Source organism: Sphingobium sp. IP1, assembly GCF_002708645.1.
Lineage (GTDB): Bacteria > Pseudomonadota > Alphaproteobacteria > Sphingomonadales > Sphingomonadaceae > Sphingobium > Sphingobium yanoikuyae.
Map to the genome: position 1 here is coordinate 1 of NZ_NOIW01000003.1, position 112,596 is coordinate 112,596.

Below are 112,596 nucleotides of genomic sequence, written 5' to 3' on the forward strand. Positions count from 1 at the left end.
GTGTCGGGCCGCGATGCTGAACAGGTTATTAGCAGGGGTGGGGCAGGGGGCGCGATGCCGGTAATGGCGATAGCGCCGGGGCGATCATTTGGCTTCGAGCTGGTCCAGCATGACCTCGATCATCGCCAGGGCCTGGTCATGGCCTTCGGTGAGGCCAAGCGCGGTCTCGCTGACCAGCATGCGGGCGAGCGAGGCGGCGATCATTACCAGGCCGCCGGCCTGCCCCGCCCGATCGGCCGGTAGCAGCGCCGCAACGGCCTGCGCCTGATGCGCGCGGAACGTCTGGGCGGCGGTGACGATTTCCGCCCGCACGGCCTCGCGATGATGGGCGATGGCGCTGAGTTCTGCGGCAAGGGCAGCGGTCGAGGGATCGCGCATCATCTCCCACATGGCGCGCAGCGGGCTGGGCGCGGCGAGCGCCTGCTCAAACCGGGCCATGCGCCGCTCGTTGATCCGCTGCACCACGGCGCGCAGCAGATCGTCCATGGTGCGGAAATAATAATAGAGAAGCTGGGTCTTGAGCCCGGCCTGCTGCGCTACCTGCCGCGCGGAAATGCCATGTTCGCCGACCTCTGTCAGGATCGTTTCGGCCGCGTCGATGAAGCGGGCGCGGTTCTGCGATCCTTCGGCGCCAAGTCTGCGAGCGGTAGCCATATCGTCCTTTCCGTCCTTCTCCGTCTCCGCTTCTGGGCAATTTTGCGAGGCGCGGCAATGGCTGGGCACCTGTCCATTTTGGTCAAGTCGCTGCGCGAGGGCGTCGCTAGCCTTGGCGCCAAACAAGGCATTTGCGGAGAGACGATCCATGACCAGCCCGACGCTCGATTGTTCGGATATCGACAATTATCTGGGCAAGCCGATCCAGCCCGCGCGGATGGTCGAGCCGATCAACAATGGCGATATCCGCCGCTGGGTGCAGGCGATGCATTATCCCAACCGGCTCCATTATGACGCGGGTTATGCCGCGCAGAGCCGCTGGGGCGGCATGGTCGCGCCGCAGAGCTTTGCCGTGACGATGGACTGCGCCCATGGCTCCGCGCCGTCCTGTATCGGCCGGGTGCCCAATTCGCACATGCTGTTCGGTGGCGATGAATGGTGGTTCTATGGCCCGCGCATGGTGGCGGGCGACCGTATCCTCAATGAACGCATCCCGTTCGACTATACGGTCAAGGACACGAAATTTGCGGGGCCAACCTGTTTCCAGCGCGGCGATAATTTCTATTATAACCAGCAGGGCGACCTGATCGCCAAGCAGCGCTCCACCTCGATCCGCTACAGCCAGGAAGCGGGCAAGGATAATGTCCCGACCGAGGGCTTTGACGATCCGGTCTGGACCGATGACCAACTGGAGGAACTGGAAGCGCGCAAGATGCAGTGGATCCAGATGCTCCACGATCTGGGCCATGACCGGCGCTGGTGGGACGATGCGACAGTCGGCGCGGCGCTGCCCGAGCGGGTGGTCGGCCCGCATTCGATCGTGTCCTTCGCCACCGAATGGCGATCCTATATCTTCACCCAATGGGGCGGCACGCACCGGCGCACCGACCTCGACATGGAAGCGCTGGGCTTCGTCAAGGAAATGGCGGGGCATGAGAATGATCCGGTGATGGAGGCGATCAATCCGGAATTCACCGACGGCGCCTATGTCGGCCCGTCGCGTGGCCATCTCTTCCCGCGTTGGGCGCGGTTCATCGGCATGCCGCGGGGCTATGGCTATGGCGCGTCGATGGGGGCGTGGATCACCGATTATTTCGCTGGTTGGGCGGGGGAATGGGGGATGATCCGCCATTCCGCCTGCAATTATCGCAGCCCGGCGCTGACCGGCGACATCACCATCACCACTGGCACCATCCTCGACAAGTTCGTGGACGAGGATGGCCGGCACATGGTGCAGGTCGATTGCCGCATGGCCAATCAGGCCGGCGCGGTGCTGGCCACGGCCAAGGCGGAGATCGAACTGCCCAAACGGCCGGCCTGATCCATCTGGTCAAGCGCGCCGCGCTGTGGAATAGCGCGGCGATGGATTTAGACGATCAGTTTCGCCATTATTTCGGCACCGACGACCTTGCCAGCGTACCACCCGAGGGCATGGCGGCCGGGATCGAGCGGATGCAGGTGGCTTTCGGGCTGGAGACCGACCGTCCCCGGCGCTTCGCGCTGTGGACGTTGCTCTACATGCTGGGCGCGGCGCCTGATCTGGATGTCGCCTTCGAGGATGAAGCCGATCGCAATGCCGCGCGCGACGTGATGGACATGCTGGACGAATAGGTCGCAGGCGCGATGGCAAAAGGCATCACCGGCGCCGGCAGGAAGGAACGGGCTTCGGCGCGCGGCGCGATATTGGCCGCGACCGAGAGGCTGATGGTCGAGGAGGGCTATGCCGCCGTCACGACCCGGCGCGTGGCGAAGATCGTCGGCGTGACGCCGGCGCTGGTCCATTATCATTTCGCGACGACGGACGACCTGCTGCTGGCGCTGTTCCGCAGCCTGTCCGCCCGGTTCAAGGAAGAACTGGCGAACCGGCTGGATACGCCCGATCCACTGCGCGCGCTGTGGCGGCTCAATTTCGATCCGGATGGCAGCGCGATCGTGCTGGAGTTCATGGCGCTGTCCAACCATCGCAAGGCGATCCGGCAGGAAATCGCCGCCTTTGTCGAGGAATTGCGCGATATCCAGACGCGGGCGATCGGCGCGGCCGATGGCGCGGGGCTGTCGCCGGTCGGCCTTTCCGTGCTGGCGGCGGGCATGGCCCGGTCGATCGTGATGGAGCAGAGCCTGGGCGTGACGCTGGGCCATGACGAGGCGCTGGCCATGGTGGAGGCGTTGATGCGCCATGCGACCGGCAAGGATGCCGATGGGCGAGGCAGCTAACAGGTCAGCCGGCGCGACTATGCGCGCCGGCCTTACCCTTATTTCTTCGCCGGGATCTTGTTGAGGTCGGCCTGCACCTTGGCAAGCGCGGCGTCGGTCAGCGTGTCGGCGGCATATTGCTGCACGCCCTTCAGCGTCATCGAACGCGCCATGTCGATCTGCGGATTGGCGGTGAAGCCCGGCAGATTCTTGTCCAGGACGGCCTTGGTCGCGGGATTGTCGAGCAATGTGCCGATGTCGGTCGTTTCGACGCTATAGGCCGGGGCAGGCGCGGCGGCAGGGGCTTGCGCCATGGCGATGTGCGGCGCGGCGGCAGTGAGCAACAGGCTGGCGGCGATCAGGACAGTTTTCATCGGCATCCTCTCAAGGCAACAGGTCTGGTCCCGACGTCCGGTGGCCGTGAGACGATCTGTATCATAAGCGGGGCCGAGCAGGCAGGGAACCGGGGCGCAATCCAACCGCCCCGGCGATGTTTGGTTCAGTAGCTGCCGCCGATCCAGCTGCGCACGACGGCGCCCTGGGCATCCAGTTGCAGCAGGTCGGCGCGCAGGCCCGGCGCGATGCGGCCGGTTTCGGCGGCAAGGCCCAGGAAGGCGGCCGGGGCCGCCGATGCCATGGCGATGGCGCGTTCGATTGGGACGTCCAGCATGGCGACGCTGTTGTGGACGGCGGTGATCATGTCGAGATTGGAGCCGGCGAGCGTGCCGGCATCATCGGTGCAGGCGCCGTTGCGGACCAGGATATGGCGGCCCTGGAGGATGAACTCGTCCGCGTCGGAGCCGACCGAGGGCATGGCGTCGGTGACCAGCATCAGCTTGTCGCATGGCTTGCAGCGCAGCGCGATCTTGAGCGCGGTGGCGCTGACATGATGGCCATCGACGATGATGCCGCAGGTCACGCTATCCTGCTCCAGCGCGGCGCCGACGATGCCGGGCTTGCGCGATCCCAGTGGCGACATGGCATTGTAGAGATGGGTGACGCCGGACAGGCCAGCTTCGACCGCACCGATCATATCTTCATAGCGGCCATTGCTGTGGCCCGCCGCGACGATCACGCCGCGCTCCACCAGCTGGCGCACCATGTCGGGCGAGGTCCGCTCGGGCGCCAGCGTGACCAGGGTGCGGCCGCGCTTGAGCGAAGACAGCACTTCCAGCCCCTCGGCATCGAGCGGGCGGATCTTGTCGCCGTCATGAATGCCCTTGCGCTCGATATTGAGATAGGGGCCTTCGATATGGATGCCGAGCACGCCCGGCACGCCGGCCTCGATCGCGGCGTCGACGGCGGCGACCGCCTGGCGGATGACGGCCAGATCGTCGCTGATGAGCGTTGGCAGGAAGCCGGTCGTGCCGAAACGCCGATGGGCGGCGCCGATCGCGGCGATGCCTTCGACCGTCGGGGCATCATTGAACAGCACGCCGCCGCCGCCATTGACCTGGGTATCGATGAAGCCGGGCACCAGCCGGTCGCCGCCGAGGTCGCGCCGCGCGACATCGGCCGGGACATCGGCGTCGGGCAGGATCGCGGCAATGCGATTGCCCTCGATCAGCAGTGCCTTGCCGGCATGGAAGTGGCCGTCGATCAGGATCGACCCATTGACCAGAGCGTGACGCATCAGAGGGTCTCCGTCACCTTGGCAAGGTGCGGGGGCTGGTCCGGGTTGAAGCCGCGCCGGACCGACAGCGCATTGACCGCGCGGTAGAAGGCCTGGACCTGAAGCATCGGCTCGATCGCCGAATGGGCGGCGGGCACCGGCAGGTGGATGGCGCCATCGACCGGCTCCCCGGCGATCAGCACCTGGCCGCCGCGCGCGACAACCTCGCGCACCAGTTCATCGACGCTCTCGGCGGTCTCGTCCGCCTGGCGGAACACCAGCAGCGGGAAATCGGGGCCGACCAGCGCCATCGGGCCATGCTTGACCTCGGCCGCGCTGAACGCTTCGGCGTGAAGACCACTGGTTTCCTTGAATTTGAGCGCGGCTTCCTGCGCGATGCCAAAGCCGATGCCGCGGCCGATGACGTAGAGGCCGCGCGCGGTGGCGAGTTGTTCGACGAGCGGCGTCCAGTCGCAGGCCCAGGCCTGGGCGAGCAGGGCAGGGGCAGTCTCCAGCGCCGCCAGCAATTCTGCATCCTCGCTCCAATGGGCGGCAAGGTTCAGCAGGCTGGCGATCGATGCGATATAGGACTTTGTGGCGGCGACGCTGCGTTCCGGCCCGGCATGGAGCGGCAGCAGCGTATTGACCTGGCCGGCGAGCGGCGAGTCGGCGACATTGACCATCGCGACGGTCCTTGCGCCTGCGCTTTTGGCGGCATCGACCGTGGCCAGGATGTCGGGGCTCTTGCCCGACTGCGAGATGGCGATGGCCAGCATGTCGGCGAGGGCAGGAGCTGTGCCATAGACCGAGGCGATCGAGGGCGCGGCCGACGTGGTCAGCAGGCCCAGGCGCGTTTCGAACAGATATTTGGCGAAGGTCGCCGCATGATCGGAGCTGCCGCGGGCGCAGGTGACGATGCCGCGCGGCGGATTTGCGCGCAGGCTGGCGGCCAGCGCCTTGACCGTTTCGGCGTTGGCGGCGAACTGGCGGGCGATGACGGCGCCGGCCTCTGCGGCCTCGGCGAACATCAGGGTATCTTGCGGATTGAGCATCGTGTCAGGCATCTTTTCGGTCAGGCGCGCATGTCGAGTTCGGCAACAAAGTCATAGGCATCGCCCCTGTACCAGCTTTGCGTCGCTTCGATGACGCGGCCATCGTCCAGGAAACCGCGCCGTTCGATATAGAGGCCGGGCGCCCCTGCCTCGATCCCCAGCAGCTTGGCCTGTTCGGCGTTGAACAGGACGGCGCGCAGGCGCTGGAGGGCGCGGACCGGACGGTTGCCGGCGGCTTCCAGGGCGGCATAGAGCGAGGCGCCGACGACATCGACACCATCGAGGCCGAAGCCGGGAATGGTCGAATATTCGAGCGCCATCGCGACATCGTCGGCATAGCGGATGCGGTTGAAGCGGTAGACCGCCGCGCCGGGGCTTAGGCCCAGCGTCAGCGCGTCATCGGGCGTCACCGCGCCGACGCTGCGGCCCAGCCACTCGCTGCGCACGGTGCGGCCGCGTGCCGCCATATCCTCGGAAAAGGAGGAGAGCTTGGCGAACTGCTTTTCGACCCGGTTGGCGACGAAGGTGCCGGCGCCCTGCTTGCGCACCAGCAGTCCTTCCTCGACCAGCGAATCCAGCGCCTTGCGCAGGGTGATGCGGGACACCGAGAGTTCCGATGCCAGGTCGCGTTCGGGCGGTAGCGCCTCATTGGGTTTCAGTCGCTGGGTGCGCAGCGCTTCGCGCAGCGCGTCTTCGAGCCGGCGATAGAGCGGGCCACCGCCCAGCGCGTCGAGCGGTCCAATCTGTTCGGCAAGCAGCGGCATCTCGTCTCCACCAGCATATGTGTTGCTTGCACACTAAGACCAATTAAATACCATATGCCAGTGAAAAATTTCAAACGCCGTCACAATTTTGAAAATATCCCTCTTGACGGCGATATGACTTCGGCGGATGGTCTGCTTATTGGTATGCAGTTGGTCCGCCCAATTGGTGCCATGCATCAAATATAAATAAGGGGTGAGATATGGGGATTCGGACTTTTCTGGTCGGTACCGCCAGCGCCATCGCGCTGTTTTCCGGTGCCGCGCATGCGCAGGGAAGCGATGCTTCCGCGCCGGACGCCGATGCAAATGCCAGCGATATCGTCGTCACCGGCTATCGTGCCTCGCTCGCCAAGGCGATCGACGTCAAGCGGAACGCTGACGCGATCGTCGACAGCATTTCCGCCGAAGATGTCGGCAAATTCCCCAATACCAATGTCGCCGAAGCGCTGACGCTGGTGCCCGGCGTCACCGTCGACCGCCAGTTCGGCCAGGGCGAAAAAGTGTCGATCCTGGGCACCGATCCGGCGCTCAACCGCACCCTGCTGGACGGCCAGACCGTGGCATCGGCCGACTGGTTCATCCTCGACTCGCCGGGCCGCACCTTCAACTATGCGCTGCTCGCGCCGCAGCTGGTCGGCCGGGTCGATGTCTACAAGTCGCCCGAACCGCGCATCGACGAAGGTTCGATCGGCGGCACGGTCAATGTCGTGACCCGCAAGCCGCTGGAGCTGAAGCCCTTCACCATGGCGGGCCAGCTTGGCTATCTCTACAATGATCGCTCGAAGAAGGGCGATATCCAGGGGTCGGCGCTGGTCAGCTGGCATAATGAGGAAGGCACGTTCGGCATCCTCGCCTCGTTCCAGCGCGCCAAGGACCGGCTGCGCCGCGATGGCGTCGAAACCTATGGCACGATGAAGGCCGACCAGTGGGCCGGCGGCAATGCCGACAATCCGGTGGACTCGCGCGACAATGGCTGCGTCGGCGAATGCGCCACCACGCTCAGCAACAATCTGGATGCGATCAGCCCCAACGCCTTTGGCACCTCCTATTTCGAACAGGGCCGCGAGCGCCTGACCTATTCGGCCACCGCCCAGTGGAAGCCGGTCGACGAGCTGACCCTGGAAGCGAGCTGGCTCAAGATCGACGCCACCTACAACAACCTCAACCAGTCCATGTATGCCTTTCAGGGCAACACCTGGAACAGCCTGGGCGCGCTGACCGGGCTGGAAGTCAATAACGGCATCGTCACCAGCGCAACCTTCAAGAATGCGCTGTCGGTGCTGGACGTCCAGTATCGCGAGGCGGAAATGAAGTCCGACACCTATCGCGGCAAGGCGCGCTGGGACGGTGGCACCTGGGATCTGACGGTTGAAGGCGGCCTGTCGGACGCGGACGGCGGCACCAAGCGGCAGGTCTTCCTCGAATTCCTGAACTGGGCGGATTATACCGTGAATATCGGCGGTGCGCCCAAATCGCCGGGTTCGCTGACCTATGCCACCGACGTTCAGGGTAACCCCAATGCCTTCGTGACCGATCCGGGCTGGAGCGGCAACACCGTCACCAAGCCGACCAGCGACAAGGAGCGTTACGGTCAGGCCGATCTCGGCTTCGATTTCGACGGTGCGTTGAAGCGCATCCAGATCGGCTACAAATATCGCCATCACGAGACCGGCCAGCAATATGCGGGCATCGCGCTCAATGGCCTGGGCGTCGCGGCGGCGCAGTTCGATCCCAAGACGGTCGCGGGCAATTATCTGCGCGGCTTCAGTGGTGTGAACGACCAGATGACCGACCGCTTCATCATCAGCGGTCCGTCGATGGTCGACTATCTGGAAGGCCAGACGCTGCCGACCCCGTCGATCTTCGCGGCGGCCGAATTTACCGCCGGCAACTGGAACATCCAGGAAGATATCAACGCGGTCTATGCCCAGGCCAATTTCGATACCGGCACGCTGCGCGGCAATTTCGGCGTGCGCTATGTGAACACCAAGACCGACAGCGCCGGCTATGTCTGCAACGCCGGTGCGCCCTGCAACAGCGCGGCGGACTGGACCTGGCAGACCACCAAGCGCAGCTATGACAACTGGCTGCCCAGCGCCAACATTGCCTGGACCGCGCAGCAGGATCTGATCCTGCGCTTCTCCGCAGCCAAGGTGATGTCGCGTCCCAACTATGCCGACATGACCAATTATTTCTGGCTGTCGGACACGGTGCTGACCGGCGGTGGCGGCAACCCGAACCTGAAGCCCTATACGTCGGGCAATCTCAACGCCTCGGTCGAATGGTATTTCAAGCAGGGCTCGATCCTGTCGGCGGAAGTCTTCTACAAGGATATCAGCAATTATATCCTGCAGAAGACGGCGCCCGAGAGCTATTTCAACCAGTCTCAGGGCCGGGTGACGACCTATCAGATCAGCCGTCCCTACAATGCCGGTTCGGCCGAGGTGAAGGGCTTTGCCGTCGCCTATCAGCAGAACCTGCCTTATGGCTTTGGCATATTGGCCAACTACACCTATTCCGACGGCTCGGGTGAAGGCGGCCAGGCGCTGCCCTATAATTCCAAGCATCAGGCCAGCGTCAGCCCCTTCTTCGAAAGCGGCCCGGTCGCGCTGCGCGCCACTTACACCTGGCGGTCGAAATATTTCACCGGCATCGACCGTGGCGACAATATGTTCGTGCGGGACTCCGACAATCTGGACGTGTCGGCGACCTATAATGTCACGCCGCAGATCGGCATCACCCTGTCGGGCATGAACCTGACCGACGCGGAATATTATGCCTATGCCAACACCACGGCACTGCCGCGCGGCGTCTATCGCTCGGGCCGCAAGTTCCTGGCGACGGTGAACTTCAACTATTGATTGCCTCGCCTGTCAGAAGGCGCATGACTTGAAGACGGCGGGACGGAACGCAACAGCGTCCGCCCGCCGCACGTCCCTTGTCGCGTCCGCGCGGCGTGGCAGGGGCACGCTATTTTCGGGAGCCTGTTTCGTGATCCGTGCCCGCCGCCTGACGCTGCTTGCGTCGCTGATGCTGTCCGGCATCGCCACCGCCCCGGCCATGGCCGAACTGCCCCGCCTGTTGCCGGTGCCCGCGCAGATGCGCGAGGGGCAGGGCAGTTTCCAGATTATATCCGCCACCCCGATCCGGGTTCCGGCCGGCGATGCCGCCGCCCGCAATGCGGCCGAGTGGTTCGCCGACCTGGTCGCGCGCAGCCGGGGCTTTCGTCCCCGGATCGAGACGGGCGGTGACGCCAACAATGCGATAGTGTTCCGCCGCGCCAAGACCGGCGCGGCAGAATCCTACACTCTCGACGTGACCGGCAAGGGCGCCGTAATCGCCGCTGGCGACGATGCTGGCCTGCTCTATGGCGCGGTGACGCTGTGGCAGGCGATGACGCAGGATCAGGCCGCTGGCCCGGTATCGGTCGCGGCGATGCAGATTGCCGATACACCGCGCTTTCAGTGGCGCGGGCTGATGCTCGACAGCGCCCGCCATTTCCAGTCGCCGGCCTATGTCCGCCAGTTGATCGACTGGATGGCGGTCAACAAGCTCAACCGGCTCCACTGGCACCTGGTCGATGATCAGGGCTGGCGCATCGAAATCCCCAAATATCCGCGCCTCACGGAAATTTCCGCCTGGCGCGTGCCCGCCGGGGCGCCCGGCGCGCCGCCGCTGCCCAAGGTCGGCGGCTTCTACACCCAGGCCGAAATCCGCGAGATCGTCGCCTATGCCGCCGCGCGCGGCGTCATGATCGTGCCGGAGATCGAGATGCCGGGCCATGCGCTGGCGGCGATCCGCGCCTATCCCGAACTGGGCATGGGTGTGGCGATCCCGCCGGGTACGGAGTCCGACTGGGGCGTCTTCCCCTGGCTCTACAATGCGGATGATGCGACCTTCGGCTTCCTCGAAGATGTGCTGACCGACGTGATGGCGCTGTTCCCGTCGCCCTATATCCATATCGGCGGCGACGAGGCGGTGAAGGACCAGTGGAAATCCTCGCCAGCGATCCAGGCGAAGATGAAGGCGCTGGGCATCACGAGCGAGGATGCGATGCAGGGCTGGTTCATGCACCGCATCGACGATTTCTTGACGAAACATGGCCGCAAGCCGATCGGCTGGGACGAGATATTGGAAGGCGGCGCCTCGCCCCATGCCACCATCACCTCCTGGCGCGGGATCGAGGGGGCGGTGACGGCCGCCAAGTCCGGCCATGACGCGATATTGAGCCCGGCCCCGATCCTCTATTTCGACAATCGCCAGGGCTTCGGGCCGCTGGAGCCGCCGGGGCGTGGCCATCTGTCCGACCTGCGCAGCGTCTATGACTTCAATCCCGAGCCAGAGGGGCTAAGCGCCGCCGAGCAGCAACATATTTTGGGGCTGCAGGGCAATCTCTTCACCGAGCATGTCCGCACCGAGGAGCGCGCCCAGTGGCAGCAATTCCCGCGCGGCAGCGCTGTGGCCGAAATCGGCTGGTCGCCGGTCGCGAGCCATGATTTTGCCAGCTTCATGGACCGGCTGGTGCCGCAGATGACGCGGATGGGGACGCTGGGCCTGAAGCCCGCGATCAGCGCGCTGACGGTGACGGCAAAGACCGACTATGCGCCGGGCGACAAGGCGGCGCGGGTGACGCTGGAGAGCCAGTCGGGCTTTCCGATCCATTATACGCTGGACGGCAGCGCGGTGACGCCGCGCGCGCCGGTCTACAAGGGCGGTCTCAGCCTGCCGGTCGGCGCCCGGCTGCGCGCCGGCACCGCCTGGCGCGGCGGGATGATGCCGGGCGCGATCGACATCGGCCTCGACGCCGCCTTCCTGCGCCGCCGCACCGATGAGCAACTGGCAAGCTGCGCCAACAAGGTGGTGTTGTCGCTGGAGGATGATGCCCCGGCGCAGGGCGAGCGGGCGCATTTCCTGACCGATATCCTGCAGCCCTGCTGGCTCTATGCCGACGCCCCGGTCGGCGGCGCGTCCAGGATCGCGATCGATGTCGGCCAGTTGCCGTTCAATTTTCAGATCGGCAAGGATCGCGCCGCCATCCATTTCCGCGCCCCGGCGACCCCGGCGGGCGAGGTGGAAGTGCGCGCCGGCAGTTGCGAGGGCGAGCGCATCGCCGTGCTGCCGCTGGCGCCCGCGGTCGGCAATCCGGAAGTGACCCGCCTGGTCGGGCCGATCGCGCCGCGCAGCGGCAAGGAAACATTGTGCATCACCTATACGGCGAAGGATGTTGAGCCCCTATGGGCGATCAAGCAGGTGGAACTGATCCCATGAGCGGGATGATGGCCGGCGTGACGCTGCGCGCGCCCTTGGCGGGCTGGCTGGCACCGATCGAAAGCGTGCCCGATCCGGTCTTTGCCGAACGGATGATGGGCGAGGGTTTTGCCATCGACCCGATCGCAGGCGAAGTCCGCGCGCCGGCCGACGCGACCGTGCTGACGGTGGCGCCGACCGGCCATTCGGTTTCGCTGCGCTTGGCCAATGGTGCGGAACTGCTGATCCATGTCGGGCTGGAGACGGTGACGCTGGGCGGCAAAGGCTTTACGCCGCAGGTGAAGCCGGGCGATGCCGTGGCGGTCGGAGACCTGCTGATCGGCTTCGACCTTGACGCCGTGGCGCAAGGGGCCAAAGCGCTGATCACGCCGGTGGTGCTGGCGGGCGAGGGCTATGCCCTGTCGCTGGAGCCGCTCGACCGGCTGGTCGGCTGGCAGGATGGCGTCGCGCGGATCACGGCGCTGGCGCCGGTGGCGGTCAAGGGTGACAGCGAAGGTGACAGCCATGAGCGGGTCGTGCGCGTCGACGCCCCCCATGGCATTCATGCCCGCCCGGCGGCGCGGATCGCGGCGCTGCTGCGCACCTTCGTCGCGCCGGTGGCGATCGTGCGGGACGGCAAGAGCGTCAATGCGCGCAGCACGGTCGCGCTGCTTGGCCTGGGCGTGCGTAGCGGCGATGAGATTATCGTCCGGGGCGAGGGCAGCGATGCCCGCGCGGCGGTCGAGGCGCTGGTGGCGCTGATCGAAGCGGGGTTGGGCGAGGAGGCGAAGGCCGATCATCCCGCGCCGGCGCTGGTCGTGCCGCAGCATGGGCCGGTGACGGCCGCGCCCGGCCTGGCGATCGGGCAGGTGGTGCAGTTGCGTGTCGCCGATGTCGATGTGCCGCGCGACGGGCAGGGCGGGGCGGCCGAACATGCCGCGCTCGCGAGGGCTATGGCGGCGGTCGATGCCGAATTGTCGGTCGGCCATGGCTTGGCGGCCGAGATTGCGGCGGCGCATCGCGCGCTGCTGGCCGACCCGGAACTGGCCGAGGCGGCCGGGCACCAGATCGATGCCGGGCGCAGCGCGGCCTTTGCCTGGCGTCATGCGACTGCGCAGGCGGCTGAGGCGATCCGCGCGACCGGCGACCCGCTGCTGATGGAACGTGTCGCCGATCTGATCGATATCGAGCGGCAGCTGATCGCCGCCCTGCTTGGCACCGAAGCCAGCGCGTTGCCGGTGCTGCCCCCGCAAAGCATATTGATCGCCGAGGATCTGCTCCCCTCGCAGTTCCTGGCGCTCGATAGGGACCGTCTGGCCGGAATCTGCACGGCGGCCGGCGGTCCCACTTCCCATGTCGCCATCCTCGCCGCGTCGGCCGGCATCCCGATGCTGGTCGCCGCCGGTCGGGACGTGCTGGCCATTGCCGACGGACGTACGGTCATCCTGGACGCGGACGGCGCCCGGATCGATGCCGATCCGGGCGTGAACACATTATCGGAGGTCAGCGAACGGATCGTCGCCGCGCGCGAGCAGCGCAGCCGCGACCGGGCGCAGGCCCATGCCGATTGCCGCATGGCGGACGGCACCCGGATCGAGATTTTCGCCAATCTGGGATCGCAGGCCGATGCCGCCGTCGCCGTGGCGGCCGGCGCCGAGGGTTGCGGCCTGCTGCGCACCGAATTCCTGTTCCTGGAGCGGGCGGAGGCGCCGGACGAGGCCGAACAACGAGAAATCTATTCCGGTATCGCAACGACATTGAACGACCGGCCGCTGATCGTGCGGACGCTCGACATTGGCGGCGACAAGCCGGTGCCCTATCTGCCGATGGCGGCCGAGGACAATCCGGCGCTGGGCCTGCGCGGCGTGCGCCTTAGCCTCGCCCGGCCGGACCTGATGCAGGTCCAGTTGCGCGCGATCCTGCGCGCCGTGCCGGCGGACCAGTGCCGCATCATGCTGCCGATGATCGTGGACCTGTCCGACTATCGCGCGGTCCGGGCGATGCTGGACGCGGAGAAGGCGGCGCTGGGCATCGATGTGGCGGTGCCGCTGGGCGTGATGATCGAGACGCCGGCGGCGGCGATGCTGGCGGACATGATGGCGGCCGAGGCCGATTTCCTGTCGATCGGCACCAATGACCTGACCCAATATACGCTGGCCGTCGATCGCGGCAATGCGGCGGTGTCGCACCGGATCGATGCGCTGCATCCCGCGGTGCTGCGCCTGATCCGCGAAGTCGGCCGCGGCGCACAGCGTCATGGCCGCTGGGCCGGCGTCTGTGGCGGCCTTGCCTCCGACCCGCTCGCCGCGCCGATCCTGATCGGCCTTGGCATCACCGAATTGTCCGCCACGCCCGCCGCCATTGCCCGGTTGAAGGCGGTGGTGCGCACGCTCGACATGGGCCGCTGCATCGACCTGGCAGAGCGCGCCTGCGCCGCCGAAAGCCCCGCTGCCGTGCGCGAAATGGCCCAAGGAGTCCTGGCATGAGCTTCCGTCCCGCCACCCTGCTGGCCCGGCTGCAACCCCTTGGTCGTGCGCTGATGCTGCCGATCGCGGTGTTGCCGATCGCCGCGCTGCTGCTGCGCCTTGGCCAGCCCGACATGCTCGCCATTCCCTTCATCGCGGCGGCGGGCGACGCGATCTTTTCCAATCTTGGCCTGCTCTTCGCCGCCGGTGTCGCCGTGGGCCTCGCCCGCGAAAATCATGGCGCGGCGAGCCTCGCCGGGGTGATCGCCTATCTGGTGACGACCGAGGGTGCGAAGGTGCTGCTCGTCCTGCCGCCCGACGTGGCGGAGGCGGCGCAGGCGGCCTGGCGCGCCAAGGAAATCGCCAAGGTCTCCGTGCCCGCCGGCATCATGTCGGGCATCGTCGCCGGGCTGCTCTACAACCGCTTTTCGGACATCAAGCTGCCTGATTATCTGGCCTTCTTCGCGGGCCGTCGCTTCGTGCCGATCGTCGCGGGGCTGGCCGGCCTGTTCGGTGCGCTGATGTTCGGCCTGGGCTTCCCCTGGATCGAAGCGGGGATCGATCGCCTGAGCCAATGGGTGGTGGCGGCCGGGCCGCTCGGCCTGTTCGTCTATGGCCTGCTCAACCGGCTGCTGCTGATTACCGGGCTGCACCATATCATCAACAATGTCGCCTGGTTCCTGCTCGGTGACTTCCATGGCGCGACCGGCGATATCAAGCGCTTCTTCGCGGGCGATCCGACCGCCGGTGGTTTCATGTCGGGCTTCTTCCCGGTGATGATGTTCGGCCTGCCGGCCGCCTGCCTCGCCATGTATCGCACCGCCTTGCCGGATCGGCGCAAGCGGGTCGGCGGCCTGCTGCTCAGCCTCGCGCTCACTTCCTTCCTCACCGGCGTGACCGAGCCGATCGAGTTCAGCTTCATCTTTCTGGCCCCGATCCTCTATGTCGTCCATGCGGTGCTGACCGGCCTGTCGATGGTCGTCATGGACGCGCTGGGCGTGAAGCTGGGCTTCGGCTTTTCCGCCGGCCTGTTCGACTATCTGATGAACTATGGCCTTGCGACCAAGCCGCTGATGCTGATCCCGGTCGGGCTTGTCTATTTCGCCGTCTATTATGCCGCCTTCAGCTGGTGCATCCGCCGCTTCGACCTGAAGACGCCGGGACGCGAGGATGAACCCGCCACTGCGGCCGAGATGCCAAGCGTGGCCGGTGCGCGCGGGCCGGCGATGGTCGCGGCGCTGGGCGGGAAGGCAAATGTCCGATCGGTCGACGCCTGCACCACCCGGCTGCGGCTGGTGCTGGGCGACAGCGCCATCGCGGACGAGGCGCGGCTGCGAGCGCTGGGCGCGCGCGGCGTCGTCCGCCTGCGCGATGGCGGTTTCCAGGTCGTGCTGGGGCCGATCGCCGATCAGGTCGCAGCGGAGATCCGCAGTGCGCTGACCGGACATGATCCGGCGCCGATCGCGGGCACGTCCGATCTGGTCGCGCTGCTCAAGGGCGCCGGCGTGCGCGCCGTCGAGCCGCGCGGCACGCGTCTGCTGGTGCGCGTCGATAGGCCCGCTGCCGTGGACGCGGCCGCGTTGCAGGGCGCCGGGGTCAAGGTCTGGGTGCTGCCGGCATCGGCCGATGGCTGGCTGCACCTGATCCTGGGCGATCAGGTAGAGCCACTGGCGGAGGCGCTGCGGGCAGCCTAACCCAGCGCAATTCGCCGGCTGATGCCGATCGCGTCGAGAAAGCGCTCGTCATGGCTGACGACCAGCAGGGCGCCGTCATAGCCGCGCAGGCCCGCCTCCACCGCCTCGATCGCTTCGAGGTCGAGATGGTTGGTCGGCTCGTCGAGGATCAGCAGCGGCGGCGGCGCGCTGCCCAGCACGCAGGCCAGGCCCGCGCGCAGCATCTGCCCGCCGCTGAGGCTAACGACCCGTTGCAGCGCGGCGTCGCCGCGAAAACGGAAATGGGCGAGCAGGGCGCGACGGCCATTTTCGTCGAGTTCGGGATGCAGGCGCGCAAGATTGTCCGCGATCGATAGGGCAGGATCGAGCAGCGCGGCGGTTTGGTCCAGTACGGCGTGGCGTACCGGGCGGTCGATCCGTCCGGAGAGCGGCGGCAATGTGCCGGCCATGGTTGCGAGCAGGCTGGTCTTGCCCGATCCATTGGGCCCGGTGATGGCGATCCGTTCCGGCCCTTCGACCAGCAGCTCGACATGTTCCAGCAAGGGCGTCGCGGGATCATGGCCGACGCTGACATCGGTGAGGCGCAGGACGACCCGATCCGGCGCAAGGCCAGTCGAGGGCAGGGTGATGCGGATCGGCTCCAATATCTCGACCCGGCCGCGTGCAGCCTGCGCCTGGTCCTCCGCCTCGGCGCGCAGCCGCTCCGCGACATGACGACCGGCAGCGGAGGAGGCTTCCGCCTGGTTCTTGCGGGCGCCGATCAGGATGCGGGGCATGTCGCCGCGCGCGCCCTTGCGGGCGCCGGCTGCGTCGCGTCGCTGCTGGCGCTCGGTCGCGACCTGGGCCTTGCGCGCGGCCTGCTTTACCTGTCGTTCCGCGATGTCGAGATCATGCGCAGCAGCGGAAAGTTCGGCCGCCTTGCGTTCGCGATAATGGGACCAGTTGCCGCCATAGCGCTGGGCGCCGAGGCCGGTGAGTTCGACAATCGCGTCGACCCGCTCCAGCAGCTCGCGATCATGGCTGACGAGGATCAGTCCGGCGCGCCAGTCATCGACCAGTTCAGCGACGGCCGCGCGCCCGGCCCGGTCGAGATTGTTGGTCGGTTCGTCCAGCAACAGGAAATCGGGTGCGTCAAGGATCGCGCCGGCAAGCGCCGCGCGGGTACGCTGGCCGCCCGACAAAGTGCAAAGCCGGGTATCCGGCCCAGCATCGAGCCCGACCCGCTCCAGCGCCGCGTCGATCCGGCTTTCCAGCGTCCAGTCGGCATCGGCCAGCTGTTCTGCGGATGCGTCGCCGCTTTCCGCCAGGCGCAGCAGGGCGATGGCATCGGCCACGCCCCACAGATCGGCGATCCGTTCATCCGCGCCGAACTGCACGGCCTGGCGCAGGCAGGCGAGCCGGCCTTGCACGGCGATGCTGCCGCTGCTGGGGGTGAGATCGCCGGCGATCAGGCGCAACAAGGTCGTCTTGCCGACGCCGTTACGGCCGACAAGGGCGGTGCGTTCGCTCTGGAAACGAAGGTCTAGACCGGAAAGGACGGACTGGCCATCAGGCGTGGTCCAGCCGAGATTGGAACAGGATATGGCGGGCATGAGCATGAATTTCCCTGGCAGCGTTGCGGATCGGCATTGCGGTCAGGTTGAAATCCACGGCACGGTCTCTTTTCTTGTGAATTGAGGCGGCAATCTAGCTGCGATCGCCGCCCTGTTCAAGCGCCGGGCCGCACAGGGCAAACATCGGCATCGCGATAAACGACGAAAAACCGCGCTTTTCTGCGGCCTGGCGGGATGTTCCCGCTCGTCTGTGCGCATGCTGTCACCGGCCGTGGACTTGTGCCGGCGGGCGCTGCTCCGCCATGGCAGGGCAGAACAAAGATTTCCTCGGAGGGGAACCATGAGCATAGCCGTCTTCGACTGTTCGGACATCGACCAATATCTCGGCAAGCCGATGCAGCCTGCGCGGATGCGCGAGCCGATCCACAATAATGATATCCGCCGCTGGGCGCAGGCGATGCATTATCCCAACCTGCTCCATTATGATGCCGATTATGCCGCCGAGGGGCGCTGGGGGCGGCTGGTCGCGCCGCAGAGCTTTGCCGTGACGATGGATGACGGCCATGGCGCCGGACCGGCCTGTGTGGGGGCCATCCCCAATTCGCACCTGCTGTTCGGCGGTGACGAATGGTGGTTCTATGGCCCGCGCATCCAGGGCGGCGACCTGGTCCATAATGAGCGCATTCCGTTCGACTATACGGTCAAGGATACCAAGTTCGCCGGGCCGACCTGTTTCCAGCGCGGCGACAATAATTATTACAACCAGAATGGCGAACTGATCGCCAAGCAACGCTCGACCTCGATCCGCTATCTGGCCGAGGCGGGGCGCGAGAAGACGACCGATGTGGTCGAGGGCACCGAAGATCCGGTGTGGAGCGACGAGGAACTGGCCCAGATCCAGGATCGCAAGTTCGACTGGGTGCAGATGCTGCACGAACTGGGCCATGGCAAACGCTATTGGGACGATATCCAGATCGGCGCCGCGCTGCCCGAACGTGTCATCGGCCCGCACAGCATCGCCAGTTTCACCACCGAATGGCGCGCCTATCTCTTCACCATCTGGGGCGGCACGCACCGGCGCACCGACCTCGACATGGAGGCGCTGGGCTTCGTCAAGGAAATGGCGGGACATGAAAATGACCCGGTGATGGAGCGGATCAATCCGGAACTGACCGACGGCGCCTATTTCGGCCCGTCGCGCGGCCATCTCTTCCCGCGCTGGGCCCGCTTCATCGGCATGCCGCGCGCCTATGGCTATGGCGCGTCGATGGGCGCCTGGATCGTCGATTATCTGGCGGGCTGGGCCGGCGAATGGGGCATGGTGACCCATTCGGTCGCTTCCTATCGCGGGCCGGCTTTCACCGGCGATATCACGATCATGACCGGCACGGTGGTCGACAAGTTCGTCGACGACGACGGACGCGACGTGGTGCAGATCGACTGCCGCATGGTCAATCAACTGGGCACGACCCTGGCGACCGCCAAGGCGGAAGTTGCATTGCCGCGCAAATAAGCGCGGCAATGGCTGCGGCCCGTTTTTGCGGCTCGCGGTGTCAAGATGTTGAAGCAAAAAGGGGATTTTCCTGCGTGCGACGAACGGTGCGTCGCACGCAGCGCCCGCAATGGCGCAACTTCTTCGAATTTCTAAAGATTTTGTTAACCATTTTACTCTAGGTTTTCCTTGGATATCAGGGAGAACAGGGCCATGCGCTCCGACGCAGAAAGCCTTCTGGCCCGGCTGGGGCGCCGGGATTTTCGCTATCGCGAGTTCGCGGACAGTTTCGCGGACATGGAATTGTGGCCGATTTTCGAGGCCCTGCTGACCGACCCGCGCGTGGTCGGACGCCCCCTGTCCAAGCTGGAAGCGCGCGAGGCGGAAGCCGTGCTGGCGGTCCGCCGCGCCGAGCCCGAGCAACATGCGCCCGCACCCCGCGCCAATGTGACCAGCATGTTCGACGCCTATCAGGACGCGCCGCCATCCGCCGCGCCGCGCGGCAATCTGCGCGATTTCCTGGGCCATCTGTCGAACGATCCCGACAAGCGAGATTATTGATGCCGCTGATCCTCTGTCATTCGCCCAAGGGCGGCGTCGGCACCAGCTTCATCGCGGCGCAACTGGCGATCCATCTGGCGCAGCGCGGGCATGATGTCAGCGCGCTCGACTTCACCTATCAGGATTCTCTCAAGCTCTATTTCGGCCTGACCCCGGCCCAGGGCCTGCCGGAACTGAACGACGGCAGCGCGGACCAGATCGCGGTGTCGGGCGTCGCGCTCTTTTCCGCTTATGGCCTGCGCCGTGACGCGACCTTCCAGGATCTGCTGGGCAAGCCGGATCATTCGCCATTTGCCGGCAAGAAGATCTTCATTGCCGATGTGGCGGCCGGTGACCGCGAGACCAAGGACATGTTGCTGCCGCATGCCGCCCTGCATGTCTGTCCCCTGCATCCGCGCCCCGGATCGCTCGCGGCCCTGCCCAAGGTCGAACCGGGCACCGCGACGATCGATCTTGCCAAGACCGGGTTCGTGCTCAACCATCTGGACGACACCCATCGCCTGTCGCGCCACACCCATATCTTCCTGCGCGAACTGTTCGGCAGCAAGCTGCTCGGCACGATCCGCCGTGACGAGGCGGTGAACGAGGCAAGCGCGATGTTCGAGCCGCTGGCCCGCTTCGCGCCCGCCAGCGTGGCGCTCAACGACCTGCGCAGGCTGGTGACGACCGTGGAACAGGCGGCTGGCCTGGTCGAGGCAGCCGAGGAGGCGGCTTCGTGAAGGCCCGGCAGGCGATCCTGAGCAACGGACTGCTGGTGCTGGCCGGGCTGTTCGCCCTGCTGGCGATCACCGTGCCGCTCGATCTGGAAGCACAGTGGATCTTTGCCGGCATCACCATCGTGGGCGCGACCATATTGGGGCGCATGCGCAGCCGTCGTGCGCTGCTGGTGCTGGCGATCCTGTCGATGATCGTGTCGACCCGCTACATGTTCTGGCGCACCACCGAAACGCTGGAGTTCGGCACCCTGGCAGAGTTTCTGCTGGGGTCGGGCCTGTATCTGGCCGAAGTCTATGCCTGGCTGATCCTGGTGCTGGGCTTCCTGCAGACCGGCTGGCCGCTCGACCGCGAAGTGGTCGAGATCGAGGGTGAGCCCGATCAGTGGCCCAGCGTCGACGTCTATGTTCCGACCTATAATGAAAGCCTGGAAATCGTCCGCAACACCGTGTTCGCGGCGATGGACATGGGCTATCCGGCCGATCGCTTCCGCGTCTTCATCCTGGATGACGGTCGCCGGCCGGAGTTTCAGGCGTTCGCGCGCCAGGCCGGCTGCGGATATCTGACCCGCGGCGACAATCTTCATGCCAAGGCCGGCAACCTCAATGCCGCGATGAAGAAGACCAATGGCGAACTGATTGCCATCTTCGACTGCGACCATGTGCCGACCCGCGCCTTCCTGCAGATGACCGTCGGCTGGTTCCAGCAGGATCCCAAGCTGGCGCTGATGCAGACGCCGCACCATTTCTATTCGCCCGACCCCGCCCAGCGCAATCTGGGTACGGTCCGCGACCTGCCGGGCGAGGGCGACCTGTTCTACGGCGCGGTCCAGTCCGGCAACGACCTGTGGAACGCGACCTTCTTCTGCGGTTCCTGCGCGGTCATCCGCCGCGATGCGCTGGCCCAGACCAACGGCTTTGCCGGCGAGACGGTGACCGAGGACGCCCATACCGCGTTGAAGTTGCAGCGCATGGGCTGGAATACCGCCTATATCGGCGCGCGCCTGTCCGCCGGTCTCGCGACGGAGCGGCTGGTGCTGCATATCGGCCAGCGCATCCGCTGGGCGCGCGGCATGACGCAGATCTTGCGGATCGACAATCCGCTGTTCGGGCGCGGCCTCAATTGGCAGCAGCGACTTTGCTACCTGAATGCGATGCTGCATTTCCAGTTTCCGCTGCCGCGCATCGTCTTCCTGACCAGCCCGCTTGCCTATCTGATCTTCGGCCAGAACATCATCCATGCCTCGGCCTCGCTGATCTTCGCCTATGCGCTGCCGCATCTGGTTTGTTCGATGACCTCGTCGGCGAATACGCAGGGCGGGGATCGCCGGCCTTTCTGGGGCGAAATCTACGAGACGATCCTGGCCTTTCACCTGGCGCGCCCGACGGTCATGACCTTCTTCCAGCCGCGCAAGGGCAAGTTCAACGTGACGGACAAGGGCAGCCTGCTCGACCGGACCTATTTCGACCTGTCGACGGTGCGCCCCCACCTGATCTGCATCGGCCTCATCATCTTCGGCATCGGTCTGGCGATCGTGAAGCGGGTCTTCTTCCCGCATCTGTTCAACATCCAGACCGATACGCTGGTGCTGAACGTCGTCTGGGCCGTGTTCAGCCTGATCATCCTGATCGCCGCCGTTTCGGTCGCGCGGGAGACGCGGCAGGCGCGCGAATATATCCGCATCGTCACCGAATTGCCGGTCACCCTCTACATGGCCGATGGCTATGTGATCGACGCGACGACGATCGACATTTCGATGGGCGGTGCCGCGATCGCCGTGCCGCCCGACTTCCCGCTGCGCGACCGGCGCGTCGCCCATATGTCGCTGCCGATGGGTGACGAGAAGCTGACGATCCCGGTCGAAATGGTCCGGTTCGATCGGGGCGAGGTCAATCTGCGCTTCCAGGAACTGGACATGATCTCTTCGCGTCACCTTGTCCGCGCGGTGATGGGCCGTGCCGATGCCTGGCAGCCCGCTGCCCCCCGCAAGCCGGTTTCGGCCCTGCACTCTCTCTGGGATATCATCGTGGTCGACTATATGACCCTCAAGCGCCTGTTTCGCCTCAACCGCACGGAGCGCCGCAAGCAGAAGAAGGCCGTTCGCCTGGCCGCCGCGGCGAAAGCCGCCAAGCAGGCTGCGGCCGCATTGCTGGGCCTGGCCGCGATCGGAACGCTGGTGCTCGCAGGCAGCGGTCACGCCTTCGCGCAGGCGGCACAGGCACCTGCCGCGACGCTGGCACCCGCCACCGCAGCGGGCGTGCAGAAGCAGCGGCTCAGCTTCCGCGACCTGCAGGTCAAGATGCCGATCCGCCTGGCCGGCACGCGCGGCGAAATCGGCATTCCCTTCGGCATGCGCCGCAACGAGGTGGTGACCGACAGCAGCCTGACGCTGAATTTCGCCTGGTCGCCGGCGATGCTCGGCGATCTCAGCCAGCTGGTCGTGCTGCTGAACGGCGAAGTGGTGCGCACCATTCGCCTGACCCCGGCGGAATCCGGTGGTCAGAACATCACCATTCCGGTCAATCCGGCGCTGTTCCTGCCGGGCGACAACCAGCTCAACCTGCGTCTGGTCGGCCATTATGCGCGCGATTGCGAGGATCCGTTCCACAGTTCGCTCTGGGCCAATATCAGCAATGTGCGGTCCTGGTTCGACCTCAGCGTCCAGACGCTGCCGATGGCCCCGGATCTGGGCCGTCTGCCCGGTCCCTTCTTCGACCGGCACGATAATCTGCCGCTGCGCCTGCCTTTCGTCTTCGCCGGCACGCCGCGCGCAGGCGAACTGGAGGCGGCCGCCAGCCTGGCCTCCTGGCTGGGCGCCCAGGCGAGCTATCGCGGCTTTTCGTTCAAGCCGGTCTACAACCAGATCCCGACCGGCAATGCGATCCTGTTCGCGACGCCGGAACGGCCGATTGCGGGCCTGAACCTGGCGATTACCGGGCCGAGCGCGACGGTCATCCGCAATCCGCGCGACACGTTCGGCGAATTGCTGGTGGTGATGGGCCGCAATGCCAGCGAGTTGAAGCTGGCCGCTGCGGCGATCGCCAGCGGTCGCGGCGTGCTGAGCGGCGCGCGGATGAACTTCGACGGCGTCCGCATCCCGACCTATGCGCGCTATGCCGCGCCGCGCTGGCTGCGCACCGACCGCCCGGTTCAGCTGGGCGAGATCATGGACGCCAATGCGCTGCAGGGCATGGGCCTGCCGCCCGGACCGCTGTCGGCGCGCTTCCGGGTCGCCCCCGACCTCTTCTTCTGGCCGCGCCAGGGCGGTCGCCTGGACCTGCGCTATCGCTATCCGGCGGCCAAATGGCTCGATCGTCGTGCCTCGCGCCTTGATGTCTCGATCAACAACCAGTATCTGCGCACGCTGCCGCTCGCCGGGGCCGGCTGGTGGGACAGTCTGTTCGGGGCACAGGGCGCATCGTCCAACGATTCCAGCGCCTCGATCGTGCTGCCGCGCTACAATCTGTTCGGCCAGAACGAGCTGATCTTCGACTATAATCTGATCATTGCCGACAAGAAGAAATGCGAAGGGACGCTGCCCGACAATGTCCGGGTCAGCGTGCGACCGAGCAGCAGCATCGACCTCAGCCGCGCCTATCACGCGCTGCACATGCCCGATCTCGCCACATTTGCGGGCGCCGGCTATCCCTTCACCATCCGTCCCGACCTGTCGGAAACCACGGTGCTGATGGGTGGTCAGCCTTCGGCCGGGGCGGTCGAGGCCTTCTTGGTGCTGATGGGCCGCATGGGCGATTCCACCGGCGCGCCAGTGACCGGGGTCGTCGTCGCCAACGCCGTCGATGGCGAGCGACTGCAGGGGCGTGACATCATCGTTATCGGTGGCAGCAGTGTCGCGGGTTCCGACCAACTCTTCGCTGGCGCACCGGTCCGTTATGAAAATGGCCGGCTGCAGGTGACAGAGATGAGCCCGGTCCAGCGCATCTTCGCCTTCTTCTCGCCGTTCGATCGATCGGGGGATGGCGAAGCGGACGCGTTCGTCACCTCATCCAGCGGTTTTGCCGGTATTGTCGGCTTCGAATCGCCGTTCGAGGGTGGTCGCAGCGTCGTGGCCCTGCTGGCGGACGATCCGCGCGCATTGCCCGATCTGGTCGGCGGCATGGCCGATGCCAAGATCAACGCCCAGATCCAGGGCGACCTGGCCGTGACCAGCGGCGACGGGATGAGCAGCTTTGCGGTTGGACCCGGCTATTGGGTCGGTTACCTGCCCTTCTGGATGAAGGCGGCCTTCTGGCTGAGCCAGCGTCCTTTGCTGATGGCCGCCTGTGGCCTGCTCGCGGCGCTCATCCTCGCCGGACCGCTCTATCTCTACCTCAGCCGGCAGCAGCGCCGCCGCCTGAGCAAGGAGGAGGAGGCATGAGCCGCACCCTCCGTCTGCGTGTCACCTGCGCCGCCCTGGCGCTGGCCTGCATGGCGCCGCTGCCCACGCTGGCCGATGTGCCGGGCGTTGCGCCGCTGATCCAGCAGGGCCGCTACTGGCAGTCCAAGGGGCGACAGGATCTCGCCAACCAGGCCTATCGCCGGGCGCTGGCGCTCGATCCCAATAATGCCGAAGCGCGCAAGGGACTGGCCGGCCCGCCGCCCAAGGCACAGCCGGCACCGAAACCCACGCCCGCGCCAGCGCCGGCACGGCGCGCCGAAGCGACGCCACGCCCGACGCCCACGCCGGCTGCAACTCCCTCGGCGGCAAATCGGACGCAGACCGCGCGCCCGAGCGGCAATACTGGCGGCGGCGCGTCGCGCGCGAGCGGTTTCAAGGCGCTCGACGCCAATGATCTGGATGGCGCGGAGCGGGCGTTCGAGCGCGCAGTGGCGGCCAATCGCAACGATGCCGACGCGCTGGGCGGCCTTGGACTGGTGCGCCTGCGCCAGGGGCGCTTTGGCGAAGCGCGTGACCTGCTCGATCAGGCGTCGCGGCGCGGTTCTGCCGGGCAATGGGCGCAGGCGCTGGCCTCCGCCCGCTTCTTTGGCGGGCTTGCGGATGCGCGTGCGGCGCTGGCGCAGGGCCGGCTTGGCGAAGCGCAGGCCGATGCCGAAGCGCTGGTCCGTTCCGGTTATCCGCAGCGTGGCCCGGCGCTCGAATTGCTGGCCGATATCTATGAGCGGCAGGGGCGCTATGCCGATGCGGCAGATCTCTACCGGCAGGCAAATGAAGGGGCCAAGCAGTCCGATGGTCGGCTGGCGAGCCGGGCCGCGCGCGATCGCGCCCGTGCCGCGGCTGCGCGCGGCGATGATGTCACCGCCGAACAGGAATTTCATTCCGGCCTGTTGCTGGACCAGCAGGATCCGTGGATCCGCTATGAGTTTGCCCGTTATCTGATCCAGCGCCAGCGCCTGCCCGAAGCGGAATCGCTGATCAACTCGCTGGGATCGTCAAGCGACCCGGACTGGCTCTATGCGGCAGCGCTGCTCAACGCCGATCGTGGCCGGGCGTCGGCCGCCGATACGCTGATGGCGCGGATTCCCGAAATGCAGCGCACAGAACAGATGCGCAATTTCGCCGTCGGCCTGAAGGTCGATGGTGCGATCGAGCGGGCCAAGGCGATGGCCGCGCAGGGCCGGCAGGCCGATGCGCTGATGGCGCTGCGCCAACTGGCCGCGACCCCCGGCATCGACCCGACCAAGCAGGCTGCGGTGGCCGATGCGATGTTCGAACTGGGTGACCGGGAAGGGGCGGCGCAACTGGCGCAGCAGGCGCTGACCGCCGGCACCATCACCGACCCGGCCGGTTATGAGCCGATCGTGCGCGTGCTTGCCAAGACCGGGCGCGATGCCTTTGCCACCAGCGCCGTGCAACGCGCCGCGCAACTGGCGGGCAATACGCCCGACGGCCAGCGTGTCGTGGCGCGGATGAACGGCATCATGGCGGCGTCGCAGGCGGATCGGCTGCGACTGGCCGGGCAGAACGCCCAGGCCTTCGACCTGCTGCAGGGCGCGTGGAACGCTGCGCCGGGCAATCAGGAAGTGCTGGCCGCGCTGGCACGGCTCTATCAGTCCGGCGGCATGCCGGCCCAGGCGGCCCAGACCTACCAACTGGTCCTGGCCCAGTCGCCCAATGACAAGGGCGCGTTGATGGGCCTGATCGAGACGGCGGGAGCTGCCGGCGACAAGGATCTGGCGCGCGCCACGATCGAGCGCGCCTTGCAGCAGTCGCCCAATGATTATCAGATTTACATGGCGGCGGCGCGGATGGAGCAGGCGCGGGGCGACGAGGGCGCCGCGCTGCGCTACCTGAAGCGCGCGAAGGAAGTCTATGCCGCGCAGAGCGGCGCAGGCAATGTCACCGCCAGCAATCCCTTTGCCGCGACGATGCAGGGCAACAACCCGTTCCGCAACCAGTCGGCTGCGGTCGCCCCGGCGGCGGTCAATCCGTTTGCGCTGGGATCGGGCGCGCGGCTGGCCGGACAGGCGCCGTCACCGGCAGGCATGGCGTTCGCGCCGATGCCGCAGGCTGGCGAAGCCGGCGGCTTCCCGCCGGCGGTCGTGGCCCAGTCTGCGCCGATGCCGGGCGGCTATCCGCCGGTCGGCGTGCCGGCGTCTGCGCCCGGCGGATCGATGATGACAAGCGGCGATCCGGTGATGGACCGTATCCAGACCGAGATCCGCACCCTGACCCGTGACAGCGGCCCACGCGCCGAACTGCGCACCGGCTATCGCGAGCGATCGGGTGAAGCGGGCCTGAGCGAACTCAAGGAACTGACCGGATCGGCCGAAGTCTCCACCAGCCTTGGCAACGGCCGGATCAAGGCCAGGGCGGAAGCCGTGGTGCTGGATGCCGGTCGTCCCAGCCGGTCGGGCCTTGCCCGCTTCGGTCGCAATGCGACGCCCGAAGCGCAGGGGATCGTCGATCAGGAAGAATCCGCACTGGTGGATGCCGATACCCAGCATGCGTCCGGCGTGGCGCTGTCGGCCGCTTATGAGACGCCGCTGCTGAAGCTGGAGGCTGGCGTCACGCCGCTCGGTTTCGAGGATAGCGACGTGACCTGGCATGCGGCGATCAGCCCGCGTTTCTCGCCCTATGCGACGGCGCGTGCCTGGTTCGAGCGCAAGCCGGTGACCGACAGCGTCCTGTCCTATGCTGGCACACGCGATCCCGTGACCGGCGCTATGTGGGGCCAGGTGATGCGGACCGGCGGCGGCGCATCCTTCTCCTATGATCAGGATGGGGCGGGGGTCTATGGCGACCTGTCCTATTATAAATATGCCGGGCATGACGTCCGCAAGAACCATGGCTTCCAGGCCAATGTCGGTGGCTATCTGCCCTTCTATCGCGGCGATCGCTCGTCGATCACCGGCGGCGTCAACGTGAACTATCAGGATTTCGACAATAATCAGAACTACTTCACCTACGGCTTTGGCGGCTATTTCAGCCCGCAGAGCTTCTTCAGCATCAGCCTGCCGGTGCGGTATGCCTATGCGTCGGACCTGCTGGAGGTGAAGGCGGGCGTGGCGCCTGGCTATCAGAGCTACAGCCAGGATCAGGTCAACGTCTATCCGACCGATCCGGCGGCACAGGCGGTGCTGGATGGCCTCAAGGCCCAGAACAGCGATGTGCGCTCCTATTATGACAGCCTGAGCAAGACCGGCTTTGCCCTTTCGGCGGACGGCTCGATCTATTATCGTGTCAGTCCCAGTACGCGGGTCGGCGGTGAGATGAGCATCAACACCTTCGGCAGCTATGACGAGTTCAAGTCGCTGATTGGGATCAAACAGTCTCTGGGAGGCAATTGATGATCCGGGAAGCCGTGGAATATCAGCCCGCCGAAACCGATCAGTGGACGATGGACGGGCTGTCGCTGCTAACCGCGATGATCGGCAGCGAGGTGTTCGGCACCGCGACCCGTGGCCAGGCCGATGCCTTTTTCGGCGCGGTCGGTCGGCGCATCGCGTCCCTGCTTCAGGTCGCCGACATTTCGGACGGCGATGCGCTGATGGCGCGGATCAACCGGCTGTGGCGGACGTTGGGCTGGGGTGAGGCGCAATTGCGGATGACGGACGATGCAATCATGATCCAGCATGTCGGCTTGCCCGAAACGCTCCAGGGCGATGTCGATGGCCGCTGGGCGGACATGGCGCCGCCGCTGCTGCGTGGCGCCTATGACGCCTGGTTCCGGGCGCTGGGCGGCGGCGCGGACCTGCATACATCCGTGCTGCAATGGCGCGACGGCATCATGGAAATACGCCATGGGCGTTGACCGGCGTGCGTTGCTGGTGGGGATGGGACTGGTTTTCACGGCAGCCTGCGCCAAGGCGCGTCAGCCGCGGGGCAGCAGCGTGACCAATGGCGACTGGGCCCGGTTCAAGGCCGCCTTTCTCGATCCGTCCGGCCGCATCATCGACAATGGCAATGGCGGTGTCAGCCATAGCGAGGGGCAGGGCTATGGCCTGGGCCTGGCATTGTGGAACGATGACCGGGAAGCGTTCGACGCTATCCTGCGCTGGACCGATAGCAATCTGGTCCGGCCTGATATGGCGCTTTACGCCTGGCGCTATGACCCGCGGCAGCCCAATCCGGTGGCGGACACCAATAATGCGACCGATGGCGACCTGTTCATTGCCTGGGCGCTGGCCGAAGCCGCGAAAAGCTGGGGCGAGGGGCGTTATGCCAGCCGCTCGGCCGAGATCCGCGCCGCCATCCGCCAGCATCTGGTGCTGGAACGCCATGGGCGCAAATTGCTGCTGCCCGGCCTGCAGGGCTTCGTCACGCCAGAGGCGGTGACGCTCAACCCTTCCTATTTCGTCTGGCCCGCGCTCGACGCCTTCCGTCGCCTGGATGGGGATGCTGCCTGGGGGCGGATCATCAGTGACAGCGAAGCGCTGATGGCGGCGGCCCAATTCGGTCCGCTCAAGCTGCCGACCGATTGGGTCGATGTGACGGGGCATGACATGGTCGTGCCGGCCGTGGGCAAGCCCGCCCGTTTCGGCTTCGACGCGATCCGCGTGCCGCTTTATGCCCAGGCCGGGCGCCGGGCGGCGCTGCTTAAGCCGATCCGGGATTATTGGCAGGGCTATGTGAGCCGGCAACAGCCGATCCCGGCCTGGGTCGATGTCCAGTCCGGGGAGGTCGCGCCCTATGCCCTGTCGGCGGGTGGCATGGCGATTGCCGGCAAGATCATGGGCCTGCCGCAACCGGCAGGCCTGTCGACCGACTATTATGCCGCATCCTTGCAGATGCTGGCCGGCAAGCTCGCCTGATCGGGGCTGAGCCGGCGGCTCAGCCCAATATTCCCGGCAGGTCCAGTCCCTTGCCACGGGCACAGTCGCGCGCGATCTCGTAGCCCGCATCGGCATGGCGCATCACGCCGGTGGCCGGGTCGTTCCACAGCACCCGTTCCAGCCGCGCGGCCGCTTCCGCCGTGCCGTCGGCAACGATCACCATGCCGCTATGCTGGCTATAGCCCATGCCGACGCCGCCGCCATGGTGGAGCGATACCCAGGTCGCACCCGACGCGGTGTTGAGCAGCGCGTTGAGCAGCGGCCAGTCGCTGACCGCGTCCGACCCGTCCATCATCGCTTCGGTCTCGCGATTGGGGGAAGCGACCGAGCCGCTGTCGAGATGGTCGCGGCCGATGACGACCGGGGCCTTCAGTTCGCCCTTCGCCACCATCTCGTTGAAGGCGAGGCCGAGGCGATGGCGATCGCCAAGTCCGACCCAGCAGATGCGGGCGGGCAGGCCCTGGAAGTGGATCTTCTCCCGCGCCATGTCGAGCCAGTTGTGGAGATGGGCGTTGTCGGGCAGCAATTCCTTCACCTTGGCGTCGGTCTTGTAGATATCCTCCGGATCGCCCGACAGCGCCGCCCAGCGGAACGGGCCAATGCCGCGGCAGAAGAGCGGGCGGATATAAGCGGGCACGAAGCCGGGGAAGTCGAAGGCATTGTCGACGCCCTCATCCTTCGCCATCTGGCGGATATTATTGCCGTAATCTGTGGTGGGGACCCCGGCGGCCTGGAAATCCAGCATGGCGCGGACATGAACCGCCATGCTGGCCTTGGCGGCCTTCGCCACCGCTTCGGGCTCGCGCTCGCGCCGCTCGATCCATTCGGCGACGGTCCAGCCGGCGGGCAGATAGCCATTCACCGGGTCATGGGCGCTGGTCTGGTCGGTAAGCAGGTCGGGGCGGATGCCGCGCGCGAACATGTCGGGCAGGATTTCGGCCGCGTTGCCGAGCAGGCCGACCGAAACGGGCTTCTTGTCGGCACAGCTTTTCTCGATGATCGCCATGGCTTCCTCGATCGTCGCGGCCGCGACATCCAGATAGCCGGTGCGCAGGCGCATCTCGATGCGGCTGGGCTGGCATTCGATCGCCAGGCAGGACGCGCCGGCCATGACGGCGGCGAGCGGCTGGGCGCCGCCCATGCCGCCCAGGCCCGCCGTCAGCAGCCATTTGCCGCTGAGGGTGCCGCCATGATGCTGGCGCCCCATCTCGACGAATGTCTCATAGGTGCCCTGCACGATGCCCTGGGTGCCGATATAGATCCAGCTACCCGCGGTCATCTGGCCGTACATGGCCAGGCCGCGCTTATCGAGTTCGTTGAAATGCTCCCAATTGGCCCAGTGCGGCACCAGATTGGAGTTGGCGATCAGCACGCGCGGCGCATCGCGATGGGTGCGGAACACGCCGACCGGCTTGCCCGACTGGACCAGCAAGGTCTGATCGTCCTCCAGCCGCTTCAACGTCTCGACGATCCGGTCATAGCTTTCCCAGTCGCGCGCGGCGCGGCCGATGCCGCCATAGACGACCAGTTCCTCGGGCCGCTCGGCGACATCGGGGTGGAGATTGTTCATCAGCATGCGCAGCGGCGCTTCGGTCAGCCAGCTCTTGGCGCTGAGCTGCGTGCCGGTGGCGGGCTTGATGATGCGGCTATTGTCGATGCGGGTCATGGAGGATCAGCCTTCCTGGCGGGTGAAGGCGAGGCAGGCCTTCAAGATGGCGGTGAGGGTGGCGGTCAGCGGTGCGGCATGGGCCAGGTCAAGCGGCGGCGGCCAACTGGCCTCGGTCCGCTCGGCGGGCTCGTGGAGATAGCCGCGCATCGCCAGTTCCATCTGGATCGCATGCACGCCCTGTTCGGGCCGGCCATAATGGCGCGTGGTCCAGCCGCCGCGGAAACGACCGTCGACGACATGGCTCATGCCGCTTGCCGCGCAGAGGCGGGCGACCTGGGCGGTTAGGTCCGGCGAACAGGTCGTGCCGAAATTGGTGCCGATGTTGAACTGCGGCAATGCGCCGTCGAACAGGCGCGGCACAATGCTGCGGATCGAATGGGCGTCGTAGATAACGACCCGGTCATGCCGGGCGCGCAGCCGGTCGATCTCGGCCTGCAGTGCGGCATGATAGGGTGTGAACCAGTTGGCCCGCCGCCGGTCGATCTCGGCCGCGTCGGGGACGGCGCCGGCATAGAGCGGCGCGCCGTCGAAATCGGTCGTCGGGCAGAGTTCGGTCGTTGCCTGTCCCGGATAGAGCGAGGCGCCCGAGGGATCGCGATTGACGTCGATGACGCCGCGCGAAATGGCGGTGCGGATCGTCGTCGCGCCCAGATCGCAAGCGAAGGCGTAAAGCTGATCCACCCACCAGTCCGCATCGGCGCGGGCGATCCAGGGCGAGCGGAAGGCGTCGCCGACATCGGCGAGATCGGTCCCGGTATGCGGGAAGGCGACGATCAGCGCCACCTCGCCTCGCCGGATGTCGAGCCAGTCGTTCATCCCAGCACCGGCAGGGCGTGACCAGCGGCCGCCACCAGCGCGCCCGACCGGACGATGCGGTTGGCTGCCTCCATATCCGGGTGGAAATGGCGGTCGTCGGTCAGGTGGGGTACCTGATCCCGGACGCAGGCACGGGCCGCTTCCAACGCGGTGCTGGAGGTGAGCGGGGCGTGGAAGTCCATGCCCTGCACCGCCGCCAGCAATTCGATGCCGATCACTGCGGTCGCATTTTCCGCCATGTCGAGCAGGCGGCGCGCGCCATGGGCGGCCATGGAGACATGATCCTCCTGATTGGCGCTGGTCGGGATCGAATCCACGCTGGCCGGATAGGCGCGCTGCTTATTCTCCGAGACCAAGGCGGCGGCCGTCACCTGCGGGATCATGAAACCGGAATTGAGACCGGGTTTCGGCGTCAGGAAGGCGGGCAAGCCGCTCAGCGCCGGGTCGACCAGCATCGCGATGCGGCGCTCGGCGATCGATCCGATCTCGCAGATGGCGAGCGCGATCATGTCGGCAGCGAAGGCGACCGGCTCGGCATGGAAATTGCCGCCTGACAGCGCCTCGTCGCTTTCCGGGAAGATCAGCGGATTGTCGGACACGCCATTGGCCTCGATGGCCAGCGTGGTCGCTGCCTGACGCAGCAGGTCGAGCGCGGCGCCCATCACCTGCGGCTGGCAGCGCAGGCAATAGGGATCCTGCACCCGCGCATCGCCGCTCAGATGGCTCGCGCGGATGGCGCTGCCTGCCATCAGGCCGCGCAGCGCATCGGCCGTCTCGATCTGCCCGACATGGCGGCGCAGCGCATGGATGCGCGGGTCGAAGGGGGTGTCGGAGCCCTTGGCCGCCTCGGTCGAGAGCGCGCCGGTGACCAGCGCCGCCTGGAACAGCGTCTCCGCCTCGAACAGGCCGGCGAGCGCATTGGCGGTCGAGAATTGGGTGCCGTTGAGCAGCGCCAGCCCTTCCTTGGGGCCAAGCTCCAGCGGGGCGAGGCCGGCACGGGCCAGCGCCTCGGCGGCCGGCAGGCGCTCTTCGCCCAGTATGATGTCGCCGACACCGATCATCGCGGCAGCCATGTGCGACAAGGGCGCCAGATCGCCGCTGGCGCCGACCGACCCCTGGGCCGGCACCACCGGTGTCAGCCCCTGAACCAGCATCGCCTCCAGCAGGGCGACAGTCTGCGGCTGCACGCCCGACGCGCCCTGGCCCAGGCTGGCGAGCTTCAGCGCCATCATCAGGCGGATGACCGGGATGGGGGAGGGGGCACCGGTGCCGGCGGCATGGCTCAGCACGATATTGCGCTGGAGCGTGGCCAGGTTTTCGTCACCGATCCGCACGCTCGCCAGCTTGCCGAAGCCGGTGTTGATGCCATAGACCGGCTCGCCCTTCGCCAGGATGCGCGCCACCGCCGCTGCGCTCTCGGCAATGCGCGGCGCGGATGCGCCATCAAGCCGGGCCGTCGCGCCGCGATAGATGGCGCGCCAGTCGGCCAGCGAGGCTTCGCCGGGGACGAGGATGATAGCGTTCATTGACCACTCCAGATGCGGGCATGGAGCGGGTTATACCCCATGCGATAAACCAGTTCGGCGGGGCGCTCTATGTCCCAGATGGCAAGGTCGCAGCTTTTGCCGACCTCCAGTGTGCCGATTTCGTCGGATAGACCGAGCGCACGCGCGGCATTGCGGGTGACGCCCGCCAGGCATTCGTCGACGGTCAGGCGGAATAGGGTCGCGCCCATGTTCATCACCAGCAGCAGCGAGGTGAGCGGCGAGGTGCCGGGGTTGCAGTCGGTCGCCAGCGCGATCGGCACGCCGGCACGGCGCAGCCCGTCGATCGGCGGCAGCTTCGTCTCGCGCACGAAATAATAAGCGCCGGGCAGCAAGGTCGCGACCGTGCCGGCGCGGGCCATGGCGGCGATGCCGTCTTCGTCCAGATATTCCAGATGATCGGCCGACAGTGCGCCATGGCTGGCGGCGAGTGCCGCGCCGTGGAGGTTGGAAAGCTGTTCGGCATGGAGCTTGACCGGCAGGCCGAGCGCGCGCGCGGCGCTGAACAGCCGGTCGGTCTGCGCCGGCGAAAAGCCGATCCCCTCGCAAAAGGCGTCGACCGCGTCCGCCAGCCCTTCGGCCGCGACCGTCGGCAGCAATTCGTCGCACAGCATCGCAATATAGGCATCGGCATCGCCGGCATATTCGGGCGGCAGGGCGTGGGCGCCCAGGAAGGTGGTGACGATCCGCACCGGCCGTTCGCGGCCCAGTTGGCGCGCGGCGCGCAGCATCCGCAGCTCGGAGGCGGGATCAAGGCCATAGCCGGACTTCACCTCGACCGTGGTGGCACCTTCGGCGATCAGCGCGTCGAGCCGAGGCAGGGCGCTGGCGACCAGTTCCGCCTCGCTCGCTGCGCGGGTGGCGCGCATGGTCGAGACGATGCCGCCGCCGGCTCGGGCAATTTCCTCATAGGAGGCGCCGGCCAGGCGCAGCTCGAACTCGGCGGCGCGATCGCCGCCATGGACCAAATGGGTGTGGCAGTCGATCAAGCCCGGCGTGATCCAGCGGCCGGCGCAGTCGATCGTCTCTGCGGGGGCGAAGGCAGGCGCTTCAACATGGGCGCCAGCATAGGCGATACGGCCATCGCGCGCGGCGATCACGCCGTCCTCGATCGCGCCGATCCCGTCGCCCGCCATCGTCGCCAGCCGGGCATTGGTCCATAGCCGGTCGCATATCATCGTCATCGCCAGCCTCCCTTCACGGCCTTCCGCCCAGATTGCATGATTCGATATTTAATGTATAGACATTATATCGGTCCGGGAGATTTGCAGTCCATGACGTCCCTGTTTTTCGACCATGCGTTGTTGCCGGAGGGGTGGGCGCGGGACGTCCGGATGGTGCTGCATGACGGCACGATCGCATCGATCGAGCAAGGCGCCGCACCGCAGGCCGAGGATATCCGTCACCCCGTCGCGTTGCCGGGCCTGGCCAATCTGCACAGCCATGCCTTTCAGCGGGCGATGGCCGGCCTGACCGAGGTGCGCGGCCCGGCGGGCGACAGTTTCTGGACCTGGCGCGACCTCATGTATCGCTTCGTCGATCGCATGGACCCGGATGATATCGCGGCGATTGCGGCACAGGCCTATGTCGAGATGCTGGAAAGCGGCTTCACTCGTGTCGGCGAATTTCACTATCTGCATCACGCCGCGGACGGCGCGCCCTATGCGAACCCGGCGGAAACCAGCCTGGCGATCATGGCGGCGGCGGCGGAAAGCGGCATCGGTCTGACGCTGTTACCGGTCTTCTACGCCTGGTCGGGTTTCGGCGCGCAGGCGCCGAGCGCGGGCCAGCGGCGTTTCATCCATGATCTGGACGGCTTCGCCCGATTGCGCGAGGCGGCAATCACGGGAGCACGAAACCTGCCCGATGCCGTGGTCGGCGTCGCACCGCACAGCCTGCGCGCGGTCGCGCCCGACGAACTGGCGCTGCTCGCCCGGATCGCGGGCCATAATCCGGTTCATATCCATATCGCCGAGCAACAGAAGGAAGTGGCCGACTGCGTTGCCTGGAACGGCCAGCGGCCGGTCGAGTGGCTGCTGGATCATGCGCCGGTGAGCAACCGCTGGTGCCTGGTCCATGCGACCCATATGACTGAGGATGAGGCGCGGGCGATGGCAACCCGCGGCGCGGTGGCGGGGCTCTGTCCGATTACCGAGGCCAATCTGGGCGACGGTCTATTTCCAGCGGAGGCCTTCCTCGACGCTGGCGGCGTCTATGGTGTCGGCAGCGATTCCAATGTCCGCATCGATGCCACAGAGGAACTGCGACTTTTGGAATATGGCCAGCGTCTTGGCCTGCAGCAGCGTAATGTGCTGGCGCGCCACGCAGGCATATCGACCGGCGATCGCCTTTACCGTTCGGCGGTGGCGGGCGGCGCGCAGGCGCTGGGTGTCTCCGCTGGGCTGCGCGTCGGCGCATCGGCAGATTTCGTGACGCTGGACCTTAATCATCCCTCGCTGTCCCATCGCCCGGTCGAGCGTGTGCTGGATGGGCTGATCTTCGGCGCCGGGCGCGAGGCGATCGATACGGTCTGGCGCCGGGGCGTGCAGATGGTAAGCGGCGGGCGGCATCGCGCCCGCGACGCCATCGCCACCCGCTATCGCCGGACGCTGGAGAAACTGACCGCGTGAAACAGCCGCTGCACGAGAAGATCCGCGCCGATTTCGAGGCCCGCATCCTGGCCGGCACGCTGGCGCCAGGCGACCGGCTGCCGACCGAGCAGGAACTTATGCAGGCCCATGGCTGTTCGCGCATGACCGTGAACAAGGCGCTGTCGGCGCTGCAATCGGCCGGCCTGATCGAACGGCGCAAGAAGGCGGGCAGCTTCGTCGCCCGGCCGCGCGTCCATTCGATGGTGCTGGATATCCCGGACCTTGCCGTCCAGATCGGCGAGCGCGGCCAGCGGCACAGCTATCGCCTGACCCGGCGGCAGGTGCGCGGCCCGATTGCCGGGCGCGACGAGGAAACGGCTCTGGCCAATGGTGCGCAACTGCTGGAACTGGATGGCATTCATTGCGCCGATGATCGGCCGCTCGCGGTGGAACATCGCCTGATCGCGACCCGCGCCGTGCCCGCGATCGTCGATGGCGACTTCGACAGCATCTCGCCGGGCACCTGGCTGCTGCAGCATGTGCCCTGGACCGAGGCGGAAAACCGGATTTCGGCGGTAGGCGCAACGCGGGAGGAGGCCGCCCAACTCGGCATCGCGCCCGGCGCGCCCTGCCTGTGCGTCGAGCGCCATACCTGGCGCGGCGGCGACCCGATCACCTATGTCCGCCAGGTCTTCCTGGCTGACGCCTATGACATGGTGGCCCGCTTCGGGCCGGCGGGCGGTTGACGGGCCAAAGGCAAATCGGCGCTCTTCCCCGCTGCCGACAAGGGCTGTCGGCAACAGGAAAGAGCGCCCGTCGACAGGCTCCGGTCAGGCCTCAAAGGCCGCCTTCTGCCTGTCGCTGCGAAGACCTCATGGTAGCGTAGAGGCCTCCGCATTCTCGATCGTCATGATGCCCGGTGGCATGCCGCGCTCGGCCTTCTGCCGGGCGACCATGGCGCGGATTTCCGCGCGCAACGCCTTTGCATCATAGATGATGCCGTCCTTGATCGTGTAATCGACGCCGCCGACCCGATCGACCTTGCCGGTCGCATCATTGAGCCTGATCGATCCGGTGCCGAACAGCAATTTCATGTTGGCCAGCGGGTTGCCCTTGATGACCACCAGGTCGGCCTTGCGGCCGACCCGGATGGTGCCGATCTGGTCCTCATGGCCGAGCAGCCGGGCGCCTTCCTGCGTGGCGGCGTGGATCACTTCCAGCGGGCTGAACCCCGCCTCGCGCAGCAACTCCATCTCCTGAATATAGCCGAAGCCATAGAGATTGTAGATATAGCCGGAATCGCTGCCCACGGTGACGCGGCCGCCCCGGTTCTTGTAATCATTCACGAACCGCATCCAGCGGCGATAATTGTCCTTCCACGCCATTTCATGCTCGGTGGTCCAGTCGAACCAATAGGCGCCATGATTGGTGCGGCTGGGGCGATAATAGTCCCACAGCGCCGGCAGGGTGTAATCGGCATGCCATTGCGCCCGGCTCATCCGCATGAAGTCCCGGCTGGTGAGATAGGCGGTGAAGGTCGGGTCCAGGGTGAAACCGCGTTCCAGCAGCGTGTCCATCACCTTGTTCCACTGGTCCGATCCCGGCTCGGCCGCCTGCGCCCACAGCCGCCCGGCCTCGCCGAAGCGCATCTGCTCGTCATTGTTGATGAAGTCGGTGGGAAAGGCCTGGATACGCTGGTCGGTGAACATCGCTTCGGGCAGGCCATACCAATGTTCCATGCTCTCCAGGCCCGCGCCCGACGTGCCCAGCACATTGGCATAGGCGACCAGTTGCTGGGCGTGGTGCATGGTGCTGTGCAGGCCGAGCTTCTTCGTCTCGTCGAGTGCTGCGTAGAGCACATCCTCCGGCGCGCCGCCGATGAACTTGATGCCGTCGGCGCCGCGCTTCTTGGCCTCCTGGATCACCGCGCGGGCGGTGGCGGCGTCGTTCACGGGGCCGCGTATCTGGTGGAACATCGGGTAGATGTCGATGCGTGGGGCGACGATCTCGTTGCGGGCGCTGCGGGCCTTGATGTCGGCCAGCCACTCGATCGGGTGGCCGCTGCCCAGGTCGCGCACGGAGGTGATGCCATGCGCCATCCAGAGCTTGAGGATATAGTCGGACGGCACTTTCTGCGCGTCGCTCAGCGAATGGAGATGGACATGGGCGTCGACGAAGCCGGGCATGACATAGGCGCCGGCCAGGTCGATCTCATGGTCGCCGGGCGCGGCGCGCAGCGCGGGATTGATCGCGCCGGGCGCGCCGATCGACTTGATCTCGGCGATGCGATCGTTCGACAGGACGATGTCGAACGGCCCCTGCGCCGGCGCGCCGGTGCCATCGATCATGTAGACATGGCGCAGCACCGTGCGCTGGAACGGCCCTGCGCCCTGATTGCGGGCGGGAATGGGATCGGCGGTCTTCGCCGCCGGCGCATTGGATGCTTCGGGCGCCGCGAGCGCGCTGCCGCTCAGGAGCAGCGCCGCCAGGGCGAGAATGGGACGGGACCGGACGGCCATGCGACGCTCTCCTCTATAGCTGTTGTAAGTGGCGGGCCGGAGCGCCACGGCCCCGGCCCGCCCATCTGACGGGTCAGAACTTCATTCGTGCGCCGACGAAGTAGCGGCGGCCCAGCGTGTCATAGAGCGACACGTCGGTATTGGCGTCGCCGACCAGGGTCGTGCCCAGGATCGGCGGCTGCCGGTCGAGCAGGTTGTTGACGCCGCCGAAGAAGGAGAAGGTCTCCGTCGCGTCGATCGAGAAGCTGGTGTCGAGATACCAGACCGGGGCCACCGACTTCACCACATTGGTCGCGGTCGGATAGAGTTTCAGGTCGCCGATCATCCGGCCCTGCAGGCGGAAGCTCAAGGGGCCGCTGGCATAGGTGGCGCCCAGGTTCAGCTTGAAGTCCGGGGTGATGAAGCCGCCGGTGCCGACCGAACAGCCCGCACCATAATAGCCGGCGCAATCCTGCGGGGCGGAGGTGGCGAGCACCTGCGTCGTGCGCTCGAACAGCCAGCTGGCGATCGCCTGCAGCGACAGGCTGGCATCGTCGCCCAGCGACAGCGCACCGGGCAGCGGCACGCGATAATCGACCTGCGCATCGATGCCGTTGACCTTGAGCGAGCCGATATTGTTGCTCGACACGCTGACATAGTCGAGCTGGCCATTGCCCAGGCGCGTGATCGCCCGGCAGGTGGCGCTGCCGGCATCCATCATCGTGTAGCAGTCGTTCATCGTCTGCTGCGCGTTGACGGTCATGATCGCGTCGTCGACCTTCACGTTGAAATAATCGACCGTGATGTTGAGGCGCGGGATGAAGGGCGGCGAGATGACCGCGCCGATCGTGTAGGTCTTCGACTTTTCCTCGCGCAGGTTCGGATTGCCGCCGCTGTCCTGGTTGAGGCCCAGCGTCGCCTGGGTGAAGTTGGCGATCTCGCCGGCCGGTACGCCGGTGGCGACGCAGAAATTCTTGAGCGCGTCGCTGCGATTGTCGCCGCCCGAGGTCGGGATGGCGCAGGGATCGGTGCCGCTGGAATAGCCGCGGGTCACCGCCGTATAGAGTTCGGCGATATTGGGCGCGCGGATCGCGCTGTTATAGGCGCCGCGGATGCGGATCCAGCTGACCGGGGCATATTCGCCGCCCAGTTTCCAGGTGAAGACCTTGCCGACCGAGCTGTAATCCGAATAGCGGGCCGCACCCTCGATCGCGAGCGTGTCGAAGAAGGGCATGTCCGCGAGGATCGGGATGCGCAGTTCGCCGAACAGTTCCTTGACGTCATAGGCACCGGCCAGCGCCTTTTGCGACACCGCGCCATATTCATTGGCCAGGTCGAGCGGGCTGGGGCTGAACGTGTATTTGTCCTTGCGATATTCGGCGCCCAGCGCGACCGAAACCGGGCCGGCCGGCAGTTCGAACAGGGTGCCGGCGATGCTGGCGCCCGCGACCTGGCGGGTGAAGATGTCATGGCTTTCGCGCACCGGGGTCAGGAAGGCGCCGGCTTCCGGGCTGATCGAATTGAGGCCCAGGATCGACACCGGCACGCAGCCCAGCGACTGGTTGCGGCAGACGACATTGCCCGAGGAATCGATGACCGCGTCCAGGCCCATCGACAGGCGGGTCTGCGAAATCAGGCCCTCGTTCCGGGTGTCGGTGCGGTTGCGCATATATTGGTAGAAGGCGTCCCACTTCCAGTCGCTGCCCAGCAGCGACACATCACCGCGCAGGCCGGTGGTGATCTGGTAGGATTGCCGTTCGTAGCGATAGTTGCGGGTGCCCAGTTCGTCCGCGCGGCGGCCGCCGCCGACGATTTCCGCCGTGCCGTCGCCATTGGTGTCGAAGATGGCGGCATTGTTGGTGAAGAACTGGCGCAGGCTTTCGGGCAGCACCGGATTGCTGGCATAATTGGGGATCAGCAATGTCGAGGAGGCGGCGCCGGGCGTCAGCGGGGTGAAGCTGTCGGGCGCCAGGATCATGTCATTCTTGGCGTTGACGAAATAGGCCTCGGCATAGGCGGTGATCTTGTCAGCCACCTCATAATGGGCGTTGGCGGCGACGTTGAAGCGATCGAGCGGGCGCTGCAGCAGATTATAGGGCGCGTAGTTGTAGGTGTCCTCCGGCTGGCAATAGGGCAGGACGGTGCCGTTCTCGCCAAAACGAATGCCGGTGACCGACGTGCAACTGCCACCGGGAGTCAGGTTGACGCCGGTCAGCGCTGCACGCTGCGCGGCGCTCAGCGGGACGCGGGTGCCGGGGATGCTGCCCGAACCCGAATAGACCAGCTGGCCATTGACTTCGCCGAGCGGCGTGCGGCTGAAACCACGATCATTCTGGGTGATCGACGACTGGCGCGTCCAGCTGCCCGACAGGGTGATATTGCCCCGGCCATCGGCGGTGCTGGTGCCGAACGTCAGGTCGAGCTTCTTCGATTCGGCGTCGCCGCGGTCGCTGATGCCATATTGGGCGCTGGCTTCGACGCCCTCGAACTTGTCGTCGAGGATGAAGTTGACCGCGCCGGCGATCGCATCGGAGCCATAGACCGCCGACGCGCCGCCGGTGATGATCTCGACCCGCTTGATCAGGGCGTCGGGAATGGAGGCAAGGTCGACATTGCCGCTGGAATCGGCGGGGATGAAGCGGCGGCCATTGACCAGCACCAGCGTGCGGGTGTTGCCCAGACCGCGCAGATTGGCGGTCAGCACGCCCGACCCGCCGCCATTATTGACGGTGGAGGTGTTGCCCGATGCCAGCTGCGGCATCTGGTTCAGGGTCTTTTCCAGCGTGACGTTGCCCGACAGCTTCACATCCTCGCTGCCCATGACCGAAATCGGGCTGGGCGCGGTCAGATCGGTGCGGACCAGGCGCGAGCCGGTGACGATGATGTCGGTGGGCGGCTGTATGTGTTCCTGTGCCTCCTGGGCATGGGCGACCGAACCAAAGGCGGCGCCGGCCAGGATGGTCGACAGCAACAGAAAGGCATTGCGGCGGCCGTACAGGCCCGCCGGTCGGATCGTCATCATTGGTCTATCCCCTTGTAATCGCTAGGATTCAATTCATTCGACACAGATTATGATTTTGCATGCGCAGCAATGTGGGATGCTGCGCCGATGTCGGCTCCTGCGTACCGGACCGCCTGACGGTCCCCCGGACGGGTGTTCAGCTCCTCTCTCTGTCTTAGCGGCTCTTTGACCGCTTCAATGTATATTGAATATCGTATACTTTAATCATGCTGAGGCTGCAGGAGGCTGTCAAGATTGCAGTTAAATGTCAGTCCGCAGTCGCCGGCGAAAAGCGTCGAACGGGGAGTTAGTGTTATGAAAATAAACAGAAAAATTGTTCGTGCCCTGCTGCTGTCGGGCGCGGCTCTGGGGCTGTTCCGGCCCGATATTGTTGCGGCTGAAACAATCTGGATACGCGACGTAACCGTCATCGACGGCACCGGGGGCGCAGCAAAGGCGGGGCAGGACGTGCTCGTTGCGGATGGGCGCATCGCAGCGATCGGCGCAACGCTGAAGGCGCCGGCCTCGGCCAGGCAGGTCGATGGTCGCGGCCGCTATCTGCTGCCCGGCTTCATCGACTCCAATGTTCACGCAACCGTCTATGGCAACCCGGCCCGCCGCGACACCTCATCGCGCTATGCCGACCGGAACGAGGAACTGGCGCTCGAATTTGCCCAGCGCCAGTTGCGCGCGGGCGTCACCACCATGCGTGACAGCTATGGCGTGCTGCCGCCGCTGCTGGCGGTGCGCGACCGGATCGCCAGCGGCCAGGCGATCGGCGCGCGCATGCTGGTGGCGGGCAATATATTGGGCTGGGGCGGCCCATTTTCGCTGACCTATTCGCTGACCGGCGATCGCGACCTGACCCTGTTTCAGGAACAGTGGAACGACATGCTGGCCCAGGGCATGGGCGAGGAACTGATGGACATGACGCCGGAACAATTGCGCGCCGCCGTCAGCGCCTATCTCGATCGGGGTGTCGATTTCCTCAAATATGGCGGCACCAGCCATTTCATGATGCCCTCACTGATCGGCTTTTCGCCGCGCCAGCAGGCGGTGATCGTGGCGGAGGCGCACAAGCGTGGCAAGATGGCCGAAACCCATGCCACCAGTTCGGAAGGGCTGCGCCTGGCGGTCGAGGCGGGGATCGACCTGATCCAGCATCCCGAGATATTGAGCCGCGACTATCCCGACGATCTGATCGCCCTGATCCTGTCAAAGGGGACGTTGTGCGCGATGCGGTCCAACATGGTCACCGGCGCAGTGCGACAGAAGCAGATCGCCCGGCGCGCCAGGGCGGTGGCGGACATTGCGCAGATGCCGCCCGCGCTGACCAGCACCGAACTGCGTCGCCGGGCGACGATGCGCGGCGACGATGCGGAGATCGAGCGGCGCAATGCCGAGCGGCTGGTCGCGGCCGGATGCCCCGTCACGATCGCGACCGACAATTATCTGGGCGATGCGCCCGAGTTTCGCCGCAGCCCCAAATCGCCGGAGCAGGAGCCGGGCGAGGGGAGCCTGCTGGCGATCGAAGGGCTGGTGGAACTGGGCATGACGCCGATGCAGGCGATCGTCGCGGCAACCCGCAACGGCGCACGGGCGGCCGGCCGGCTCCAGGATCTGGGCACGGTGGAGCCGGGCAAGATCGCCGACCTGCTGCTGCTCGATGCCGATCCGCTGGCCGACATTCATAATATCCGCCGCCTCGGCCGGCTGTTCGTTGCGGGCAAGGAGGTCGATCTTCAGGCCCTGCCGCAGACGCACCTGTTCGTGGTCACGGATGAGCGCTGAGCATAAGCGGCGCCGCATCATCATGGACGCGGCGCCGATGGCTCACATGGCGCTGTCGTAGAAGGCCAGCAGGTCGCGGCGCAGGCCCTTCATGGACTCCGGGTGGATGTAGATCATGTGCCCGGATTCATAATAGCGATAGCTGATATTGGCCTGCAGCGCCTTGTCGAGCTGCATGTGCTTCAGATCATATTCGGCGCCGGCAAAGGGCGTCGCCATGTCATAATAGCCGTTGAGCGACAGCACTTTCAGATGGCTGTTGGTGCGCATCGCGCGGGCCAGGTCCAGCGCGGTGTCGGCCGCCGGCATCGGCCGGCCGCCGCCGCCCGGCGCGCGATGGCGCTGGTCCCAGGCCGGGCTGATCTCCTTGTAGAAATTCGGGCGGTAGCTGAGCGGCGTCTTGTAGCCGAGCGTGCCGAACAGATAGGAATTGAGCGCCGCGATATAGGCGCCGCTGATCGACGTGTCGGCCGCGTCGAATTCGGGGTCGGCGGCGCTGTCGTCGACATCGATGCCGACGAAGCGGGAATCCAGCCGGCCGACGGTACGGCTGCTGTCGCGCATCAGCTCCTTGCGGAACCGGCCGAGATCGATGCGCAGCTTATTCTGTAGGATGAAGCCCTTGGACAGGCCGGTATAGGCGGCGAGCTGGGTCGCGATCGCATCGCGCTCGCCATCGGGCAGGTCGTCGCCTTTGGCCAGCGCGGACAGATAGGGGCCAAGGGCAAAGGCGCGCACTTCGCTCAGGAACGGCTCCAGCGTCGCCGGCCGGTTGGGCAGGCGGTTATGATACCAGGCGGTCGCCGCATAGCTGGGCAGATAGGTGACGTTGATCTGGTCATAGCCTGGATTGCGGATGCCATAGTTCAGGATCGACGACAGCAGCACCACGCCGTTCATCTGCACGCCGCGTTCCTGCAACGTGTTGACCAGGCCTGCGGCGCGCAGCGTGCCATAGCTTTCGCCGAGCAGGAATTTGGGCGCATTCCAGCGATTGTTGATCGTCAGATAGCGCTGGATGGCGCTGGCAAAGGCGTCGATGTCCGGATCGACGCCCCAGAAATCCTTGCCCTGCGCCTTGCCGAGCGGGCGCGACAGGCCGGTGCCGACCGCGTCGATGAAGACCAGGTCGCTGCGGTCGATCAGGCTGTCGGGATTGGGGCCGATGCCGAAGGGCGCGGGACGGGCGGTGTCGGGCGTCGGCGTATCCACCCGGACGGGGCCAAAGGAGCCGATGTGCAGCCACATGGTCGACGAACCCGGACCGCCGTTGAACAGGAAGGTGACGGGGCGTTCCTTCGCGCCCTTGGCCCGATCGGCGACATAGGCGGTGTAGAACATGCTCGCGATCGGCTCGCCGGCATCGTTGCGGATCGTCAGCGTGCCGGGCGTGGCGCTATAGTGGATCAGCTTGCCGGCGACGGTCACCGACGCGCGGCTGGGCATCGCCTGTTCCTCGACCGGGGCGACGGCGCTATCGTCCTTCTTCGTCTCTTCCTTCTCCGCCGGGGCGGGCTTGTCGGCGGCGATCGACGGCCCGGCCAGTGCCGCCAGCAGCAGGGGAAGGGCGGAATATGCGATGTTTTTCGATATCATGACTCTGCCTGTTGCCTTCATTTGCGGCGAACCGTACATCGTATACCAAATCTGTCAAATGCGCATATGCGTCATCTTCGTAAAGTTCCAAGGGAGGACCAGAATATGAAGAACCGATGGCCCCGGCTCGCCGCCGCTGCCGCACTGCTGCTCGCCACGCCGGCGCTGGCGCAGGGCTTCGATGCCGCGCAGGTCAAGCAGGGCGACCATGTCATCCGCGATTTCGCCTTTCGTTCAGGCGAGAAACTGCCGGAACTGCGGATGCATTATCGCACCATCGGCACGCCGCATCGCGACGCCAAGGGGCGGATCGACAATGCGGTGATGATCCTGCACGGCACCGGCGGATCAGGCGCGCAATTCCTGCAACCGCAATTTGCCGACGAGCTGTATGGCCCCGGCCAGCCGCTCGACGTGCGCCGCTATTTCATCATCCTGCCCGACAATATCGGCCATGGCGATTCCTCCAAGCCCAGCGACGGCCTGCGCATGGCCTTCCCCCATTATGATTATGACGACATGGTCGAGGCGCAGCGCCGCATGCTGGTCGACGGGCTCAAGGTCGATCATCTGCGGCTGACCTTCGGCACCTCGATGGGCTGCATGCACATCTTCGTCTGGGGCGAAAAGCATCCCGGCTTTGCCAGTGCGCTGATGCCGATGGCGTGCCAGGCGGCGCCGATCGCCGGGCGCAACCGGATGTGGCGCAAGGCGGCGATGGACGGCATCCGCGCCGATCCCGCCTGGCAGGATGGCAATTACAAGGCGCAGCCGCTGCTCGGTCTGCGCACGGCATCCAGCCTGTCGCAGATTGCCGGTGCCGCTGCCTGGTACATGCAGGTACAATTTCCCACGCGCGACGCGGTCGACGCCTATTGGAAAGAGCGGTTCGATCGCGACATCGCCAGCCGCGACGCCAATGATTATCTCTACCAGCTCGATTCCTCGCGCGATTATGATCCGTCCGCCGATCTGGAGAAGATCAGCGCACCGATGACCTGGATCAACTCCTCCGACGACTTCATCAATCCGCCGGAAATGGGCATGGCCGAAACGGCAGCCAAACGGCTGAAGACCACCCGTTACAAGCTGATCCCCTATTCGCCCGAGACGCGGGGGCACAGCACCCACACCTGGGCGAAATTCTGGAAGGATGAACTGGTCGCGCTGCTGGCGCGGAGTAACTGACCTCTTATCGGCCGCCTTGTTGCATGAGGCGGCCGATACGCGGCGATACGATCAGGATGATGAGGCCGATCAGCATGGCAAGGCCGCCGATCCGGCCATAGGCGGCGAGCACCGTGCTGGCCTGGTCGGCCCCTGCCGATGCACCGATGGCGGCGGCGATCACGCCGGACATGAAATTGCCGCCCGCCGTCGCCAGGAACCAGGTGCCCATCATCAGTCCCAGCATATGGGGCGGCGACAGGCGCGACATCGCTGCCAGCCCGACCGGCGACAGGCACAGTTCGCCCATGGTGTGAAGCAGGTAGAGCAGCAGGATGAAGAGCATCGGCATCTTCGCCCCCGGCAGCATCATGCCCGCGCCGACCAGCAGCAGGAAACCGGCGCCGACCTGGATGATGGCCAGGCCGAACTTGGCGGGGGCGGACGGCTCCAGCCCGCGCCGGCCGAGCTTCAGCCATAGCCAGGCGAAGAAGGGCGCGAGCAGGAAGATGGAGAAGGGACCGACCGCCTGGAACAGCGAGGCCGGCACCGTGATGCCGAATAGCGTGCGGTCGACATGGCGGTCGATGAACAGGTTGAGCGAGGAGCCGGTCTGTTCGAACAGACCCCAGAAGACGGGCTGCACCACCAGCAGGAAGATCGCCACCAGCAATCGCCCGCGCGCCGCCGGATCGAGCTTCAGGCAGGCATAGGCGACAAGGCCGATGCCCATGGCTACCCCGCTGGCGCTCAGCAGATAACCGACCGTCGCGGGGCTGGCGAGCAGGGCCAGCATCGCCGCGGTGAACGGCAGGGCGCTGGCGTAAAGCCAATATTCGCGTCGGATGCCGAACAGCGGGCTTGCCAGCCAGGCCGGATCGGGCGCCTCGCCCTGGCCCTGCAACAATGGCCTGCCCATGACGAAGACGATGATGCCCAGGATCATGCCCAGCGCCGCCGCGCCAAAGCCCCAGGACCAGCCGATCGTTTCGCCCAGCAAACCGCAGACGAGCGGACCAAGCGCGCCGCCAAGATTAATTCCCATGTAGAAGATGGTGTAGGCCGGGTCGCGGCGCATGTCGTCGCGCGGATAGAGCTGGCCAACCAGGACCGAGACATTGGCCTTGAGGAAGCCGGTACCGACCACGATCACCGCCATGCCGGCGAGGAAGACGCGGGTCGCACTTTCACGGTCTCCGCCCAGCGCATCGAGGCCGAGCAGGATATGGCCGCAGGCGATGACGATGCCGCCGAACAGCACCGCCTTGCGCGCGCCGAGGTAGCGATCGGCCAGCCAGCCGCCGACCAGCGGGCTGACGAACACCAGCGCGATATAGGCGCCATAGAGCATGCCCGCGCGCTCGTCGGAAAAGAGGAACTGCTTGGTCAGGTAGAAGATCAGCAGCGCCCGCATGCCGTAGAAGGAGAAACGCTCCCACAATTCGGTGAAGAAGAGGATGAACAGGCCGCGCGGATGGCCGAGGAAGGTGGCAGCGGCGTGATGATCGGCGGGGGGCATGGCGCTCATTGGCAATAGGCGGGGTGGGGCGAGTCCGGCTCGAACGCGGACACATGGTTGAGGGCGATCACCCAGCGGCCCTCGACCTTGCGCATCAGCCGCGTGTTGATGCCAGACTGGCCGGGTTTGGCGGCAAGGTGGAAACGGCTGATCAGCTGGGCCGCATCGGGCGCCAGCATCTCGATCCTGATGTCGCAGAAATGGAGCGTGCCGCGCGTTTCGGGCGAGGCCCCATAGTCGCGGACATAATGGTCGAGCGTCCCCTGCCAGTCGCGCTGGAACTGGCCGCGCGACACGAAGGTGACGCCGGGGTTGAGGAAGCCCGCCATATAGCCGCGAAAATCACCCCGGTTCCAGGCAAGCTCCATGTCGGCGATCACCTGCCGGATCGCCGCCTTCTCGGTCTCCGCCGAAGGGGGGATCGGCGCGGCGCCCATGCAGAGCGCCGCGCCGATCAGGGGGAGGAGAATGCGCTTACTGCGCCGCACCGGACGCCCCGGCTGCGGCCTTGGCCTTTTCCGCCTGGATGAAGCGGTCAAGCTCCGCCTCCATCACCGGCAGCGGCACCGACCCCATGGTCAGCAGCGTGTCGTGGAACGGGCGCTGGTCGAACTTGTCGCCCAGTTCCGCCTCGGCTTTGGCGCGCATCTTGCGGATCGACAATTCGCCCAGCTTGTAGGCCAGCGCCTGCGCCGGCCAGGCGATATAGCGATCGACCTCATTGGTGATGTCGAGCTTCGCCAGCGCGGTGTGGCTGGCCATATAGTCGATCGCCTGCTGCCGCGTCCAACCCATGGAGTGCATGCCGGTATCGATCACCAGCCGCACCGCGCGCCACATCTCGAACGTCTCGCGGCCGAATTCCTCATAGGGCGTTTCATACATGCCGAGCTTCGTGCCCAGCCATTCGGTATAGAGGCCCCAGCCTTCGCCATAGCCCGAGAAATAGGTCTGGCCACGGAAGGCCGGGCGGTTGGGGGCCTCCAGCGCATAGGCGGCCTGGAAGCTGTGGCCCGGATTGCATTCGTGCAGCGTCAGCGCGGTCAGATTGTAGAGCGGGCGCGAGGGCAGGTCATAGGTGTTCATCAGGCAGGATTCGAGCCCGCCGCGACCCGAGGTATAGATGGGCGCGATCTCATCCGGCACCGGCAGGATGGTGAAGCGATAGCGCGGCAGGTTGTTGAACGTGTCCTTCAGCTTGCCGTCCATCTTCTTGGTGACATAGGCGGAATAGGAGAGCAGCTCGCGCGGGGTCTTGGCATAGAATTGCGGATCTGTGCGCATGAATTCCAGGAACTCGGCGAAGCTGCCCTGGAACTTGGCATCAGCCATCGTCTTCTTCATGTCCGCATCGATGCGCGCGACTTCCTTGAGGCCGATCTCGTGGATCTGCTGCGGCGTCAGGTCCAGCGTCGTATATTCGCGGATCTGGTCCTGGTAGAAGGCCTTGCCGTCGGGCAGCGAATAGGCGTCGATCGTCTTGCGTGCCTTGGGCATATATTCGCCGCGCATGAAGGTCAGCAGCTTCTGGTAGCTGGGCGCGATGGCGTCGCGGATCAGTGCCTGTGCCTGTGCCTGCATCGCCTGGCGCTGGTCGGCCGGGATGGTGTCCGGCATCGCGGCGAACGCCTTGTAGAAGGGATTGTCGGTGCCGGCGGCCAGGAACGGCTCGATCGTCTTGTCACGCCCCTCGATCGACACGCGCGGCACGGTATAGCCGCGCTTCAGGCCCGCCTGCATGTTCGCGATCTGCTCGTCGAAATAGCGCGGGATGTCCTTCATCCGGCCGAGATAGCGGCGATAATTGTCGGCGCTGGAAAAGGGCGTGCGCGGGTTGAGGCCGGTCCAGAAGAAGGTATCGCTGTTGAACGGCGCCTCATAGGTCTTGTACTTGATCTTGGTCGCATTCTCCCAGACCGATGTCTTGAACACCGCCTTGTTGATATATTCCTCATGCGACAGTTGCGCGTCGGGGATCTGGTCGAGCTGTTTGAGGATATCGCTCCAATAGGCATAGCGGCGCTGCTGGGTGGCGGCGGTCACGCTGGGCAGATGATCGTCGGCGCCGCCTTCGGTCCGGCCGCTGCCGGGCAGGCGGGCGAATTCCTTCTGGCGCCAGGTCCATTCGGCGTCATACAGCGCCTTGAGCTTCAGGTCGGCGGCGGTCGGTTGTGCGGCCGGTGCGTTGGTGGCCGGCGCGGTCTGGGCAAGGGCGGCCGGGGCCGTGCCGGCGAGCCAGGCGATGGCGAGCAAGGATGCGGCATGGGGCATTGTCATGAATGTCTCTCTTCCCTGTTCGGCGAAGCGATCCGGCGCCCCGCTCCTATCAATAATGTATACGATATACCTTGATTATGGCGGGTCAAGTGCGCGTTTCGCCCGCGGGCGTGAAAATGCGCGCGCCGAACATCGGGCCGGCCCGCGTCATGCCGGGGGCCGGCTGGACGCGGATCATCACCGTGCTCTTGCCGCGCGTCAGCGCCTCGGGAATGGCGTAGGTGACGTCGAAAAATTCGCCCGGCCGGTCGGCATCCAGCTTCTGCGTCGCGATCTTCTGGCCGTCGACCAATATGTCGAACAGCCGGTTTCGCTCCTCGCCCCAATAAGTGGCCTGCAGGATCAGCGGGCCGGGCTTCACCTTCATGCGGAACTGGAAATGGCCGTCGGTGCGCGCATCGCGCCCATGCCGTCCGCGATAGGTGGTGGTGTAGGAGAGTTTGGCTTCCAGCCCATGGTCGCGCTCGGGCTGCATCTCGCCCAGATGCATGACTTCGACGGAGCGCCGCTCCAGGTCACGGAGGCGCGCCTGCTCGACGGCAAAGGCCTGCTGCTCCACGCCCCATTCCTGCTGGGTGAAGCGCTTGAAATAGACGGCGGTGCGGCGATCACGCTGCTGGAAGAAGGGCGCGAAGCTGAGGTCGGCGGGCTTGCCGATGCCGGCGGTGCGATAGGCGGGGACGGCGCCGGGGGTGGCGGCAAAGCCCTGCGTCACATCGGCGGCGACCAGCGCCGGAGATGGACCGTCAAAGGGCTGGTCCGCCGCGCCCAGATCGGCCGCCAGCACGACCGGACCGTGCAGCAGCGCGATGGTGCGGGCATCATCCGGTGTTGCTTCGACCCGTAATGCCATCGGCAGGTCCAGCGTCACCTGATCGCCGGCCTTCCACTTGCGATCGATCAGGGCATAGCCATCGGCGATGCGCGGGACGGGCAGGGGCGTGCCGTTGACAGCGATACGCGCGCCCTGGCACCAGCCGGGGATGCGCAGCGCCAGGGTGAAGCGGCCAGCCCGCGCCAGTTTCGGGATCGACAGGGCGATGTGGCCGTCGAAGGGATAGCCGGTCTCGATCCGCAGCTTCGCGCCCCGCGCCGCCCAGTCGGCTTCGCTGGGGATATAGAGATTGGCGATCAGCATGTCGGCCGGCCGGTCGGCATCTTCCCACCAGATGGATTCTCCGTGCTTGGCATGGCTTTCCATGCCGCTGCCGACGCAGCACCAGAAATCGTCGAACGGTTCCGACCAGACGCGGTGCGACCCCGACATCAGCGGCACCATATAGGCGAACATGCCGGTGGCCGGGTTCTGATGCGCCAGGATATGGTTGATATGGGCGCGCTCATAATAGTCGAACAGGCGCGCCTCGGGCTTCCAGGCATAGAGATGCCGGGTCAGCTTCAGCATGTTGTAGCTGTTGCAGCTTTCGCAGGTCTGTTCGGTAATATGCTTGGAAATGGTGCCGGGATCAGGGAAATATTCCCGGTCGGCATTGCCACCGATGACATAGCTATATTGGCCGACCACGGTCTCCCAGAAGAAATTGGCGGCGATCGCGTCTGCGGCATTGCCGGTGATCTCGTGCAGGCGGGCAAGGCCGATCAGCTTGGGGATCTGCGTATTGGCGTGGATCCAGGGCAGGCTGTTCTGTCGCTGGGCCAGCGGATCGAGCACCTTGCGATGGCGCAGGCGCGTGGCCAGCGCCAGCCAGCGCGGATCACCGGTGCGGGCGTGCAGTTCGGCGAAGCTTTCGTTGATGCCGCCATGCTCGCAGTCCAGCACCTGCTGCACCTGTGCATCGTCCAGTTTCGCGAACACGCCGTCGATATAGGCGGCCAGGGCCAGCGCGACGCCGCGCGCCTGGCTGTTGCCCAGATGGGTTTCGGCGTCGAACAGGCCGGCGAACAGCTTGTGCCAATTATAGAAGGGCACCCAGCAGCCGTTGAGATCGAACCCGGCCGATCGGATGTCGCCGCGCATGATCTCCGGGAAGATCAGCCTGCCATCCTCGATCACATCGTCGCGACGGCGGGTGAAGCCCGCGACATAGCCATCGCCGGCCGCCGCCTGGCACTCGGCCAGTTCGTCGATGATATAGGCGGCGCGGCGGGCGCATTCGGCGTCGCCGGTCTGGGCGTGCATCAGCGCCAGCGCGGTCAGATAATGGCCCAGCGTATGGCCGGCGATGGTATCATTTTCCCAGCCGCCATAAATGGCGCCCTTGGGCGTCAGGCCGGCATGTTTGCGGAAATTGTGCAGCAGCCGATCCGGCTCCAGCCGCAACAGATAGCGGCGATTGCCCTCGACCGCGTCGGCAAAGGGGGAGGGGAGAAGCCGGGTCGCATTTAGCGGCAAGGCGCGCGCCGATTCGGGCAGCGCACTGCCGGTTGCGGCATGGGCGACGCTGCTCCATCCCTGCCAGGCGGGGGCCGTCGCGACGGCGGTCGCGGCCAGCAACATGGCCCTGCGGCTGAGGGGCGTGTGACGGTGGGACATGGCGGCTCCGGCTTGTCTACAATCGTTATACCGTATACGATATTGCGATTATGGTTCGGGATCAAGACGGAGGATGCATGTCTATCTTCAACGCTGCGGCATGGGCAATAAAGGCATGAGCGCTGACGAAAGCGTCACGCTGACGCTGCAGCAGGTCGCGGATCTGGCCCATGCCGTGCTGCGCCGCCATGGTCTGGCTGAGGCACATGTCGGCCCGGTTGCCGCGACGATCATTGCCGGCGAGCGCGATGAATGCGCGTCGCATGGTGTCTATCGCCTGCTCAACTGCGTCCATACGCTCAACAGCGGCAAGGTTGTGCCGGATGCCGTGCCGGTGGTGCATCATGTCTCGCCCGCGCTGCTGCGCGTGGATGCGGCCGGCGGCTTTGCCCAACTGGCTTTCGCTACGGGATTGCCTTTGCTGGTGGAAAAGGTGCGGACGATGGGCATCGCCGCCATTGGCATCAATCGCTGCGTCCATTTTGCCGCGCTCTGGCCAGAGATCGAGGCGCTGACCGATCAGGGGCTGGTTGCCTTTGCCTGCACCCCCAGCCATGCCTGGGTCGCGCCGGCCGGCGGCACCTCGCCGCTGTTCGGCACCAACCCGATCGCCTTTGGCTGGCCGCGCCCCGGCGGCGATCCCTTTGTCTTCGATTTCGCCACCAGCGCGGTCGCGCGCGGCGAGATCGAACTGCATCGCCGTGCCGGCAAGCCGATCCCGAAAGGCTGGACGATCGATGCCCAGGGCCATCCGACCACCGACGCGGAAGCGGGCCTGGCCGGAGCGCTGCTGACCTTTGGCGGGCACAAGGGATCGGCCCTGTCGGCGATGGTCGAACTGATTGCCGGGCCGCTGATCGGCGATATGACCAGTGCGGAATCGCTGGCGCATGACGATGGCGCCAAGGCATCGCCCTATGGCGGCGAACTCATCATCGCCATCGATCCCGCCGGCTTCCTGGGCGCGGCGGCCGCAGAGCATATGCAGCGGGCCGAGGCGCTGTTCGACGGCATTACCAGCCAGGGCGCACGCCTGCCATCGCAGCGGCGCTTTGTGGCGCGTCGTCGCACTCCCGATCAGGGCTGTCGCATTCCCCGTGCGCTCTATGAGGAACTGGCGGCGCTCAGCTGAGCGCCGCCAGCGATTTCAGGCAAAAGGCTGGTCGATCGCGACCGAGGGCGGGGTGAACCAGGCGGCCCCGGTCTCGGTCACGTGGAAATGATCCTCCAGCCGCACGCCGAAGCGATCGGGCACGACGATCATCGGTTCGTTGGAGAAGCACATGCCCGGCTCCAGCGGGGTCATGTCGCCGCGCACCAGATAGGGCGCCTCATGGATCGACAGGCCGATGCCATGGCCGGTGCGATGGGGCAGGCCCGGTAGGCGATAGTCGGGGCCAAGGCCGGCCGCCTCCAGCACGCGCCGCGCCGCCGCGTCGATCGCGCCACAGGGGACGCCGGGCTTGACCGCGTCGAATGCGGCCTGCTGCGCCTCCTTCTCCAAGGCCCAGATGCGCCGCTGCTCGGCATCGGCCTCGCCATAGACATAGGATCGGGTGATATCGCTATGATAGCCGCCGATGGTGCAGCCGGTATCGATCAGCACCATGTCGCCTTCGGCCAGCACGCTCTCGCCCGGCAGGCCATGAGGATAGGCGGTCGATCGGCCGAACTGGACGATGCAGAAGCTGCTGCCCGATGCGCCGAGCGCCCGGTGCGCGGCCTCGATGAAGTGGCGCACCTCGGTCGCGGTGATGCCGGGGCGCAGGATGCGGGCAGCGCGGCGATGCACCTCCAGCGTCATCGACTTGGCCTGTTGCATCAGCGCCAGTTCGGCGGCCGACTTGCGGCTGCGGCAACCGTCGATCACGGCCGAGGCGGCAACCAGCGTCACGCCCGGCGCGGCGGCCCGGATGCGTTCGACGAACAGGAAGGCCATGGCCGGATCGATCCCCAGCCGGGCGACGCCCAGCGTCCGGAGCGCGTCGGCGACGAGTGCGGACGGGCTTTCATCCTCTTCCCACAGGCGCAGGTCGCCGGCGTCGATCTTGAGGTCGGCTTCCAGCGAGCCGCGTTCGAAGCGCGGGCAGATCAGGATCGGCTCGCCGGTGAGCGGCAACAGCATCGCCACCAGTCGCTCGCTCGCGCCCCAGGGGACGCCAGCGAAATAGGCGAGGCTGGTCCCGGCATCGATCAACAGCGCGTCGAGCCCTTCCTGCGCCATCAGGGTGCGGGCCCTGGCAATGCGCGCCTGATATTCGGACGCCGTGATGGCCGGCGCACGATCGGACCAGGGGGCAAGCCCGGCCAGTTCGGTGGCGGTGTCGGAACCGCCGATCTGCTGTGTCATACTCTATCCTTCAAAGCGGCGGAGCGAAAAGGGCGTGGCATCGACCGGCGGCGGTGCGCCGGTGGCCAGCGCGGCGATGATTTCCCCGGTCAGCGGTCCCAATGTCAGCCCCAGATGCTGGTGGCCGAACGCATAGAGCAGGTTTTCCGCGCGGTCACTCCGGCCGATCGCCGGCAGATAATCGGGCAGGGTCGGGCGCGCGCCGATCCAGGGCCTGGCATCCGCCTCGAACGGCAGGCCCAGCGCGGCGGCATGGGCGCGCAGCCTTTGCCATTTGCGCGGGTCCGGCGGGGCGGAAAGGCTGGAAAATTCGACGAAGCTCGCTGCGCGCAGGCCGCTCTCGAACCGGGTGACGATCATCGATCGATCTTCGAACACCACCGGCGGCATGTCCATCGGCCAGCCTTCGGGCGGGTTTGGCGTGTGCAGATGATAGCCGCGTTCGGCGATGATCGGCACCTTGTGGCCCAGCGGGCGCAGCAGTGCGTCCGATGCGGCACCGGTCGCGACGATGATATGGTCCGCGTCCAGCGTCCGGCCGTCGGCCAGTTGCACCTGCGCCTTTCCATCACGCGTGGGAAGTGCGGTGACATCTGCCTGTTCGATCCGGCCGCCTGCCGCCAGCAGCGCCTCTCTCAGATCCTGCGCCAGCCGGGTCGGGTCGGCGATGCGGCCGCTGCCCTCACAGCGAATCGCGCCGATGATCGGATGGGGGAACAGGGCTTCGAGCAGGGCCATCTCGCGCGCCGTCGCATCGCGGAAACGCGCCGTGCCGCAATCGGCCGCCATCCAGGCGCGGCGCCCGGCCAATGCGCTGGTCTCGCTTTCCCAGATGATGAAATGCCCATCCTCGATCAGGCGGCTTGGCCCCGCGCACAACGCGTCGATCCGGTGCCAGGCCGGCATTGCTTCTTTCAACATCGCCTTTAACGCGGCGCGTCCTGCCGCAAAACGCGATGGGCGCGCGGCATTCAACAGGCGCAGTGAAAAGGGCAGCCAGCGGCCGATGTCGCGCCAGGGCAGGCCGAGTGCGCCGCCGCGCCAGAACAGCCGCCGGGGGAAGCTCTTCACCGTTGCCATCGACGCGAGCGGGTCGATCTGCTCCACCGCGACATGGCCTGCATTGCCCCAGGATGCGCCGCGCAGCGGGCTTTCCCGTTCGATCAGCAGCGTTGAAATTCCCTTTTCCTGCAATCGGATAGCGCAGGATGTGCCGACGATGCCGCCGCCGATGATGATTGCATGTTGGGTCAATTGACTTCTTTTCACTTGGCGATGACAATGAGATACCGTATACGATCCTCAGTTTCAACGGAGGCTTATGTGAATTCCTCAAAATTGACGTGGCGTGGTGTCTACCCTGCCGCCACCACCCAGTTCACCCCCGATCTGGACGTTGATATCCCCGCAACCCAGGCTGTCCTGGATGCGCTGGTGAAGGATGGCGTCGACGGCCTCATCATCGCCGGCACCTGCGGTGAGAACAACTCTCTGGAAGCCGAAGAAAAGCGCGCTGTCGTCAAGGCGGCGGTCGAGGTCGTGGATGGCCGCGTGCCGATCCTGGTCGGCGTGTCCGAATTCACCACTCGCCGCGCCGTCGCCTTCGCGCAGGACGCCGAAAAGCTGGGCGTCGACGGGCTGATGCTGCTGCCCGCGATGGTCTATGTACCGACCGTCGGCGAACTTTGCACCCATTTCGAGACGGTGGCCAAGGCGACGTCGCTGCCGATCATGCTCTACAACAACCCGCCTGCCTATCGCGTGAATATCGGCATCGACGCGCTGACCCGCCTCGCCGACACGCCCAACATCGTCGCGGTCAAGGAAAGCGCGCCCGATCCGCGTCGCTTCACCGACCTGATCAACGCCTTTGGCGACCGCTATATCCTGATGGCGGGCCTGGACGATGTCGCGTTCGAGGGGCTGTTGCTGGGCGCCCATGGCTGGATTTCCGGCCTCACCAGCGCGTTCCCGCGCGAATCCGTGGCGCTGGTCGCGGCGATCAACCGGGGCGACCTGGAAGAAGCGCTTCGCATCTATCGCTGGTTCATGCCGCTGCTGCATCTCGATGCCGATCATGATCTGGTCCAGTCGATCAAGCTGGCCGAAAGCATCATGGGACGCGGCACCGAGCATGTTCGCCTGCCGCGTATGCCGCTGGAAGGCCAGCGTCGCGCCGACGTCATCCGTTGGGTCGAGCAGTGCGCTGCCACCCAGCCCAGCCTGACGGCGGCCTGATGTCCGCGGTGCGCCACACATTCTTCTGCATAGACGGCCATACGGCGGGCAATCCCGTCCGTCTGGTCGCGGGCGGCGCGCCGCTGCTCAAGGGAAAGTCCATGGCGGAACGCCGCCTGGACTTTCTCGACCGCTTCGACTGGATCCGCACCAGCCTCTGCTTCGAGCCGCGCGGCCATGACATGATGTCGGGCGGCTTCCTCTATCCGCCGACGCGCGATGATACCGACATCGGCATCCTCTTCATCGAGACCAGCGGCTGTCTTCCGATGTGCGGCCATGGCACGATCGGCATGGTGACGTTCGGCCTGGAAAATGGCCTGATCCAGCCGGCGACGCCGGGCAGGCTGCGGGTCGAAGTGCCCGCGGGCGTCATCGATATCGATTATACGAGCGACGGCAAGCGCGTGACATCGGTCAAGATCCGCAACGTCCCCGCCTATCTGGCGGCGGAGGGGATCGCAATCGACGTGCCGGGCTTCGGGCCGCTCAGCGTCGATGTCTCCTATGGCGGCAATTACTACGCGATCGTCGAACCACAGGGCGCCTATACCGGCCTCGACGATCTCGGCGCATCGCGGATCGTCGAACTCAGCCGCACGATCCGCGAACTGGTGCGCGAACAATATCAGCCGGTCCATCCGCTCGAACCCAGTATCAAGGGGGTCAGCCATGTCCTGTGGGCCGACAAGCCCAAGGGCGAGGGCGCCGATGGCCGCAATGCCGTCTTTTACGGCGAGCGGGCGATTGACCGCAGCCCCTGCGGCACCGGCACGTCGGCGCGGCTGGCGCATCTGGCAGCCAAGGGCAAGCTGAAGGTCGGCGACCGGTTCGTGCATGAAAGCTATATCTGCAGCCGCTTCATCGGCCGGGTCGAGGCCGAGACGATGATCGGCGACCAGAAGGCGATCATCCCCTCGATCGAGGGATCGGCGATCGCCACCGGTTTCAACACCATCTGGGTCGACCGCGAAGACCCGTTCTGGGCCGGCTTCACGGTCGTATGAAACTGAAGGCGCAGAGCGGGCGGACGGGATCGTCCATCATATACGAAGTTGTATTCCGCCGTCCGCTCTGTGCTATGTTCGCCGCATGAGCCTAGTCATCCGAAACCTGTCCGACCAGTTGGTCGATCTTGTCCGTGAGCGCATCCTGTCCGGCCGGGTGCCGCCCGACGGGCCGATCCGCCAGGACGCGCTGGCCGCCGAACTGGGGATCAGCAAGATTCCGCTGCGCGAGGCACTGGCCCGACTGGAGCAGGAAGGACTGCTCAAGTCGCAGGCCAATCGCGGCTTCTTCGTGCGCAGCCTCAACCGGGTGGAGGCGGACGAAGTCTATGCGCTGCGTCTGAAGCTGGAGCCCGACGTGATGGCGTTGGCCGCCGAACGGGCGGACGAGGCGGAGCATCAGGCGGCGATCAACACGCTGGCCACCCTCTATCAGGTCACCGACGAAGGCGGTGACGGGGTCGGGGCGTTCAACCGCGCCTTCCACATGGCGCTGCTGCGTCCCAGCAGCCAGCCGCTGTCGGTCAATATTCTCGAACGGCTCCATATCCTGTCGGAACGCTATGTCCGCAAGCATCTGGAGCCGCTTGGCCGCGACGAACGCGCCAATGATGAACATCGCGAGATGCTCGATGCCTGGCTCGCGCGCGACAGCCAACTGATCCGCGAACTCACGGTCGCACATATCCGCAAAACCATGGACGATCTCATGGTTCAGCTCGACGCCGACGACTGAACCATAACCGAGCAACCGGAACGTCCATAAGAACAGGGAAGGAAATTTCGGTTGAGCACTGGATTTTGGGGACCGATCAAGCCGATCGGCGCCGGTCATCACGCGCAGCATCAGCAGTTGCGTAAGACATTGTCCTGGCCGCATCTGATCGCGCTGGGGGTCGGGGCGATTGTTGGCACCGGCATCTATACGCTGACCGGCGTGGGCGCCGACCGGGCGGGGCCGGCGGTGATCTTGGCCTTCGCCATTGCCGGCGCGGTGTGCGCCTGCGCGGCGCTGGCCTATGCCGAACTGGCCACGCTGATCCCGACCGCGGGTAGCGCCTATACCTACACCTATTCGGTTCTGGGCGAGACACTGGCCTGGGTCGTGGGGTGGAGTCTGATCCTGGAATATTCGCTGGCGTGCAGCACCGTGGCGGTCGGCTGGTCGGGCTATCTGGTCGGCTGGATCCAGCAGGCGGGGATCAGTTTGCCGCCGATGCTGCTGGCCGGGCCACATGGCGGTGGCATCGTCAACCTGCCCGCCGTGCTTGTGGCACTGGCGATCGCCGGCATGCTGATCGCGGGCACGCGGGAAAGCGCGACGCTCAACATCATTCTGGTCGTCATCAAGCTGACCGCGCTCGCCGCCTTCGTCGCGCTGGCGCTCCCCGCCTTCCAGTCCGACCATCTCCAGCCCTTCATGCCCTATGGCTTCGTCAGTCATGTGGAAGGTGGCATGACGCGCGGCGTGATGGCGGCGGCGGCGATCGTCTTCTTCGCCTTCTACGGTTTCGATGCGGTGGCGACCTCGGCAGAGGAAGCGCGCAATCCTGGCCGTGACCTCACCGTCGGCATCGTCGGATCGATGGCGGTCTGCACCCTCATCTATATGGCGGTCGCGGTCGCGGCGATCGGTGCGCTCGACTATCGGGCGCTGGCCGGTTCGTCCGAACCGCTGGCGCTGGTGTTGCGCACGCTGGAGCATCCGGTTGCCGCCTGGCTGGTGGCGGGCGCCGCGCTGGTCGCGCTGCCCTCCGTCATCCTGGTCATGATGTATGGCCAGAGCCGCATCTTCTTCGTCATGGCGCGCGACGGGCTGCTGCCGCGATCGCTCAGCAAGGTGTCGGAAAAGACCGGCTCGCCCGCGCGTATCACCGCGATCACCGGCGTCTTCGTCGCGGCCGTCGCCGGCTTCTTCCGCCTCGACGAGATCGCCGAATTGGCCAATGCCGGCACGCTGATCGCCTTCATCGCGGTTGCCGGCTGCATGATGGCGCTGCGCCGCAAGGCGCCCGAGATGAAGCGCGTGTTCCGCTGTCCGCAGCCCTATCTGGTCGGCACGCTGGCGATTATCGGCTGCCTCTATCTGCTGATCAGTCTGCCTGAAAAGACGCTGCTGCGCTTTGGCCTGTGGAACCTCGTCGGCCTGGCCCTCTATTTCGCCTATAGCCGGGGGCGCAGCCTGCTGCGCACCACGGGTTATGCGGCTAGCGAGGAAGGCTTGCCGGAATAGTGCAGCCTTGACCCGAGCCGGTCAGCCGCGTCGCCGCGACTGGCCGGCTTGCTCAATAGCCCACAGCATAGCCCATGCGTCGGGGGTCGGCACCCGTCATGCGGGCGCCCGATGGGTCGGCCAAAATGCCCTGCACGCTGCCGATCGCATAGGGGCCGACCAGTTCGATCTTGTGCCCCATCGCGGTCAGGCGCTGGATCGTGGCATCGGGGAAGCGCCGTTCCGCCTGCACGGTGATCGCCGCGCTGGGCCTGTAGAAATTGGGATCGGCGTCGAGCGCGAAGCGTGGTGCTTCGATCGCGGCCTGGATCGGCAGGCCGCGATCGACGATATTGACCAGGAACTGGAACTGGGTCTGGCCGATCGTCTCGCCGCCGGGCGACCCGAAGACCAGTTTCAGCCGGCCCTTGTCGAGGACGATGGTCGGGCCATTGCCGAGCAGGGCGACCTTGCCCGGTGCGACCTTGTTGGGATGGCCGGCATAGGGAGCAGACGATCCCAGGCGCAGGCCGTTGTTGAACAATATGCCGGTATTGCCCATCACCAGGAAGGTGCCGAAGCCGCCGCCGACCGTCGTCGTGACCGCGATGGCATTGCCGTCGGCATCGACCGCCGACAGGCTGGTGGTGTCGCCGCCGCGCGTATGGTCGTCCCCCTGATGCGCGAAATCCTGCCGAGCCCGTTCCAGCGCCGCCCGGTCGAAGGCGGCGGCATTGCCGCCATTGGGATAGAGGCCCGCACGGGCCGCGTCGATCAGTTGGCGCCGCTCGGCGGCGAAGCGCTTGGACAGCAGTCCCTCGACCGGCGTCTTGGCGAATTTGGGATCGGCGGCATATTTATAGACGTCGGCCTTCGCGACCTTGATCGCCTCGATCAGATAATGGGTGAAGAGCGGATCGTCGGCCGGCAGCGCGGCGAGGTCGAACCCCTCGACCAGATTGAGCTGTTCGCACAATTCGAGTCCCGTGCGCGAGGTCAGCGGGCTGCAATAGACGTCCAGCCCGCGATAATTGGTCGTCACCGGATCATCCCAGCGCGGCTGATAGGCCTTGAGGTCATCGAGCCGCAGCCAGCCGCCCGTCTGTGCCGAGAAGCGGGCAAATTCCTGCGCGATCGGGCCGGTGTAGAAATAGTCATGCGCCGCCTGCAAGGCACGATCGCGATCGGCGCCGCCCTTGAGCGCCTGGCTCTCCGCGTCGGCAAGGGCCTGAAAGCTGCGGGCCAGATCGGGATTGCGGAAGATGGATCGCGGGGCGGGAGGCTGGCCACCGGGCAGGAAGATCGCCGCGCTGGTCGGGTAGAGCGCCAGCGTCTTTTGCGCGCGCGTGATGAACATGGCGATGGAGGCATCGAGCGGGTGGCCATCGCGGGCATAGCCGATCGCCGGTTCAAGCAGGGTCGAGAGCGGCAATTTGCCGAACCGGCGGGCCAGCGCGATCCAGCCGCCAAAGGCGCCCGGCACGGTCAATGCCTTGGGGCCATGGTCCAGCGCCTTGGGATCGCCATCGGGATCGAGCAGGCGCGGCGCGCCGCCGGTGAAGGCCAGTGACTGGACCTTGCCCGTCTTGCGATCGAGACAGGTGGCAAAGCCGTTGCCGCCCGCGCTGGATGCCCAGGGTTCGACCACGTTCATGACCGCCATCGCCGCGACCACGGCATCGGCCGCGGTGCCGCCCTGCATCAGCATGCGGGTGCCGGCCATGGCGGCCAGCGGATGGCCGGCGGTCACGCCGCCATGCGGCATGGGCACTTCGACCCGGTGCGCGGCGACGCTGGCGCTGCCGGTGCGGGGCGCGTCGGGCGCGCGTGCGCCCGATTGGGCCAAAGCGCGGCCGGGCAGGGTGGTGAGCGCCATGCCGGCAAGGCCGGCGGCCAGCATTTCGCGGCGATCCAGGAAGGATGGGGGCGTATCGGACATGGCGGGGCGACCTTGCAGGGGAAAGGAAAGGGAGAAAATGGGCACGGCAGCATCGCGCCGTGCCCATGTCTTGCAAGCCTTTAGAAGACCTTCTTCAGGCTGGTGTACCAGTAGCGCGCCTGCGGCTGGTAGAGGCTCGACAGATAGCCGGCGGACGAGAGCGGCGGATCCTTGTCGAAGATGTTGCGCGCGCCGATCTGGACGGTGGTGCCGTTCAACGGTCCGTCATTCTTGAACGTATATTGGCCGTAGAGATTGACCGTCGTCTGGCCCTTCACCGTCCAGGGATTGGCGGACGCATCCCGCACGCCATTTTCATAGACGCTGTCGATATACTGCGTGAAGGCGCCGATCTTCCACGGGCCGAGCGACCAGTCGAAGGTTGCCGAAAGCCGCCAGCGCGGCTGGCCATCGCGACCGATCACGTCGCCGCCGCCCTGGATCGGAACGCCGGCATTGATCTCGCCAGCGGCCTGTCCTGCGATGACCTGCTGCACGCCCGCCGGGGCGTCGACATAATAGCTGATCAGGCGCGAGGCATTCACGTTCAGCGAGAAGGTGCCGACCGACGTCGTGGGCAGGAAATAGTCCAGATTGAAGTCGATGCCCTGAACGGTCACCGGCAGCAGATTCTGGAAATTGGCGACGACGTAGAGCAGTTCGCCCACCGGCGCGAGGCCGGTGCCGGCGACGCGGGCGATATCGTCCGCCGTCGGATCGCGGCGGATGACGTTGGGGTTGCTGCTGCCCCGGGTGCGCAGCAGATAGTCGAGGTTGAGCGCATTCTGATAGTCGAGCAGGCCCACGACATTCTTCTGCTGGATCTTCCAGCGGTCGACGGTGAAGGTGACCTTGCCCAGGCCATCGCCCAGTTTCGGCGACAGCACGGCGCCGAAGCTCCAGCTGGTCGATTCCTCGGGCTTCAGGTTCGGGTTGCCGCCGCTTCGACGCAGCACCGACACGTTGCAGACCGCGCTGGAGAAGTTGGTCGCGCGTCCGGAGCGGACATCGGCATCGCACAGCACATAGTCGAAGCCGCCATTGACGCGATCGAGCGTGGAGGTGTTGATGACCTCCAGGTTTGGCGCACGGAAGCCCTGCGACCAGGAGCCGCGCAGCATCATGCCCTCCAGCAATTCCCACGATCCCGCGATCTTGGGCTTCGCCACCGAACCGACGTCGCTATAATCCTCGTAACGGCCGGCGACCTGGAAATTCAGGCGACGGAACATGGGTATTTCCATTTCCGGGCTGAAGATCGGGATGGCGAGTTCGGCATAGGCGGACTTCACGTTGCGCTTGCCGCGCACGTCCGGGCTGGGGCTGGCGCCGCCAAGGTCGGAGCCATAGAAGACGCCGGTGACCGCGTCGGTGTAGGTGGTGTCGACCCCGGCAATGCCGCCCTGATAGGTGGAGCGATTGTCATGATAGGTCTCGCGCCGCCATTCGATGCCGGCCGCGACGCCGATGCTGTTGTCGGCCCACAGGCCCAGCAGATTGGCGTTCGACACCTTGAAGTCCCACAGGGCCAGCGAGGTGCGGGTCTTGCGGGTCGCCTCGATCATGAAGCTGTCGATCGTGGACTGGCTGTTGGGCGTGCAGTCGCCGATTGAGGGCGTGTCGACGCAGCCGCCGTTGAACGGATTATAGGCGTCGGGCGTGGTCTTGTTGATGGCCTGTTGCAGCAGCGTGTTGGAGAAATTCTCCTGCGTGTCCTTGGCCGTGGCCCAGGTGTAGAGGCCGGCCGATTCCCAGTCGAAATCGCCGATGCTGCCGCGCAGGCCGCCCAGGAAACGATATTGGTAATTGGTCACGTCGACCTTGCGCGATCCCACATCGACATAGCTGAGCGAGGTGATCTGGACCGGCAGGCCCTCGGCCGGCACCACCGAAAGGTCGAGGCCGGGCAGGCGGTTGGGCGATCCGACCGGGCCGAGCGGGTTCCAATAGGCATTGGCCGCCACGGTGATCGGGATGTTGGCGAGCGAGCCGGGGGCACCGATCGTCGAACTGGTCTTGCCGCGATAGAAGCCGACCTCGCCGAAGAAGGACAGGGCGTCCGACAGCTCATAGTTCATGTAGGAGAAGATGTTGATGCGCTTGACCGACGGCTGGGCGGTCAGGTCGTCGAAGGTCGCCGGCGAATTGAAGCGCAGGTTGGAATCCGCGCCCGACATTTCGGTCGCGCCATTGCCATCATCATAGCAGGTGTCGGGTGTGCCCGACGCGATCCGGCAACCGGCATTGGCGCTGGGCTGGATGTGGAACTGGCCCGAACTGTTGGTGAAGGCAGTGCCGTTGCTGGTGAGCGTCTGGTTGAGGAAATTGGCGCCGCCGCCGGGGCGGACGACGCGGAAGGTGCCCCAGGGCGTGCTGGTGCTGGTGCCGTTCCAGGCCGCGACATTGGCGAAGGGGGTGCCAGCGACATAGCCGCGCCGGTCGACGCTGGCGGTATAATCCTGGTCGCTGAGATAGAGTTTCGATTTCTGCGCATAGCCGCCGAAGATCGAGATATTGCCGCGGCCTTCGTTGAAGTCGAAGCCGACCAGGCCATTGGCGGCAAATTCGCGCAGATTGGTGCCTTCCGCGCCGCCATATTGAACGTCGAACTTGGCGCCCTTGTAGTCGGACTGGAGCACATTGTTGACGACGCCGGCGACCGCATCCGAACCATAAAGGGCGGCTGCGCCGTCGCGCAGCACTTCGACGCGCTCGATATTGCCGACGGGAATGGTGTTGGCGTTGTAGCCGAAGGTCGGGACGCCGGAATCGACCACGCCGGTGATCGCCTGCGATGTCGGGTGCAGCACGGTGCGACGGCCGTTGATCAGCAGCAACGTATTGCCCTGGCCCAGGCCACGCAGCGAAACGGTCGATACGTCGCCGCGCGCGGCATTGGCGTTGCCGCCGCCCAGCACCTGTTCGTTGAAGGTGACGCCGCCCAGTTGCGGGATGGAGCGATAGAGGTCGGCACCCGAAACGGCGGCCACGGCCTCGATCTGCTCTTCGCCGACCAGGCTGACCGGCAGCGCGCCGGCGGTATTGGCGCCCTTGATCTGGGAACCGATGACGACGATTTCCGCAGCGGCCGGTTCACCGGCCTGCGGGGCGGCTTCTGTGCTGGACTGGGCCTGGGCCATGCCGGCCGTCAACGCCCAGAGACTGGCACTGGTTAGGGCGGTGGTTAAGGCGAAAAGCGTCTTTCCTCTTTCTCTCGTCATTATTGTTCCCCTGTGATGAAGCCTGAAGCTTCGCGCCGTTAGGCAAAGGTGCCTTTCCGGTTCAGAGTTTGGGGAGGTCGGCAAATGTCGGCACCGCACGATGCGTGCAGCGACCCATGCTTATTGATGACCGTTCAGATAGTGCATTTGCAGGCCCTCCCGAAAAACTGGAGTTCCGGCATCATCCCTTGCGTGGGAAATCGTTGCTGCTGTCGCCCTCACGACGGCAAGGCTTTTTCCGGGCACAACACCCACCATTGTGCGCGTTCATTGCGCTAGAACTGATGGGCGTGAAATTTCCACCATATGTTTCGAAATATTTTTGAAATAAAATCGGATTTACCGGCATATAGCGGAAAATTCGGGTTGGCTCGTTGTTGCGCGTATCGGCCGGCAAACGCCTTCCCTCGGGTGATGCCGGACAGGCCGAAAACAGGGATTCCATCGATGAGCGATAACGCAAAGCAGGGGGTGACCCGGCGGGAGTTCGCGGCGTCGGCCATGGCCGGTGCGGCCTTGGTCGCGGGCGCCGGGCCAGCCTCCGCCCAGGCGGGCAACGCGCCGGCAAAGCCCGGCAAGGCGGCGATCGAGCCAACCAGATTGGTTAGCGCAGGCGAAACGCTGCGGCCAGAGATCGTCGGCCAGTTCGGCATCGTCGCGGCCGGGCGCCATTATGCGGTGGCGGCGGGTACGCGCATCCTGCTGGCCGGTGGTAATGCGACCGACGCCGGTGTGGCGGCGGTCTTTGCCGCGGCCGTGACTGAGATTTCGCATTTCGGCTTTGGCGGCGAAGCGCCGACCATCATCTATGACGGCAAGACGAAGAAGGTGTCGCTGATCAGCGGCCAGGGCGTCGCGCCGGGGCTGGCCACGCCCGACAAGTTCGCCGACGCCGGCGTCATTCCGGGCAATGGCCCCAATGGCGGCACCGTGCCGGCGATGGTCGATGCAATGGCGCTCGCGCTCCAGCTCAACGGCACGATGGGGCTGCATGACGTGATGCAGCCGGCGATCGAGCTGGCCGACGGTTTCGTCATGTATAATTTCCTGGCCGAAGTGTTCGTCAGCCAGCAGAAGGCGACGTCCAAATATAAGGACGCCTACGACGCCTATTATCCCGGTGGCCAATTGCCCAGGACCGGGGAGATTTTCCGCCAGCCCAACCTCGCCCGCACGATGCGGATCATCGCCGACGCGGATGCCGCGGCGTTCAAGAAGACCAAGGATCGCAAGGCCGCGATCCAGGCCGGGCGCGATGCCTTCTACAAGGGCGACATCGCTCGCCGGATCGGCGCCGCAATGGAGCGGGATGGCGGCCTGATGCGCTATGAGGATCTGGCCAAGTACAAGGGCAAGGTCGAGGCGCCGGCGATGACCAGCGTCTTTGGCTATCAGGTCTGCAAGGCGGGTTTCTGGAGCCAGGGGCCGGCCATGCTGATGGCGCTCAACATTGCCGAGGCGGCCGGGATCGCGACGATGGAGCCGGGCTCCGCGCCCTATCTCCACACCGTTGCCGAGGCAATCAAGCTCGCCTTCGACGATCGCAACATGTATTTTGGCGACCCCGATTTCGCGACGGTGCCGATGAAGGGGCTGTTGTCGAAGGACTATGCGGCGCAGCGGGCCAGGCAGATCGGCCTGCGTGCCTCGCTGGAGCATCGCTTCGGCAATCCCTGGGCGTTCGAGGGCAAGGCGCGGACCACGCCGCAATTCACGCCGCATATGCTCAAAGCCCCGGCCAAGCCGACCGCTGACACGACGGCGATCGAAGTGGTGGACAAGGACGGCAACCTCTTTTCCTGCACGCCCAGTTCCGGCTGGATGCTGGGCGGCGCCTATATTGCGGGCGATACCGGCGTGCCGATGAGCAACCGCCTGACCGTGTTCGACCTTGATCCGGAAAGCCCCAATGTCCTGGTGCCGGGCAAGCGGCCGCGCACCACCCTGTCGCCCTCGATGGTGCTCAAGGACGGTCAGCCCTATCTGGCGATCGGAACGCCAGGCGGCGACAATCAGGATCAGCAGATCATGAACGTGCTGCTGCGGGTGCTGGCCTTCAACCAGCCGCTCCAGGCCGCGATCGAGGCGCCGCGCATCAACTCCAATCATTTCCACGGCTCCTTCGGCATCAAGAAGGATGAGCCGGGCGTGCTGGAAATCGAGGATCGCGTGCCAGAGGCGGTGCGCGACGATCTGACCGCGCGCGGTCACAAGCTGGACGTGCTGGGGCCGTTCGCGGTGTCGACCGGCATCGTCGCGGCCGGCGTGGTGCCGGGCAGCGGCACGCTGCGCGGTGGCGCGGATGTGCGCCGCGAACGCTATATATTTGGTTGGTAAGGGGATCGATCCGATGAAATCTGCCTTCAAGCTTCTGTCGCTGGCCCTGTTGTCGGCCGGCGCCGTCCAGGCCTATGCCCAGCCCGCCAATCTCCCCCCGCCCGGTGGCGAGACCCCGATCGCCTTCGACGTGCATGAAGGCACCTCCATGGCGGTGTCGGTATCGCCCGACGGCAAATGGCTGGCGGTCGACCTGCAGGGCAGCCTCTGGATCATCCCGACCAGCGGCGGCAAGGCGAAGCGGATCACCGACTATTTCAACGATGCCCGCCAGCCGGTCTGGTCGCCCGACGGCTCGCGCCTCGCCTATTTTTCCTATCGCGACGGCAATTATGATCTCTGGACGATCAAGCCCGACGGCAGCGACATGCGCAAGCTGACCGAGGGCGCCTATGATGATCGCGAGCCGGCCTGGTCGCCCGATGGCCGGACAATCGCCTTCTCGTCCGACCGCAGCGGCAATTACGACATCTGGACGCTGGACATCGCCAGCGGCGCGATGAAGCAGGTCAGCAGCAACGGGCGCGAGGATCGCATGCCCAGCTGGTCGCCCGACGGCGCGCGCATCGCCTATTCCGGGACGGATGGCGCCAAGACCGCCCTCTATGTCACGGCCCTTGCCGATGGGCAGGAAAGCCTGTTGAAGCAGGTGCAGGGCAAGATCGACGCACCGTCCTTCGGCCCCGGCGGCGAACTCGCCTATGTGGTGCAGGATGCCCAGGGCAGCCGTCTGGAAATCGATGGCAAGGCCGTCAGCGGCGCCGAGAATGTCTTCCCCTTCCGCGTGTCCTGGGGGAAGGGCGGCTATTATTATGTGTCCGACGGCAAGATCCGCAGCCGCAAGGGCACCAGCCTGTCGACCGTCAACTTCGCTGCCACGCTGGAGGTGGTGAAGCCCAGCTACGCCCGCGCCAAGCGCGACTGGGATTCGACCGCGCCGCGCAAGGCGCTGGGCATCGTCCACCCGACCCTGTCGCCAGATGGCAGCCGCATCGCTTTTGCCGCGCTCGGCGACCTCTATGTCATGTCGTCCAAGGGCGGGGTGCCGGAAAATCTGACCAAGGATGGCGCGCTCGACACCGATCCGGCCTGGTCGCCCGATGGCCAGAGCCTGGTCTACACCTCCGACAAGGGCGGTGGCCTGCCGCAGCTGTGGATCCGCGACATGAAGACCGGCAAGGATCGCCGGCTGACCGATATCGACACCCAGCCGCTGGGTGCCGCCTGGTCGCATGACGGCACGCGGATCGCCTATATCGATGTCGACGGGCGCTGGGGCGTTGCCGGCCTGTGCGTGGTCGATGTCGCGACCGGCAAGATCACCCGCCTTCAGGGATCGCTGGGCCAGCCCGGCAGCCCCAGCTGGTCGCCCGACGGCAAATATGTCGCCATCCCGCTATCCTACAAATATTCCAACAGCTTCCGCGAGGGCACCAACCAGGTCTACATGGTGCCGACCGATGGCGTGGGCAAAGCCTTCTGGCATCTGCCCGAACCCAATATGTCGATGGACACCCGCGCTGGTGGTGGCCCCGCCTGGTCGCCCGACGGAACGAAGATGGCCGCCATCTATGAGGGGCTGCTGAAGATCTGGCCGGTGGCCGCCGACGGCAAGCCGCTGGGACCGCCGCGTTCCTACACGTCTGACATCTCCTATTTCCCGAGCTGGGCCGGCGACAACAAGACGATCCTGTTCCAGTCGGCCGACAAGCTGAAGTCGCTCGACACCGAAACCGGCGCGATCACCGACATTCCGCTGGACCTGACCTATCGCATCGCCAACCCGACCGGGCGCACGGTCATCCATGTCAGCAATCTGGTCGACTCCGTCCATGACGCGACCCAGCATGACAAGGACATCATCGTCGACGGCCATCGCATCGCCGAAATCCGCGATCATGATCCCGCGCTGCATCAGGCGGAGCATTTCGTCGACGGCACGGGGCTCACCGCCATTCCCGGCCTGATCGAGCATCATTCCCACGCCCAGAAGGATTTCGGCTCCAATCTGGAACGGGCCTGGCTCGCCTATGGCATCACCACGGTGCGCGATCCGGGCACGCAAATCTATGATGCGGTGGAGGATCGCGAGGCGGCGGAATCGGGCGTGCGCCTGTCGCCGCGCCTCTATGTCGCCGGGCCGCTGCTCGAATGGCAGCGCGTCTATTACAAGATGGGCGTGGCGGTCTCCAGCCCGGCCCATCTGGAGCGGGAGTTCACCCGCATGCGCGCGCTCCATTATGACATGATCAAAAGCTATGTGCGCATGCCCGACCTGTTCCAGCGCCAGATCGTGCGCGCCGCCCATGAGATGGGCATACCGGTCAGCGGCCATGAAATCTTCCCGGCGGCCTTTTCCGGCGTCGATGGCACCGAGCATATGGGCGCGACCAGCCGGCGCGGCTATTCGCCCAAGCAGGGGCCGCAGGGCATGGCCTATGAGGATGTGATCCAGCTTTTCGGTCGCAGCGGCCGGACGCTGACACCGACCCATTTCGGCGCGATGACGCCCTATCTGGCCAAGCATCCCGGCTACAAGGACGACCCGCGCCTCAACCTCTATCCGGTCTGGGCACGGGAAACGATCACCGAAGCCGATCCGATGGCCAGCATGCTGCGCCCGTTGCTGGAGGGGCAATATAAGAGCCTGAAGAAGATGTATGATGCCGGCACGCTGGTGACGGCAGGCACCGACACGATGATCGCCAACAATCTCCATGCGGAGATTTCCTCCTATGTCGACGCGGGGCTGACGCCGTTCCAGGCGCTCCAGACCGCGACCGTCAACTCGGCGAAGGATCTGAACCTGGATGCGGGCACGCTGGAGGCCGGCAAGCTGGCCGACATCGTGCTGGTCGACGGCGATCCGCGCGCCGACATCGCCAACACCTTCAAGGTGAAGAAGGTGATGATGAACGGCGTCATCCATGACGTGGGCGACATCGTCGCTGGCGGCATGCGGAAATGATCTGGTGACTGCCATTCGCTTTCGATTGACCTGAGCCGTCGGACTGCTGCTATGGGCGTATCCAAAGGGGCGCCATGCGAATTGTCATCATCGACGACAGCGGATTGAGAGCGACGGTCCTGGAAGAAGGGCTGCGTGAGGCGGGCTATGACGATATTCATATCGTCCCGCCCCGCGGTGCCTTCGTTGCCCGGCTGGAGCGGATGGCGCCCGATGTGGTGCTGATGGATCTGGGCAGCCCCAGTCGCGACACGCTGGAGGAGATGCTGACGGTCAGCCGCGCGCTTGCCCGGCCGATCGCGATGTTCGTCGATCAATCCGATGATGCGATGATCGGCGCGGCGATCGATGCCGGCGTGTCGGCCTATGTCGTCGATGGCCTGCGCAAGGAGCGGGCGAAGCCGGTGCTGGAATTGGCGGTGCGACGTTTCAATGCCTTTGCCCGCATGCAGTCGGAACTGGACGAGGCGCGCACCGCGCTGGCCGACCGCAAGATCATCGACCGGGCGAAATCGATCCTGATGAACCAGCGCAGCCTGTCCGAGCAGGATGCCTATGCGCTGCTGCGGTCGAGCGCGATGAACCAGGGCAAGAAGATCGTGGATGTGGCGCAGGCGCTGATTACCGCCAGCGACCTGTTGGGAGGGGGCATATGAGCGAATTGCTGCGGATAGCCTTTCTGCCGCTGACGGATGTGGCCGTGCTGGCGGTCGCCCGCGAACGGGGTTTTGCCGAGGAAGAAGGGATCGCGCTCGATCTGGTACGCACCACCAGCTGGGCGACGCTGCGCGACCGGCTGGTCTATGGCCAGGTGCAGGGCGCGCAGATGTTGGCGCCGCTGGCCGTTGCGGTCACGCTGGGCCTCAGCCAGCAGCCCGCCGCACTGGCCGCGCCTTACAAGCTCAACGTCAACGGTAATATGCTGGTGATGGCACCGGACTTCGCCAGGGCGCTGGAACCGGACATCGGCCGGCGGCTCGCCGATCCGCTGGGCACTGCCCATGATTTTGCCGCCGCGATCGGCCTGTGGCGGCGCAAGCCGGTGATCGGCGTCGTCCACCGCTTTTCCAGCCATGCGATCATGTTGCGCTATTGGCTGGCGAGCGCGGGCATCGATCCCGATCGGGATGTCGTGCTGCGCGTGCTGCCGCCCTCGCTGACGGTCGAGGCGATGCGGGCGGGCGAAATTGACGGCTTCATCGCCGGCGAACCCTGGGGCAGCGCGGCGATCGAGGCCGGGCTGGCCGAAACCGTTGCGATCGGCGAACGCATCTGGCAGCGCGGGGTGGAGAAGGTTCTGACCTTTCGTCAGGACTGGCTGGAGGCGAACCCGGAAACGGTCAATCGCCTCTTGCGCGCGCTCGCCCGGTCGGCCGCCTGGTGCGACGATCCGGCGCATCATGAGGCACTCGCCGATCTCCTGTCCGACCCGCGCTATGTCGACCAGCCCGCCGACCTGATCCTGCGTGCGCTGTCGGGGCGGATCGTGGCGCGCCTCGGCGACGCGCCGATCGCCAATCCCGATTTCATGCTGTTCGCGCGCGAAGCGACCGCCTTCCCCTGGCGCAGCCAGGCGCTGTGGATCTATTCGCAGCTGGTGCGCTGGGGCATGGTTGCCCATGATGCGGAAACAGCGGCGCGGGCCGCCGCCGTCTTCCGGCCGGATATTTTCCGCCGGGCGCTGGCCGATAGCGGCCTGCCGATGCCGGGGGCTAGTATGAAACTGGAAGGGGCGCTCACGACCCCGATGCCGGTCGGTGCCCATCGCGGCGACCTGACGCTTGGCCCGGATCGCTTTTTCGACGGGCGAATCTTCGACCCCGAACGGATTGAGGATTTCCTGCGGGATTCTGCGCCCCTCCGTTGAAATGAAGGGCGAATTTGTGCCTTGCAACATAACGCATTCTACGGGATAAGATAAAGGATCGCGCGACGAGGCGCGTCCAGACGAATGCGCCGTCCCAAGGGTGGGATCGCCATTCCATCCATTTTTCGCAGCAAAGCCGCTGACCGGACCACGCCATGAGTGCGCGCGTCCGGCCTGCGGCTTTTTTCGTTTCCAATTCCATTGGTTGGGGGACGCATCATGGCTACTGCTTATTGGGACCGCGAAGGGGAGGCCGCATCGGACCCCGCCACGACAAGCTTCTGGAAGGCCGGCCACGCGCCGACCCTGATTGCCGCCTTTCTCTATTTCGACCTGGCCTTCATGGTCTGGGTCTTGCTGGGGCCGCTGGCGCCGATGATCGCCAAGACGCTGGCGCTGACGCCCGCGGAAAAGGGGCTGATGGTGGCGACACCGACGCTCGCCGGCGCGCTGCTTCGCGTCGTCAACGGCCTGCTGGTCGATCGCATCGGCCCGAAGCGGTCGGGCGCGATCAGCCAGATCATCGTCATCGCCGGCCTGTTCCTGGCCTGGCTGATGGGCGTCAACAGTTTTGGCGGTACATTAGTTCTGGGCGTGATCCTGGGCTTTGCCGGCGCCAGCTTCGCGATCGCGCTGCCGCTCGCCAGCCGCTGGTATCCGCCCGAGCATCAGGGCAAGGCGATGGGCCTTGCCGGCATGGGCAATTCGGGCACAGTGCTGGCCTCGCTGTTCGCGCCGATGCTGGCCAAGGCATTTGGCTGGAATGCGGTGCTCGGTCTTGCCTGCATCCCGCTGTCGATCGTCTTCGTCGCCTATATGATCATGGCCAAGGACGCGCCCAATGCGCCGCCAGCCAAGCGACTGGTCGATTATTTCGAGCCGCTCAAGTCCGCCGATGCCTGGTGGCTGATGGCCTTCTATGCCGTGACCTTTGGTGGCTTCGTCGGACTGGCGGCATCGCTGCCCATCTACTTCACCGACCAGTTCGGGCTGACCCCGATCATCGCGGGCTATTGCACCGCAGCCTGCGTCTTCGCCGGGTCGCTGGTGCGGCCGATGGGCGGCGCGCTGGCGGATCGGATCGGCGGCGTGAAGGCGTTGATGATCGTCTATGTCGTCGCGGCGCTGGCGCTCGCCGGGGTGTCGCAGGCGACGACATTGGCCAGTGCGCTGGCCCTGTTCGTCCTTGCCATGCTGGCGCTGGGCACCGGCAATGGCTCGGTCTTCCAACTGGTGCCGCAGCGTTTCCAGGCGGAAATCGGCGTGATGACCGGCCTTGTCGGCATGGCGGGCGGCATTGGTGGCTTCTACCTCGCCAGTTCGCTCGGCCTGGCCAAGCAACTGACCGGCAGCTTCGCACCCGGCTTCCTGATCTTCGCCGGTCTTGCAGTGCTGGCTTTGCTGGGCGTGGCGCTGGTCAAGGCGAAGTGGCGCACCAACTGGACCAGCGGCGCCCGCATCTGAGTTGGAGGGGAGGGCGGCGGTCTCCTTTGAGGACTGCCGCCCCGAGCCACGCTCTTTCCGTCCGAGGGGGGACGATCATCCATGAAATATCTTCTCGCAACGACGGTCGCGCTGGCCGTCGCCGGGCCTGCTTGCGCCCAGCAGATCGACCTGAAACCCGTCGCCGAGGCGCGGCTGCGCTACGAACATGTCGACCAGCATGGCCTGGCGCAGCAGGCCGATGCGCTCACCGTCCGGGCCCGCGCCGGCCTGACGGCCAGCGGCGGCGCGCTGTCGGCGACGTTGGTGGGGCAGGGGACATTGGCGGTGATCGACCGCTATTTCGACGGCTTCGACAATGCAGCGATCAAGCCGCTGGTGGCCGATCCGCAGAATGTCGCCCTCTATATCGCCCAGCTGCAATATCGGACCAAGTCACTGACCGTGACCGGCGGGCGGCAGAAGATCGTGCTGGATGATGAGCGCTTCGTCGGCAATGTCGCCTTTCGCGACAATGGCCAGACCTTCGATGCGGTGCGTGCCGAACTGACCCCGGCCAAGGGACTGAAACTGGACGTCTCCTATGCGTGGAGCGTGCGGACCATCTGGGGCTTTCAGGGCAAGGGCGCGCGTCAGCAGGCGGTGAGCGGCGGCAATATTCTCGCCAATCTCTCCTATGCCACGCCGCTGGGCACGCTCAGCGGCTTTGCCTATCTGGTCGATCAGGATGAGGCGGCGGTGCAGGCCTATCGCCTGTCGAGCCAGACCTATGGCGTGCGCCTGGCGGGCAGCCAGCCGCCCTCCAAGTCTGCCAATATCGCCTATCAGCTCAGCTATGCCCGCCAGTCGGACTATCATCGCAATCCCAACGACTATGCCGCCGATTACTGGCTGGCCGACGCCACGCTCGACCTGGATGGCTGGAAGCTCAATGCCGGCTATGAGGTGCTGGGCGCCAGCCATGGCACGGCGCTCACCAGTTTCCAGACGCCGCTTGGCACCAACTTCAAGTTCCAGGGCTGGGCCGACAAGTTCCTGACTACGCCCGCCAACGGCATGCGCGACCTCTATGTCGGCACCGGCTATGGCTGGAAGCAGGTGGGGCCGCTGTCGGGCGTCGCACTGGCCGCGATCTGGCACCGGTTCGAGAGCGACCGGCTCGACCAGCATTATGGCAATGAGTGGGATCTGATCGCATCTGCGAAGCTGCGCAGGACTGCCCTGTCGGTGCGCTATGCCCATTATGATGCGCGGGCGATGGCGACTGATACCGACAAATTATGGCTTCAGGCCGACTGGAGCATCTGATTGAAAAGCCATGAGAGGAATCGCTTGAGCGTTCGGGCGATTCCCCATATGCTGCACTGCAAGGGACAAGGATGTCCCGCTTCACATCGCTGCGACGGTTCAGGGTAGGATCGGCAAGGCACTAGATGATGGCAAAGCCGCCATCCAGACTCTCGGGTTTCAATCCCCGAGGGTCTGGATGGCGGCTTTTTTCTTTTCTGGAGTAACGGGGATGGACTTTCAGGACGGGATCGACCCGGTCACGCAGGATGAGGACACTGTCCTGCCGCCCGTCGGGCAAGCACGGGAGCATCTGGTCGTCATCGGCAACGGCATGGCCGGCTGCCGCGCGGTCGAGGAATTGCTGGCCCGCGATGCAGGGCGCTATCGCGTCACCATCTTCGGCGCCGAACCCTATGTGAACTATAACCGGATCATGCTTTCGCCGGTGCTGGCGGGCGAAAAGACGTTCGAGCAGATCGTCATCAACGACGCCGCCTGGTATGCCGACAATGGCATCGAACTGATCGCCGGCGATCCGGTAAAGGCCATCGATCGCGCCACGAAGACCGTTTCCAGCCAGTCGGGCCGCACCATCGGCTATGACAAGCTGCTGATCGCGACCGGCTCCGATCCGTTCATCATCCCGGTGCCCGGCAAGGATCTGCCCGGCGTCATCAGCTTCCGTGACATGAAGGATGTCGACACCATGCTCGCCGCTGCTGCGGATGGCGGCAGCGCGGTGGTGATCGGCGGCGGCCTGCTCGGCCTGGAAGCCGCCCATGGCCTGACCCTGCGCGGCATGAAGGTGACCGTCATCCACCTGATGGACACGCTGATGGAGCGGCAGCTGGACGAGGCGGCCGGCTGGCTGCTCAAGACCGCGCTCGAAGGACGCGGCCAGACCATCCTGACCGGCGCCAATACCGAAGCCATTTATGGCGACGGCAAGGTTGAGGGTGTGCGGCTGAAGGACGGTCGCGAGATCCCGGCCAGTCTGGTGGTGATGGCGGTCGGCATCCGTCCCGCGACCGCGCTCGCGCGTGACGCAGGTCTGGCCGTCAATCGCGGCATCCAGGTCGACGATCATATGGTCACCAGCGATCCCGATGTGCTGGCGGTCGGCGAATGCGTCGAACATGACGGCAATGTCTATGGTCTGGTGGCGCCGCTGTGGGACATGTGTCGCAGTCTCGCCGATGGCCTGACCGACCAGCATAGTGGCTACAAGGGCTCGGTCACCTCGACCAAGCTCAAGGTGGCCGGGCTGGACGTCTTCTCCGCCGGTGACTTTTCCGGCGGCGAGGGGTGTGAGGATATCGTCCTGCGCGACGCCTCGCGCGGCGTCTACAAGCGGGTCATCGTCAAGGACGACAAGCTGATCGGCGCGGTCCTCTATGGCGATACCGTCGATGGCGGCTGGTATTTCGATCTCCTCAAGCGCGAGGAGAATGTCGCCGACTTGCGCGACATGCTGATCTTCGGCCAGGCCTTCGCCTCGGGAGGGGGCGCGCTGGACCCTAAGGCGGCCGTTGCGGCGCTCTCGGACGAAGCCGAGATTTGCGGCTGCAACGGCGTCAGCAAGGGCCAGGTCGTGTCCTGCATCGCCAAGGGCGCGCACAGCCTGGATACGGTCCGCGCCACCTGCAAGGCGTCGGCCAGCTGCGGTAGCTGCACCGGCCTGGTCGAAACCCTGCTCGCGCTGATGCTGGGCGACGATGTCCAGTCGGGGCCGAAGACGATGTGCAAATGCACCAGCTTCACCCATGATGATGTCCGTCGCGAAATCGTGGCGCAGGACATGCGCTCGATTCCGGAAGTCATGCAGAAATTGAATTGGTCGACGCCGGAGGGCTGCTCCTCCTGCCGCCCCGCGCTCAACTATTATCTGCTCTGCGCGCTGCCCGGCGACTATCAGGACGACCAGCGCAGCCGGTTCGTCAACGAACGGATGCACGCCAATATCCAGAAGGATGGCACCTATTCGGTCGTGCCGCGCATGTGGGGTGGCCTTACCAACCCCAGGGAACTGCGCGCGATCGCCGATGTGGTCGAAAAATATAACGCCCCGATGGTCAAGGTGACCGGCGGCCAGCGGCTGGATATTTTCGGCATCAGGAAGGAAGACCTGCCCGCCGTCTGGGCCGATCTCAATGCCGCTGGCATGGTGTCGGGCCATGCCTATGGCAAGTCGCTGCGCACGGTGAAGACCTGCGTGGGGTCGGAATGGTGCCGCTTCGGCACGCAGGATTCCACCGGCCTTGGCGTCAAGATCGAGCATATGACCTGGGGGTCGTGGATGCCCCACAAGTTCAAGATCGCGGCCTCCGGCTGCCCGCGCAACTGCGCGGAGGCGACGATCAAGGATTTCGGCGTGGTCTGCGTCGACAGCGGCTATGAACTGCATGTCGGCGGCAATGGCGGCATTCATGTCCGGGCCACCGACCTGCTCTGCAAGGTCGCGACCGAGCAGGAGGCGATGGATTATTGCGCCGCCTTCATCCAGCTCTACCGCGAGGAAGCCCGCTATCTGGAGCGCACCGCGCCCTGGATCGAGCGCGTCGGCGTCGATTATGTGAAAAGCCGCATCGTCGCGGATGATGTCGGCCGCGAGGCGCTGCGCGCCCGCTTCCTCTTCTCGCAGCAGTTCATGCAGGACGATCCCTGGGCGCGCCGCGCCGCCGGCGAGGACGCCGAACTGCACCAGCATCTGGCCGAAGTCCGCCCCATGGAGACGCTCGCATGATCCCGAACACCCAAGTCGGCACCTGGCTGGATATCGGCCCCGTCGATCAGATCTCGCCGGGCAACGCCCGCACCCTGCCGGTGCGCGGCGGCGAGGAAATCGCCATCTTCCACACGCAGGACAACCAGTTCTACGCGCTGGTCAACAAGTGCCCGCACAAGCAGGGACCGCTGAGCCAGGGCATCGTCCATGGATCGGTCGTCGCCTGTCCGCTGCACAATTGGAACATCTCGCTCAAGACCGGCAAGGCACTGGGCAGCGATGAAGGCTGCGTCCCCACCATTCCGCTCAAGGTCGAGGCGGGCCGCATCTTCCTGCTGCGCGAGGCGGTCATTCCCGAGCCTGCAGCGGCAAAGGCGGCCTGATGGCACAGGCGATCCGCACCACCTGCGCCTATTGCGGCGTCGGCTGCGGCATTGCCGCCACGCCGACCGGGCCGCGCTCGGTCATCATCAAGGGGGACGAGGCGCATCCGGCCAATGGCGGGCGCCTCTGTTCCAAGGGCACCCATCTGGGCGAGACGGTGGCGCTGACCGGCCGCCTGCTCCACCCGATGATCGGCAAGCGCCGCGCCAGTTGGGACAAGGCGCTGGATCTGGTCGCGAAGAAATTTCGCGAGACGATCGAGCGTCATGGCCCGGACAGCGTGGCCTTCTATGTCTCGGGCCAGTTGCTGACCGAGGATTATTATGTCGCCAACAAGCTGATGAAGGGCTTCATCGGGTCGGCGAACATCGACACCAACAGCCGCCTGTGCATGTCGAGCGCGGTCGCCGGCCACAACCGCGCCTTTGGCGAGGATGTCGTGCCGGCCAGCTATGATGATCTGGAGCAGGCCGACCTCATCCTCCTCGTCGGCTCCAACACCGCCTGGTGTCACCCGATCGTCTATCAGCGCATCCAGGCCGCCCGCGCCGCGCGCGGCACGAAGCTGGTCGTGATCGACCCGCGCCGCACCGAAACCTGTGAGGGCGCCGACCTGCATCTGGCGTTGAAGCCGGGCACCGACGTCGCCCTGATGAACGGGCTGCTGGCCTGGTGCGACGCCGCAGGGGGCACCGACCCGGCCTATCTGGCCGATCATGTGGCCGCGCCGGACGATTTCTGGGCGCATGTCCGCACCGGCCATGACCTGTGGACGACGGCCGCGACCTGCGACATCGAACCGGCGCAGTTGAAGCAGTTCTTCGAACTGTTCGCGGCGACCCCGCGCACCGTCACCCTGTTCAGCCAGGGCATCAACCAGTCGATCCGCGGCACCGATCAGGTCAATGCGATCATCAATGTCCACCTCGCCACCGGCCGCATTGGCAAGCCGGGCGCGGCGCCCTTCTCCATCACCGGCCAGCCCAACGCCATGGGCGGGCGTGAAGTCGGTGGCCTCGCCTCGACGCTCGCCGCGCATATGGACTTCGCGCCGGAAAATGTCGCCTGCGTCGGCCGCTTCTGGGCCGCGCCCCAGATGGCGACCAAGCCGGGACTGAAGGCCGTCGACCTGTTTCGCGCGATCAATGAGGGGCGGATCAAGGCCCTCTGGATCATGGCGACCAATCCCGCCGTCTCGTTGCCCGATGCCGGCCGGGTGCGCGACGCGCTGGAGGCGATCCCCTTCCTCGTCGTGTCGGACATCATCGCCGACACCGACAGCAGCGCCCATGCCCATGTCCGCCTGCCGGCCGCCGGCTGGGGCGAAAAGGACGGCACGGTCACCAATTCGGACCGCACCATCAGCCGCCAGCGCCCGTTCATGGCATTGCCCGGCGAGGCCCGGCCCGACTGGTGGATCATCACCCAGGTCGCCCGCCGCATGGGCTGGAAAAACGCCTTCGCCTATGATCGGCCGGCTGACATCTGGCGCGAACATGCGCGTCTGACCGCTTATCAGAATGCGGGGCAGCGGCTGCTCAACCTGCGGGCGCAGGCGGCGATCGGCAACGACGCCTATGACGCGATGGACAGTTTCCGTTGGGGCGGGGCGCCCTTTGCCGACGGACATTTTCCGACCTCGGACGGCAAGGCGCGGCTGGTGCTGACCAGGCAGATGGATTTGCAGGGGCCGCTGCGCGACTGGCCGCTGACGCTCAACACCGGCCGCTATCGCGATCAATGGCACACGATGACCCGCACGGGGCTGGCGCCCAAGCTGGCGCGCCATCGCGAGGAGCCGCTGGTCGAGATCCATCCGCAGGATGCCGATGCGCTGGGCCTGGCCGATCGCGATCTGGCGCGGGTGTCGACCGCGCAGGGCAACAGCCTCTTCCGCGTCAGCATCAGTGACGGCCAGCGGCCGGGCGAAATCTTCACCCCGATCCACTGGACCGACCAGATATCAAGCGGCGGGCGCACCGGCCTGCTCCCGCGCCCGCTGGTCGATCCGCATTCGGGCCAGCCCGGTTTCAAGTCGACCCCGGCGGCGATCGAGAAGGTCTCGACCCAATGGCAGGGCTTCCTGATCCTGCGCGGGCAAGAGTCGGTGAAATTGCCCTGCCTCTGGGCAACGCGGGTCTCGGTGCCGGGCGGCGCGCTCTATGAACTGGCCGGCAATGGCGATGCCGCCCTGCTGGAAGCCTGCCTGCCCAGGGGCGAGCGGGTCGAGGCGATCGATCATGTGCGCGGCAGCCGACGGGTCGCGATCATCCAGGATGGCCGGCTGGCGGGCGTGCTGTTCGTCACCCGCACCGGCCTGTTGCCCTCGCGCGACTGGCTGATCGGCCAGCTGGCGGTTGACGATGTCGGCGCAACCGTTCTGGCGGCGCGCGGGCCGGGCAGCCAGCCGGACAAGGGGGCCACCATCTGCGTCTGTTTCGATATCGGCCTCAACCAGATCGTCGCGGCGATCCGCGACCAGAAACTGGTCGACGTGCCTGCCATCGGCAAGGCGCTGGGCGCCGGCACCAATTGCGGCTCCTGCCGCCCCGCCATCGCCAATATCCTGGCCCAGACCTCGCAGGAGACATTGCATGCAGCCGAATGACCTCATCGCGCCGGGCGACGTCTGGCTGGTCGGTGCCGGGCCGGGCGATCCCGACCTGCTGACCCGCAAGGCCGAAAGGCTGATCCGCGCAGCGGACATCATCTTCTACGACGCGCTGGTGGGGCCGGGCATATTGGACCTCATTCCCGATCATGCCGAACGGGTCAGCGTCGGCAAGCGGTCGGGCCGCCATTCGAAGGACCAGCAGACGATCGACGAAATGCTGGTGGAGGCGGCGCTGGCGGGCAAGCGGGTGGTCCGGCTGAAGGGCGGCGACCCGGCGATGTTCGCCCGTTCGACCGAGGAAATGACGGCGCTGCGCGCGGTCGGCGTTCGCGTTCGGATCTGCCCCGGCATCACGGCGGCCAGCGCCGTCGCAGCGTCGGCGGGTATTTCCCTGTCGCTGCGCGGGATTGCGCGCCGGGTCCAGTTCGTGACGGCGCACAGCCGCCGGGGGCAGGCGCTGGATCTGGATTGGGATGCTCTGGCCGATCCGGCCTGCACCCTGGCCGTCTATATGGGACGCGAGGCCGCTCCGGAACTCAGTCGCGCGCTGATCGCTGCGGGCTTGCCGGGCGCGACCCCGGCGCTCATCACCTGCGATGCGTCGCTGCCGCAGGAACAGCAGTTGCGTACGCGCCTTGATCTCCTGCCGCTGGTGAAGCAGGCTTTTGCCGATGATCGTCCGACCCTGATCCTGATCGGCGAGGCGGTGGCTCAGGCCGACATGGCCATGGCTGGCGCAACGGACGATGTCCGCCGATCGATGGCATCGCGCTGAAGCAATAACAGCGACGCCGTATATCTAACTGATAATATTGGAAAATGGTCGGGGAGACAGGATTCGAACCTGCGACATCCTGCTCCCAAAGCAGGCGCGCTACCAGACTGCGCTACTCCCCGATGCACGCGCGCCTTAGCGGTCGATCGCCGCCGGCGTCAATGCCCGAAAATCATGTCGGATCACATATATTGCGCGGACAAACAAAAAGGGCGGACCATATAGGCCCGCCCTTCGAAATCTCGCCGTGGCAGAGATTAGTGCGCGTTCGCAACGTTCTCAGCAACGTTAGCGGCGTTAGCAGCTTCGTTGGCGGCGTTGGCGGCGTTGTCAGCAGCGTTGGCGGCGTTTTCGACAACGTTCTCGACGACGGCGTTCGAAGCGTTCGCGGTTTCGTTGGCCGGCTTCTCACCGCAAGCGGCGAGGGCCATCAGGCTGGCCGAAGCGAAAACAACAGCGATCTTCTTCATTGTGTACGGCTCCCATAGCATTATGCCGCGTCTGGCACGTTACAAATGTGACCCTACGCGAGCGACCCGCATTAACGTGTGCGCTGCACAAATCAATGCTTTTCTGACGTCGGTGAAGCGGCAGAATCACGCGACGGGGCGTTCTCTACTATAAAAGTTCAGTTAATGCCCAATGTTTCTGTCGCATTCGCAGCAATGTTGAGCGTGACCGCCCAGGCGGCGACATTCTGGCGCAGCTGCGCCGGATCGATCTTGTCCAGCGTGTCGTCGGGCGTGTGGTGAATGTCGAAATAGCGCGTGCCATCCTGCTGCAGGTCGATCACCGGGATGCCCGCGTCCACCAGCGGTTCGATGTCCGACCCGCCATGCGCCTTGTCACGGCTCGGCACGATGCCCAGCGGCGCCAGCCCCTGTGCGATCCGGGCTGAAAGCGCTTCATGGCCCGCGGGCAGGGTGAAGTCGACCTTCCACACCTTGTCGGCGCCAAAGTCCGATTCCAGCACCAGCGCATGCGGCTCCTTGCCATGGGCGGCATGATAAGCGCGGCCGCCATTACCGCCCACTTCCTCGGCGCCGGCGAAGAGTATGCGGATCGTGCGACGCGGCGCGCCGGCCTTGGCGACCTGCAACGCGGCAGCGGCCACGATGCCGCAGCCCGAAGCGTCGTCGATCGCCCCGGTGCCCTGGTCCCAACTGTCGAGGTGACAGGCGGCAACAATGACGCCGGCCTTGGGATCGCTGCCGGGGATTTCGCCGATGACATTGCCCGACGGCTGGTCCTTGGCGGTCTTCGATACGGCGGTCAGGTGGACGCGGACCGGCTGGCCGCGCGAGACCACGCGCGCCATCTGTTCGGCATCGGGTATGCTGACGGCCACGGCCGGGATCGGCGTCACGCCATCGGCCCACATCTGCACGCCGGTATGGGCGATGCGGTGATGATCGGTGCCGATCGACTTCACCAGGATCGCGATCGCGCCCTTCCTGGCGGCGATGCTGGGGCCCTGGCGGCGGGCAGCACCATAATAGCCATAGCCCGACCCGTCCTGGGCGGCGACCATGTCATGGCTGACGAACACGATCTTGCCCTTCACCGCGCTGTCCGGCGCGGCCTGCAGGTCGGCGATGGTCGGAAAATAGGCGATTTCGCCCTCGATCCCCTGAGCCGGGGTCGATCCGCTGTTGCCCAGCGCCGCGACGACCAGCTTTTGCGGGAAGGGGGCGATGATCGCCGCTTCGTCATGGACGCGTTCCCACAGCGGCATCTTATAAGGTTCGATGCGGACGTTGGCGAAGCCCAATGCCTTGAGCTTGGTGGCGGCCCATTCGCGCCCGCGCGCTTCCAGCGGCGTGGCGGCCGGGCGCGGGCCGACTTCGGTCGTCAGCCCTTCGGTAATGTCCCAGGCGACATCATCCTTCAGGGCGGCTTCGCGAATCGCCGCGTCACTGGCCGGAGCGGCCTGCGCCAGAGCGGGGGTGAAGATGCTGCCAAGGAGCAGGGCGGCGAGCGGGCCCGATCGGATTTTCTGCATGGCTGAAGGCTTACTCAGACATACCCCATTTGCCAATGGCTTCCGCCTTCGCTAATTCGGCGCAAATTTTCCTGTCCATACCCTTTGGAGCTGCGCGAACCCATGTCCGCCTCATCGCAATATGCCTATGTCATGAAGAACATGACAAAGACCTTCCCCGGCGCGCCCAAGCCGGTGTTGAACAACATCAATCTGCAATTCTATCGCGGGTCCAAGATCGGCATCGTCGGCCCGAACGGCGCGGGCAAATCGACCCTGATCAAGATCATGGCCGGCATCGACACCGACATCAGCGGCGAAGCCTGGCCGGGCGAGAATGTCACCGTCGGCTATCTGCCGCAGGAGCCCCAGCTCGACCCGACCAAGAATGTGCTGGAGAATGTCAAGGACGGCGCCCGCGAGATGGCGGACAAGCTGGATCGCTTCAACGAGATCAGCATGATCATGGCCGATCCGCCGGAAGACGTCGATTTCGACGCGCTGATGGAGGAAATGGGCACGCTGCAGGAGCAGATCGACGCGGCCGATGGCTGGACGCTCGACAACCAGCTCGAAATCGCGATGGAAGCGCTGCGCTGTCCGCCGTCGGACTGGTCGGTGGAAAGCCTGTCGGGCGGTGAAAAGCGTCGCATCGCGCTCACCCGCCTGCTGATCCAGAAGCCGGACATCCTGCTGCTCGACGAACCGACCAACCATCTTGACGCCGAAAGCGTCACCTGGCTGGAAAATCACCTCAAGGAATATGCCGGGTCGGTGCTGATGATCACCCACGACCGCTACTTCCTCGACAATGTCGTCGGCTGGATCCTGGAGCTCGATCGCGGGAAATATTTCCCCTATGAAGGCAACTACTCCACCTATCTGGAGAAGAAGGCCAAGCGTCTGGAGCAGGAAGACCGCGAGGCGACCGGCCGCCAGAAGGCGATCAATGACGAGCTGGAATGGATCCGTCAGGGGCCCAAGGGCCGTCAGACCAAGTCCAAGGCGCGTATCGCCAAGTTCGAGCAGCTGGTTGCATCCCAGGAAAATCGCGCGCCCGGCAAGGCGCAGATCGTCATTCAGGTGCCCGAGCGTCTGGGCGGCAAGGTGATCGAGGCCAAGGGCATTTCCAAGGCCTATGGCGACAAGCTGCTGTTCGAGGATCTGTCCTTCATGCTGCCGCCCGGCGGCATCGTCGGCGTCATCGGCCCGAACGGCGCGGGCAAGTCGACCCTGTTCCGTCTGATCACCGGTCAGGAAACCCCCGATTCGGGCGAGATCGACATCGGCTCGACCGTGCGTCTGGGCTATGTCGACCAGAGCCGCGACCATCTCGACGCGTCGAAGAATGTCTGGGAAGAAGTTTCGGACGGCCTCGACTACGTCAAGGTCAACGGGCATGACATGTCGACGCGTGCCTATGTCGGCGCCTTCAACTTCAAGGGCCAGGACCAGCAGAAGAATGTCGGCAAGCTGTCGGGTGGTGAGCGCAACCGCGTCCACATCGCCAAGATGCTGAAGCGCGGCGGCAACGTGCTGCTGCTCGACGAACCGACCAACGACCTTGACGTCGAAACGCTGGCGGCACTGGAAGAGGCGATCGAGAATTTCGCCGGTTGCGCCGTGGTCATCAGCCATGACCGCTTCTTCCTCGACCGTCTGGCGACCCACATCCTCGCCTTCGAAGGCGACAGCCATGTCGAATGGTTCGAGGGCAATTTCGAAGCCTATGAGGAAGACAAGCGTCGTCGCCTGGGCGATGCCGCCGATCGTCCGACGCGCCTTGCCTATAAGAAGCTGACGCGCTGACCGGATCGAGAGGCTGGAAACGGCATCTCGCAAAATAGCGTCAGAACAATGACTTGAAACGCCCGGCGTCCCTCAGGGACGCCGGGCGTTTTGCCGTCTCATCGTCCGGGCGGTAATGAAGTTGCAATATCTGCAACGCCGGTTCCGCCCTTCGCAATTGCGAAAGAACGCGCTGCGCTGCACATAGGACCTGCCTTTCAGGCATCCTCTCCTAAAACTTATCAAGGCCGGCCTTTCGGGGCTGGCCCTTTTTTTGTCCGTCGAACGGGTGGTTTCAGGCGGGGTCAGCTCATACGGGAATCGGGCAGGTCGCAGCCGGCCGGCCCAGCGCGGCATTGTTCAGGAAATCATGGTCTGTCAGCGCGTCGAGAAAGGCGAGCAGGGCGGGCATGTCGACATCGACCAGCATCGGCGCGGCGTGGCGGCGGATGGCTGATTCGATCGTCGGCGACTGGCCATCGTGCAGCCATGGGCCAGTGACGGCGACATTGCGTAACGACGGCGTGCGGAACTGTTCGGGCGGCGGCTCGAAGCCCGGCGGCAGGGGCTTGCCGCCATAGGCCGCCGCATCGACCTCCTGCGGCGCAGCGGTGCCGACATAATGGGTCTTGCTGTCGGTGAAGTCCGGCCCGGAATGACAGCTGCCGCAGCCCGCTGCGGCAAATTGCCTGGCCCCACGCTGCGCCAGTGGCGACAATGCGCCTCGATCATGGGCGCTGCCGAAAGAGATCATCGTGCGCTGGAACGCCGCAAGCGCCGCGGTCACCCTTGCGAAATCCAGGTCATTGGGTGCGTCGGGGAAGGCGGCCGCGAACATCCGGCGATAGCAGGGGTCGGCACCGATCCGCCGGGCCAGCCCGACATCATCCTGCGGCAGCCCCATCTCCACCGGCTTGGTACCGGTCATCGGCACCATCGCCTGCTGTTCCAGCGTCGACAGGCCGGCCTCGGTCCAGGTCAGGCCGCTGCGCCAGGCGACATTGGCAAGGCCGGGCACATTGCGCACGCCCATCTCGCCCATCACGCCCCGATGGGTGGCCAGGCCATCGGCAAAGCCCTTCTCCTGCTGGTGGCAATCGGCGCACGCCATGCTGCCATCGGCCGACAGCGTACGATCATAAAAGAGCCGGCGGCCAAGCGCGACCTTGGCCGCGCTCATGCCATTGTCGGACGGGATGGCGGGCGCTGCAACGCCAGAGGGCAGGGCAGGCCAGCGCCAGGCGGGACGCGCAGCCCCCAATCCCGTCGCCAGCAATGCCGCCGCCCCGATGATCGCCGCTCCACCCACTCGCATCCGCCGTCCCCTTCGCCGCGCATGACGAACCAAGGCTGACCGATCCGCAGGCTGGGGTAAAGGGGGGGGCGAGCGTACTCGATCAAGATAGAGCATGGCGACCACCCGCAATGTCATTGCTTCGAACGACGTAGGATATTCTCCGCCGACTGAAGGGGAACAAAGGAGCGGGATGGCGAATGCTTCTCTATCGGATCATGTCAGCGGAGGCTGGGATGTAAATCACGTTCGATGTGCAACATGTGATTGGCGTTGAGAGAATGTCTCGGCGGGCGTTTTGAAGCCGAGGCATTTCCTTGGTGCATGACTATATTGGTGAGCGGCAGCGAGAATGCTTGCCTGATCGAAGGTGTCGAGGTTGGTTTTGCGCGGGAGGAAGCGGCGCTAAGGCAAGCGCCGATCGGCACGGCGCCAATTGCATTGCCGCTCGTGCGACGGCCTGGCCTATCCGTTCAATGCCGTGCTGCGATCGGGTGGGATTGCCATCGGGGGGCTGCGGGCAGGGCATCCGCCGCCCCCGACGCCTTCAGGTCGCGTCGAACCGGGTGGCGCCCGCTGGCAGCGAGAAGCGCTTGAGCGTGCGCGCCTCTGCCTTGGGGGCATAGATGGTCGACATGGCGATATAGTCGCCGGTCGCCTGTTCCCGCGTCAGCGTCAGCAGGATATAGCCCTTGGCGCGCTGGTCGCAAAAGGCGACCTCCGGGCTTGCCTGTCGCAGCAGGTCGCCGATCGGCATTTTCGGCAGCATGTCGCCGATTGACGGGCTGCTGATCGATGACGTGCCAAATTCCACGCCGATGGCATTGCCCTGTGCGTCGGCCAGTTGATTGGCCCAGAAGGCATGACTGTCACCGGCCAGCACCAAGGGATGGGCGCCGGCCCGGCGGATGCTCTGGTAGAGCCGCTCGCGCGCGGCCGGATAGCCGTCCCAGGCATCGAGGTTGAAGGGCAGGCCGGCGCGATAGCCCGCTTGCGCCAGTTCCACCTGCGCCCGCACCGACGGTTCCAGCGTCGCAACCATCGCCGCGGCCTTTTCCGCGCCGAACAGCTTGGCAAGGTCCGGGCCGTTGACCCGCGCCATCACCACCTGATTGCCCAATATCTGCCAGGGCGTGCCGGCCTTGACCGATGCGGCCAGTTCCTTTTCCAGCCAGGCGCGCTGCGGCTCGCCCAGCATTTCGCGGTCCGGCCGGTTGCGTTCGGCCAGCACCGCCGCGACTTCCGATCGGCCCGGCGTCTCGCCCTTGAAGCCGGCCTGTTCGCTGCGGGCGAGCAGGCGCGTCTCGACCATCAGCAGGGTGGCGAGATCGCCAAAGTCGAACCGGCGGTTGATCGCTTCCCAGGGATCATTGCCCTGCGGATCGCGGATCGGCATCCATTCGAAATAGGCCTGCATCGCGGCGGCCTTGCGCTTCGCCCAGTTGCCCTCGGTCGCGGGCTGGTGATTTTCCGCGCCGCCGATCCAGCTGTCATTGGCGGTTTCATGATCGTCCCAGACGCAGATGAAGGCGGCACGGGCATGGGCCGCCTGCAGGCTCCTGTCGCCCTTGTAATGGGCGTGGCGGGTGCGATAGTCGGCCAAGGTCACGATCTCATGCGCGGGTTCCAGCCCGCGCCCGATCTTCTGGCCGATCTCCGCGCCATAGCCGTCGGCGCCATATTCATAGATATAGTCGCCCAGATGCACGACCGCATCGATCCGGTCGAGCGCGGCGATCGAGTCATAGGCGGTGAAGAAGCCGCCGGGGTAGAGCTGGCAGGAGACCACCGCCAGCACGGCATCGGCCGCGGCGCCCCTGGCCAGGGTGCGAAAGCGACCGACGGGTGATTGCGTGCCGTCCGCCAGTTCGAACCAGTAATGATAGTCATGGCCGGCCTTGAGGCTGCGCGGCTCGACCTTGACGGTGAAGTCGCGGGCGGGGCGAGCCTGCGCGGTGCCGCTTTCGACCGGCTTGCCGCCGGCGCTTTCGGCGACATGCCAGCGCAGGGAGATCGCCGCCTGCTGCGCCGGGTCGGCCGGGGTGACGCGGGTCCACAGGATCGCGCCGCGCTGGGTCGGATCGCCGCTGGCCACACCATGGACGAAGCTGGCGGCGGCTTGTGTCGCCGCCATGCCGATGCCGGGGAGGGCAGCGCCCGAGCCGATGAGGCCCAGCGCCGCGCGGCGGTCAAGCGTCATGCCATCCTCGCTCATTGCGCACCGCCAAAGCGGAAGCCGGCCGACACGCCATAAAAGCGCGGCGCGCCGCCGATGAAGGTCGGCATGCCCAGGCTGTCGCCGGTATTGCCCGCATCCATGATATATTTCTTGTCGAAGGCGTTCTCGATGAAGCCCTCGATCCGCCAGGTGCCACCGGGCGCCTCATAACCCAGGCGCGCATTGACCAGCGCATAGCTGCCCTGCCATTCGTCCTGGATATTGTCGGCGACCAATGCGGCGGGCGGCTGCTGCAGGTCCGGGCGGTCATTGTCATCGTCGAAATAGGCCTTGGACTGCCAGGTTACGCTGGGCGTGAAGATGATGCGGCCGGGGCCGGCGGGCAGGGACGCCTGCGCACCCAAGGACGCGCTATGGTCGGGCGACAGGCGGAAGTGGTTGCCGTCGCGCACGCCGGTCTTGAAGCGGCTGTGATTATAGGCATAGGTTGCGAACAGGGTCAGCACATCGCTCGGCACCCAGCGCAACTGGCCTTCAAAGCCATAGCTTTCCGCCTTGCCGGCATTGGTCAGGACGAACTGCGTGCCCTGCTGCACCGTGGTCTGGAAATTATCATATTGGTAGAAGAAGGCCGCGCCGTCGAGGAACAGGGTGCGGTTCATCAGCGCTGTCTTGGCGCCCAGTTCGAAACTGTCGACCGTTTCGGAGTCCAGCACGGAAAAGCGGGTGGCGCCCATCGGCGCGGACGGCGCGCTGGCGGCCAGCACTTGCGGGCGACGGCCACGGGCATAGGTCGCATAGAGGCTGGTATCGGTGCCCGGCTTGTAGCGGGCGGTCAGGCGCCAGGAAAAGCCGCCATTGCTGAGCGTGTCGCTGTTGACCCCGCCATTGCCGGCGGTCGGCTGGGCGCCGAGGCCGAACATCGGCACCGGATAGGCGGCCGAGGTAGGGATGTTCGCCGCGCCGGGCACGGCCAGTGCCTGCAGCAGGGCCGTGCGCACCGCAGCCGGCTGGCCCAGCGCGCCGATCAGCCCGCCCAGGATCGACCGGCCATTGTCGACCGACGACATATAGGTGCTGCGCTTGTCGTCATGGGTGTAGCGCAGACCGCCGCCAAGCTCGAACTGGTCGGACAGGCGCAGGGTCACGTCGCCGAACAGGTCAAAGGCGCGGGTGCGCGCGCCATTGGTGGTGCTTTCGAGATGATTGGACTTGAGGTTGGCGGCGATCGCCTGGGCCTGCGCGCTCGACAGCGCGACGCCATAGGCGCTGGCGACACCCTGGAGCAGCGCGCCGGTGAAGGCCGGGCTGGCGAGCAGGGCGGCCGGCACCGGATCGGTGGCGGCGCGGCCGGGGATGGCACCGCCGCCGTTCAGCGCGCCGGCCAGCCGGGCGAGGGTGGCGCGCTCGTCAAACTGGGTGGGGACGCGCTGCGTGCCATTTTCCCAGAAATAGCTGCCGCCCAGGAAGGCGGAGATCGGGCCGCTTTCATAGGTCAGGCGGAATTCCTGACTGAACTGGCGGCCGCGCGCATCTTCCGCCGCGGTCAGCATCGGCAGGGAAATGCCGTCCGCGTCGAAGATTTCCAGCGCGTCGAAGCGGCGGAAGGCGGTGGTGGACGTGAGGTTGAACTGGTCGTTGAGCTTCAGCCTGGCGATGCCGGTGACGCCCCAGACCTGACGGTCGAGGCCCAGCCCCTTGCCACCCTCGAAGCCATCGGCCGCTGCCAGTGCGGCGCCGCTGGTGCGGCCGCGATCGCCGATCACGGCACTGGTGGCAGGATCGGTCGGATTATAGGCGATCGCCTTGAAACCGGTGCCGCTTGGCGTGTCCTTCTGATAATTGCCGATCAGGTCGAAGCTCAAATCGCCCTTCTCGCCATGGAAGCTGCCGCGCACCGCCTTGGTGTCGGCCGAGTTGAAATCGGCGCCGCCCAGCAGATTTTCGGTATAGCCGTCGCGCTTGCGGATGCGGCCGGCCAGGCGGATCGCCATGCCTTCGCCGATCGGCGCATTGACCATGCCCTCGGTCAGCCAGCTGTTGTAATTGCCATAGGACACCCGGCCGGCGGCTTCATAATCGTCCAGCTTGGCCTTGTTCTGGATGATATTGACCGCACCGATCAGCGCACCGCGACCATAGAGGGTCGATTGCGGCCCCTTGGCGATCTCGACCCGCTCGATATCGAACAGCTCGACATAGGAGCCGCGCGACTTGGAGATGGAAACGCCATCCTGATAGACCGACACGCGCGGTTCGTTGCTGGCGGTGCCGCTGTCCGACGTGATGCCGCGCATCACGAAGCCGGGATTGTTGGGCGACTGGTTCTGGACGTCGAAACCGGGCACGAAGCGCGACAGCGCATCGAACTCATAAAGGCCCATACGGTCCATCTGTTCATTGCCGACGACGCTCAGCGCCATCGGCACGTCGATAGGATCCTGTTCGCGCAGCTGCGCGGTGACGATGATCGAATCGGCTGGGGCGGCATCGGGCGTTTCGGCATGGGCGGTTGCCGTAGCGAAAACGGGCAGGCTGATGGCAGCGAGAGCTAGAGAACGGAAGTGCATGATATTTCTCCCCTTTCGGCGCCCGGGTAGGAGGGGAGTATGAAGCGCACATGACAGTGATGCGCAGCTTATATGACGGCCGCCGCAGTGCGGCAGGGGAGCGACCTGCCCAGATGGAAGGTGCTGGCGGTCCCCCAAGAAGGAACGCCAAGGCCTGCGACCCGCATGCCGGTCGAAATCACCGCCATTTGCCGATTGGCGTTGCAAATCCTCTTGTCCCGCCACACCAGACATCTACACTGATGGCGGGTGCAGGGGAGTGTCATGGGAATATTGGATTTTCTCTCGAAGCAGTTCGTGGACGTCATCGACTGGGTGGAGGAACCGGGCCAGCTTGGCTGGCGGGTTCCGCTGGCCGATCGGGAAATCCAGAATGGCGCGCAACTGACGGTGCGAGAGGGGCAGATCGCCGCCTTCTTCAACGAAGGGCGCATCGCCGACATGTTCGGCCCCGGCCTCTACACGCTCGACACATCGACCCTGCCGCTGCTGACGGCGATCATGAATTGGGACAAAGGGTTCAAGTCGCCCTTCAAGTCCGATGTCCATTTCTTTTCCGAAAAGGAGCAGATTGGCCTCAAATGGGGAACCGCGCAGCCAGTGACGCTGCGCGACCCCGAACTGGGGCCGCTGCGCGTCCGCGCCTTTGGCAGCTACAGTTTCCGTATCAAGGAAATCGCCCCCTTTGCCGCGCGTATTATGGGGACGCTGGGCGAGGTGAAGGTGGCCGACGTCGAGCCCCAGCTTCGCGCCGCGATCCAGACCGCACTGGCGACCGGCGTGGCAGGCGGCGGCACCGCCTTCCTTGACCTGGCCGCCAGCCAGAGCGCGCTGTCCGATGCGCTCAAGGCCGCGGTCGCTCCGGCCTTTGCGCAATGGGGCCTGTCGGTCGAAAGCTTCTTCGTCGAAAGCCTGTCGCTGCCCGAAGAGGTGCAGAAGCATCTCGACAAGGCCAGTTCGATGCGCGTGCTGGGCGATCTCGACCGCTATGCCAAGTTCCAGGCGGCCGAGGCGATAGAGACCGCGGCGGCGCAGTCGGGCGGCGTTGCCGGCGTCGGCGCAGGCGCGGCGGCCGGCCTTGCCATAGGCCAGGCCATGGCCGGCGCGATGGGCAGCGCGGCAAGCGCGCCCGCAGCGCCCGCCGAAGACCCCTTCGCCCTGATCGAAAGGCTGCACAAGCTGCTGGAAATGGGGGCGCTTACCCAGGCCGAGTTCGACAGCAAGAAGGCGGAACTGCTGGGCCGCATTCGCTAAGCCGTCGATGCAATTCCTTGCCTGTCCCACATGCGGCGCGGAGGTCGTCTTCCGCTCGCCGGCGCTGCCCGTCCGGGTGTGCGACTATTGTCGCACGCTGGTCGTGCGCTACAGCCAGAGTGCGGGCGCGATGGGGGAGGCGGCGGTCCTGCCCTTCGACATCAGCCCGATCCAGATCGGCACCGAAGGCCAGTGTTTCGACCAGTCCTTTTCCATCATCGGCCGGGTCCGTTGGGCCTGGGACGATGGCGCCTGGAACGAATGGCTGATGCTGCTGGCCGACGGCAGCCATGGCTGGCTGGGCGAGGCGATGGGCCAGTTCATGGCGCTGCGCGAGGTGGAACTGGCCGGATCGCTGGCGCAGATGATCCGCCGCCTGATGAACGACACGCCGGTCATGCCGGGCGAGAGCGGCAATATTGCCGGGCACAGCTATGAGGTCGCCGATATCCGTACCGTGCGCTGCATCGGCTGCGAGGGCGAACTGCCCTTCACCGCGCCGGCCGGCTGGGAAGCGTTGAGCGCCGATTTCCGCAACCGCGACGGGCGCTGCGCATCCTTCCAGAAGGATCGGCACGGCCCGTCCCTCTATGTCGGCCATCATGTGACGCTGGCGTCGCTGCAACCGCGCAAGCTGCGCGCGCTGCCGGGCTGGAGCCTGCCTGCCGATGTTGCCTGACGACGCCAGCGTCCGCACCCTGTCCTGCCCGGCCTGCGGCGGGACGATCGCCATGCGCGCGGCCGGCTATACGGTGACGCTCGCCTGCGAATATTGCGGCACGCTGATCGATGCGACCAATCCAGATGCGCGGATCATCACCCGCTATCATGAGGTGCAGGCATCGCTCGCCATTCCGCTCGGCACGCGCGGCATGTTGCGCGGCGTGGAGTGGGAAGCGATCGGCTGGCTGCAACGGACCGATGGCTGGGCGGCCTGGGACGAATATCTGCTGTTCAACCCCTATACCGGCTATCGCTGGCTGATCGCGCAGAACGGTCATTGGAGCCTTGGCACCATGCTGACCGCCACGCCGCAGCGTGACGGTGGCGACCTGATCGTCGGACGCCGCCGCTTCAGTCCCTTCTACAGCGGCAGTACTGCGCGGGTGACGCGGGTGGCGGGCGAATTCTACTGGCGGGTCAAGGTGGGGGAGTCGGTGCGCGCCACCGATTATGTCCGCCCCGGCTTCATGCTGAGCCTGGAACAGGACGACCGGGAGAAGAACTGGACGATCAGCGAATTGCTGACCGGACAGGAAATCGGTGCCGCTTTCGATGTCGCGCCGCCGCCGGCCTGGCTGCCGGGGATGACGCCGCTTGCGCATCAGCCATCGCCTTACGCCCGGCGGATCAAGGGCTGGTGGCCGATCGCCGCTCTGTCCTTTGTGGCGCTGCTGGTGCTGGTGTCTCTGTTCGGCTGGACTGCGCAGCCCCAGGGCTTCAGCCTGTCGGCGATCCCCGATGGCCCGGCCGTGTCGCAGACATTTGGCCCGATCCAGTTGCCGCTCGGACGACAGGCGATGACGGTCGAGGTGGAAACGCCCGGCGTCGAACAGGGCTGGGTCGATGTCGATGTCGCCTTCGTCGATCGCAAGACTCAGGACAGCTATGATGCCTATGCGCTCAACGAACATTATTCGGGGCGGGATTCCGACGGCTATTGGTCGGAAGGCGCGCGGGCGCAGACGCTGAAGGTCGCCAGTCTGCCGGCCGGCACCTATGATCTGGTGGTAGAAGCGCAGGCGCATCATTGGGGCGGCACCGGCAATTTTGCCTTCGATCCATCGAGCGGAACCTACAAGGCCGAAGGACTGCCGCCGGTCGAGATTGTCCTCACCGTGGCGCGCGGCGCGCGCTTCGCTTCCAACTTCTGGCTGGCGGTGCTGATGATCCTGGTTCCGCCGCTCTTGATGCTGGTGCTGCACATCCTGTTCGAAAATGCGCGGCTGGCACAGAAGGATGGGTCGCCGGCCGATGCCGACGACTGGCTGCAAGGGATGCAATCGCCATGAGCCGCAGCAGCTTTCTTTACGCCCTCTGGTGCCTTGGCGTGCTTGGCCTCTATCTCGCGGCCGCATCGCAGGGCTATTCCCCCTTCGCCGATGGCGGCCGCACGGCTGGCGCCTATCGCGCTTATGGTCCCACGCATAAATAGGAGACGTCGATGCTCATCTCGCTGCCGACATTGCTCAATTCGCTCGTCTATGCCGGGGTCGGCATCCTGGTCTTCGTCGTCGGCTTCGTCATTCTCGACCTGCTGACGCCGGGCAAGCTGTGGGAGGAGATACGCGACAAGCAGAATCTCGCCGTCGCCCAGTTTGCGGGCGCTATCGCCATTGCGCTCGGGATCATCGTTGCCGCCGCCATTCATGGCTGACACGCCTTCTGCCCCGACGGAGCGCAAGCGCACCGCGCTGGTCGGGCTGTTGCTGGCCAGCGTGTTCGCGGTTGCGACCTGCGGCCTGATCTACGAACTGCTCGCAGGCACCATCGCCAGCTATCTGCTGGGCGACAGCGTTACGCAATTTTCGACCGTCATCGGCACCTATTTGTTCGCCATGGGCGTGGGCAGTTGGTGCTCGCGCTATGTGAAGCGCGACGAACTGCGGCTGTTCATCCGGGTGGAGATATTGGTCGCTTTGCTGGGTGGCTGGTCGGCCGCCGGCCTGTTCCTGCTCTTCCCGCTGGTCGAACAGTTCCGGCCGATCCTATACGGCCTCGTCTTCGTCATCGGTTTCCTCGTCGGCCTCGAAATCCCGCTGCTGATGCGTATCCTGCGCGACCGTTTCGACTTCAGCGAGACGGTGTCGAACGTCCTGACCTTCGACTATGTCGGGGCGCTGGCGGCATCGCTGCTCTTTCCGCTGCTGCTGGTGCCGCATCTGGGGCTGATCCGCACCGGCCTGATGTTCGGCCTGCTCAATGTCGGCGTCGCGCTGCTCCTGCTGCTGCTGGTCCCCGCGCGGGCCAGCCTGATGCGCGAGCGCATCCTGGCGTTGCTGGTGATGGCCAGCCTGATTGCCGGTTTCCTGCTCGCCGATCGCATCCAGCGCTGGTCGGAAATCGCGGCCTATGGGGAGCGCGTGATCTACGCCACCTCCAGCCCCTATCAGCGGCTGGTGCTGACCCGGCATGACGACGACATCCGCCTCTATCTCAACGGCAATCTGCAATTCTCCTCGCGCGACGAATATCGCTATCATGAGGCGCTGGTGCATCCGGCGATGGGGCGGGTGGCACGGCCCGAACATGTGCTGATCCTGGGCGGCGGCGATGGCCTCGCCGCGCGCGAGGTGTTCCGCCATCCCCAGGTGCGCAGCGTCACGCTGGTCGATCTCGATCCGGCCATGACCCGCCTGTTCGGCCAGACCGGGCTGCTGCGCTCACTCAACGGCGGCGCGCTCACCGACAAGCGCATGCACGTCGTCAATGCCGACGCCTTCCGCTGGGTGCGCGAGACCAGGGCACGGTTCGACGTCATCATCGTCGACTTTCCCGATCCGGTCGATTTCTCGGTCGGCAAGCTCTATACCGAGACCTTCTACCGCATGCTGCGGCCGCATCTCGCGCCCGGCGGCATGGCGGTGATCCAGAGCACATCGCCGCTGGTCGCGCCCGCCGCCTTCTGGACCGTGGCGCAGACGCTGGAAGCGGCCGGTTTCCACACACGCCCCTATCATGTCTATGTGCCCAGTTTCGGCGAATGGGGCTTCATCCTTGCCGGGCTGGCCGATCCGGGGGCGACGACGCGACTGCTGCCGGACAACCGTTTCCTGTCGGACGCGACCGCACGGCAGGCGCTGGTCTTCCCACCCGACATGGCGCGCCGCCCGGTGCCGGTGAACCGGCTCGACAATCAGGCGCTGGTGCGCAGCTTCGCCGAGGAATGGGCGCGCTATGAAGGCTGATCCCATAGTCCAGAACAGGCGCGCCGTGCTCAAGGGCGGCATGGCGGCGGCTACTGCTTTGGCTCTGCCCGGCTGTGAAACCTCGACTTCGGGCAGCAGCGGCGGCGCCGATATGACGCTTGGCCACCGGCTGCGCGACGGGGCCTTTCCCGAACCGGAGCGGGAGGCGCATGTGCCCATCCTGATCGCAGGTGGCGGCGTTGCCGGCCTGACCGCCGGCTGGCGCCTGCACGAGGCGGGCTATGATGATTTCCGCCTGATCGAACTGGAGCGGCAGCCCGGCGGCAATGCGCGTGGCGGCCGCAACGCCGTGTCCGCCTATCCGCTGGGCGCCCATTATCTCCCCATCCCCAATCAGGAAGCGTGCGGCCTGCGCCATATGCTGCGGCAGCTCGGCATGATCGTCGGCGATCGGGACGGCAGACCGGTCTATGATCCGCTGCAGCTTTGTGCCGACTTGCAGGAACGCCTGCTGTGGCAGGGCAAATGGCAGGAGGGGCTGGTGCCGAAAACCGGCCTGTCGGCGAAGGACAGGGCCGATCTTGCCGCCTTCGACCGGGCCATGGCCGATTTCTCCCGCCGCCGGGATGCGCAGGGGCGGCCCGCCTTTGCCATTCCCATCGCCTATAGCGCGCAGGATGCCGACCTGGTCGCGCTCGACCGGATCAGCTTTGCGCAGTGGCTCGATCGGCAGGGCTGGACCTCGCCGGTGTTGCGCGCCCATGTCCGCTACGCCTGCCGCGATGACTATGGCACCGAACCGGCGGAGGTGTCGGCCTGGGCCGGCATCCATTATTTCGCCAGCCGGCGCGGCTTCACCGCCGATGGCACGGGCGACAATGAACTGACCTGGCCCGAAGGCAATGGCCGCCTCACCCGACTGATCGCCGATCGGCTGGGCGACCGCGTCCTGACCGGCCAGATCGCCTTTCGCGCCCGCCCTGACGATGCCGGCGGCGCAACGGTCGATGTCTTCGATGCCGCGCGCGGGACCAGCATCCGCTACCGCGCCGATGCCGTCATCCTCGCCATGCCGCACTTCATCGCCAGCCGCCTGTTGGGCGAGCAGGCTGACGCCGCCCACAGCTATGCGCCCTGGCTGATCGCCAATGTCACCGTCGATCGCGCGCCGGCGGGGAAGGGCAGCGGGGTCGCCTGGGACAATGTTTCCGCCAGCAGCGCTTCGCTCGGCTATGTCGTCGCCACGCATCAGAACGCCTCGCGCGAAGGGCCGACGGTCCTGACCTGGTATATGGCGCTGTCCGACATGCCGCCCGCCAACGCCCGCCGCCTGCTGGTCGAGCGATCCGATGCCGACTGGCGGCGGCTGGTGCGTGACGACCTGCTGGCCATGAACCCCGACCTTGATGGCGCGATCGGCTCGATCGACCTGTGGAAATGGGGCCATGCCATGATCCGGCCGACGCCCGGCTTCCTCTGGCAGGTTGCGCCGGCGCAACGCGCCGCGATTTTGCCTCCCTTCTTCCGCGCCCATTCCGACCTCAGCGGTCTGTCGCTGTTCGAGGAAGCCCATTATCAGGGCATGGCCGCCGCCGAGGCGGCGCTGTCCGCGATCGGCCATGCGCATGAGACTTTGCTGTGAAACCGCCCATGACCTATGATGGCCGGCATCTGCTGGCGGATCTTTATGGCTGTCCCGTGCTCGACGATGTGGCGCTGGTCGAAACCGCCCTGCGCGCGGCTGCGGACAGCGCGGGCGCGACGGTGATCGGCCTGCATCTCCATCATTTCGGCGAAGGTCAGGGCGTCACCGGCGTCGCGCTGCTGGCCGAATCCCATATGTCGATCCATAGTTGGCCCGAACATGGCTATGCGGCGGTCGACATCTTCCTGTGCGGCGCGCGCCATGATCCGGCCGCAGCACTGGACGCGCTCTGCCGCCATCTGGCACCGACCCGGATTAGCCGGCAACTGGTCCGCCGCGGGGATATATAGGCGCCGCCCGGCTCAGGCCGCCGATGCAGGTCGCGTCAGCCGTTCCGCCAAGAAGTCCACGAACACGCGCAGCCGTGCCGGCACATTGGTGCCGCCCAGGAACACGGCATGGATCGTCTCGATATCGCCGGGATTATAGTCTTCCAATAATGGCACCAGATCGCCCGACGCCAGTTCGGGCTGGACGCTGAACCGGCCGACCCGTGTGATGCCGACGCCATCGGCTGCCAGCTGCCCCAGCGTTTCGCCATTATTCGCCTCGATCGTGCCGCGCACGCTCAATGCATAGTCGCGCCCGTCCTTGCGGAAGGGCCAGACCGGTTCGGCGCGGCGAAAATTGAAGTTCAGGCAGTTATGATCGTGCAGATCCTCCGGCACGACCGGCGTGCCATGCCGGGCGAGATAGGCGGGGGAGGCGACGATGACGCGGCCATTCTCGCCCAGCTTGCGGGCGGTCAGCGGACTGTCGGCCAGCGGCCCGAAGCGAATCGCGACATCCGCTTGCCCGCCGGCGATATCGACCAGCCGGTCGCTCAGGCTGATGTCGACCAATATATGCGGATAGAGCTGCGCAAATTCGCCGAGCAACGGCACGATGCACAGCCGGCCATGGGAATGGGCGGCGCTGACCCGCAGCCGCCCGCGCGGCGCGCCGCGATCGGCGATCGTCTGTTCCGCCTCGTCCAGATCGGCCAGGATGCGGCGCGCGCTGGCCAGATAGGCCTGCCCCTCCGCCGTCAGCGTCAGCGCGCGGGTGGAGCGCAGCAATAGCCGCACCCCCAGCCGATCCTCGATCCGGTCGACCGCGCGGCTGACGGCGGAGGGGGTGAGGCCCAGCAATCGCCCCGCGGCCGAAAAACTGCCCTCTGCGACCACGGCGGCGAAGGTTTCCAGCGCCCGTGCTCGATCGGCATGAAAGGGTATCTTTTCATCCATTGCAAAGATCCTTCGCCTTGCGACCCTCTAAACGCGGGAAGTCCTGCCTTCCATTTATGCGTCCATCACGGAATGGAAAGGGATGATGATGGAATATCGGCAATTGGGGGCGTCGGGCCTGCGCGTGCCGGCGCTCAGTTTCGGCACCGGCACCTTCGGCGGCTCTGGCCCCCTGTTCGGCGCCTGGGGCCATAGCGACGCGCAGGAGGCCCGCCGTCTGCTCGACATCTGCCTCGACGCCGGTATCACCCTGTTCGACACCGCCGATGTCTATTCGAACGGCGCGTCCGAAGAAGTGCTGGGCGCGGCGATCAGGGGGCGGCGCGATCAGCTATTGATCTCGACCAAGCTCGGCCTGCCGACCGGCGATGGCCCCAATGACTGGGGCGTGTCGCGCGACCGGCTGATCGGCGGCATTGAAGCCGCGCTCCGGCGCCTTGGCACCGATCATATCGACCTGCTGCAACTTCACGCCTTCGACGCCTCGACCCCGGTCGAGGAATTGCTGGCGACGCTCGACGGGCTGGTCCGCGCCGGCAAGCTGCGCCATGTCGGCGTGTCCAACTATCCCGGCTGGCAGCTGATGAAGGCGCTGGATGTGGCGGATCGCCATGGCTGGCCGCGCTTCGTCGCACACCAGGTCTATTATTCGCTGATCGGCCGCGCCTATGAGGCCGACCTGATGCCGCTCGCCGCCGACCAGGGCGTGGGTGCACTGGTGTGGAGCCCGCTCGGCTGGGCCCGCCTGACCGGCAAGATCCGGCGCAGCAGCCCGATCCCGGAGGGCAGCCGCCTGCACCAGACCGCCGCCTTCGCGCCGCCGGTGGAGGAGGAGCATCTCTATCGCGTGGTCGACGCGCTGGACGAGATTGCGGCGGAAACCGGCAAGACGGTGCCGCAGGTCGCGCTCAACTGGCTGTTGCAGCGGCCGACTGTGTCGTCGGTCATCATCGGCGCCCGCAATGAGGAACAGTTGCGTCAGAATTTGGGTGCGGTCGGCTGGTCGCTGACCGCCGATCAGGTCGCCCGGCTCGACCGGGCCAGCTACCAGATGCCGGCCTATCCCCACGCCCCCTATCATCAACAGGCCGGTTTCGCTCGGCTGAACCCGCCGCTTGTCTGACGGGAGGAGCATCATGAAGATCAATCCACCGCTGCTCGCGCTGGCGGCCGGTGCCTTTGGCATCGGCGTCACCGAATTTGCGCCGATGGGCCTGTTGCCCGTCATCGCCACCGACCTTGGCGTCTCCATCCCCGCCGCCGGCCTGCTCATCAGCGCCTATGCGATCGGTGTGATGCTGGGCGCGCCGCTGATGACGCTGACCACCGGCCGCTTGCCGCGCCGTACCCTGCTGATCGGCCTCGCCGCCATCTTCACCATCGGCAATCTGATCGCGGCGCTCTCCACCAGCTATGCGATGCTGCTGTTCGCGCGCATCATCACCTCGCTCAACCATGGCGCCTTCTTCGGCGTCGGATCGATCGTCGCCGCCAGCCTGGTCCCGCCCCAGCGGCAGGCGGGCGCGGTCGCCGCCATGTTCATGGGGCTGACCATCGCCAATGTCGTCGGCGTGCCGCTGGCAACCTGGGCGGGGGAAGTCATGGGATGGCGTGCTGCCTTCTGGGGCATCGCGGCGCTGGGCGTCCTCACCATCGCGGCATTGCGCCTGACCCTGCCCGACATGCCGGCCCCGACCGAGGGCGATGCACGGTCCGAACTGCGCGTGCTGATGCGCGGGCCGGTGCTCGCCGCGCTCGGCCTCACCGTGGTCGGCGCCAGCGCGATGTTCACCGTCTTCACCTATATCACGCCGATCCTGCGCGATCAGACCCATGGCTCGATCGGCTTCGTGACGGCGATGCTGGTCCTCTATGGCGTGGGCCTCACCATCGGCAACTGGCTGGGCGGGCGCTTTGCCGACCGGTCGGTGGACAGGACGCTGATCGTGACGCTCGCTGCGCTGACGGCGATCCTTATCGCATTTGCCTTTGCCATGCCCTTTGCCGGGCCGACGGCGGTGCTGATCTTCCTGTGGGGGATTGCCAGCTTCGCGCTGGTGCCGCCGCTGCAGGTGCGGGTGATGAGCGCCGCGGCCGACGCGCCCAATCTCGCGTCGTCGATGAACATCGGCGCCTTTAACCTGGGCAATGCGATCGGTGCGGCATTGGGCGGCGCCGTGATTGCTGCCGGCCTCAACCTGCCGTTCGTCGCGATCGCCGGGGCCGCCGCGTCCAGCCTCGGGCTGATTGCGCTGCTGCTCAGCCGCCGCAACGGCGCACCGCGTGCCGCCACCGCCTGACGCTCACAGATAGGCGACACGGGCCGGCACGGTCACGCGGATGGTCGTGCCGGTCCTGGTGGTGGAGATGATCTCCACCGCGCCATCCATCCGTTGCGCCCGTTCGCGCATGCCGATCATGCCATAATGGCCTTCGCGCGATCCGGCCGCCAGCACCGCTGCGGACAGGCCGATGCCATCATCGATGATCGCCAGCGACAGCCGGTCGGTGCCATGATGCAGTTCGACGATGATGGTCTGCGCGGCCGCATGGCGCAGGCTGTTGCTGATCGCCTCCCGCGCGATCCGCATCATCTCGTCGGCGACCGGGGCGCAGACCAGCCGCGCGGTGCCGGCCTCCTCGACGCGCCAGTCCAGCCGGTCGCCGACCATCTCGTCCAGCAGCGCGCGCAGACGCACCGCCATCGCCACCGGTTGCAATTCCTGTCGCAGCGAATGGACCCGCTCGCGACTGTCGACCAGCACATCCTCGGCCCGGTCGAGCGCGCCTTCGAGTTCGGCGCGGGCGCGTTCGCCGCGCGGCAGCAGTTCGACCACCGCCTGGAAGCGCAGCATCAGCCCCTGGAACCCCTGCAACAGCGTGTCGTGCAGTTCCCGCGCGATCCGTTCGCGCTCTGTCAGCTGTGCCTCGACCCGGCTGCGCGCCCGTTCGGTCACGACATGCAGGCGCCGACGATAGAGCAGCCAGCCGGCCAGCAGGATCAGGCTGATGCACAGGATGCGGAACCAGCGCGTCTGGTAGAAGGCCGGGGCGATCTCGAACGCGAGCGCGGCGCCCTGCCTGTTCCACACCCCGTCATTGTTCGCCGCGATCACAAGGAAGCGATATTGGCCCGGCGCCAGATTGGTATAGAGCGCCTGCCGCTCCGTGCCGGCATCGAACCAGCCGGTGCCGCTGCCCTCCAGCCGATAGCGGAAACGGTTCTGCGCCGCATCGGTCAGGCTGAGGGCGCTATAGTCGATCTGCACCCGGCCGCTATGGGCGGGCAGGGGGATGCTGCCCGCGGCCAGCGGATAGGCCTTGCCATCGACCCGCAGCGACCGGATCGCCACGGGCGGCGGCACGCCATTGCGGGCCAGCCGGGCGGGATCGCTCCAGGCCAGGCCCTGATCGGTGGCGAACCAGAGCTGGCCGTCGCGATCGAGGGCGATGTCGTTCGCCTCGAACAGGTTGGATCGCGCCCGATAATCGGCTTCCTGGCCGACCCGCTGATAGGGGATGGGGCGATCGGGCCGGGCAAAGCCCTTGTCCAGCGCATCGCTGCGCATCCGCACGATACCGGTCGCGCCGTTGATCCAGGTCCAGCCATCGGCGGTGCGGGCGATGCCGGTAATCCCGGCCAGATAGGGATGGGTGCGTTCGCCCAATGACTGCAACCGGCCGCCCTCCAGGCGCGCCAGCCCCTTCATCCCGCCGATCAGCCACTGGTCGCCATCGGCCCGCAGGGTCAGGATCGATCCGATCGGGCTGGTCCCGGCGGGCAGCAGCGCCGTCTCCTCGCCATCGCGAATGCGCAGCAGCCCGCGCCGGCTGCGCCCGGCGATCAGGCCGCCATGCGCATCGGCGCGCAACAGGGTGATGGTGCCGCCCGGCTGCCCCGCCGCGCCGCTCGCCGGCACCAGCCGCCCGCCGTCCAGCCGGTAGAGCCGGTCCATCCCGGTCCAGAACTGTCCGCGATCGTCGCGCGCGCAACTGACCGACAGCGGCCCTTCGACCGGCGTCGTGCGGCGGACATCGCCGCGGTCGTCCAGGTCGAGCAAGAAGGCGCCTTCCAGGCTGATCGCCAGCAATTGCCGGTCGTCGCCGCACAGCACGCCAATGTCGGCGCGCGGGAAGATCAGCCGGGGCTGCCGCTGGTCCGGTCCGACGCGATAGACGCCGCCGATACCGGCATAGAAGATATGGGCCGATCGCGGCGGCGCGACGAAGCCGGTCACCAGCGCCTCCTCGCCCGCGCCGACCAGGCTGGCGGCGGCATAGCGTTCCACCCCGGTCTCGGTGCCGACCCAGATATTGCCTTCCCGGTCCTCCAGTGCGGCGAGCGACAGCGGCATGTGCCCGGCCGCGACCTCGACCTTGTCGCCGCCTGCAGGAAGCCGTGCGAGGCCACCATTCTGGCCGGTGATCCAGGCCGTGCCCTGGCGATCGACATGGATATGGCGGGTGACATAGGGGGTGTTGACGGGATCGAGCCGGGCCGTGGCCTGCCCGCCGGAAATCGGCCGGATGCCGCTGTCGTCCGCCAGCCAGATCCGGCCCGCTTTGTCCTCGTCCAGCGCGGCGAAGGGGGCGACCAGCATTGCCAGCGGGGTGAAGCGCGCGGCACCGGGCGCCAGCCGCAGCAGGTGCGGCGGCAAGGCGAGGTAGAGGCTGCCGTCCGACGCGGCCAGCATCGGCCCCATCATGCCGTCGGTCACGCCTTGCTGCGCGCCAAAGCGGCGCCAGCGGCCATTTTGGTAACGCGACAGCAGCATCTTGCCGCGCGCTTCCGCCGCGACCCAGATTGATCCGTCGCGCGCCTCCACGATGCCGGCGACGCCGCCCTGTGCCGGCCAGGGATTGGCATCGCGCAGATGGCCGTCGCGAAAGAGGGCGATGCCGCCGAAATCATGGCCGACCCAGATGTCGCCATTGCGCGCCGCCAGCAGGGCGGTGACCTGCAAGGATCGGCGCGGGTCGTCGCGATCGGCCAGCATGCGCTCGAACCGGATGCCGTCAAAGCGGTAGAGGCCGGTCGAAGATCCCAGCCACAGATAGCCGTCCTTGCCCTGCGCCAGCGCACGGACATTGCCCGGCGCTCCGTCCTTCAGCGTCCAGCGGCTGTGGCGCAACTGGCTGATCGACTGGCTCGGGTCCAGCGCCTGCCCCGGCTGGGCCAGCAGCATGGCCGCGATCGCCGTGATGATCGCCCGGCGCTTCATGATCTTCTGCTCGGTCGCGACATGGGGGCCTTGGGGCGGGAGGAGCCGATAGCCGTAGCGCTGCGAGCCGATGCGATACAAGCCCCCCGTTAGAGGGGCGCTCGCCCCCTCCATCCGGGCTTTGGGAAATCGTGACGCAGCCGCATCATTCCTGCCATGTCGGATATCTCCAGTCCCAACCCCAGCCCGCCGAACCGGTTCGATGCCGCGCAGCTTCTGGACCTGCTGACGCGGGCGCAGACGCTGCTGCATCGCGACCCCAACCGGGCGGAGCTGTGCCTCGATCAACTGCGCGACCTGCTGCGGCAGGGCACGGACGCGGACGACGGCGCCGCCATGCTGGCCCGGCGTCCCGACAGCCATTGCCCGCCGTCGACCGGCGGGCTGGCCGGCTGGCAATTGCGCAAGGTGACCGCCTATGTCGAGGCGCGGCTCGGCCGCACGCTGGTGACGGAGGAACTGGCGCTGGTGGCGAGCCTGAGCCCCGGTCATTTCTGCCGCGCGTTCAAGGCCAGCATGGGCGAAACGCCCCATGCCTATGTCATCCGCCAGCGCGTCCGACGGGCACAGCGGCTGATGCTGGAAACCGGCCACAGCCTGTCGGACATCGCCAGCGCCTGCGGCCTGACCGACCAGGCGCATCTGACCCGGCTGTTCAAGCGGCTGGTGGGCACCACGCCGCTGTCCTGGCGCCGGACCTGGCAGGGATCGCCATTGGCGGCACAGGCATGAACAGCAAAAGGCTGGAGGCGTTCACCGACGGGGTGATCGCGATCATCATCACCATCATGGTGCTGGAACTGAAGGTGCCGCGCGGCGGATCGCTCGCGGATCTTGCGCAATGTCTGCCGCTGCTGATCGCCTATCTGCTCAGCTTCGTGAATGTCGGCCTCTACTGGAACAATCACCATCATCTGTTCCAGCTCAACCCGCGCATCGACGGGCGGGTGCTGTGGGCCAATCTCTTCCTGCTCTTTTGGCTCAGCCTGGTCCCGTTCGTCATCCGCTGGCTGGACGAGAGCGCCTGGTCGACCGGAGCGACGGCGGCCTATGGCATGGTGCTGGGTGCGGCGGCGATCGGCTATTTCCTGACCGAACGGGCGATCATCGCCTGCAATGGCGCAGGCTCCAGGCTCGCCCGCGCGCTCGGCATGGACTGGAAGGGGTGGGGAACGCTGGCCATCTATGGCGCGGCTATTCCCCTGAGCTTCGTCAGCCGCTGGCTGGCGGTCGCGCTCTATGTGCTGGTCGTAGCGCTCTGGTTCGTGCCCGACCGGCGGTTCGCGCGGGTCGTGCTGCCCTGATCTTCAGCCCCCGTGGGGCAGGGCGGCCGCCGGGTGGCGGACGCAGAGCAGGGTGCCGGCCAGCACGATCGCGCCCGATACCAGCAGCGGCAGCGCCAGCCCCATATGCACCACCATCAGCGCGCCGGCGGCCGCGCCCGCGAAGATGGCGACGATCGCCGCGATACGCCGGGCGAGATTGGGATTGGCGCCGCCCGCCAGGCTGGAATCCGCCGCAATGCCAGTGACGGTCAGGGTCAGCACGGTGGTGGTAAGGTCGGGCACCTTCAACTGCCGGATGGTGGCGTTGCGAAAGCCCATGGCGATGGCGGTCAGCGCGATGATCGCGAACAGGCCAGCGGCGGGCTGGAGCGTGGGCACATGGAAGTTCAGCGCGACGATCGCGGCGATCCACAGCAATGCCGCCTCGATCAGCGCGGCGACCGTCAGCCAGTGGCGCAGCGGGCGTTTGCCGAAGCCCTGGCCGACCCGGCCGGCGATCAGCGCGCCGATGAAGAAGGTCAGCAGCGCGACCAGATAGGGCGCCACCCTGAAGCCCGGCGTCTGTGCCGCGGCGAAGCCCAGGAACACGACATTGCCGGTCATGTTGGCGGTGAACACCTTGCCCAGGCCCAGCACGCTGACCGCGTCGACCAGGCCGGTGGTCGCCGACAGCAGCAACAGCAGGCCGGGCAGGGGGGATGCGCTTTGGGACGCTGGCGGCATGATGATGCTCCTCACTGGATCTAGAAACGGAAATTGGCTTCAAGGCCGGTCATGGCGATGGTCTGGGCCGGGCCGGTCTCACGGATGAAGACGCCCGGCGCGAAGAAGGACAGCGAAGTTGACAGTTCCAGCTCTGCCGTCGCCTGCCAGGCCAGCGTTGCCTCCACCTCCTTGCCGATGAAGCGGGCGCGGCTGTCGCCGGGGCCACGGATCAGGTTGCCGGGAATGTCGTAGACGCCGTCATGGCGGGCATATCGCCAATAGGCCATGCCGGCGACGCTGGCGGAAAATCCGCCGCCCAGCGGCGCGCTGATCCGGGGATTGAGGCTGACGATGTTGGTCGGCCCGACGGGCGAGAGTTCGCCGAAATATTTGCCCTTGGGGAAGAGCGCGTTGAACGTGCCGAGCCTGTCATCTTCGCTGTCACGATCGCCGCTCACGATGTTGAAGCGCAAGGTGGCGTCGGGCGACAGCGGCAGGCCGGAAAGCGTGCGACCGACTTCGGTGCCGATCGTCCAGGCGGAAATCCGCTGCCCTTCATGATGGCCGAACTGATAGACGCCCTCGACATTCCAGTGCCAGTCGCCCCGTACGCCATGCGAACGAAGGCCTAGGCTGTGGCGCTCCTCCCGGCCGGCCAGCCCGCCGAAGCGCGCGGCGCGGTTGCGATAGCCCAGATAATAGAGGTCGAGCTCCGGCAGCGTCGCATAGGCGCCCCAAAGTTTGCGGGTGTCGGACGTGCGATCGTCGAAACTGGCGGGGCCGGGCTGCACCGGATTGAGCAGGAACAGGTCGAGCGCGCGGCCGTCGCCCAGGGACAGGCTGCCGCGCACGCCGTCGAAGGCCAGCGGGGTGTTGGGGCCATAGCGGGTGCCGACCAGCCTTTCGGTGCCGAGCGAAACCATCTGGCGCCCGGCGCGCAGGGTGAGGGGGCCGGCGCCGACTTCGGCAAAGCCCTGGAGCAGGTCGAGCCGGCTCTGGTCGATCGGGCTGGCCGAGGGCGCAACGCCGACCGCATAGCTGATGATCGGCTGGACAAAGGCGCGGGCATGGAGCCGGTCCGGCGCGCCGAGATGCAGGTCGGCATAGGGCATGGCGCGCGCCCATAAATAGCTGTCGTCGGGCGCATCGGCGCCGCCCCAGAGATTATTGGCATAATTTTCGTTGCGCAGCCGTAGCTCGACGCCGGTGGACAGCCAGACATCGGCGCCCAGCGGGATATATTTGAACTGCCCCGTCCAGTGATGGTTGCGCTTTTGAGCGTCCGCCAGATCCGACCAATCCTCGTCATAGCGGGTGATCGACAGGGTCGGCGCCTGCCAGGCCTCCCGCGTCTGCGCGGCCAGCGGCGGGCAAGCGCAGAGCGAGAGGGCAAGGCAGACTGATTTTTTACACACGGCGCTGCGCCTGTTCGGCGACCAGCGCCGCCAGGATGAAGCCGCCGATCAGGCCCAGATGCTCGAAAAAGGCATTGGTGGCCATGAACCGCTCCTGCCCCATCGGCATCGTCCAGAAGGCGTTGGCGGTGAAGGCGGCCAGCAGGGTGAAGACGCCCAGCATCCCCGCACCCAGCCATGCCATGCGGCCGGTCAGGATCAGGATCGGCCCGATCAGTTCGATCGCGACGGTGAGCGCGGCCCAGAGCGCTGGCGGGTTCATGCCGAAATGCGCCTGCTCGGCAACCGCCGCCGGCCAGTCCGTCAGCTTGACGATGCCGCCCAGCAGATAGGCGCCGACCAGCAGCAGCCGGGCGATGAACCAGGTTGGCTTCCAGTCGAGGATCGCGTCAACGAAGCGGGGATCGCGGTCGGTGCGCATTTACTTCGCCTCGGGCGCATGAACTTCGGCGATATGGCCGCCGGGGAAGCGCAGGATCGCGCTCTGGCGACCGGCGACGCTCTGCGGCGCGACCAATGTTTCGACGCCGGCGGCTTTCGCCTTGGCCAGCGTGGCGTCCATGTCGGCGACTTCATAACCGGTCATGTCGCGGCCATAGGGCCACGGGAGTTGGCCGTCCGAGACGAAGACGGTCATCTTGCCATAGCCGCTGTCGATCGCGACGCGGCGGATCGTCTTGCCGGGCTGGCCGATTTCCTCCCCCTTGGCGGCGCGATCGTCGGAGACGATCCTACCATGGGCAAAGCCGGTCCAGCCCCTGATGAACCGGTCGGCGACGTCGGCGGTCAGGTAGATGCGGTTTTCGGGCACGGTGGTCAGCGCGGGATAGCTGGGCTTGGCGGTGTGCCAGTAAAGCTGCATGTTCACGCCGCCGGCCCATTGCACCACCACGTCGCGGCCGATGGGATCGGGGAAGGTGGTGATGCGGCGCACGGCGCCATGCTTCAGTGCCGAGGCGACGGCACCGTCCATGTCGCTCACCAGATAGCCGGTCCGCTCATCGCCGAAGGGATAGGGGACCGGCGTCTTGAAGCCGAAGACGGAGACGGTGCCGGCCGGGGTCAGCGCCAGCTGGGACTTGGTCAGGCTGGGCGTCGGCGTCACCTGGAACTCGCCCTGCTTCGACGTCTTGCCGCCGAAGGTCGCGACGAAGCTGGTGACGAAGGCGTCGAACTGGCCTTCGGGCACATAGACATGGGTCGTGTCATATTGCGGGCCGACCGCATAATCGGCGCTGGCGGCGGGCTTTGCGATGGCGACCGGCATAGGCATCAGGACGGCGGCGGCGAATAGGAAGGCGAAGCGCTTCATGGACTATCTCCAGGCAGGAAGTCTTTCTCGTCATCCCCGCGAAGGCGGGGATCCATCTCCGGGCGTTGCGCCGTCGGGCTTGGTTGCGAGATGGATTCCCGCTTGCGCGGGAATGACAATGATTTGCGGTTATCGTCAGACGGCCCAGCAGCCACAGCCCAGCGATCCCCAGAAGGTCTGGACATCGGCGGCCGGCACATCGGCGCCCAGCGCCGCGGCATGGTCATGGCCATGGACGCCACAGGCCGAATGGCAGCCACAGGCCGACGCCAGTTGTGCGCGGGCTTCACGGGTCTTGTGATAGCCGCCGAAGGTGGCGACCGGCGACCAGTCGGGCATCGGCTTTGGCAGGGCGGGCGCGAGCGGGGCATAATCACCCTCGCCATGGACCACCTTGCCGCCCAGCAAGGTCAGGACCGATCGGATATGGACGATCTGATCCTCCGGCACCGCAAAATAGTCGGCCGACAGCAAGGCGAGGTCGGCCAGTTGCCCGGCCTTGATCTGCCCCTTCTTGCCGATCTCGTTGGAGAACCATGTGTTCTCATGTGTCCACATCGCCAGCGCCTTTTCCCGGCTGACGCGATTGTCGCCGCGATAGAGCGCGAAGCCGCCCACCGTGCGGCCGGTGACGAGCCAGCTCAGCGATACCCAGGGATTGTAGCTGGCGACGCGGGTGGCGTCGGTACCAGCGCCCACGGGAATGCCCGCCGCGATCATGCGGGCGATCGGCGGGGTACGCTCGGCCGCCTTGGCGCCATAGCGCTCGACGAAATATTCGCCCTGATAGGCCATGCGATGCTGCACGGCGATGCCGCCGCCCAGCGCCGCGATCCGGTCGATATTGCGGTCGCTGATGGTTTCGGCATGGTCGAAGAACCAGTTGATGCCGGTCAGCGGGATATCCCGGTTCACCTTCTCATAGACGTCGAGCGCGCGGCCGATCGTCTCGTCATAGGTGGCGTGTAGGCGCCAGGGCCAGCGATGCTCGGCCAGCAGGCGGATGACGGGTTCGAGGTCGCCCTCCATGCTGGGCGCCATGTCCGGCCGGGGCTGACGGAAATCCTCGAAATCTGCCGCCGAATAGACCAGCATCTCGCCCGCGCCATTGTGGCGATAGCTGTCGTCGCCCTGGCCCGGCGTCACCTGCTTCACCCAGCCGGAGAAGTCGGCCAGCTCTTCCTTGGGCTTCTGGGTGAAGAGATTATAGCTGATGCGGACGGTCAGTTGATCGTCCTGATGCAGCTTCTCGATGATCTCGTAATCGTCGGGATAATTCTGGAAACCACCGCCGGCGTCGATCACGCCGGTCACGCCCAGCGCGTTGACGTCGCGCATGAAATGGCGGGTGGAATTGAGCTGATAATCCTGCGGCAGCTTCGGCCCCTTGGCCAGCGTCGAATAGAGGATGGTCGCATTGGGCTGGGCCAGCAGCAGGCCGGTCGGGTTGCCGGCCGCATCGCGAACGATCTCGCCGCCCGGCGGATTGGGCGTGTCCTTGGTATAGCCCACGACACGCAGCGCGGCGGCGTTGAGCAGCGCGCGGTCATAGAGGTGCAGGATGAAGACCGGCGTGTCGGGCGCGACGGCGTTCAGTTCGGCGATGGTCGGCAGGCGCTTTTCTGCGAACTGATGTTCGGTGAAGCCGCCGACCACGCGCACCCATTGCGGGGCGGGCGTGCGGGCGACCTGCGCCTTCAGCATATCCATCGCCTCGGCCAGCGTCGGCACGCCGTCCCAGCGCAGTTCCATGTTGAAATTCAGGCCACCGCGAATGATGTGCATATGGCTATCGATCAGGCCAGGGATCAGGCGATGCCCCTTCGCGTCGATCACGGTGGCGTTGGGGGCCGCGGCACGGACTTCGGCTTCGCTGCCCACGGCCAGGAACTTGCCGTCGCGGATCGCGACCGCCTGCGCCACCGGATTTTCGCGGTCCAGCGTCGTCACCTTGGCATTGGCGATGATCGTGTCGGTCATGGGACGGTCCTTGGCTTGAGCAGGAAAGGGGGAGAGAAGGGCGGAGGCGGCCACCCCGGCCATGGCGTCGCGGCGGGTAATCACGCGTCGCCCTTTTGATTGTCGGCCTGGTTGTTCGGGAGCGTGCCCAGTACATGGTCGTGGCATTCGTTGCGCACGAAGCGGGTCAGTTCATGGGCATCAGCCCAGCGCCTGGCGATCGGCACGATCTGTTCGCCGACCAATATGCCCAGCAGGCCGATCAGGGCCACTACAGGGGGCGCGGGCGAGCGCACCCCCAGCAGCGAATAGACGATGCCGACCAGGAGACCGGCGCCGAGGGAGAGAAGATAGACTTTCATCGCCGGTCTCCTGCGTCTGCGATCAGGCCTGAATGAAGGCGAGGATGTCGGCGTTCAGCACGTCGGCATTCACCGTCAGCATGCCGTGCGAATAGCCCTCGTAAATCTTGAAGGTCGCATTCGGCAGGATCTGCGCCTGCAGTACGCCGGCATTCTTGTAGGGCACGACCTGGTCATCGTCGCCATGCAGCACCAGGGTCGGCACGGTGATCGCGGTCAGATCGTCGGTCTGGTCGGTTTCGGAGAAGGCCTTGATGCCTTCATAATGGGCCTTGGCGCTGCCCATCATGCCCTGGCGCCACCAATTGTCGATGACGGCCGGCTTCACGTCCGCGCCGTCGCGGTTGAAGCCATAGAAGGGACCGGCGGCGACATCGTGGAAGAATTGCGCACGGTTGGCGGCAAGGCCGGCGCGCAGCCCGTCGAACACGTCCATGGGCAGGCCGCCGGGATAACGGTCGGTCTTCAGCATGATCGGCGGCACGGCGCTGACCAGTACGGCCTTGGCCACGCGGCCTTCGGGCAGGCCATGGCGGGCGACATAGGCGGCCACTTCGCCGCCGCCGGTCGAATGACCGATATGGATGGCGTTCCTGAGGTCGAGATGGCGGGCGACGGCGGCTGCGTCGGCGGCATAATGGGCCATGTCATGGCCTTCGCTCACCTGGGCCGAGCGGCCATGGCCGCGACGGTCATGGGCGACGACGCGATAGCCCTTCGACAGGAAGAACAGCATCTGCGCGTCCCAGTCGTCCGACGAGAGCGGCCAGCCATGGTGGAACATGATGGGCTGGGCATCCTTTGGACCCCAGTCCTTGAAGAAGATGTCGACGCCGTCGTCCGTGGTCACGAAGCTCATGGGGATTTCCTTTGCTCGGGTGGGGAGAGGGGAAAGGGGAAGGAACCGGCGGTGCATGGGGAG

81 protein-coding genes and 1 tRNA gene are annotated in these 112,596 nt (G+C 65.9%); 46 read left to right on the plus strand and 36 right to left on the minus strand.

The features are described 5' to 3' along the window. Positions 1 to 84: 84 nt before the first annotated feature. Complete coding sequence (locus CG471_RS01475) at positions 85 to 654, minus strand: TetR/AcrR family transcriptional regulator (RefSeq protein WP_099230196.1); 570 nt, start codon at positions 652 to 654, stop codon at positions 85 to 87. 148 nt (positions 655 to 802) lie between these two features. Here CG471_RS01475 and CG471_RS01480 point away from each other — a divergent pair, with 148 nt between their 5' ends. Genes CG471_RS01480 through CG471_RS01490 form a run of 3 tightly spaced genes read left to right on the plus strand, consistent with a single transcriptional unit; the run spans position 803 to position 2,868 of the window. Continuing rightward, positions 803 to 1,975 carry a MaoC family dehydratase N-terminal domain-containing protein gene (locus CG471_RS01480; protein WP_099230068.1) on the plus strand — a complete coding sequence of 391 codons (1,173 nt, stop codon included), beginning with the start codon at positions 803 to 805 and terminating at the stop codon, positions 1,973 to 1,975. A 41-nt stretch (positions 1,976 to 2,016) separates the two neighbouring features. Next, on the plus strand, positions 2,017 to 2,265 hold the full coding sequence (locus tag CG471_RS01485; protein ID WP_004212448.1) for a hypothetical protein: 249 nt from the start codon (positions 2,017 to 2,019) through the stop codon (positions 2,263 to 2,265). A 12-nt stretch (positions 2,266 to 2,277) separates the two neighbouring features. Next, complete coding sequence (locus CG471_RS01490; protein WP_099230070.1) at positions 2,278 to 2,868, plus strand: TetR/AcrR family transcriptional regulator; 591 nt, start codon at positions 2,278 to 2,280, stop codon at positions 2,866 to 2,868. A gap of 38 nt (positions 2,869 to 2,906) precedes the next feature. Here CG471_RS01490 and CG471_RS01495 read toward each other — a convergent pair whose 3' ends face one another. The 4 genes from CG471_RS01495 to CG471_RS01510 all read right to left on the minus strand — a co-directional run bounded on the left by CG471_RS01495 (position 2,907) and on the right by CG471_RS01510 (position 6,275). Continuing rightward, positions 2,907 to 3,221 (minus strand): hypothetical protein, encoded by a 315-nt coding sequence (locus CG471_RS01495; RefSeq protein WP_099230072.1) that lies wholly within the window; start codon positions 3,219 to 3,221, stop codon positions 2,907 to 2,909. Between the two features lie 125 nt (positions 3,222 to 3,346). After that, positions 3,347 to 4,480 carry an N-acetylglucosamine-6-phosphate deacetylase gene (gene nagA / locus CG471_RS01500; RefSeq protein ID WP_099230074.1) on the minus strand — a complete coding sequence of 378 codons (1,134 nt, stop codon included), beginning with the start codon at positions 4,478 to 4,480 and terminating at the stop codon, positions 3,347 to 3,349. Then, positions 4,480 to 5,523 carry an SIS domain-containing protein gene (locus tag CG471_RS01505; protein WP_180275589.1) on the minus strand — a complete coding sequence of 348 codons (1,044 nt, stop codon included), beginning with the start codon at positions 5,521 to 5,523 and terminating at the stop codon, positions 4,480 to 4,482. The genes nagA and CG471_RS01505 overlap by 1 nt, the downstream gene beginning before the upstream one ends. 8 nt (positions 5,524 to 5,531) lie before the next feature. Next, positions 5,532 to 6,275, minus strand: a complete 744-nt coding sequence (locus CG471_RS01510) for a GntR family transcriptional regulator (protein WP_010339098.1) — start codon at positions 6,273 to 6,275, stop codon at positions 5,532 to 5,534. Between the two features lie 200 nt (positions 6,276 to 6,475). Between CG471_RS01510 and CG471_RS01515 the strand changes: the two genes are divergently transcribed. The 4 genes from CG471_RS01515 (at position 6,476) to nagE (ending at position 15,681) form a co-directional block, all read left to right on the plus strand. Beyond that, positions 6,476 to 9,136 carry a TonB-dependent receptor gene (locus CG471_RS01515; RefSeq protein ID WP_099230078.1) on the plus strand — a complete coding sequence of 887 codons (2,661 nt, stop codon included), beginning with the start codon at positions 6,476 to 6,478 and terminating at the stop codon, positions 9,134 to 9,136. 130 nt (positions 9,137 to 9,266) lie between these two features. Further along, a complete protein-coding gene (locus CG471_RS01520; protein WP_099230080.1) occupies positions 9,267 to 11,543 on the plus strand; it encodes a beta-N-acetylhexosaminidase in 2,277 nt (758 codons plus the stop codon). Then, the gene (gene ptsP / locus CG471_RS01525; RefSeq protein WP_099230082.1) at positions 11,540 to 14,008 is read left to right on the plus strand and encodes a phosphoenolpyruvate--protein phosphotransferase; all 2,469 of its coding nucleotides are present in this window, start codon (positions 11,540 to 11,542) and stop codon (positions 14,006 to 14,008) included. Before CG471_RS01520 ends, ptsP begins: the two co-directional genes overlap by 4 nt. After that, the gene (gene nagE, locus CG471_RS01530) at positions 14,005 to 15,681 is read left to right on the plus strand and encodes an N-acetylglucosamine-specific PTS transporter subunit IIBC (protein ID WP_099230084.1); all 1,677 of its coding nucleotides are present in this window, start codon (positions 14,005 to 14,007) and stop codon (positions 15,679 to 15,681) included. The genes ptsP and nagE overlap by 4 nt, the downstream gene beginning before the upstream one ends. Here nagE and CG471_RS01535 read toward each other — a convergent pair. Beyond that, positions 15,678 to 17,258, minus strand: coding sequence for an ABC-F family ATP-binding cassette domain-containing protein (locus CG471_RS01535; protein ID WP_099230086.1), 1,581 nt, complete (start codon positions 17,256 to 17,258; stop codon positions 15,678 to 15,680). The genes nagE and CG471_RS01535 overlap by 4 nt on opposite strands. 295 nt (positions 17,259 to 17,553) lie before the next feature. On the opposite strand from CG471_RS01535, the gene CG471_RS01540 reads away from it, so the two are divergent. The 7 genes from CG471_RS01540 (at position 17,554) to CG471_RS01570 (ending at position 29,193) form a co-directional block, all read left to right on the plus strand. Then, the gene (locus CG471_RS01540) at positions 17,554 to 18,726 is read left to right on the plus strand and encodes a MaoC family dehydratase N-terminal domain-containing protein (protein WP_037521545.1); all 1,173 of its coding nucleotides are present in this window, start codon (positions 17,554 to 17,556) and stop codon (positions 18,724 to 18,726) included. A gap of 192 nt (positions 18,727 to 18,918) precedes the next feature. Next, complete coding sequence (locus CG471_RS01545; protein WP_099230088.1) at positions 18,919 to 19,266, plus strand: hypothetical protein; 348 nt, start codon at positions 18,919 to 18,921, stop codon at positions 19,264 to 19,266. Then, on the plus strand, positions 19,266 to 19,985 hold the full coding sequence (locus CG471_RS01550) for a ParA family protein (protein ID WP_017499185.1): 720 nt from the start codon (positions 19,266 to 19,268) through the stop codon (positions 19,983 to 19,985). Before CG471_RS01545 ends, CG471_RS01550 begins: the two co-directional genes overlap by 1 nt. Then, on the plus strand, positions 19,982 to 24,358 hold the full coding sequence (bcsA, locus tag CG471_RS01555; RefSeq protein ID WP_099230090.1) for a UDP-forming cellulose synthase catalytic subunit: 4,377 nt from the start codon (positions 19,982 to 19,984) through the stop codon (positions 24,356 to 24,358). Before CG471_RS01550 ends, bcsA begins: the two co-directional genes overlap by 4 nt. Next, entirely contained in the window at positions 24,355 to 27,729 is a 3,375-nt protein-coding gene (locus CG471_RS01560; RefSeq protein WP_099230092.1) for a cellulose biosynthesis protein BcsC, read from the plus strand. The genes bcsA and CG471_RS01560 overlap by 4 nt, the downstream gene beginning before the upstream one ends. Then, complete coding sequence (gene bcsD / locus CG471_RS01565; RefSeq protein ID WP_010339109.1) at positions 27,729 to 28,193, plus strand: cellulose biosynthesis protein BcsD; 465 nt, start codon at positions 27,729 to 27,731, stop codon at positions 28,191 to 28,193. Before CG471_RS01560 ends, bcsD begins: the two co-directional genes overlap by 1 nt. Next, a complete protein-coding gene (locus CG471_RS01570; protein ID WP_099230093.1) occupies positions 28,183 to 29,193 on the plus strand; it encodes a glycosyl hydrolase family 8 in 1,011 nt (336 codons plus the stop codon). Before bcsD ends, CG471_RS01570 begins: the two co-directional genes overlap by 11 nt. 19 nt (positions 29,194 to 29,212) lie before the next feature. Here the strand turns inward: CG471_RS01570 and hutU are convergent, their stop codons facing one another. Genes hutU through hutI form a run of 4 tightly spaced genes read right to left on the minus strand, consistent with a single transcriptional unit; the run spans position 29,213 to position 34,421 of the window. Next, positions 29,213 to 30,880, minus strand: a complete 1,668-nt coding sequence (gene hutU, locus CG471_RS01575; RefSeq protein ID WP_099230094.1) for a urocanate hydratase — start codon at positions 30,878 to 30,880, stop codon at positions 29,213 to 29,215. 6 nt (positions 30,881 to 30,886) lie between these two features. Then, positions 30,887 to 31,699, minus strand: a complete 813-nt coding sequence (gene hutG / locus CG471_RS01580; RefSeq protein ID WP_099230096.1) for an N-formylglutamate deformylase — start codon at positions 31,697 to 31,699, stop codon at positions 30,887 to 30,889. Beyond that, positions 31,696 to 33,225, minus strand: coding sequence for a histidine ammonia-lyase (gene hutH / locus CG471_RS01585; RefSeq protein WP_099230098.1), 1,530 nt, complete (start codon positions 33,223 to 33,225; stop codon positions 31,696 to 31,698). The genes hutG and hutH overlap by 4 nt, the downstream gene beginning before the upstream one ends. After that, entirely contained in the window at positions 33,222 to 34,421 is a 1,200-nt protein-coding gene (gene hutI / locus CG471_RS01590) for an imidazolonepropionase (protein ID WP_180275593.1), read from the minus strand. The genes hutH and hutI overlap by 4 nt, the downstream gene beginning before the upstream one ends. A gap of 96 nt (positions 34,422 to 34,517) precedes the next feature. Between hutI and CG471_RS01595 the strand changes: the two genes are divergently transcribed. Together CG471_RS01595 and hutC are read left to right on the plus strand one after the other, a co-directional pair. Continuing rightward, on the plus strand, positions 34,518 to 35,873 hold the full coding sequence (locus CG471_RS01595) for a formimidoylglutamate deiminase (RefSeq protein ID WP_099230199.1): 1,356 nt from the start codon (positions 34,518 to 34,520) through the stop codon (positions 35,871 to 35,873). Continuing rightward, positions 35,870 to 36,580 (plus strand): histidine utilization repressor, encoded by a 711-nt coding sequence (hutC, locus tag CG471_RS01600; protein WP_099230102.1) that lies wholly within the window; start codon positions 35,870 to 35,872, stop codon positions 36,578 to 36,580. Before CG471_RS01595 ends, hutC begins: the two co-directional genes overlap by 4 nt. Positions 36,581 to 36,706: 126 nt before the next feature. Here the strand turns inward: hutC and CG471_RS01605 are convergent, their stop codons facing one another. Continuing rightward, positions 36,707 to 38,353, minus strand: coding sequence for an amidohydrolase family protein (locus CG471_RS01605; RefSeq protein WP_099230104.1), 1,647 nt, complete (start codon positions 38,351 to 38,353; stop codon positions 36,707 to 36,709). Positions 38,354 to 38,426: 73 nt separating this feature from the next. Further along, positions 38,427 to 41,354 (minus strand): TonB-dependent receptor domain-containing protein, encoded by a 2,928-nt coding sequence (locus tag CG471_RS01610; RefSeq protein ID WP_099230106.1) that lies wholly within the window; start codon positions 41,352 to 41,354, stop codon positions 38,427 to 38,429. 294 nt (positions 41,355 to 41,648) lie between these two features. On the opposite strand from CG471_RS01610, the gene CG471_RS01615 reads away from it, so the two are divergent. Then, complete coding sequence (locus CG471_RS01615) at positions 41,649 to 43,124, plus strand: amidohydrolase family protein (protein WP_257211389.1); 1,476 nt, start codon at positions 41,649 to 41,651, stop codon at positions 43,122 to 43,124. A 42-nt stretch (positions 43,125 to 43,166) separates the two neighbouring features. On the opposite strand, the gene CG471_RS01620 is transcribed toward CG471_RS01615, so the two are convergent. Then, a complete protein-coding gene (locus CG471_RS01620; RefSeq protein WP_099230108.1) occupies positions 43,167 to 44,720 on the minus strand; it encodes a S10 family peptidase in 1,554 nt (517 codons plus the stop codon). A gap of 105 nt (positions 44,721 to 44,825) precedes the next feature. Between CG471_RS01620 and CG471_RS01625 the strand changes: the two genes are divergently transcribed. Further along, positions 44,826 to 45,908, plus strand: coding sequence for an alpha/beta fold hydrolase (locus tag CG471_RS01625; RefSeq protein ID WP_099230110.1), 1,083 nt, complete (start codon positions 44,826 to 44,828; stop codon positions 45,906 to 45,908). Positions 45,909 to 45,912: 4 nt separating this feature from the next. Here the strand turns inward: CG471_RS01625 and CG471_RS01630 are convergent, their stop codons facing one another. From CG471_RS01630 to CG471_RS01645, 4 genes are all read right to left on the minus strand, one after another. Then, complete coding sequence (locus CG471_RS01630; RefSeq protein ID WP_099230112.1) at positions 45,913 to 47,415, minus strand: peptide MFS transporter; 1,503 nt, start codon at positions 47,413 to 47,415, stop codon at positions 45,913 to 45,915. Next, positions 47,412 to 47,843 carry a DUF4440 domain-containing protein gene (locus tag CG471_RS01635; protein WP_099230203.1) on the minus strand — a complete coding sequence of 144 codons (432 nt, stop codon included), beginning with the start codon at positions 47,841 to 47,843 and terminating at the stop codon, positions 47,412 to 47,414. Before CG471_RS01635 ends, CG471_RS01630 begins: the two co-directional genes overlap by 4 nt. A 37-nt stretch (positions 47,844 to 47,880) precedes the next feature. Then, positions 47,881 to 49,683, minus strand: a complete 1,803-nt coding sequence (locus CG471_RS01640) for a DUF885 family protein (protein ID WP_099230114.1) — start codon at positions 49,681 to 49,683, stop codon at positions 47,881 to 47,883. Positions 49,684 to 49,768: 85 nt separating this feature from the next. Then, on the minus strand, positions 49,769 to 52,177 hold the full coding sequence (locus CG471_RS01645; protein WP_257211390.1) for a glycoside hydrolase family 127 protein: 2,409 nt from the start codon (positions 52,175 to 52,177) through the stop codon (positions 49,769 to 49,771). Between the two features lie 115 nt (positions 52,178 to 52,292). On the opposite strand from CG471_RS01645, the gene CG471_RS01650 reads away from it, so the two are divergent. Further along, entirely contained in the window at positions 52,293 to 53,309 is a 1,017-nt protein-coding gene (locus tag CG471_RS01650; protein WP_180275590.1) for an Ldh family oxidoreductase, read from the plus strand. A gap of 15 nt (positions 53,310 to 53,324) precedes the next feature. Here CG471_RS01650 and CG471_RS01655 read toward each other — a convergent pair whose 3' ends face one another. Further along, on the minus strand, positions 53,325 to 54,527 hold the full coding sequence (locus CG471_RS01655) for a Xaa-Pro peptidase family protein (protein ID WP_099230120.1): 1,203 nt from the start codon (positions 54,525 to 54,527) through the stop codon (positions 53,325 to 53,327). 3 nt (positions 54,528 to 54,530) lie between these two features. Then, positions 54,531 to 55,781 carry an FAD-binding oxidoreductase gene (locus CG471_RS01660; protein ID WP_180275591.1) on the minus strand — a complete coding sequence of 417 codons (1,251 nt, stop codon included), beginning with the start codon at positions 55,779 to 55,781 and terminating at the stop codon, positions 54,531 to 54,533. A 69-nt stretch (positions 55,782 to 55,850) separates the two neighbouring features. Between CG471_RS01660 and CG471_RS01665 the strand changes: the two genes are divergently transcribed. The 4 genes from CG471_RS01665 (at position 55,851) to CG471_RS01680 (ending at position 60,005) form a co-directional block, all read left to right on the plus strand. After that, positions 55,851 to 56,765 carry a dihydrodipicolinate synthase family protein gene (locus CG471_RS01665; protein ID WP_099230124.1) on the plus strand — a complete coding sequence of 305 codons (915 nt, stop codon included), beginning with the start codon at positions 55,851 to 55,853 and terminating at the stop codon, positions 56,763 to 56,765. Continuing rightward, positions 56,765 to 57,772: a 4-hydroxyproline epimerase gene (locus CG471_RS01670; protein WP_099230126.1), complete on the plus strand. Its 1,008-nt coding sequence runs from the start codon at positions 56,765 to 56,767 to the stop codon at positions 57,770 to 57,772. Before CG471_RS01665 ends, CG471_RS01670 begins: the two co-directional genes overlap by 1 nt. A gap of 85 nt (positions 57,773 to 57,857) precedes the next feature. Beyond that, positions 57,858 to 58,508 carry a GntR family transcriptional regulator gene (locus CG471_RS01675; protein ID WP_010339132.1) on the plus strand — a complete coding sequence of 217 codons (651 nt, stop codon included), beginning with the start codon at positions 57,858 to 57,860 and terminating at the stop codon, positions 58,506 to 58,508. Between the two features lie 51 nt (positions 58,509 to 58,559). Then, positions 58,560 to 60,005, plus strand: a complete 1,446-nt coding sequence (locus CG471_RS01680; protein WP_099230128.1) for an amino acid permease — start codon at positions 58,560 to 58,562, stop codon at positions 60,003 to 60,005. A gap of 52 nt (positions 60,006 to 60,057) precedes the next feature. Here the strand turns inward: CG471_RS01680 and CG471_RS01685 are convergent, their stop codons facing one another. Further along, positions 60,058 to 61,923 (minus strand): gamma-glutamyltransferase, encoded by a 1,866-nt coding sequence (locus tag CG471_RS01685; protein ID WP_099230130.1) that lies wholly within the window; start codon positions 61,921 to 61,923, stop codon positions 60,058 to 60,060. An 80-nt stretch (positions 61,924 to 62,003) separates the two neighbouring features. Further along, positions 62,004 to 65,063, minus strand: coding sequence for a TonB-dependent receptor domain-containing protein (locus CG471_RS01690; protein ID WP_257211391.1), 3,060 nt, complete (start codon positions 65,061 to 65,063; stop codon positions 62,004 to 62,006). 528 nt (positions 65,064 to 65,591) lie between these two features. Here CG471_RS01690 and CG471_RS01695 point away from each other — a divergent pair. From CG471_RS01695 to cobA, 10 genes are all read left to right on the plus strand, one after another. After that, positions 65,592 to 67,481, plus strand: coding sequence for a gamma-glutamyltransferase family protein (locus CG471_RS01695; protein ID WP_099230134.1), 1,890 nt, complete (start codon positions 65,592 to 65,594; stop codon positions 67,479 to 67,481). 13 nt (positions 67,482 to 67,494) lie between these two features. Then, entirely contained in the window at positions 67,495 to 70,449 is a 2,955-nt protein-coding gene (locus tag CG471_RS01700; protein ID WP_099230136.1) for an amidohydrolase family protein, read from the plus strand. Positions 70,450 to 70,523: 74 nt separating this feature from the next. Further along, the gene (locus CG471_RS01705; protein ID WP_099230138.1) at positions 70,524 to 71,105 is read left to right on the plus strand and encodes an ANTAR domain-containing response regulator; all 582 of its coding nucleotides are present in this window, start codon (positions 70,524 to 70,526) and stop codon (positions 71,103 to 71,105) included. Next, positions 71,102 to 72,316: a CmpA/NrtA family ABC transporter substrate-binding protein gene (locus tag CG471_RS01710; RefSeq protein ID WP_099230140.1), complete on the plus strand. Its 1,215-nt coding sequence runs from the start codon at positions 71,102 to 71,104 to the stop codon at positions 72,314 to 72,316. The genes CG471_RS01705 and CG471_RS01710 overlap by 4 nt, the downstream gene beginning before the upstream one ends. A 219-nt stretch (positions 72,317 to 72,535) precedes the next feature. Continuing rightward, positions 72,536 to 73,780 (plus strand): NarK/NasA family nitrate transporter, encoded by a 1,245-nt coding sequence (locus CG471_RS01715; protein ID WP_099230142.1) that lies wholly within the window; start codon positions 72,536 to 72,538, stop codon positions 73,778 to 73,780. 81 nt (positions 73,781 to 73,861) lie between these two features. Then, entirely contained in the window at positions 73,862 to 75,067 is a 1,206-nt protein-coding gene (locus CG471_RS01720; RefSeq protein ID WP_099230144.1) for a hypothetical protein, read from the plus strand. 211 nt (positions 75,068 to 75,278) lie between these two features. Beyond that, positions 75,279 to 77,792 (plus strand): nitrite reductase large subunit NirB, encoded by a 2,514-nt coding sequence (gene nirB, locus CG471_RS01725; protein WP_099230146.1) that lies wholly within the window; start codon positions 75,279 to 75,281, stop codon positions 77,790 to 77,792. Then, on the plus strand, positions 77,789 to 78,157 hold the full coding sequence (nirD, locus tag CG471_RS01730; RefSeq protein ID WP_099230148.1) for a nitrite reductase small subunit NirD: 369 nt from the start codon (positions 77,789 to 77,791) through the stop codon (positions 78,155 to 78,157). Before nirB ends, nirD begins: the two co-directional genes overlap by 4 nt. After that, complete coding sequence (locus tag CG471_RS01735) at positions 78,157 to 80,766, plus strand: nitrate reductase (protein ID WP_099230150.1); 2,610 nt, start codon at positions 78,157 to 78,159, stop codon at positions 80,764 to 80,766. The genes nirD and CG471_RS01735 overlap by 1 nt, the downstream gene beginning before the upstream one ends. Then, positions 80,753 to 81,547, plus strand: coding sequence for a uroporphyrinogen-III C-methyltransferase (gene cobA, locus CG471_RS01740; RefSeq protein WP_099230152.1), 795 nt, complete (start codon positions 80,753 to 80,755; stop codon positions 81,545 to 81,547). The genes CG471_RS01735 and cobA overlap by 14 nt, the downstream gene beginning before the upstream one ends. A gap of 45 nt (positions 81,548 to 81,592) precedes the next feature. Here cobA and CG471_RS01745 read toward each other — a convergent pair. The 3 genes from CG471_RS01745 to CG471_RS01755 all read right to left on the minus strand — a co-directional run bounded on the left by CG471_RS01745 (position 81,593) and on the right by CG471_RS01755 (position 83,549). Beyond that, positions 81,593 to 81,669, minus strand: a tRNA-Pro gene (locus tag CG471_RS01745). A gap of 135 nt (positions 81,670 to 81,804) precedes the next feature. Next, positions 81,805 to 82,017, minus strand: coding sequence for a hypothetical protein (locus tag CG471_RS01750; RefSeq protein WP_004212530.1), 213 nt, complete (start codon positions 82,015 to 82,017; stop codon positions 81,805 to 81,807). A gap of 158 nt (positions 82,018 to 82,175) precedes the next feature. After that, a complete protein-coding gene (locus CG471_RS01755) occupies positions 82,176 to 83,549 on the minus strand; it encodes a M20/M25/M40 family metallo-hydrolase (RefSeq protein ID WP_099230154.1) in 1,374 nt (457 codons plus the stop codon). Between the two features lie 102 nt (positions 83,550 to 83,651). Here CG471_RS01755 and ettA point away from each other — a divergent pair, with 102 nt between their 5' ends. Continuing rightward, a complete protein-coding gene (gene ettA / locus CG471_RS01760; protein WP_004212532.1) occupies positions 83,652 to 85,337 on the plus strand; it encodes an energy-dependent translational throttle protein EttA in 1,686 nt (561 codons plus the stop codon). A 289-nt stretch (positions 85,338 to 85,626) separates the two neighbouring features. Here ettA and CG471_RS01765 read toward each other — a convergent pair whose 3' ends face one another. The 3 genes from CG471_RS01765 to CG471_RS01775 all read right to left on the minus strand — a co-directional run bounded on the left by CG471_RS01765 (position 85,627) and on the right by CG471_RS01775 (position 91,359). Next, complete coding sequence (locus CG471_RS01765) at positions 85,627 to 86,631, minus strand: cytochrome-c peroxidase (RefSeq protein ID WP_099230156.1); 1,005 nt, start codon at positions 86,629 to 86,631, stop codon at positions 85,627 to 85,629. A gap of 526 nt (positions 86,632 to 87,157) precedes the next feature. Next, entirely contained in the window at positions 87,158 to 88,810 is a 1,653-nt protein-coding gene (locus tag CG471_RS01770; protein ID WP_099230158.1) for an alkaline phosphatase, read from the minus strand. 11 nt (positions 88,811 to 88,821) lie between these two features. After that, entirely contained in the window at positions 88,822 to 91,359 is a 2,538-nt protein-coding gene (locus CG471_RS01775; RefSeq protein ID WP_099230160.1) for a TonB-dependent receptor, read from the minus strand. Between the two features lie 264 nt (positions 91,360 to 91,623). Between CG471_RS01775 and CG471_RS01780 the strand changes: the two genes are divergently transcribed. The 8 genes from CG471_RS01780 to speD are packed head-to-tail and all read left to right on the plus strand — an operon-like array spanning position 91,624 to position 98,477. Continuing rightward, complete coding sequence (locus CG471_RS01780) at positions 91,624 to 92,613, plus strand: SPFH domain-containing protein (protein ID WP_099230162.1); 990 nt, start codon at positions 91,624 to 91,626, stop codon at positions 92,611 to 92,613. 7 nt (positions 92,614 to 92,620) lie between these two features. Continuing rightward, positions 92,621 to 93,292, plus strand: a complete 672-nt coding sequence (locus CG471_RS01785) for a DUF4178 domain-containing protein (RefSeq protein WP_099230164.1) — start codon at positions 92,621 to 92,623, stop codon at positions 93,290 to 93,292. Beyond that, entirely contained in the window at positions 93,282 to 94,625 is a 1,344-nt protein-coding gene (locus CG471_RS01790; protein ID WP_180275592.1) for a DUF4178 domain-containing protein, read from the plus strand. The genes CG471_RS01785 and CG471_RS01790 overlap by 11 nt, the downstream gene beginning before the upstream one ends. Continuing rightward, positions 94,622 to 94,768 carry a hypothetical protein gene (locus CG471_RS30475; protein ID WP_004212539.1) on the plus strand — a complete coding sequence of 49 codons (147 nt, stop codon included), beginning with the start codon at positions 94,622 to 94,624 and terminating at the stop codon, positions 94,766 to 94,768. The genes CG471_RS01790 and CG471_RS30475 overlap by 4 nt, the downstream gene beginning before the upstream one ends. 9 nt (positions 94,769 to 94,777) lie before the next feature. Then, positions 94,778 to 94,990: a DUF350 domain-containing protein gene (locus tag CG471_RS01795; RefSeq protein ID WP_004212540.1), complete on the plus strand. Its 213-nt coding sequence runs from the start codon at positions 94,778 to 94,780 to the stop codon at positions 94,988 to 94,990. Then, positions 94,983 to 96,521, plus strand: coding sequence for a polyamine aminopropyltransferase (locus CG471_RS01800; RefSeq protein WP_099230166.1), 1,539 nt, complete (start codon positions 94,983 to 94,985; stop codon positions 96,519 to 96,521). Before CG471_RS01795 ends, CG471_RS01800 begins: the two co-directional genes overlap by 8 nt. After that, positions 96,511 to 98,124: an NAD(P)/FAD-dependent oxidoreductase gene (locus CG471_RS01805; protein ID WP_099230168.1), complete on the plus strand. Its 1,614-nt coding sequence runs from the start codon at positions 96,511 to 96,513 to the stop codon at positions 98,122 to 98,124. Before CG471_RS01800 ends, CG471_RS01805 begins: the two co-directional genes overlap by 11 nt. Continuing rightward, positions 98,121 to 98,477 carry an adenosylmethionine decarboxylase gene (speD, locus tag CG471_RS01810; RefSeq protein WP_257211392.1) on the plus strand — a complete coding sequence of 119 codons (357 nt, stop codon included), beginning with the start codon at positions 98,121 to 98,123 and terminating at the stop codon, positions 98,475 to 98,477. Before CG471_RS01805 ends, speD begins: the two co-directional genes overlap by 4 nt. Before the next feature lie 12 nt (positions 98,478 to 98,489). Here speD and CG471_RS01815 read toward each other — a convergent pair whose 3' ends face one another. Next, entirely contained in the window at positions 98,490 to 99,413 is a 924-nt protein-coding gene (locus CG471_RS01815) for a LysR family transcriptional regulator (RefSeq protein ID WP_099230172.1), read from the minus strand. Positions 99,414 to 99,501: 88 nt separating this feature from the next. Between CG471_RS01815 and CG471_RS01820 the strand changes: the two genes are divergently transcribed. Further along, on the plus strand, positions 99,502 to 100,536 hold the full coding sequence (locus CG471_RS01820; protein WP_099230207.1) for an aldo/keto reductase: 1,035 nt from the start codon (positions 99,502 to 99,504) through the stop codon (positions 100,534 to 100,536). Positions 100,537 to 100,549: 13 nt separating this feature from the next. Then, positions 100,550 to 101,713 (plus strand): MFS transporter, encoded by a 1,164-nt coding sequence (locus CG471_RS01825; protein WP_099230174.1) that lies wholly within the window; start codon positions 100,550 to 100,552, stop codon positions 101,711 to 101,713. Positions 101,714 to 101,716: 3 nt separating this feature from the next. Here CG471_RS01825 and CG471_RS01830 read toward each other — a convergent pair whose 3' ends face one another. Further along, on the minus strand, positions 101,717 to 104,716 hold the full coding sequence (locus CG471_RS01830; RefSeq protein WP_099230176.1) for a sensor histidine kinase: 3,000 nt from the start codon (positions 104,714 to 104,716) through the stop codon (positions 101,717 to 101,719). Between the two features lie 75 nt (positions 104,717 to 104,791). Here CG471_RS01830 and CG471_RS01835 point away from each other — a divergent pair, with 75 nt between their 5' ends. Then, a complete protein-coding gene (locus CG471_RS01835) occupies positions 104,792 to 105,367 on the plus strand; it encodes a helix-turn-helix domain-containing protein (protein WP_099230178.1) in 576 nt (191 codons plus the stop codon). Next, the gene (locus CG471_RS01840; protein ID WP_099230180.1) at positions 105,364 to 105,939 is read left to right on the plus strand and encodes a TMEM175 family protein; all 576 of its coding nucleotides are present in this window, start codon (positions 105,364 to 105,366) and stop codon (positions 105,937 to 105,939) included. Before CG471_RS01835 ends, CG471_RS01840 begins: the two co-directional genes overlap by 4 nt. Before the next feature lie 3 nt (positions 105,940 to 105,942). On the opposite strand, the gene CG471_RS01845 is transcribed toward CG471_RS01840, so the two are convergent. The 7 genes from CG471_RS01845 to CG471_RS01875 all read right to left on the minus strand — a co-directional run bounded on the left by CG471_RS01845 (position 105,943) and on the right by CG471_RS01875 (position 112,533). After that, positions 105,943 to 106,644 carry a YoaK family protein gene (locus CG471_RS01845; protein ID WP_099230182.1) on the minus strand — a complete coding sequence of 234 codons (702 nt, stop codon included), beginning with the start codon at positions 106,642 to 106,644 and terminating at the stop codon, positions 105,943 to 105,945. Positions 106,645 to 106,664: 20 nt separating this feature from the next. Beyond that, positions 106,665 to 108,041 (minus strand): alginate export family protein, encoded by a 1,377-nt coding sequence (locus tag CG471_RS01850; RefSeq protein WP_099230184.1) that lies wholly within the window; start codon positions 108,039 to 108,041, stop codon positions 106,665 to 106,667. Next, on the minus strand, positions 108,034 to 108,462 hold the full coding sequence (locus tag CG471_RS01855; RefSeq protein WP_099230186.1) for a DoxX family protein: 429 nt from the start codon (positions 108,460 to 108,462) through the stop codon (positions 108,034 to 108,036). Before CG471_RS01855 ends, CG471_RS01850 begins: the two co-directional genes overlap by 8 nt. After that, positions 108,463 to 109,353, minus strand: a complete 891-nt coding sequence (locus tag CG471_RS01860) for a VOC family protein (RefSeq protein WP_099230188.1) — start codon at positions 109,351 to 109,353, stop codon at positions 108,463 to 108,465. It lies immediately after the preceding gene. A 135-nt stretch (positions 109,354 to 109,488) separates the two neighbouring features. Further along, on the minus strand, positions 109,489 to 111,333 hold the full coding sequence (locus CG471_RS01865; protein WP_099230190.1) for an amidohydrolase: 1,845 nt from the start codon (positions 111,331 to 111,333) through the stop codon (positions 109,489 to 109,491). An 80-nt stretch (positions 111,334 to 111,413) separates the two neighbouring features. Further along, complete coding sequence (locus CG471_RS01870) at positions 111,414 to 111,674, minus strand: XapX domain-containing protein (protein ID WP_099230192.1); 261 nt, start codon at positions 111,672 to 111,674, stop codon at positions 111,414 to 111,416. A gap of 22 nt (positions 111,675 to 111,696) precedes the next feature. After that, a complete protein-coding gene (locus CG471_RS01875) occupies positions 111,697 to 112,533 on the minus strand; it encodes an alpha/beta fold hydrolase (protein ID WP_099230194.1) in 837 nt (278 codons plus the stop codon). Positions 112,534 to 112,596 lie beyond the last annotated feature (63 nt).

Bases quoted from the DNA above. Each gene is read 5' to 3' on its own strand.
- CG471_RS01570 (WP_099230093.1), top strand. From the start codon at position 28,183: ATGGGCGTTGACCGGCGTGCGTTGCTGGTGGGGATGGGACTGGTTTTC.
- CG471_RS01845 (WP_099230182.1), bottom strand. From the start codon at position 106,644: ATGCCGCCAGCGTCCCAAAGCGCATCCCCCCTGCCCGGCCTGCTGTTG.
- CG471_RS01605 (WP_099230104.1), bottom strand. From the start codon at position 38,353: ATGGCCGTCCGGTCCCGTCCCATTCTCGCCCTGGCGGCGCTGCTCCTG.
- CG471_RS01695 (WP_099230134.1), top strand. From the start codon at position 65,592: ATGAGCGATAACGCAAAGCAGGGGGTGACCCGGCGGGAGTTCGCGGCG.
- CG471_RS01790 (WP_180275592.1), top strand. From the start codon at position 93,282: ATGTTGCCTGACGACGCCAGCGTCCGCACCCTGTCCTGCCCGGCCTGC.
- CG471_RS01625 (WP_099230110.1), top strand. From the start codon at position 44,826: ATGAAGAACCGATGGCCCCGGCTCGCCGCCGCTGCCGCACTGCTGCTC.
- CG471_RS01750 (WP_004212530.1), bottom strand. From the start codon at position 82,017: ATGAAGAAGATCGCTGTTGTTTTCGCTTCGGCCAGCCTGATGGCCCTC.
- CG471_RS01545 (WP_099230088.1), top strand. From the start codon at position 18,919: ATGCGCTCCGACGCAGAAAGCCTTCTGGCCCGGCTGGGGCGCCGGGAT.
- CG471_RS01630 (WP_099230112.1), bottom strand. From the start codon at position 47,415: ATGAGCGCCATGCCCCCCGCCGATCATCACGCCGCTGCCACCTTCCTC.
- nirB (WP_099230146.1), top strand. From the start codon at position 75,279: ATGGACTTTCAGGACGGGATCGACCCGGTCACGCAGGATGAGGACACT.
- CG471_RS01875 (WP_099230194.1), bottom strand. From the start codon at position 112,533: ATGAGCTTCGTGACCACGGACGACGGCGTCGACATCTTCTTCAAGGAC.
- hutI (WP_180275593.1), bottom strand. From the start codon at position 34,421: ATGATATGCGACCGGCTATGGACCAATGCCCGGCTGGCGACGATGGCG.
- CG471_RS01510 (WP_010339098.1), bottom strand. From the start codon at position 6,275: ATGCCGCTGCTTGCCGAACAGATTGGACCGCTCGACGCGCTGGGCGGT.
- CG471_RS01785 (WP_099230164.1), top strand. From the start codon at position 92,621: ATGCAATTCCTTGCCTGTCCCACATGCGGCGCGGAGGTCGTCTTCCGC.
- CG471_RS30475 (WP_004212539.1), top strand. From the start codon at position 94,622: ATGAGCCGCAGCAGCTTTCTTTACGCCCTCTGGTGCCTTGGCGTGCTT.
- CG471_RS01715 (WP_099230142.1), top strand. From the start codon at position 72,536: ATGGCTACTGCTTATTGGGACCGCGAAGGGGAGGCCGCATCGGACCCC.
- CG471_RS01655 (WP_099230120.1), bottom strand. From the start codon at position 54,527: ATGACACAGCAGATCGGCGGTTCCGACACCGCCACCGAACTGGCCGGG.
- hutH (WP_099230098.1), bottom strand. From the start codon at position 33,225: ATGAACGCTATCATCCTCGTCCCCGGCGAAGCCTCGCTGGCCGACTGG.
- CG471_RS01620 (WP_099230108.1), bottom strand. From the start codon at position 44,720: ATGATATCGAAAAACATCGCATATTCCGCCCTTCCCCTGCTGCTGGCG.
- CG471_RS01775 (WP_099230160.1), bottom strand. From the start codon at position 91,359: ATGCACTTCCGTTCTCTAGCTCTCGCTGCCATCAGCCTGCCCGTTTTC.
- nagE (WP_099230084.1), top strand. From the start codon at position 14,005: ATGAGCTTCCGTCCCGCCACCCTGCTGGCCCGGCTGCAACCCCTTGGT.
- CG471_RS01765 (WP_099230156.1), bottom strand. From the start codon at position 86,631: ATGCGAGTGGGTGGAGCGGCGATCATCGGGGCGGCGGCATTGCTGGCG.
- CG471_RS01685 (WP_099230130.1), bottom strand. From the start codon at position 61,923: ATGTCCGATACGCCCCCATCCTTCCTGGATCGCCGCGAAATGCTGGCC.
- nagA (WP_099230074.1), bottom strand. From the start codon at position 4,480: ATGCGTCACGCTCTGGTCAATGGGTCGATCCTGATCGACGGCCACTTC.
- CG471_RS01805 (WP_099230168.1), top strand. From the start codon at position 96,511: ATGAAGGCTGATCCCATAGTCCAGAACAGGCGCGCCGTGCTCAAGGGC.
- ettA (WP_004212532.1), top strand. From the start codon at position 83,652: ATGTCCGCCTCATCGCAATATGCCTATGTCATGAAGAACATGACAAAG.
- bcsD (WP_010339109.1), top strand. From the start codon at position 27,729: ATGATCCGGGAAGCCGTGGAATATCAGCCCGCCGAAACCGATCAGTGG.
- CG471_RS01825 (WP_099230174.1), top strand. From the start codon at position 100,550: ATGAAGATCAATCCACCGCTGCTCGCGCTGGCGGCCGGTGCCTTTGGC.
- CG471_RS01870 (WP_099230192.1), bottom strand. From the start codon at position 111,674: ATGAAAGTCTATCTTCTCTCCCTCGGCGCCGGTCTCCTGGTCGGCATC.
- CG471_RS01560 (WP_099230092.1), top strand. From the start codon at position 24,355: ATGAGCCGCACCCTCCGTCTGCGTGTCACCTGCGCCGCCCTGGCGCTG.
- CG471_RS01795 (WP_004212540.1), top strand. From the start codon at position 94,778: ATGCTCATCTCGCTGCCGACATTGCTCAATTCGCTCGTCTATGCCGGG.
- CG471_RS01840 (WP_099230180.1), top strand. From the start codon at position 105,364: ATGAACAGCAAAAGGCTGGAGGCGTTCACCGACGGGGTGATCGCGATC.
- CG471_RS01770 (WP_099230158.1), bottom strand. From the start codon at position 88,810: ATGACGCTTGACCGCCGCGCGGCGCTGGGCCTCATCGGCTCGGGCGCT.
- CG471_RS01515 (WP_099230078.1), top strand. From the start codon at position 6,476: ATGGGGATTCGGACTTTTCTGGTCGGTACCGCCAGCGCCATCGCGCTG.
- CG471_RS01635 (WP_099230203.1), bottom strand. From the start codon at position 47,843: ATGGGCGCCGCGCCGATCCCCCCTTCGGCGGAGACCGAGAAGGCGGCG.
- CG471_RS01610 (WP_099230106.1), bottom strand. From the start codon at position 41,354: ATGATGACGATCCGACCGGCGGGCCTGTACGGCCGCCGCAATGCCTTT.
- CG471_RS01720 (WP_099230144.1), top strand. From the start codon at position 73,862: ATGAAATATCTTCTCGCAACGACGGTCGCGCTGGCCGTCGCCGGGCCT.
- CG471_RS01615 (WP_257211389.1), top strand. From the start codon at position 41,649: ATGAAAATAAACAGAAAAATTGTTCGTGCCCTGCTGCTGTCGGGCGCG.
- CG471_RS01820 (WP_099230207.1), top strand. From the start codon at position 99,502: ATGGAATATCGGCAATTGGGGGCGTCGGGCCTGCGCGTGCCGGCGCTC.
- CG471_RS01860 (WP_099230188.1), bottom strand. From the start codon at position 109,353: ATGAAGCGCTTCGCCTTCCTATTCGCCGCCGCCGTCCTGATGCCTATG.
- CG471_RS01490 (WP_099230070.1), top strand. From the start codon at position 2,278: ATGGCAAAAGGCATCACCGGCGCCGGCAGGAAGGAACGGGCTTCGGCG.
- CG471_RS01670 (WP_099230126.1), top strand. From the start codon at position 56,765: ATGTCCGCGGTGCGCCACACATTCTTCTGCATAGACGGCCATACGGCG.
- hutG (WP_099230096.1), bottom strand. From the start codon at position 31,699: ATGAACGACTGGCTCGACATCCGGCGAGGCGAGGTGGCGCTGATCGTC.
- CG471_RS01700 (WP_099230136.1), top strand. From the start codon at position 67,495: ATGAAATCTGCCTTCAAGCTTCTGTCGCTGGCCCTGTTGTCGGCCGGC.
- CG471_RS01755 (WP_099230154.1), bottom strand. From the start codon at position 83,549: ATGCAGAAAATCCGATCGGGCCCGCTCGCCGCCCTGCTCCTTGGCAGC.
- CG471_RS01650 (WP_180275590.1), top strand. From the start codon at position 52,293: ATGAGCGCTGACGAAAGCGTCACGCTGACGCTGCAGCAGGTCGCGGAT.
- CG471_RS01780 (WP_099230162.1), top strand. From the start codon at position 91,624: ATGGGAATATTGGATTTTCTCTCGAAGCAGTTCGTGGACGTCATCGAC.
- CG471_RS01485 (WP_004212448.1), top strand. From the start codon at position 2,017: ATGGATTTAGACGATCAGTTTCGCCATTATTTCGGCACCGACGACCTT.
- cobA (WP_099230152.1), top strand. From the start codon at position 80,753: ATGCAGCCGAATGACCTCATCGCGCCGGGCGACGTCTGGCTGGTCGGT.
- CG471_RS01855 (WP_099230186.1), bottom strand. From the start codon at position 108,462: ATGCGCACCGACCGCGATCCCCGCTTCGTTGACGCGATCCTCGACTGG.
- CG471_RS01495 (WP_099230072.1), bottom strand. From the start codon at position 3,221: ATGAAAACTGTCCTGATCGCCGCCAGCCTGTTGCTCACTGCCGCCGCG.
- CG471_RS01815 (WP_099230172.1), bottom strand. From the start codon at position 99,413: ATGGATGAAAAGATACCCTTTCATGCCGATCGAGCACGGGCGCTGGAA.
- CG471_RS01505 (WP_180275589.1), bottom strand. From the start codon at position 5,523: ATGCCTGACACGATGCTCAATCCGCAAGATACCCTGATGTTCGCCGAG.
- CG471_RS01800 (WP_099230166.1), top strand. From the start codon at position 94,983: ATGGCTGACACGCCTTCTGCCCCGACGGAGCGCAAGCGCACCGCGCTG.
- CG471_RS01640 (WP_099230114.1), bottom strand. From the start codon at position 49,683: ATGACAATGCCCCATGCCGCATCCTTGCTCGCCATCGCCTGGCTCGCC.
- CG471_RS01540 (WP_037521545.1), top strand. From the start codon at position 17,554: ATGAGCATAGCCGTCTTCGACTGTTCGGACATCGACCAATATCTCGGC.
- CG471_RS01735 (WP_099230150.1), top strand. From the start codon at position 78,157: ATGGCACAGGCGATCCGCACCACCTGCGCCTATTGCGGCGTCGGCTGC.
- CG471_RS01480 (WP_099230068.1), top strand. From the start codon at position 803: ATGACCAGCCCGACGCTCGATTGTTCGGATATCGACAATTATCTGGGC.
- CG471_RS01675 (WP_010339132.1), top strand. From the start codon at position 57,858: ATGAGCCTAGTCATCCGAAACCTGTCCGACCAGTTGGTCGATCTTGTC.
- CG471_RS01865 (WP_099230190.1), bottom strand. From the start codon at position 111,333: ATGACCGACACGATCATCGCCAATGCCAAGGTGACGACGCTGGACCGC.
- CG471_RS01710 (WP_099230140.1), top strand. From the start codon at position 71,102: ATGAGCGAATTGCTGCGGATAGCCTTTCTGCCGCTGACGGATGTGGCC.
- CG471_RS01535 (WP_099230086.1), bottom strand. From the start codon at position 17,258: ATGCTCATGCCCGCCATATCCTGTTCCAATCTCGGCTGGACCACGCCT.
- nirD (WP_099230148.1), top strand. From the start codon at position 77,789: ATGATCCCGAACACCCAAGTCGGCACCTGGCTGGATATCGGCCCCGTC.
- CG471_RS01595 (WP_099230199.1), top strand. From the start codon at position 34,518: ATGACGTCCCTGTTTTTCGACCATGCGTTGTTGCCGGAGGGGTGGGCG.
- CG471_RS01645 (WP_257211390.1), bottom strand. From the start codon at position 52,177: ATGTCCCACCGTCACACGCCCCTCAGCCGCAGGGCCATGTTGCTGGCC.
- CG471_RS01550 (WP_017499185.1), top strand. From the start codon at position 19,266: ATGCCGCTGATCCTCTGTCATTCGCCCAAGGGCGGCGTCGGCACCAGC.
- ptsP (WP_099230082.1), top strand. From the start codon at position 11,540: ATGAGCGGGATGATGGCCGGCGTGACGCTGCGCGCGCCCTTGGCGGGC.
- CG471_RS01705 (WP_099230138.1), top strand. From the start codon at position 70,524: ATGCGAATTGTCATCATCGACGACAGCGGATTGAGAGCGACGGTCCTG.
- CG471_RS01690 (WP_257211391.1), bottom strand. From the start codon at position 65,063: ATGGCCCAGGCCCAGTCCAGCACAGAAGCCGCCCCGCAGGCCGGTGAA.
- CG471_RS01475 (WP_099230196.1), bottom strand. From the start codon at position 654: ATGGCTACCGCTCGCAGACTTGGCGCCGAAGGATCGCAGAACCGCGCC.
- CG471_RS01835 (WP_099230178.1), top strand. From the start codon at position 104,792: ATGTCGGATATCTCCAGTCCCAACCCCAGCCCGCCGAACCGGTTCGAT.
- hutU (WP_099230094.1), bottom strand. From the start codon at position 30,880: ATGACCCGCATCGACAATAGCCGCATCATCAAGCCCGCCACCGGCACG.